The organism is Cupriavidus sp. GW823-FHT06D04 (assembly GCF_058795055.1).
In genome coordinates this window covers 56671-152544 of record NZ_JBXAHL010000018.1, presented here as the reverse complement: position 1 = coordinate 152544, position 95874 = coordinate 56671, and the positions used below count along the sequence as shown (strand labels likewise).

The window sequence follows — 95874 nt, the reverse complement described above, 5'->3', positions numbered from 1 at the left end:
TCGATCGTGTTCACGGTCGGCCCGACCTGCAAGCCGATGGTCGGGCTGGCAAAGCCGCCGCCGCCGACGACGTTCTGGGCGTTGCCGCCGACAACAGAGACGGCGTGGCCGCCGCGCACGGCGGACATGGTCTTTCCGTCCAGTTCCTGGTCGAGCGGCAGGTCCTTGATCATGAGGGTCGATTGCATGGTAAGTCTCCTTGGGTTCGGTTGGGGGAGCACGTTGTTGCGCTCGAAGGGTATAGAGCATGGGGCGTGCCAGACCCGGGAGGGTGCTGCAATAAGATCCATAACTTCTTGAAAAACAAAGGTTTTTCATGGAATGCCGGCACTTTCCGATCCCCGTCAGGCAGACTATGTGTTGGGCGCGGGCCAACTCATTTCATGACGCTGTTGGCCAGACAAACACATATCAGGCGCTGGCCGCGACGCGATGCCGCCGGAGAGGCCGAAAGGCAAGGATGGCTAGCCCTTTATGCCGCCAGATGCTCATCCCGCGCCGCGGAAAGCGGAGGAAGAAGAGCCATGGCCTCTTCCAGCCTCTGGACCAACGCGGGACTTGCCGGCTGCAATGGCAGTCGGGTTTCCGGGGAAATCACGCCGGATAGCGCCAGCGCAGCTTTCACCGGTGCCGGATTCGGCTCGGCGAACATGAGCGAGATCAACGGCGCGAGCTTGGCGAACAAGGCGCGGGCCGCGCGCAAGCGGCCTGTCTGCGCCAGATGCAGCAGGCGCACGAACAGGTCCGGACGAATATGCGAGGACGCGGCGATCACGCCGGCGCCACCTGCAAGCAGGTGATCCAACAGGGCCGCGTCCTCACCGCACAGCACGGTGACATGCGGATCGTTGACAAGTGCCCGGAGATTGCCGGCGTCACACTCCTTGACCGCCGAGATCTGCGGGTGCGCAAGCAGCGATCGGATGAGCGCCGGCGACATCGCACAGCCAGTTCGCTTCGGCACGTTGTACAGCATCAGGGGGCGTTCGGTTGCGCGCGCCACCTCATTGAAATGCCACACGATGCCCTCATCGGAGGGCCGCAGGTAGCAGGGCGGCGGCACCAGGTAGCCGGCAAGATCAAAGGCGTCCAGTTCGGCAACTTGCGCGCACACCGCGCGGGTATCGACCGCTCCGACGCCAGCCATCACCGGCAGCTCGCCATGGACGGCCTCGAGCACTGCCGCCGTGAAGACTTGCCGCTCGTGCGTGGAGAGCAGGCTTCCCTCGCCGGTCGTGCCCAATATGATCAGGCCGTTCACGCCAGCCTCGAGGTAGCGCTCAGCCAGCCTGGCGGCCCCCGGCAGGTCCAGCGAGCCGGCACGCATCGGCGTGACCATGGGCACCCAGATGCCCCATGGCGACTGGCGGGAAATCGCTGCGATACTGGTGCAGGCGTGAACGGCGGCACCGGAGAAGCTCTCTTCCTCAGTGCGCCACATAGCCGTCTCCCAGGGCTGTAGTGACGCCGAACTCCGCCGCCGGAAATGCCGTCATGATGGCATGCATGGCCGCGTCGCGGTCCGTGCGCGCGATCTCCACGTGCAGCGTGGTTTCGCCGTGCCGGTAGTCCACATTCACCACATAGACGCGGGCCAGTTCACCGAGCGCCCTGCACATGGTCTGGCGCAGGCCGAACACCTCGGTGGATGCCACCGCGAGACGCATGCGGATCCAGACCGGTGCCGGCTGGGGGACCGCGCGCAGCGCGGGCATGGTGGCCTTGCTGCTGCGCAGGGCGGTACGTCGGGGAACGGTATCAACGGCCAGGCTTGACTGTCGCATGATTGGATGGACCCGCGCGGTAGCGGGTCGCGTGTTGGACATGGCTTTATGCTAGCCAGCGCCGTCTAAATTTGATGCAAGGATGTTGGGCTTTGGCGTTAAATCCGCATCAAAACCAGCGACGCTGGCAAAGCGCTCGCGCTCAGAACGTCTTCGTCAGCGAAGCCCAGGCCGCAGCCTTGCCCAGATAGCGGCCCCGGTTGGCACTGGTGTAGGCCGATTCCTTGGCGTTGGTGTCCACGTAGGCCACCGCCAGCGCAAAGCCCTTGCCCAGGTCCTTGGTCAGTCCGATCTTCCAGTCGGTGTACGAGGCGTCGCTGAAGTGCGTCACGCCCTGGTAGCCCACGTGCGCGTTCAGGGTCAGGTGCCAGAAGTTCAGCGGCACGTTGGCCGTCAGGTCGACGTAGTAGCTGTTCTTGCTGTCGTTGAAGCCGAACAGGTTGGTCACGGCATGCGAGTACTTCAGGAATACCGGGCCCCAGCCGATACCGGCATACAGTTCCGTGGTGTAGGGACGCGGGTTGTTGTAGCCGCCCGGGTAGTAGTACTGGAGCACGCCCACGTCATAGTTGAATTCGGTGCCGGCAACCTTGAAGGTGTTCTTGAAGCCGCCGTAGAAATCCATTTCGACCGGCGCCGACACCGCCGGGTTGGCATCCTCGAGCCAGCTGATGCTGGAGTTCCAGTTGCCCACGTAGAAGCCGCTTTCGTGCGCATAGTCAAAGCCCCCCTGGATCGCGGGCCGCAGGTTGGTCTGGCTGATGCCGCGGTAACGGTAGTCCGAGACCAGCGACACGTTGGCAGTGAACGTATGCGGCGATGCCGGCCCGGCTGCGGCAGTGGCCGGAGCCGCTGCAGGCGCCTCGGCGTCAGGCTGGGATTGCGCCATGGCCGGCATGGCAGCGAAGATGAGGATGGAAGATGCGGAACAGGCGAGCAGCGCGGCCGCGGTATGGCGCAGGTCAGTCATTGTTGTTGTGACGAAAGTTGAAGGAATCCCCGTTGCAGGGAGCCTCGCCACGATATGGCCTGACGCGTAAAAACGGTATCAAAAGCCGCAGCGCCCGCGTACAAATCCAATCAATGCGCTTGGTTTTCAGCGTTATCCGGCAAAGCGGTAGCCCAGCCCGATTTCCGTCAGCAGGTAAGCGGGCCGCGCCGGGTCTGCTTCGAGCTTGTGCCGCAGATGTCCCATATAGACGCGCAGGTACTGGCTGCTTTCGGCCTGAGAGGGGCCCCACACCTCCCGCAGCAATTCCCGGTGCGTCATCACCTTGCCGCGGTGCGCGATCAGGACCGCCAGGAGACGATACTCGATCGGCGTCAGATGCACGGCCTGTCCCGAGCGGGTGACGACGCGGCTGGCCAGGTCAACCTGCACGTCGCCGAACAGGATCTGGTGGGAGCCCTGGGCGTTGGCCCTGGCATGCCGGCGCAGCAGCACGCGCAGGCGCGCGACCAGTTCGCCGACGCCAAAGGGCTTGGTCAGGTAGTCATCCGCGCCGGCATCCAGCGCACCGATCTTGTCGGCCTCTCCACTGCGTGCCGACAGGACCAGCACCGGTACGTCAGTCCACGTACGGATCTCGCTGATCAATTGCACCCCGTCTCCGTCCGGCAAGCCCAGGTCGAGAATGACGAGGTCCGGTTGCCGGGTGCCCGCCTCGATCAGTCCGCGCTTGAGCGATTCTGCCTCGTGCACCATGCAGCCTTCGGACTCCAGCGTCGAGCGGACAAAGCGCCGGATATGCGGCTCATCCTCAACCAGCAAGACTGTCGGGGAAAAATCAAATGGCATCAGTCTGCTCCGGCTCCACCGCTGGCGGATTTCCACGCGGCAACGCTACCAGGAAGCGCGCGCCTGCCTGGCCGCCGGGCCGGTCTGGCCGTTGCGCGGGTTCCACCCAGATGCGCCCCCCATGGGCTTGCACGATTGCCTCGCATACGGCGAGGCCCAGGCCGACGCCCGCGGTCGCGGATTCGCGCTCACCGCGCGTGAATTTCTCGAAGATCTGCCGTTCCTTGCCCTTGGGCACGCCCGGGCCATCATCCTCTACCGCAATTCTGATCTCGCCGTCGACAGCCGCGGCCGAAAGCCGGATCTCTGTGCCGGCAGGCGTGTATTTGGCGGCATTTTCCAGCAGGTTGCACAGCACGCGCTCGATCAGCACGGCGTCGCATTCGACCAGGGGTACCCTGGACAAGTCGGCGACAACCACGCGGTGGTGCTCGAGCGCCTCGCGCATGGCAGCCAGGCTGGCGCCAACGAGTTCCTCCACCGATTGCCATTCCTTGCTCATCCGGACTTCCCGGCCCTGAAGCTTGGCCATGTCCAGCAGATTCACCACCATGGTCCGCATGCGTTTGGCCTGTTCCAGCATGGCGGCCACGGTCTCGGCCAGTGACGGCGCCAGCCCGAGATCGCTACGCTGCATGGTTTCCGCCATGCCGATCAGGCTTGTCAGCGGGGTTCGCAGGTCATGGGAGACAGCGGCCAGCAATGAGCTGCGCAGGCGCTCTGACTCCATCGACAGCAAGGCCTGCTGCGCCACTTCGACGTAATGCAAGCGCTCGATGGCGATCGCGATCAGCGTGCAGAACACATCGACCTGGCGCCGTAGCGCAGGTTGCGCAAAGGCGCGCGACACCGCAGGCTCGACCGCCAGCACGCCACGGGTTTGCATCGGCGCCTTCAATGGCAGATACAGCACGGTGCTGCCTGGCAAGGTATGCGTGCCGGTGCCGGCCGGCTGGCCGTGATCGAATACCCACTCTGCCAGTACACGGTCGATCGAGTCGGTTCGCGCCCCGGTGTCATGCTGCTCGACATCAGACACGGGCGGCAGCAAGCGGCCCTCCGGGGAAACCAGGAAGAAGGCTGAATTGGCATCGAAGGCAGCACGCAGGAAACGGCTGGCGATCGAAATAATCTGGTCCGGCATCAGCGCCGCGGAGAGTTCCCGGGCCAGTTCGTACAGCGTGCGAGCATCGTTCTCGCGCTGCACCGCCACCTGCGCCTGTTCGCGCAAACCGGCCGTCAGTTGCCCGATGACCAGCCCCACGGATAGCAGCACCAGGAACGTGAGCAAATACTGCACATCGCTGACGGCGAACGACAGCCGCGGCGGTACGAAGAAGAAGTCGAAAGCGGCAACGGCCAACACCGAAGCCAGCGCCGCCGGTCCGCGGCCATGACGAAGCGCGACGCCGACCACCGCCGCCAGAAACAGCATGGCAATGTTGACGACGTCGAACCATGGAAACGCCAGGGCCGACAGCGCCGTGGCACCGGCACACCATACCACTGCCCACAAATGGTCTCTGCGCGTGGCCCCGTCGCCTGGCGCGGGGGCGTCTGGCTCCTCAGTGCCATGGCGCGGGCGAAGATCGACCCGCGTCGTGTCTGCCGCCACGCGGATGATGTCGATTTCCGGACACCCGATCGCCAGCGCATCGGCAAAACTGCGGCGGCCGAACAGCCACGCCGGCGAGTTCACAAATGGCGTCAAGGCCAGGCCGAGAAGGGCGCGGGCCCGTTCAGCAAGGGAGGCGCCCCCGCGGCGCCAGTCTGCCGGCGCCCGGCCGATGACTACCTTGGTCAGGTTGTGGCGGCGCACGTACCCCACGATTGCCTGGACCATGTCGTTGCCCGCCAGGGTCTCAGTGCGTGCGCCCAACTCCTCTGCGAGACGCATGGCCGTCTGCAGGCGCGTCTTTGCGAAATCGGATGGGGGTGTCAGCCTGGGTGTGGCGATGGTCACCACATGCCAGTCGCAGTCGAGCTGGCCGGCAAGCCGGCGCGCACTTCTGACGACCTGCTCGGCATCGTCACCACTGCCAATGCAAGCCAGCACGGCCTCCCGGGTCCGCCACACGCCTTGCACGGCTTCGGACTGACGCCATGCCCGGACATCGGAGTCCACGCGGTCGGCGGTCCGGCGCAGCGCCAGCTCGCGCAGGGCGATCAGGTTGCCTTTCCGAAAAAAATTGCGAGCCGCATGTCGCGCCTGCTCCGGCAGATAGACCTTGCCTTCCTTCAACCGGCGCAGCAGCTCGTCGGCCGGCAGGTCCACCAGCACGACTTCGTCGGCGCTGTCGAAGACAACGTCCGGCACGGTTTCCCAGACGCGGATGCCGGTGATGCCGCCCACCGCCTCGTTCAGGCTGTCCAGATGCTGCACATTGACCGTGGTCCAGACGTCGATCCCGGCGGCCTGCAGTTCCTGGATATCCTGCCACCGCTTGGGATGGCGGCTGCCCGGTGCGTTGGAATGGGCCAGTTCGTCAACCAGGATCAGGGCCGGTCGCCGGACCAGCGCCGCGTCCAGGTCGAACTCCTGCAGAACCCGCTCGCGGTACGGCACGTCCTTCATTGGCAAGCGCTCGATACCGGCGATCAGCGCTTCGGTCTCCGCGCGGCCGTGGGTCTCCACGATGCCGATGACGACATCGGTGCCCTGCGCGGACGCCGCCCGCGCTGCGGTGAGCATGGCGAAGGTCTTGCCGACCCCGGCGGAAGCGCCAAAGTAGACCCTGAGCTTGCCGCGCGAGGCGCGAGCGCCTTCCTCCTGCACCATCTGGAGCAGGGCATCGGGGTCGGGGCGCGCGCCGGCTTCGCGTAGTTCGACATCAGGCATCGGTCGGCTCACCCTCTATCCTGGCATTGGCTAACCAGTTCTGCTTCGCATCCGCGTCCCGGCACTGGGTTACTTCCGTGCAATGGCATCCAATCCAAGGTTCAACTTCAGGACGTTGATTCCCGGGTCGCCCAGGACCGACATTAGCGGCGTTTCCGTATTCGCCGCAATCAATTGCTTCACCTGCTCGATCGGAAACCCCCTGACGCGCGCGACGCGCGCCGCCTGGTACGCTGCGGCCGCAGGGCTGATGTGCGGGTCGAGCCCGCTGCCGGATGCCGTGACCAGGTCCACCGGCACGGGGGCCTGGTTGTCCGGATCGGCGGCGTGCAGCGCGTCGATGCGCGCGCGTGCGGCGTCGGTCAGCGCCGGATTGGTGGGGCCCAGGTTGGATCCCACCGAAGCCGCGGCGTTATACGACATTGGCGCCGTGGCCGACAGGCGGCCCCAGAAGTACTTCGGGTCGGAGAACGGCTGGCCGATCAGTTCCGAGCCAACTGTCTTGCCATCCTTCTCAATGAGCGAGCCGCCGGCCTGATGCGGGAACACAGCTTTTGAGATTGCCGTGATCACGCCGGGATACAGCAGCCCGGTCACCAGCGAAAGACCAACGAACACCACCATCATTGGCCGCAACAAGCCACCTTGCACGGGGGCCGGCGACGGCTGGCGGGACTGCACTTGCGTATTCATGAATGCTCCGATTCGTAGGAGAAAATCAGACCCAGCCAAAGAGGGCCAGGATCATGTCGATCAGTTTGATGCCAACAAACGGGACCAGGATGCCGCCCAGACCGTAGACCAGCAGGTTGCGGCGCAGCAGCACCGCCGCGCCCAGCGGCCGGTAGACCACGCCCTTGAGTGCAAGCGGGATCAGCACGACGATGATGAGCGCGTTGAAGATCACTGCCGACATGATGGCCGACGCCGGCGTGGCGAGCCCCATCACATTGAGCAGGTTGAGCTGCGGATAGGTGGTGGCAAACGCCGCCGGGATGATCGCGAAGTACTTGGCGATGTCGTTGGCCACGCTGAAGGTCGTCAGCGAGCCGCGCGTCATCAGCATCTGCTTGCCGATCTCGACGATCTCGATCAGCTTGGTCGGGTTGCTGTCCAGGTCCACCATGTTGCCGGCTTCCTTGGCCGCCTGCGTGCCGCTGTTCATCGCCACGGCCACGTCGGCCTGGGCGAGTGCCGGGGCGTCGTTGGTGCCGTCGCCGGTCATCGCGACCAGCCGGCCATCGGCCTGGTACTGGCGGATCAGCTTGAGCTTGGCTTCCGGCGTGGCTTCGGCCAGGAAGTCGTCAACGCCGGCTTCCGCCGCAATCGAAGCCGCAGTCAGCCGGTTGTCGCCGGTGATCATCACGGTCTTGATGCCCATCTTGCGCAGTTCGCCGAAGCGATCGCGAATGCCGGTCTTGACAATGTCTTTCAGTTCGATCACGCCAAGAACGCGCACCGAATCGCCGTTGGCGTCGGCTACCACCAGCGGCGTGCTGCCGACGCGGGCGACCTCATCCACGGCTTGCAAGACCGCATCGGGGAACTTGCCGGCGCGTTCCGTGACGTAGCGGCGCACGGCATCGGCCGCACCCTTGCGCACGTGACGCTCGCCGCCGCCATCGCTCAGGTCAACACCGCTCATGCGGGTCTGGGCGCTGAACGGCACGAATTCCGGCTTCTGGCTTGCCATCACCGGCGCCGTCAGCCCCGGCAGATGGCGTGCCAGCGTGATAATGCTGCGGCCTTCCGGCGTCTCGTCGGCCAGCGACGACAGCCATGCCGCTTCCGCGAGTTGCAGCTGCGACACGCCCGGGGCCGGGATGAAGCGCGATGCCTGGCGGTTGCCGTGGGTAATGGTGCCGGTCTTGTCGAGCAGCAGCACGTCCACGTCACCGGCGGCTTCGACAGCACGGCCCGAGGTGGCAATCACGTTGGCTTCCATCATGCGGCTCATGCCCGCCACGCCAATGGCTGACAGCAGCCCGCCGATCGTGGTGGGAATCAGGCAAACCAGCAGGGCCACCAGTACCGTGATCGTGACCGGCACGCCAGCCTTCGTCACCAGGACGCTGTAGAGCGAGAACGGCTGCAGCGTGGCCGTGGCCAGCAACAGCACGATGGTCAGCCCGACCAGCAGGATCGTCAGGGCAAGTTCGTTCGGTGTCTTTTGCCGCTTGGCGCCTTCAACCATCGTGATCATGCGGTCGATGAAACTCTCGCCCGGGTTGGTTGTGATGCGGGCCACGATCCAGTCGGACAGCACGCGCGTACCGCCGGTCACCGACGAGAAGTCGCCGCCCGACTCGCGGATCACCGGCGCTGATTCGCCGGTGATGGCGCTTTCGTCGACCGAGGCCACGCCGTCGATCACTTCGCCGTCGCCGGGGATCATCTCGCCGGCCTGCACCAGCACCACGTCACCGCGGCGCAGCGCCGTCGCGGGGCGCGCTTCGGTGGCACCTCCACGCTTGCCGTCCTTCAGCACACGTGCGGTGACCGTGGTCTTCAGACCGCGCAGCGCCTCCGCCTGTTGCTTGCTCCGGCCTTCGGCAAGTGCCTCGGCGAAGTTCGCGAACAGCACCGTGAACCACAGCCACACCGACACCGCCAGAATGAAGCCCGCGGATTCTCCACCCGGGGTTGCTGCCGGCGCGGCCATTGCCTTCAGGAAAAGGATAGTGGTCAGGATGCTGCCCACGTAGACCACGAACATCACCGGGTTGCGCAGCTGGTCGCGCGGCGACAACTTCCTGAAGGCCGCGACCAGCGCGGGCTTCACCAGCTCCGGCGCGAACATGCTGCGCGCCGGCGGGCGATGATGGTGGGAACCGTGTTGCCGGTCGGACACCGGCGCGCTCTTCGCCTGAAGCGTGTTGGAGGATGACGCTTCAGCTGTGTTGGCGCCGCGCTTGGCCACTTGGGCCATCGAATCTTGTTGCATGGTTTCTCCGCAATCCGCTAGAGCCATCCGGCACCTGCATCTGTGAGGCAGTGCAGGGGCCGGACGTGTAGGAATGCCCGATATTTCGTCGTCAGTCGTCGCTTTACTTCGCCGCGGTTGCCGTCACCGCGCCCTGGAGCTGCTCGGCGACCGGCCCCAGCGCCAGCGCCGGGACATAGGTCAGCGCCCCGACCAGCAGCACCGTGCCCACTAACAGGACGACAAACAGCGGGCCATGCGTCGGCATCGTGCCGCCGGTCACCGGCACGCGTTTCTTGGCTGCCAGCGAGCCCGCCAGCGCAAGGACCGGGATGATGATCCAGAACCGGCCAAACCACATGGCCGCCGCCAGCAGCGTGTTGTAGAACGGCGTGTTGGCAGACAAGCCCGCAAAGGCGCTGCCATTGTTGTTGGCCGCCGACGAGAGCGCGTACAGGATCTCCGAGAAGCCGTGCGTGCCGGGATTGAACACCCCGGCGCGTCCCACCTCGGTCATCACCGCCACGGACGTGCCGAGCAGCACCAGCAGTGGCGTGACCAGGATCGCCACGGCCGTCATCTTCATTTCGTAGACTTCGATCTTCTTGCCGAGGTACTCCGGCGTGCGCCCAATCATCAGTCCGGCGATGAACACCGCGAGCACGGCGTAGACCAGCATGCCGTACAGCCCCGAGCCGACGCCGCCGAACACCACCTCGCCCAGCTGCATCAGCAGCATCGGCACCAGGCCACCGATGGCGGTGAAGGAGTCATGCATGGCATTGACCGCGCCGCACGACGCCGCGGTCGTGATGGTGGCGAACAGTGCCGAAGCGGCGATTCCGAAGCGCGTTTCCTTGCCTTCCATATTGCCGCCGGCCTGCAACAGCGACGCGGCGTGATCCACGGGCAATCCGGCCAGGGCCGGGCTGGCCATCTGCTCGGACATCGCCGCCACGCAGGCCAACGCGACAAAGATGACCGTCATGGAGGCCAGCACCGCGACACCCTGTCGCCTGTCCCCGACCATTTCGCCAAAGGTGAAGCACAGCGCCGCCGGTATCAGGAAGATCGCCAGCATCTCTAGGAGGTTGGCCAGGGCATTCGGGTTCTCGAACGGATGCGCCGAGTTGGCATTGAAGAAGCCGCCGCCGTTGGTGCCCAGCATTTTGATGGCTTCCTGCGAGGCAACCGGTCCCATCGCCAGCGTCTGCTTGTCGGTCTTCAGGTCTTCCGTCGCCGGCTTGCCTTGTGCATCGAGCACCGGTTGCCCGGCCGCATCGACCTTCGGCTGGCTGTACTCAACCGGCGTGACGAGGCTGACTTCCTTGTAGGCATCGAAGTTCTGGATCACACCCTGGCTGACCAGCGCCAGCGCGATCACGGTCGCGATCGGCGCCAGCACGTACAACGTGACCCGCGTCATGTCGACCCAGAAATTGCCAATGGTGGCGGCGCTCTGGCGCGCAAATCCGCGCATCAGCGCGAACACCACCGCGATGCCGGTCGCCGCGGACAGGAAGTTCTGCACGGTGAGCGCGAGCATCTGCGTCAGATAGCCCATGGTCGACTCGCCGGCATAGCCTTGCCAGTTGGTGTTGGCGACAAAGCTGATCGCCGTGTTGAAGGCTGAGTCCGGCGCAACCGCACCAAAGCCCTGCGGATTGAGCGGAAGCATGCCCTGCAGGCGCTGCAGCGCATAGACTGCCACCACGCCAAGCAGGTTGAACGCCAGCACCGCGACGGCGTACTGCTTCCATCCCATCCCGGTATCGGCACGCACGCCGCCCAGGCGATACAGCAGCCGTTCCAGCGGTCGGCCCCAGACGGTCAGCGAATAGTCGCCGTCTTCCACAGCGCGCCGGATATAGCGTCCGAGAAAAGGGGCGCACGCCAGGAGGATGGCGAGATAGAGGACCAGCAGGCCCAAGAATTGGGAGGACATCAGAATTTCTCCGGCCGGAACAACGCAATGAGGAGGTAAACAAAAATGGCAATGGCCAGCACGCCGCTCAACAGATCCGTCCAGCCCATCACAGCCTCCTGTCCGACGCGCTGTTCTTTGCCAGCATCTGGTCATGCGGGCTGCCGGGCTCGCTGCCTGCCGGAGATTTCGGCGCAAGCACGGCGCAAAGCCCCAGCAGGGCCGCGCTCAGCACGGCGAAGCCAATCAATACGATCAAAAAGATCCCGTCCATAACAAAGCACCCTTGAATGGTTTCGGCTTGCAGATTAGCGACGGGGTCGTAAAAACAGGGTAGAAAGGTGGCCGGTGCGTATAAAGAACGCATAAAGATTCCGGCGATCAGCATGCGCACGCGAACCAAGGAGCACTTTTTCTGGCCGCTGGCGATCGTGATGGGTGCTGCTGGTGGCTGAGGTGCTGCGCCGGCGCGACGCTTCTCTATCGAATCTTTACGCGATGGCGCCGGCTCAGCATGTTAATCGAGAGGCTTGACCCGCCTGAACGCACCAAGGAGTGCGAGGTCGTAGGCAATCTTGAGCACGCCGCAGGCGACCAGCGGCGTCCCGACCCAGCCCATGGCCAGCAGCGCGCCCGCCAGGGTCGGGCCGAATGCGGCAGCCAGGCTCCTGGGCACGGCGGTCAGGCTTGCCGCCGCCGGCCGCTCGGGCGGCGTCACCACGGCCATGACATAGGCGGTCCGGGTCGGTACATCCATCTGCGACAGCGCGCTGCGTACGAGCAACAGCGCCAGCGTCGCCGGCAGGGAGGGGGCGAACGCGGCCGCGATCAGGCAGAGGCTGGATGGGATATGGGTGAACACCATCGTATTCAGCAAACCGAACCTGCGAGCCAGCGGCGCAGCCACGAGTTGGGAGCCGGCGCTTAGCAGCCCGGCCCAGAAGAAGAATTGCCCGGCGGCACCAATGGAAAGGCTGAAGCGCTGCATCAACCAGAGCGCTAGCAGAGAGTTCACCACCAGGCCGCCGGCAAATGCGTCGACGCTGAAGAGCAGGGCAAGGCGGGTAACGATCCGGCGAGACGGTCCCAGCGGGACTCTCGTCGTTGCCAGGTGCGCTGGCGGCTCCGGCATGCGGGCATAGAGGATCCAGAGTGCGGCACCGGTCAGGGCATAGACAATGAACATGGCGCGCAGCGCGCTGAGGACAGGAACCCCAAGCTGCGCCGCGAGCCAGTCCGGCAGCGCCGCCGCCAGCGCGCCAATGGCGGCGCAGAGGGCCCCGGTCAGGCTGTAGCGGGCGAACAGCGCAGTGCGGGCATCGGGGGAGGCCGAATCGGCAAGACCGGCATGCTCAAGCGGCAGGAAGACGCTGACGTCGCCGGAACTGGGGTTGAGCGTGCCTACGAATGCGACCAGCAACAGCGGCCAGAGAGAGGACAGCCCGGCGAAGCCTATGCCCGTCGCGGCCATCAGCGCGGCCGCCGACACCAGCAGCCTGCGCTGCGGATAGCGATGGCCGATGACGCCCACCAGGACCGTCGCCAGTGCCGAGCCGATCAGGGTGGCGCTGCTGACCAGTCCCACTGCCAGTTGCGCGAAACCGAGGGCCAGCAGGTACGCCGGCAACAGCACGGCGATAAAGCCGTCACAGAACCCGCGCAGCGCGCGCCCGACGAGAAGCGGCAAAGCGCCGGGATGAACGCGTGCGGGCAGGACCAGGCGTGCAAGCCAGCCTCTGCTGACAGTCATGGCCGGGTCTTCACGTGTGCGCATCGCAATGGCGTCCGTATCCCGGTCTTCTCATTGAGCCAGGGGAAGTCCGTGACGACCACGCCGTAAAAAAACAGCATGCGCCGGACTCGAAGGCACCGGCTTTGGCAAGGCACACGGCAAGGGCAGGCATGGCGGCATGTTAGATGCCCGTACGCTGCGCTTCAATAGCGTAGAGATCGCTACAGGTGGGGGAGGAACCAGGGGCACGCCTGAAGTATCATCCTGGCTGACAAGCAAGTTTCAAACGATCGCCTATCAGTCACATGGACAGCCCCTCCGGAATCGAAGCGCCTCCCGCCAGGCAACGCCGCAAGCAAAGCGACCGCAGGGAAGAAGCGGAACGCCGCATTCTCCAGAGCGCCATGGAACTGGTGAGCGAGAAAGGCGTGACGGGGACGACCCTGGGCGAGGTCGGCGAACGGGCGGGTTACAGCCGGGGCCTGCCGGCCCACCACTATGGCAACAAGGAAGGCCTGTTGACGGCGCTGGTGGGACGGATCGGAAGGAATTTCCGTGCGGCGCGAAACGCCGCAGGTCCGTGGCGGCCGGGCCTCGATGCCATTCTCGGCGTGGTCGGGCTCTACATCGACCGGGCCGCGAGCCACGACTGCGCCACCCGCGCGCTGTACATCATGTTCACCGAAGCCTTTGTCTCGGGCGGGGCGCTCGCTGTCGCGCTGGATCAGTTCAACTGCGCGTCGCTGGCGTACTTCGAGGGGCATCTGCGCATCGGCATCCGCAAGCAGGAGATCCGGGCCGATGTCGACCCCGTGGCGGAGTCCATCGTCATACTTGGCGCGCTGCGCGGCATCTCGGCGCAGTTCCTGCTGGGATCGCCGCATGCCAATCCCGCCCAGGTGCGGGATGCCCTGGTGGGCACGATGGCGCGCGCGCTGCGTCCTGACCCGACGGCATGACGCAGCGCTGCAGCGTGCTTCAGGGGCGCGCCAGCACGTGCGCGTAGCAGACGGCGCCCAGGCCGACCATGTGGGCCAGCCCGTAACGGGCAGAAGCTTGCTGCCGGTCGCCGGCCTCGTGCCGCAGTTGCCGCACGATCTCGCCTACTTGCCCGATCCCGGTGGGCCCGATCGGGTGGCCCATGGCGATCAGCCCGCCGGACGGGCTCACGGCGCAACGGCCGCCAATGTCGAACGCACCTTCCTTGAGTAGCGGCATGGCATGGCCTTCATCGCACACGCCAATCGCTTCCAGGTACTCCAGTTCCTCTACCGTAAAAGCGTCGTGCAGTTCGACCACATCGAGCTGCCGTGGCGAAACGCCGGCATCGGCCAGGGCCCGGTGCACCGTTTCCTGCGTCAGCAGCGTGTCATAGCGCGCAGGATCGTCGTACACGCGCTGGCTTCCCGCGGCCGAGGCCAGCACCCGGATGGCCCGGCCCGGATCCACGCCGTAGCGTCTGAGTGCCGCTTCCGAAGCCACGATGACGGCGGCCGAACCTTCTCCGACCGGCGTGCACTGCAGCGCGGTAAAGCTGCCGGCAATGGGCTTGCCCGCCAGGATCTCATCCAGCGTGCGTGCTTTCTGCCGCTGTGCGAACGGATTGCTGGCGCCGTTGCGGTGATTCTTCACCGCCACCAGGGCAATGTCCTCGACCGCCACGCGGTTGCGGTGCGCGTAGGCATCGGCCAGCAGCGCAAAATGCGTGAATGGCACGATGGCGTCGTCGGCCAGGCTGGCAATGCCAGTCTGGTGTTCCGCGCGTTCGGGGCGCCCCTGCGTGCGCGGCTTGTCGACGCCAAGCGCGAGGGACATGTCAGTGAGACCCGTCGCCACTTCCAGGCAGGCCTGGCGAAATGCCGCCGAACCGGAGGCAGAGGCGTTCTCGATATGGACGATGGGGATGCCGGTGGCGCCGAGGTGCCGCAGCATGGGCCGGCCGGCGGCCATCGGCAGCAAGGCCGTGGCGACATAGGCGGACTGGACGCCTTCCCACGGTACGCCGGCATCGGCCAGCGCGGCGCGGGCGGCGGTGAGCCCGAGTTGAACGTAAGGTGTTTCGCTCAGCGGCTGGTAGCGATGAAAGCCGATGCCGATGACATAGACCGGGCGAAGGGTGGTGAGTGCAACGCTCATGGGATCCGTTCCTCCGGTTCAGGCGACGCGAACAAAGCGAAGATCCAGCGCGCGCGCTTGCGTGCTGCCTTCCTGCTGCCCGTCCAACACCTCGGCGAGCACTGCGACGACGGCATCGCCCGGCACCAGCCTCGTTCCCCCAGTCCCCTGGCCAGCTTCGCTCCCGAGCGCAAGCGTGCGCACCAGGGGGCCGTCTTCCAGCCTCACCGCGGTGACCGTGAAAGGCGCCTGCCGCGCTGGCGAGGCGTGGAGATGCACCACCGCGCTGGATTCCACCCGACCGCGTCCGCTCAGGGCCACGGGCGTCAGCGCGTCGCCGGTGGCGCCGCAGCGCTCGCAGCCATAGCTTTGCCACGGGTAAAAGACATGGCCGCAGCGGCATGTTCCGCCGAGCAGGGCGGGGTGTTCCGGCAGCGCCGGCGTGCCCTGCGCGCGGTAGAGCGCAGGTTTCAGTAAGGGCAGGGTCATGGCGAATGCGCCACTCGGGGTGGCGCGAGTAGTTGGATAACCCTGCCCAGTTTAGTGAGCGCCCTTCGCGGCGGAATCCGGGAATACACTTACTTGCTGATGAACAAGCAAATACATATTCTTGTCCGACAACAAGCAAGTTGTGGTTCGGGCAGCAGCAACAACCCCGCCCGACATCGCCGAGGTAAGGAGACATGGACCAAGCAATGCTGATTGGAATCGAACGATGGGCGGCGGAAAAACCCGACGATGTCGCCCTGGTCGAAGGAGAGCGCAGCCTGACCTGGGCGGCGTTTAACGAGGTAGCCAACCGCGTCGCGCATGGATTGCGGGAACGCGGGGTCGGTGCCGGCGACATCGTCGTGCTGCGCACCCAGGTGCGGCTCGAATGGGCCATCGTTGCCGGTGCGCTAGCCAAGCTGGGCAGCACGATGCTCGGGCTGAACTGGCGGCTGACACCGGAAGAATGCCGCCACGTGCTGGCTGACAGCAGGGCAACGGTGTTCCTTTGCGACGATGCCGATCCGTCCGCGTTGAAGCCCGTGCTGGATGCGTTGCCCATCAAGCTTGCCATCTCGATCGACGCGCCCGCCGACGGATTCCTGCCATACAGCGTCTTGCTCGAAAGTAGCGATGTACCACTCCATGCGCAGGCCGAGCCCCCGCTGATCATCTACACCTCAGGCACCACCGGGCTGCCCAAGGGGGTGACGATGCATCGCGGCACCGATCCCCAGACGATGCGCGAGTACCGCGAGTCCGTGGAGGCCTACCGCGGCGGCGCCGGCGAGAGCGTCAGCCTGATCAACATGCCGGCCCACCACGGTTCCGGCCCGTCCCAGTTCTGGGCGTGCGTGCGTCGTGGCGGCAAGACCGTACTGCAGCGGCGCTTCCTGCCGGAAGAGACGCTGCAACTGATTGCCCGCCACAAGGTCACTACCTGGACCGGCGTGCCCACCATGTACAAGCGCCTGGCGGCGCTGCCTGCCGAAGTGCTGGCCCGCTACGATGTCTCGTCGATCCGTGGCCTCAGCATCGGGGCCGCTCCCGTGCCCTACGGGCTGAAGGAATGGATTCTCGGCTACTTCGGCGCCGATACCCTGCAGGAAGGCTACGGCGCCAGCGAGGTCGGCATGATTTCCCGGCTGCCGCCAGAGATGCAGCGCATCAAGCCGGGTTCCAGCGGCAAGCCGCACCGGCATGTCATCGTGCAGGTCCGGGACGCGCAAGGACATTGCCTGCCGGCAGGCCAGCGCGGCGAACTGTGGATCCGCACGCCGGTGACCATCCGCAACTACCTGAATGCGCCGCCGCTCGGCCCCGACACGGTTGACGCCGAGGGCTTCTTCCGCGTCGGCGATGTCGGCTATCTCGATGAGGACGGGTACATCTTCATCACCGACCGCGCCAAGGACATGATCATTTCCGGCGGCGTGAACATCTATCCGGCCGAGATCGAGGCGGCGCTGCTGAGGCATCCCTCCATCCTGGACGCCGCGGTGATCGGGATCCCCGACGACGAGTTCGGCGAGCAGGTGCTTGCCTTCTGCGAACTCAAGCCCGGCCATCGCGTCGGCGAGCATGAGGTGCTGGCCCACTGCGCGGAGCATCTCGCTTCGTACAAGCGGCCGCGCCGTATCGAATTCATGCAGGAATTGCCGCGCAACACCATGGGCAAGCTCCTGAAGCGCGAACTGCGGGATCCCTATTGGAAAGGACAGGAGCGGCGCGTATGAACGACCTACTCAGTCTCGAAGGCAAGGTGGCGCTGGTGACAGGCGCCGGACAGGGTGTGGGCGAGCAGATCGCCCGGCACTTCGCCGGGCACGGCGCTGCCGCGGTGATCGTCAACGATTACTTTGCCGAACGCGCGCAAGCCGTCGCGCAATCGATCCGGGACGCCGGCGGCAACGCGTTTGCGGTGCAGGCGGATGTGTCCGATGCCGACAGTGTCAGGCGCATGGTTGCGCAGGCACGCGAACTTGCCGGCCCCATCGACGTGCTGGTCAACAATGCCGGCAACCATGGCGCGACGCCGTCGCCAGACGTGCGCAAGCCGTTCTGGGAGCATGGGCGAGAGGCCTGGAACAGCGCGATCGAGGTCAATTTCTACGGGGTGATCCACTGCGCCAGCGCCTGCATCCCCGACATGATCGAGCGCAAGCGCGGCCGCATTATCACCATCATCTCCGATGCCGGACGCGTGGGCGAACCGGGCCTTGAGATCTATTCCGGCGCCAAGGCAGGGGCTGCCGGCTTCATGCGCGCGATTGCCCGCACGCTCGGGCGCTATCAGGTCACGGCCAACACCGTGGCGATCGCGGCCACGGCGACTCCTGCGATCGAAAAGCGCCTGGCCGACGATCCTGACAGGCTGAAGAAGATGATGGAGAAGTACGTCATCCGCCGGCCGGGGCGCCCCGAGGACGTGGCGAACATGGTGCTCTTCCTGGCTTCGGATGCCAGTGCCTGGATCACCGGTCAGACCTATCCGGTCAACGGCGGCTTCTCCTTTGCCCAGTGAGGTGCGCATGAACGACGATACTCCCAAGGTGCTGACAGAGCGGCGCGGTCCGCTGCTCATCGTCACCATCAACCGCCCGCAGGTCAAGAATGCGTGCGATGCCGAAACCGCGGTGCAGATGAATGCCGCGATGGACCTGCTCGATGACGAAGAGAGCCTGTTCATCGGCATCCTCACTGGCAGCGATGGCAATTTTTCCACCGGCGCGGACCTGAAGGCCGTGGCACGCGGCGAGCGCGCCACCACCGACGACCGCGGCGGCTTCGGGCTGTTCCGCCGCCCGCCGCGCAAGCCGTTGATCGCGGCGGTGGAAGGCTATGCGGTGGGCGGCGGGCTGGAGCTTTGCCTGTCCTGCGACCTGATCGTGGCCGCGCGCAATGCCCTCATGGGCCTGCCGGAAGTGCGCCACAGCGTGGTGGCGGTAGGCGGCGGCCTGTTCCGGCTGCCGCGCCGCATTCCCTACCATATCGCGATGGAGTTGGCGCTGTCTGGCCAGATCCGCGACGCCGCCTTCTTCCATCAGCACGGACTCGCCAACCGTCTGGTGGAGCCGGGCACCGCGCTGCAGGAAGCCATCACGCTCGCCGAGGGCTTGCTGGTCAACGCGCCGCTCGCCATGGCCGCGAGCAAGGAAATCATGCGCCTCAGCGCCGACTGGACCGACGAGGAGGCCTGGCAGAAGCAGGCCCCGATCGCCGCGCGTGCCCTGGATTCCGAAGACCGGCGGGAAGGCCTGGCCGCTTTCGCGGAAAAGCGCAAGCCGCAATGGCGGGGCCGATGAGGTCCGCCATTGCAACCGGCGGGCTGGAGCTGCCGTGGCCGCGCTTGCGCCTGCCGCTGATCGCCGCGCCCATGCTGCGCATCAGCGGACCGGCGCTGGTGACCGCTGCCTGCCGCAACGGCGTGGTCGGTGCCTTCCCGACCGCCAACGCGCGCACGGTGGAGGAACTCGATCAGTGGCTGACGACCATCCGCGCCGACCTCGATGAGCGAGAAGCGGGCAAAGCCGAGCCGGCGCCGTTCTGCCCCAACCTGATCATCCGCCAGCCGCGGCTGCAGGACGATCTGGCCTGCCTGGTGCGCCATCGGGTGGAAATGGTCATCACCAGCGTGGGGTCTCCAGCCGCGGTGGTCGGGCCGTTGCACGACGTCGGGTGCATGGTGCTGGCAGACGTAGCCTCGGTCGCGCACGCCGAGAAGGCGCTGCAGGCCGGCGCCGACGGACTGGTGCTGCTCAGTGCCGGCGCGGGCGGCCAGACCGGATGGGCCAACGGGATGGCCTTCGCGCGTGCGGTCCGGGCTTTCTACGACGGGCCGCTGGTGCTGGCCGGTGGCATCTCGGACGGCCACGCGTTGTGGGCTGCCCGGGTGCTGGGCTGCGACCTTGGCTATATGGGCACCAAGTTCATCGCCACCGCGGAAAGCATGGCAGATGCACGCCACAAGGAGATGGTGGTGGCAAGTCGCCTCGACGACGTGCTGCGCACGCGCGCGTTCACAGGGCTCGATACCAACATGCTGCGACCTTCCATCGAGGCCGCGGGCCTCGACGCTGACGGGCTGGACGAGTCGGTCACGTTTGAAGAAGCCAAGGCCCGCTTCGGCGGGGGAAAGGCGCACGACAAGCCCAAACGCTGGAGCGATATCTGGAGCGCCGGACATACCGTTTCAGGGGTATCCGACGTTGGCAGCGTGGCTGCCTTGATCGCCACCACATGCAGGGAATACGAAGCCGCACGCTTGCGCACGCAAGCCCTGTTATCGGATCAGCCGCCGGCATAGCCCCGGTCAACCGCATAGCGAGCGCCGCCAGAGCGCCAACCAGGAGACAAAATGTTCAAGTCAAGCCATGCCGGCCGCCTCGTTGCGGGTCTGATCACGTTCGCCTGCACCGTGGTGCCTGCCATCGCAGCCGAATCCACATCGGGCTACCCGGCCAGGCCCATCAAGCTGATCGTGCCTTATCCGCCGGGCGGCGGCCCCGATGCGATCGCGCGCCCGCTCGCCCAGAAGCTGGGCGCCGCGCTTGGACAGTCCATCGTGGTCGAGAACCGGCCGGGGGCCTCGGGCATCATCGGCACGGACGCGGTGGCCAAGGCCGCGCCAGACGGCTACACGCTGCTCTACTCCATCTCCGGCCCGGTCGTGCTCAATCCGCTGACCTACAAGAGCCTGCCGTACGATGCCAAGAAAGACGTGGTGGTGGTCTCTCAGGTGGTCAAGCGATCCCTGATCCTGCTGGTCAACGCGAAGGTGCCCGCGAAGACGCTGCAGGAGTTCGTGGCCTATGCAAAGCAGAACCCCGGGTCGCTCGCGTTTGCGTCCTTCGGTACCGGTTCCTCGGCGCATATCGCAGGCGAGTATCTGAACAAGAAGGCCGGTATCGACCTGGTCCACGTTCCCTACAAGGGCAGCTTCATGAACGATCTCGCCAGCGGGCAGGTGGTGGCCGGCTTCGGTGAACCCGGCTCCGCCAAGCCCCTGATCGATGCCGGCAAGATCCGCGGCCTGGCCATTGCCGGAAAGGACCGTTCCAGCCTGCTGCCTAAAGTCCCTACCTTCACCGAGCAGGGCATGCCGGCGCTGGAGTCGATGGTGGGTTGGCATGCAGTCTATGCCCCGGCGGGCACGCCCCCGGATATCCTGCAGCGCCTGAACGCGGAAATCGTCAAGATCGTGAAGACCCCGCAGATGGCTGCGCTGTTGCGGGAGCAGGGAGGGGAGCCTGCCGGCACGGGGCTGGCGGAAGCGGGCCGCGTGCTGGAAGAAGAGCGCACGCGCTGGCAGCAGGCGGTACAGGGGATTGGGGGTGTTACGGTGAACTGAAGACAGCCTGTGGGCGCCCGGCCTGACGAGGCTTCGTCCGGCTCGCCGCCCACAGGTGCGCCAGCCTCAACGCGGCTTGTCCGCGCCGGACCACTTGTCACGCTGTTTGCCGTTGGCCGGCCCACCTTTCCGTTGCATGTCGTATCAGGTCCGATCCTAAGCCTCTCTACCGATGTTGGCGGACAAAGAGTCAATCAAGGGACAAGAAGCCTCATTGCCATTGGCGTGGCATTGCCCAATGAGATTCTTCAGTTCCGCTCGCAATCGTCGCAAATCCTTCAATCTTTCCTCCACAAGACTGAGCTTTTGCTCGGCCAGTGCGCGGGCTGTGCTGCACGTCCCGCCATCGTTCTGTCGCAGCAGTACCCGGACTTCATCCAGGGTGAACCCGAGCGACTGGGCCTGGCGAATGAAATGAAGCCGCTGCAAGCTCTGTTGCGAATACTGTCGAATGGCGCCATAGGCACGCTCCGGCACCGGCAGCAGGCCGCACCGATGGTAGTAACGTACCGTCTCCACGCCAACACCAGCCGCCTTGGCCAGCTTCCCGATTGTTAGTGTGTGGTCCATCGCTTGACTCCGTACCTTGGTACGGACCTAGGCTACGCCTAAACGGCACATACGGGAAGGACGGATTGCGTTGCGATGGGCAACGCCGGAGATCGGGTTGCCAGGCACGGTGACCGTCTACTGCCCATCGGCCGTGAGGCAAAGAGAAATGATGAGCGCCGTCAAGCTGCAGTCAATCATCACCTGCCCCAAGTGCGCGCATGCAAAAGAAGAAACCATGCCCATTGATGCCTGCCAGTGGTGCTATGAGTGCGAGCGCTGCCACGCGGTGCTAAGGCCCAAGGCCGGTGATTGCTGCGTCTTCTGCTCGTATGGCACCGAAAGGTGCCCGCCCATGCAGCAGCAGTCTTGCTCGTGTGTTCGTTGACGCAGGTACAGCGATGCATGACGTACCCTCGATGCGGTTCCTCCCGGATGATCCCGGCTCTTACCCAGCCACGCATGTCCGCGGGAGCATGTTCTTGCTCGACAGTACGCGACGCCCGCTGTATGTCGCGGGAAACTTAGAGAGGGGTCATTATGCAATCGCGGATCATTCGCGTTCTACCCGCAGAAGATGGTTGGGCATTGGAATTCGGCGGCCTCAATATAAAAACCCAGAGATTTCCGACCATGGAAGCGGCAATCGCTGCGGGGTGGGAGGTGGCCATGCGAGAGAACGCCGAATTGCACATACATCGTCACGACGGGGATGTGCACTTGCGCAACGCGTGCGGCGACAAGCAACAGGAGCCGCAGCGGTGAGACCGTACTAGCGGTGAAGCGTGAAAGGGCTGTCAGCTGATCGAACTGGCTGCCTATCTGACGATCTAGCTGACGTACGCCCACCCACAGCCTTGAGCGCCAGCAGCATCCGGTTGCCCTCCTCGGATGTAATGGCATGCTGCACCTCATCTACGATCAGGACAACGTTGGTCTTCGCCTTGTCGACCACTTCCGCCAGCGCCTGTGCCAGCGTGGCACAGGTCCACATAGATCAGGATCGCCCCGTCTGCCTCAAGAGCCGGGACGAGGTCATTGATCAAGAATGTCGTCTTGCCGGTGCGCCGCAGTCCGGACAGGAATAGGCCGGAGCGCAACCCTTCGTCCAAGACCCTAGGGCGCAGCAATTGCCGGGTCATCCGGTCGGCCAGAGCGGGGCGGCGATAGATGTTTGGCATAGTGCACTTATTTGGAATTATTGAATTTCAATAATTATTGCGATCCCATAATTCCCAATAAACCATGATCCCTGACCACGCCTATGGCCGCACTGGTAACGCAAAGGACATTGGATGGGGTGCTCGCTGTAAGTTCTTCGGGCTGTAGCAGGGCGCCCACGCCCCGCGTGCGTCTGCATCTATTCGACCGGAACTGGCCGGAGCGAATAGGCCGCATCACTCGTCGATAACGCGACCAGTATTTCCTGCCGACGTCATGCAGGCGATAAGAGACGTCGCATTCGGAAGAGGCGAGCGAAGCTTGCGGCAACTCAGGCGAGTGGGAAATCACTGAGTGAACATCGAAGCGATGCGAACGCCAGGCCCTCCCGACGATCGCCGCCTATGCCGCCTCGAAGGGAGCATTGGCCAAGCTGACGCGTGCGCTGTCCCTGGAAGCCATCGAGCATGGGATTCGCGTCAATGCAGTGGGCTCTGGCGATGTGGTGGCGAACATCACCAACCATATCCACGCCGACGGGCCTGCGTTCCTGGCCGAGCATGGAAAGAATGCGTAGATTCGCCGCGCCGCGCCGCCCGTGGAGATCGCGCAAGTGATCGCGTTCCTGGCATCGGACAAGGCCAGCTACATCATCGGCGCCGTGGTGATGGTCGATGGGGGCATGAGTGTCGCGCTGCCATGAGCGCGCCCCCCCCGGCTATCGGTTATCGCTGATCCGCCATCTGGATGATGATCTTGCCTTTTGCATGCCCGGTCACGCTTCTGCTCATCGCGTGCGATGCTTCGTCAAGCGGAAAGACCGAATCGACCTGCGTGCGCAGCTTGCCCGACGCATACAGGGCAGCGATCTCTGCGAGCTGCTGGCCGTCAGGACGGGTGGAGAAGCGTTTGCCCTCCGCGCCTGACGCACGGCAGCGCAGTATGTCTGGCTGACTGACGCTGGAGACGAGGACGCCGCCGGGCTTGAGGACCAACCACGATTGCTCCTGCGTGTAGCCACCGACCAGGTCGAGAACCATATCCGCCTGCGCGACCCGGCGGGCAAAATCCTCCGCGCCATAGTCGATCACGGCGGTTGCGCCCAGGCTACGCACGTAGTCGAGGTTGGCAGCGGAGGCGGTGCCGATCACCTCGGCGCCGGCCAGGGCGGCCAGCTGAACCGCTACGCTGCCGACACCGCCGGCCGCGGCATGGACGAGGATCTTCTGTCCTGTACGAAGGCCGCCATGTTCGAACAGCGCCTGCCATGCGGTCAGTGCGACGGTCGGGATTGCCCCGGCTTCAATCAGCGGCACATTCCCTGGCTTGCGCGCAAGCCGCTCCGCGCTGACGGCGGCGCGGGTCGCGTAGCCCCCGGCAATCCCGATGAACCCCATCACTTCGTCACCGGGTGCGAAGGTCGTGACATTGCGTCCCACCGCGATCACCGTGCCGGCAGCATCGGCGCCGGGCGTGAACGGTAGCGGTACCGGGATCACGCTGCGCATTGCTCCGGACACGATCTTCCAGTCGATGGGATTCACCGACGTCGACATGATGTCGACAAGCACCTCATTGTCGCCCGGGCGAGGATCCGCGACTTCGCGGAGTGCCAGATTCTGCGGGCCGCCGAATGCGTCGACTTGTATGGCTTTCATCAGATGCTCCTTGCATAGTCCACCGCGATGGGCGCGTCTAGCGCCACTGCGGCCTGAACCGGGTTGAAGTACTCGCGAAGGTGCGCGATCTTGCCGTTCCTGACGGTCAGGAAGACGACATATTCCTGTTCATAGGGCCGGCCGGTCGATCGGATCAGGCCTTTGGCACGCACCACGCCGACGGACATTCCTGGATCGGCCAGTGCCGAGACCTGCGCATCGTAGAAGCGGAAGCCGGATACCTCGCTGATGAACCACTGGGCATGCCTGATGACGGCTTCCCTGCCAGCCAGTTGACGCGGGTGGCCCAGGCTCGGCGCGTAGGGAAGATTCCACACGATGTCGTTGGCAATCAGTTCCTTCCACCGCTCGTGATTGTCCACAAGCGATTCGAAATGCTGGGTCAGTAGTGCTGCTGCGTTGTTCATGATGTTCCCCTGTGGAGCCTGCCAGCCCTTCGGCAGCGAAGGCCGTATCGACCGAGATCAGTTGGCGTGGGCCAGCCGTGTGGACGTCGTGTGGCGTTCGTCCAGGCTGAACGCGCCAGCGCCGTTGGCCACCAGTTGCAGGAGCCCGCCGGCCATGGCCAGGTTCTTCAGGAAGTGGAACATCTGGTTCTGGTCGCCGAGCGCGTGGTGGAAGATCAGCGCGGTTGCCACGGAGTAGACGGCAAGCATTGCCGCGACGGCGCGCGTGCGATAGCCGGCAATCAGGAGTGCGCCGCCTGCCAGTTCGAGCACCAGCGCGCCGGCGAAGCCCAGCGTCGGCGCAGGCAGGCCGAGCGATGTGATGTAGGCCAGGGTGGCACCCGGCGCTATCAGCTTGCCAACCCCACTGACAAGGAAGATGGCGGCGACAAGGATGCGGCCGATCAGTGGAAGGGATGAATGCGACAGGTTTTGCTTGGAGTTCATGATGGGTCCTCGATGGAGAGAGTGGAGAAGCGGCCTTGCAGATGGCATGAGGGGAGAGTAGGCGCTTGACATCCATCTTGGTAGCCTATATTTGTAGATGTTATCCATCTATGGAGTAGATACATGCTCGATGGCGTCTCGTTGGACCAGTTGCGCACCTTTATTGCCGCCGCCGACGAAGGAAGCTTCTCCGCGGCGGGCCGCAAGCTGCGGCGCGCGCAGTCGGTGGTGAGCCATACGCTGGCCAACCTGGAGGCGCAGATCGACGTGCGCCTGTTCGACCGGGGTGGCCGCTATCCGCGCCTCACGGAGCAGGGCACCGCCCTGCTGGCGCAAGCGCGCCTGGTGGTGAGCGGCATGGATGGGTTCAAGTCCAAGGCACGCGCCATGGCGGAGGGGCTGGAGCCCGAGTTGTCAGTGGTCGTGGACGTGATGTATCCGATGGCTTCGCTGACCGGGGCCGTGGGGGAGTTTCGCGAAGCCTTTCCCCATACGCCGCTGCGCCTGTACGTCGAGGCGCTGGGGGCAGTCCTGCGGCCGGTGCTCGAGAACGTTTGCCGGCTTGGCATCAGCGGCTCCATGCCGGTGGTTCCGCAGGCGCTGGAAGCCGAAAAGCTGCTCGATGTGCCAATGGTCACGGTCGTGGCGCCGCAGCATCCGCTGGCGGCAAGGAAGAGGCTGATCCGGGCAGCCGAACTGGAGGATCACGTCCAGTTGGTGCTCACGGACCGGACCACGCTAAGCGAGGGAAGGGCCTACGGCGTGTTCTCCCCTTTGACCTGGCGCCTGGCCGACCTTGGCGCGAAGCATGCATTCCTGCGCGCCGGCTTTGGCTGGGGACATATGCCCGTGGCAATGGTGCAGCCGGATCTCGACCAGGGCACGCTGGTGCCACTGAGACTGGAGAGCTTTCAGCCCCGGACCCCACCGATTGCCATGTTTGCCGTGTATCGCAAGGACGCGCCGCCGGGCCCCGCCGCCCGGTGGTTCCTCAAGCGGCTGAAAGGGACGTCGGCGCGCGACTGAACGGTCATGCTAGGTATTTGTGGGGTTAGAGGATTGGGGATCCGCATTGTGCTCCCCCACCTGAGCCACAAAATCCTCCCCCTCCGGCAACCCCAGCGAGAACCTCACCGGAAAATTCACAGCAATCCCGCCTTCCCCGGGCACCGGCCGAACCACGTCCCGCGCCTGTACATGCGGATCCTCAAACAGCGCCGTCGCCCCCAGCACCGGCGAGAACGGAATATCCAGCGGCCCGAAGAACGCCTCCCACTCGGCCAGGTTGCGCGTGCGGAACACCGCTGCCATCAGGTCATTGACCTCAACCTTGTGCCCGTACCGCACACCACGCGTGTCAAAGCGCGGATCGCGCAGGGCAGGGAACTCATCGCCCAGCGCCTCGCACAGGTTGACCCAGAATTTGTTCTCCAGGATGCCCATCGCCAGATGCCGGCCATCACGTGTTTCGAAGAGATCGTTCTCCGGCATCACGGTAGGGGATGCTTGGGGCGATGCCTCATGCCCGCGCGCGGCCCAGGCGCCATGGGCGGTCCACGACAGGATCGCGTCATGGATCGAGACGTCCAGATGTTGACCCTGTCCATTCTGGCGCGCACTCATGATCGCCACCGCAAGCGACAGCGCCGCGTAACCGGATGCGGCGTAATCCGACACCCGCACGCGCGGGCGCGAGACCGTATCGTGCACCTGCACCGGCGTCGCCCAATATCCAGCCAGCGCCAGGTAGTTCAGGTCATGCCCGGCGTGGCTGGCATACGGGCCAGTCTGGCCAAAGCCAGAGACCGAACACAGCACGATAGCCGGATTGACCGCCGCCAGCGCTTCATAGCTCAGCCCAAGCCGCGCCATCACGCCGGGGCGGAAGCCTTCCACTACGGCATCGGCATTGCGCACCAGGTCAAGGAAGGCCTCACGGCCTGCATCGGTCTTCAAGTCCAGCGCAATCGAGCGCTTGCCGCGGTTGAACTGCGCAAACACCGTTGGACCAAGCTGCCGCGCGGTGTCGCCGGTGCCGGGCTGCTCCACCTTGATCACATCCGCGCCTAGTTGTCGCAGCAGGCTGCATGCATGCGGACCGGGCAGCAACTGGCTGACGTCGATGATGGTGACGTCCTTGAGGCAGGACCATTCTGGCTTCATACAGGGCCTTGGGGGGAGAAGGGAAGAAGGGGTGCCGCACGCGCGGAAGGTAGCGTGCGGCGCGGGGCGGGCAGGACGCTCAGCCCAGGTCGCCAACCATGCCGATCGACTTCATCAGGTCGCCGTAACGCGCGTTGTCGCTGGCGACCAAGGTGGCGAACTGTGCTGGCGAGGCGCTGCGGCGCAGCTCGCCGGCATTGGCCTTGAGCTGGGCATCGAACACGCCGGCGCTTTGCAGGGCACCGATCGCGGCGTGCAGCTTCTGCGCCAGTTCGGCCGGGAAGTTGGCCGGTGCGAACAGGCCGCTCCAGTTGTCGATGACAAAGCCCGGGGGCAGGGCTTCGGCCATGGTCGGCACGTCCGGGAAAAACGGCGAGCGTGCGGCCGCAGTGACGGCAAGCACCCTGACCTGGTTATTGCGTACGTACTGTGTCGCGGTGCCGAGCACGGGCATGCCGAACTGGGTTTGTCCGGTCAGCATGGCGGTGATGATCTCCGGCGCACCCTTGTAAGGGATGTGCACGGCGTCGCAGCCGGTCTGGTGCAGCATGGTTTCCACCGCAAGATGGGCGATGCTGCCCTTGCCGCCGGAGCCGTAGTTGAACTTGCCCGGCGCCTTCTTCATGGCGGCGATCAGTTCGGCAGCGGTCTTGTAGGGCGACGAAACGGGCACCACCAGCGCGGACGGTCCGCCCGACAGGGCCGTGATAGGCGTGAAATCCTGCGCCGGGTCATACGGCATCTTGCGGTACATGTGCACGTTGATCACGTGCGTATTGGCCAGGATGCCCAGCGTATAGCCATCGGGCGCGGCACGGCGCAGCGCACTGGCGCCGATGATGCCGCCGGCGCCGGGCATGTTCTCGACCACCAGCGGCTGGCCGAGCTTCTTGCCCATCTCCGCCGACAGCGTGCGGGCGACGTTGTCGGGCGTACTGCCGGCGATAAACGGAACGATCAGCCGGATCGGGCGGTTGGGGTAGCTGGATGATGCATTGGCGGCGCGGGCCGGCAGCAGCAGGCTGCCCAGCGCGGCGGCGCCGGCGGTGGCAAGCCAGTTTCGGCGGTTCATGCTTGGTCTCCGTGGTCTTGTCGTATGGTCTTCTCGCCGGCGGCGACCGTGCCGCCGGCACGCTCAGGCCTTCTGCTGCTGCAGCGGTTCCAGGATAGCGCGCGCAATGGTGTTGCGCTGGATCTCGCTGGTGCCGGTGAAGATGCGGAACATGCGCAGTTTGCGGAAGGTCTGCTCCACCGGGTGGCCGCGCGTGACGCCGACATTGCCGTGGATCTGCACGGCCTTGTCCGCCACCTCGAAGCAGCGCTCCGAGACAAAGAGCTTGCACGCCGCGGCCTTCATGCGCAGGTCGGCGCCGGCATCGGCCAGCGCGGCGGTATGCGTGATCATGCTTTCGCAGGCCCACAGCGCGGCGGCCATGTCGGCCAGCATGTGCTGGATCGCCTGGAAGCGCGCGATCGGCCCGCCGAACTGGCGGCGCTGGCCGGCGTATGTCACCGACGACTCATATGCCTTGGTGGCCAGACCCAGCATGCTGGGGCAGTGCAGCAGGCGGTTCACGTTGATGCGCGACATGCCCAGCTTGAAGCCGTTGCCTTCGCCGCCAAAGATATTGGCGCGCGGCACGCGCACGTTCTCGAAGCGGATGTCGCCGTCGATATGCTGGCCCGACATCGGCACGTACTCGTTGCTCACCGTCACGCCCGGCAGGTCCAGGTCGACCAGCACCGCGGTGATGGCCGGCGGCGTGGTGGTGGCGTCGGTCACGCACATGACGATGGCAAAGTCGGCGAATGGCGCACCGCTGATGTAGTGCTTGCCGCCGTTGATGAGCAGCTCGTCACCATCGGCCACGGCCGAGGTCCTGATGCTTTGCGCGTCGGAGCCGGAATGCGTTTCCGTCAGTGCGAAGCAGGTCGACTTCTCGCCGCGGATCACGGGCTCGAAGTAGCGCTTGAGCTGGTCGGGCGTGGCGTACTTGAGCATATTGCCCACGCGCGGCGGGCCGCCCAGGTCGCCCAGCACGTGCGCCGCCAGGGTGGAGCCGCTGGCGGCCAGGTCGGCCTTGAGCGCGCATTGCTCCTGGATGTTCAGGCCCTTGCCGCCGAGCGATGTCGGCAGGCAGGCGGCGTAGAAGCCCAGCTCGCTGGAGCGGCGCCAGACCTTGCGCAGGGTCTCGCGCGGCCATGGGTCTTCAGAACCCAGGCCGAGTTCCTGTTCCAGCGGGCGCAGCTCTTCGTCGATAAAGCGGCGGATGCCGGCGCGGGTTTCCAGCAGTACGGGATTGGTCAGGTGATCGAACATGGCGGGCTCCTTCAGCTCAGTTCTCAATTCACGCGGCGCCCGACGCCTTGCCAGTAGCGTTCGCGCACGATCTTGCGGGCCAGCTTGCCGCTGGCGTTCTTGGGCAGCTCGGCGACAAAGTCCACCGAGCGCGGCGACTTGTAGTCGGCTATGCGCTCGCGGCAGTGCGCGATCAGCTGCTGGGCGGTGGCCTCGCGCCCGGGGCGCAGCGTGACCACGGCCTTGACGCTTTCACCCCAGGTGTCGTCCGGCACACTGATGACGCACGCTTCCAGCACGTCGGGGTGCTGGTACAGCGTGGCTTCCACCTCGGTCGGATAGACGTTGAAGCCGCCGGAGATGATCATGTCTTTCTTGCGGTCGACCAGGTACAGGTAACCGGCCTCGTCCACGCGCGCCATGTCGCCGGTGTGCAGCCAGCCGTCGATGACGGTCTCGCGCGTCAGCGCGGGCTCGTTGAAGTAGCCGTGGAACACGTCTTCGCCGCGGATCACCAGTTCGCCGATCTCGCCCACGGCAACCTCCTTGCCTTGCTCGTCGACCACGCGCACTTCGGTCTCGCCGAGGGCGCGGCCGCAGGAGGCCAGGCGCTCAGGGTGGTTGGCGATGGCGTCGGCATGGTCGGCGGTGGACAGGCGCGTCACGCCGGAGGTCGATTCGCTGGCGCCATAGCCCTGCGACAGGATCGGGCCGATGCGTTCCCAGGCCTCGCAAATGCGTGCCGGCGCCATCGGCGCGGCACCGTAGGCCAGGGTCTTCAGGCTGGACAGGTCGGCCTGCGCCAGCGTGGGCTCGGCCAGCAGCATGTTGATCATGGCCGGGACCATGAACACGTGGGTGATGCGCAGCCGCGCCACCTCCGCCAGGAAGTGCGCGGGCTCGAATTTCTCGAACAGCACCAGCGTGGCGCCCTGGTACAGGTAGGGCTGCATCAGCATGCCGGAGGCGTGCGTGACCGGCCCGATCAGCGCCAGCCGGTCGCCGGGGCGGGCCGGGCGGTCCATGCCGGACACCATCTTGCGCAGCGCCGCCATGCGGTTGCCGTAGCTCTGCATGGCAGCCTTGATCTTGCCGGTGGATCCGGACGAGAAATGCAGCACGGCCAGGTCGTCGGGGGCAGGGGTGATGTCCGGCGGCGTGGTGCCGGCGTTGGCCAGCAGCGCTTCATATTCGACATAGCCCGCCGGCGCATCGCCGATGGCGATAAAGGTCTCGATGCTGCCAAAGCCCGCCGTGGTGCGCGCATAGCCGGTGTAGCCGGGGCCGGCGATCAGCACGCGCGGGGTGCAGTTCTCTACCACGTCGCTGGCCTCGGCCGCGGTGAAGCGCGGGTTGAGCGCCGCCTTGACCAGTCCGGCCTTGTACAGCGCGCATTCCAGTTCGACCAGCTCGGGCCGGTTGCGCGACTGCACCGCCACGCGGTCGCCGGGCTGCAGGCCCAGTGCCAGCAGCGCATTGGCCAGGCGCGTGGAACGTTCGTCCAGCTGGCGATAGGTCACCTCCCGGTCCTGGTAGAGGATGGCGGGCTGGTCGCCCCAGTAGCGCGCGGCGCGGCGCAGGAAATACGCGAAACCCATGCTGTCTCCGTTGATGCTTGATGATCCTGGCGAGCGCTTTTACGTGTGCTCGTGCGCCGTAGTCTGTAAGATGGCAGGCATCACCACAATGACGCGTTGGCTATAAAGTCATAACCATCAGGAATGTGATGCAATGGAGACGCGAGACATCGACTACATCCTCGCCGTGGCGGCGCACGGCGGCATCGGCCGTGCCGCCGACGCGCTGGGGATCAGCCAGCCGGCGCTGACCAAGGCGGTGCAGCGGGTGGAGACGCAGGCGGGGCTGCCGCTGTTCGAGCGCACCGCCAACGGCATGACCGCCACCTACGCAGGCACGCGCTTCCTGGAGCGGGCGCGGCGCATCCAACTGGAATACGAGGACGGCATCAAGGAGATGCTGGGCATCCGCACCGGCGAGCAGGGCATCCTGCGCGTGGGCTATTCGCCGTCGATCCCGGGCAGCATGATCCTTGGCGCTTGCCGGCAACTGGTGCGCGAGCGTCCCGTGGCACGGCTGCGGCTGCGCCGCAGGCTGGCGCGCGACCTGCTGGACCTGCTGGCGGCGGGGGAACTGGATGTGGCGGTGGCGCCGGCGCCTTCGGCAGCCTCATCGACCGGCCTGGCGGTGCAGCCACTCTTTGACGACCGGCTGGTGGTGGTAGCTGACGAAGGCCATGTCTTGCTGCAGCGGCGCAAGCTGCGGCTGGCGGACCTGGCGGACCAGGAATGGCTGCTGCCCGAAGGGCATATCACACTGCGCCAACAGGTCGACGCGGCGTTCCGCCAGCGCGGCCTGCCGGAGCCGCAGCCGCGCATCGAGATCGACTTTGGCAGCAGTTCGCTGTTTGCGCTGATGCAGGGTACGCAGATGCTGAGCATCGCCAATGAAGGCGGCGATGCCATGCAGCACGGCCTGCGCGTACTGCCGCTGGGCGTGGAGGAGCTGGACCTGCGCCGTAACATCGGCGTGATCTCGCGCGAGGGCGCCTACCTGTCGCCGCTGGCGCAGCGCCTGACGGTGCTGCTGCGCGAGCACAGCCGCTGAGCCGTCAGGCCCCGGGGGGGAAGCGACTACTGCAGCGGGATCTTCGCCACCGCCGCCAGCCGCTTCCAGCGCTGGATCTCGTCCTTCTGGTACTGCAGCATCTCGGCCGGCGACGACAGGATCAGCTTGGTCGACTGGCGCGTGTAGTACTCGCGCACGTCGGGCGCGTTGCCGGCCTGCGCAAACAGGTCCAGCAACCGCTTCACCACCGCCGGCGGGGTCTTTGCCGAGACCGCCGCGGCCACCCAGTTGTAGGCCAGGAAGTCCGGCAGGCCGGCTTCGACGATGGAGGGCACGTCCGGCAGCAGCGGCGAGCGCTGCGGCGCGGTGTAGGCCAGCGCGCGGACCTTACCGCCACGGACCAGTTCGATGGCGCCGGTGGCATCCACCACGGCGAAGTCGACATTGGCCGCCATCACGCCGTTGATGGCATCGCCCGCGCCCTTGTACGGCACGGCAGTGGTCTTGATGCGGGCCAGTTCGTTGAGCCACTCGGAGTAGAGCGTGTAGGAGATCGAGCCCGTGCCGTAGTTGAGCGCGCCGGGGCGCTTGCGGGCATCTTCCAGCAGCTCCGTCAGCGTGCGGTAGGGCGAGCTTGCCGGCACGATGATCACGCATGGCCCGCGCGACAGCAGCGTGATCGGCACGAAATCCGTCAACGGGTCATACGGCAGCTTGCGGAAGGTGGCGGCATTGGTCGACAGCGTGGAATTGCTGCCGATAAAGACGGTGTAGCCGTCGGCCGGCGCGTTCAGCGCGGTCTGCACGCCGATAAAGCCGTTGCCGCCGGGCTTGTTCTCCACCACCACGCCCTGGCCGGTCAGCTCGCCGATCTTCTTGGCGAACATGCGCGCGGTGGTGTCGGTGCCGCTGCCGGAAGGGAAGGGCACGATAAAGCGGATCGGGCGGGCAGGAAAGGCGTCGGCGGACTCTGCGGCGGGCGCCGCCAGCGGCGTAGCGGTGCCGATGGCCGCCAGCGCGGCGGCAGCCAGTCCGAGGAAGCGGCGGCGGGAACGGAAAGCCTGTTGCATGGTGTCTCCTGAGCGTGGAAAGCCCGGCGTGTTCCCGCCGGTGCAAGGGGATAAACGGGGGGGCTTTAGCGGCGCAGCCCGAGCAGGTCGCGGGCGATGACCCAGCGGTGCACCTCGCTGGGCCCTTCGTAGATGCGCATCAAACGGGTCTCGTTGGCCATCTGCTGCAGCGGCAGCTCCTTGGTCATGCCCATCGCACCGAAGGTCTGCATGGCGTGGTCGATCACGTCCCAGGCCATCTCGGTGGCGAATACCTTGATCATCGATACCTGCGTGCGCGCCTCGTCGCCGGCGTCGATGCGGCTGGCGGCTTCGTAGGTCATCAGGCGGCAGGCGTGGATGCGCGTGGCGGCGTCGGCCACCCACCACTGGATCGCCTGGCGCTGCGCCAGCGGCGCGCCGAAGGTCTGGCGCTGCGGCGCGTACTCGCAGATCATGTCCAGTGCCCGCTGCGCCCGGCCGATGCACCACGCGGCCATCTGCACGCGGCGCGTGGACAGCCGCGCCTGCATCGGCGCAAAGCCCTGGCCCTCGGTGCCCAGCAGCTGCGCGGCGGGGATGCGGCAGTCTTCCAACACCACCTCGTAAGTCGATGCGCCGCCGATCATCGGGATGCGGCGCTCCACCTTGAAGCCCGGCGTGCCGCGCTCGACGATAAAGGCCGAGATGCCGCCGCGCGCACCCCTGGCCTTGTCGGTTACGGCCATGACGATGGTCCAGTCGGCGCGTGCTGCGCGGCTGATCCAGATCTTGCGGCCGTTCAGCACCCATTGGTCGCCGTCGCGTTCGGCGCGCGTGGTCATCATGGCGGGGTCGCCGCCGGCGCCGGGTTCGGAAATGGCGATGGCCGACACGGTCTCGCCGCGCGCGTAAGGGGCCAGGTAGCGCTCACGCTGGGCCTCGCTGGCGCTCAGCATCAGCATGCGCAGGTTGGGCGAGTCCGGCGGCAGTTCGTAGGGCGTGATGGTCTTGCCAAGTTCTTCGTTGACGCCCACCATCGCCACCGTGGGCAGGTCGGCGCCGCCCATCTCCGTGGGCGCATCCAGGCCCCACAGGCCCAGTTCGCGCGACATCGCATCAAGCCGCGCGTGCTCTTCCGGCAGCAGCGTCATCTGCCCGCCGGCGGCTTCGCGCGCCAGCACCGCGGGTTCCAGCGGGATCAGCTGGTCGCGCACAAAGCGCGCGACCAGGTCCTTGAGCATCCCGTGTTCTTCGTCCAGTTCAAAGTTCATGCCTGTCTCCTGCTGATTCGTTATCGTTGGCTGACGCCGTGCGCGAGGCCCAGCTCCTGCAGGACTTCGGCGGTGTGTTCGCCCAGCCCCGGCGCATGACGGCGCAGCGACAGCGGCGTGGCCGAGAAGCGCGCGGCGGGGCGCACTTCGCGCAGCGGGCCTTCGGTGGGGTGCTGCGTTTCCTGGAACAGGCCGACGGCGCGCAGGTGCGGATGCTCGACCAGTGCGTCCAGGCCATAGATCGGCGTGGCGGGGATGTCGAGCGACTCGAACAACGCCATCCATTCGTCGGTAGTGCGCGCCGGCGTCAGCTCGGCCAGGTGACCGTACAGCGCGCGGATATTGGCGTTGCGCTGCGCGCGGTCGGCCACTTCGTAGCGCTCGGCCAGGTCGTCGCGGCCCACCGCGCGGAAGAAGGCTTGCCAGTGGCGCTCGGTGTAGGGCAGGGCGCAGATCCAGCCGTCTCGGGTCGGCGCGGGGCGGCGCCCGCCTTGCAGCAGGCGGGCGTAGCCGGCACCGGCCGGCGCGGGCTCGAAGGTCAGGCCGCCCAGGTGCTCGGCCATCACGAACGCGGTCATGGTCTCCAGCATCGGCACCTCCACCGACTGGCCGACGCCATGGCGCTCGCGGTACAGCAGGGCTGCCAGCACGGCGTTGGCCAGGGCCAGCCCGGTGGTCTTGTCGGCGATCAGGCTGGGCACGTACTCGGGGCGATCGCCGGTGGTGGAACCCAGCGCGACCAGCCCGCAGCCGGCCTGGATGATGTCGTCGAAGGCCGGCTTGTCGCAGTGCGGGCCGTCCTGGCCGAAGCCGGTGGCCACGCAGTAGACGATGCGCGGGTTGATGCGCGCCACCTCGGCATAGCCGAAGCCCAGCCGCTCGATCGCGGCTACGCGCATGTTGTGCACCAGCACGTCGGCGCTGGCGATCAGCCCGCGCAGCGCCTCGGCGCCCTCGGGGGTCTTCAGGTCGAGCACGACCGAGCGCTTGTTGCGGTTCAGCGCCAGATAGATCGAGCTCATGCCGGCATGCTGCGAGACGCCGTTGGCGCGCATCAGGTCGCCTTCAGGCCCTTCGATCTTGATCACGTCGGCGCCAAAGTCGGCCAGCACCTGCGTGGCCAGCGGCCCGAGCACGACCGCAGTGAGGTCCAGCACGCGGATGCCGTCCAGCGGGCCGGCCGGCGTGGTGCGGGTGTCTTGTTCGTTCATCGGGCCCACTCCTTCAACGGCGCTTGAAAGCAGGGGCGCGGCGCGCGGCCATGGCGGCGACACCCTCGCGGAAGTCCTCGCTGCGGAACTGTCCGTGCTGGATTGCCAGTTCGCGCTGGTTGATCTCGGCGATGCGGTCGGCAAGCCCTTCGCGCAGCGTGGCGCGCGTGGTTTCCACGGCCAGCGGGGCGGAGGCGGCGATCTCTTGCGCCAGGGCCATGGCGCGGGCATTGACCTGCGCCTTTTCCACCAGTTCGTCGGCCAGGCCGATCTTGACGGCGTCGGTGCCGGTGATGCGCCGGCCGGTGTAGAAGAGCAGCGCGGCCTGCTGCTCGCCCACCAGGCGCGGCAGCGTCAGGCTCATGCCGAAACCGGGGTGGAAGCCCAGCCGGTTGAAGTTGGCGCTGAAGCGCGCCTCGGCGCAGGTCACGCGGAAGTCCGCCACCAGCGCCAGCCCCATGCCGGCGCCGATGGCGGCGCCTTCCACCGCGGCCACGATCGGCTTGCGGTTGCGGTAGAGCCTCATCGCATGCGCGTAGAAGCCGCCCGGGTCGTTGGCGACCGCGCCCTGGTCGGCGCCGCTGAAGTCGGCGCCGGCGCAGAACGCGCTGACGCCGGACGCCAGCACGATGGCGCGGCAGTTCTCGTCGTCGTCCAGCGCCTGCAGGGTGTCGGCCAGGCGCCGCATGATGTCGGCATCGACAAAATTGTGCGGCGGGCGGGACAGGACGATGCGGGCTACGTGGCCTTCATGGGTGACCTGGATATCGGCGTCGGTTGACATGCGGGGCGCTCCTCTGTGGTGGATCGGCTCGGGGCCGGGATGCACACAGTATTCGCGCCGCGCGGCCGTACCGCTATACTCGAATTTCACTAACTGAAATTACTGACAATGCCGGACGTCGTGCTGCCAGAGCCCTCCACCCGCCGCGTCACGCACCAGACCGGCCGCTTTACCCGCGACACCACGGGCAGCCAGTCGCTGGAGCGCGGGCTGGTGCTGCTGCGGGCCTTCCGTGTTGGCACCACCAGCCTGACCAATGCTGAGCTGGCGGTACGCACCGGACTGCCGCGCCCCACCGTCAGCCGGCTGACGCGCTCGCTGGTGGATGCCGGCTTCCTGCGCTATGACGTGAACGAACGCGCCTACCGGCTGGCGCCGGTGGTGCTGAGCCTGGCCGATGCCTTCCACCAGTCCAGCCGCGCGCCGGACATTGCATTGCCGCTGATGCGCAAGGTGGCCGAGGCCGGCAAGGTCAACGTGGGGCTGGCCGTGGGCGACCAGCTGGAGATGGTGTACCTGGCGTCGATCCGGCACAGCCGCGACAGCGTGTCGCGCACGCGGCGCGTGGTGCCGGGAACGCGCGTGCCGATGGAGATGACGGCGATCGGGCTGTCATGGCTGGCGGCGCAGCCTGAGGGGGTGAGGGAGGATCTGCTGGCCGGCATCGCCGCGCGCCAGGGCGAGGCCTGGACCGGCATGCGGGCGCAGGTGCTGCGCGGCATTGCGCAGGCGCAGCGGCACGGCTATTGCACGGCGGCCTACCAGCCCGGGCACCTGCTGGCCGTGGGGGCCGCATTCTCCGGGCCGGACCAGCAGCTGTACGGGCTCAATATCAGCTTCCCGTTCAACGAGAGCGAGCGCAGCCGCGACAATGCCCGCTATGCGGCCCAACTGGCGCGGCTGGTGGCGGACATCCAGGAGGCCTGGCGCCGCGCGGCAGGATAATCGGGCTCAGTACACCGACGGCATGCCTGCGGGCCGGTTCTTGAAGCGCCGGTGGATCCAGTAATACTGCTCCGGCATGGTGGCGATCTGGGTTTCGAGGAAGGCGTTCATGCGGCGCGAATCTTCCTCGACGCTGCCCGAGGGGAACCCTTCCAGCGGGTCGAATATGCGCAGCCGGTAGCCGCGGTAGTCGGGCAGCACTTCGGTGGTGAAGGGCACCACGCGCGCGCCGGTCATGCTGGCCAGGCGCGAGGCCGAGGTCAGCGTGCAGGCCGGCACGCCAAAGAACGGCACGAACACCGAATCGTTGATGCCGAAATCCATGTCCGACGCCAGCATCACCGGGCAGCCGGCGCGCAGCGTGCGCACCACCTGCTTGCCGCTGCCGCTGCGCGGGATCATCTCGGCGCCAAAGCGCCCGCGCTGCGTGCGCGAGATTTGTTCCAGCATCGGGCTGGACATCCTGGTGTACAGCGAGGCCACCGGGTGGCGCATCGAATAGAACATGCAGCCGGCCTCGATGCCGACGAAATGGAAGCCCATGAAGATGGTCGGATGCTCCGCGCACGAGGCCAGGTCGATGCGCGAGTCCAGTTCCACCAGCTTGCCCAGGCGTTCGGCGCTGCCGAACCACTGCACGCCGCGCTCCAGGTAGCTGCGCAGGACGTGGCCGAAGTGGTTCCGTGCCAGCTTGTCCCGCGTGTCTGCATCCATGTCTGGGAAGCACAGGGACAGGTTGGTATGGACAATGCGCCGGCGGCGGCTGGGGATGCGATACAGCAGCTTGCCGATCGCATCGCCCAGGCGTGCGGTGACACCGTACGGCAGGGCGGCGACGAGCTTGAAGACTGCGATGGTGAGCGCGGCCTGGAGCCGGTTTTTCATGAAGATCCTAGGGAGCGGCAGCGGCGGCTGGGGCAATGGCCCTGGGCAGGCGGCTGCGCGGCAATAATTCGGGCGGTGTGCCGGCCGGAAAGGGGCGGCGTGAGTGCGCTGTGGGTCGCTGCGCAAGCGGTCTCCGAAGGGCGCACTGTAGCACGATGGCCGCTGCCCGGCGATGACGGTTACTACCAGTAGCAAACAGAGCGAGATTATTGCAGCGCCTGGGAGATTCCGCGGAAATGCCCTGGCAGGGGCAGAACATTTCCGACTGTGCCGGGTGCGATCCGGAGAAAGGAAAATGACACTGAATAATACGCGCAGGCGGCATCGCCACGCCTGCAATAATGGCCGGCGGGATTATCAGCCAGGCATTGCTCAGGGCTTTTTCAACTCGCCCAGATAGTAATTGACCTCGGCAAGCAGGGCGCGGTGGAATTCCGCCGGCAGGACATGGTCGTCGGTCAGCGACATCAACTGGTTGATGCGCTGGCGGAAGCGCTGCTCGGCGCTGGCGCGCGCCGCCGGCGGCAGGCCCGTGGTCAGCGAGCACAGCAGCTCGCGCATCACCAGCAGGCGCGCGCCGTACTGGATCATGGCATCGCCTTGTGTCTTGAGGTTTTGCGCCAACTGTTCCGGCATCGTCTTGCCCGGCTCGCCAGGCGCGGCCGGCGCGGGAGCTTCGATGGCGTTGTGTTGGTCATTCTTGTCGGGCGCGGCCGCGCCGGTCTTTTTTCCAAGCATAGTGATCCTGAACATGGGCGAGGCTCCCTGATACAAGCGGGGCCGGCCTGAAACGCCGGCGGCCTGGATGGCAGAAGCACTCATCATGGAAGCCTGCCGTGCACCGGACTGTGCGGCGGCAGACACTGGGACGCCGTGCGCGGCGTCAGCCGGCCAACGCAGCCGGCGCGGTTTTGCGGCACTTGCCTGCGCGCGCCGGCGGCAGGCATAGCCCGCAGACGTACCGGTGGCGCGCATCGTCGGCCTGCACGACATACTCACCCCGGCAGTCCCTGCAACGCGCCAGCCGCAGCATGCCGCGCTCATAGAAGCGCACCAGCGTCCAGGCGCGGGTAAAGCTCAGCTGCGAGGCCTCGCCGGTGGCGCACAGCTCTTCGCGGTACATGCGGTAGCTGGACAAGACCGCGCGGATCCCGTCCAGGCTGCCGCGGCTGGTCATGAAGCGGTAGGCGCCAAGCAGCATCGAGGCATGGGCATTCGGGCGCCAGGAGACAAACCAGTCCGTGGAGAACGGCAGCATGCCCTTGGGCGGCGACACCCCGCACAGCTCCTTGTACAGCCGGATCAGCCGCACGCGTGGCAGCGACACTTCGGATTCCAGCACCTGCAGGCGGGCGCCCAGGCCGATCATCTCGATTGCCAGGCGAATCTGCTCCACATCCTGCAGCGTGCTCTTGCCGGGACGAGGGGGCCTGGCGCGCGGAACCGGGGGTGGTGAGCCGGCCACAGCCGTGCCGGCGATATCGTGTGCATCCATGAGTCTCCTCCTGGAGATATATCGGAATGGGCGCGGGCAAAGTGCCGGTTGCTGATCCGGCTTGCCCGGGCCTGTCACCGATAATCATGACCCGGCGTGTCATCGTGCGCGGCACGGTTTCTCGCGGGTCCGGGGCTCAGGTTTCTCGTAGTCGAGGAGGATTTTTGGATCGATCGGGGAGTTATAACCATAACATGCATCAACAATCATATTTCCGCGATTATTGTGTGTCATGTACGGCGCCTGGATTTGACCGTCCCCACCCTGGTGTAGGAGAAGTGCCCGCACGCTATCGGACTGACGCCGATTTCAATGGCAGGCCGATGGACTACGCTGCAAGAACACCAACGACGGAGCGACCCATGGCTGCGAACTTCCTGATCAGGCAGACGGCGCAAGGCTGGGAACTGACGGTCGAAAGTGCCCGCAAGGGCCTGGTGCACTGCGAGGATCGCGAAATCGCCGTCAACATCGGCATGGCTGCGGCCAGGCGGCGTGGCGTCGCGCTGATCGTGCAGGAGGAAGAGGGCGGCAACGACACCTCGCGCGGCATCTCACCACTGGCTGCCTGAACGGGCCCGCCCCGCCCCATAGCGCGGTACGGCCCCGGCATGCCATCAGAACACCCCAAGCCCCAATCCCGCTGCCAGGCCCTCACCCAACTCCGCGCAACGCGCCAGGTCCCCGGCTTCGATTTGCTTGGGCGCAAGGATGCGCTCAGGCGTCTGCGCATGCGTACAGACGATCAGCCCCGGCGCAATGCAGTTGAGCCGCCAGCCGGTGGCGATGCGGTCGATCTGGCGCAGCGCATTCTCGCCATCGCTGCCGGCGCAGATCATGGTGGCGTAGGGGCGGCCGTTGATGCGGTCCAGCGCGGCGTAATAGCAGCGGTCGAAGAAGTCCTTCATCATCCCTGCCATGGCGGCCAGGTTCTCTGGCGTGGCGAAGAGATAGCCGTCGGCGGCAAGGACATCGTCCGGGCCGGCCTCGGCAGCCGTCTTCAGCACGACCGTGACGCCGGGCTGCTGACGGGCCGCGTCAGCGGCGGCCTCGGCCATCTGCCGGGTGCCTCCGGTCATGGTGTGATAGACGATCAGCAGCGTTTTCATGCTTGCGTGGGGGCGGTGTGCCGTACGCTAAAGACTGTATCACGCAGGCCGGCGACGACAGTTATCGTAGAATCCGGGGCAGCCATCCTGCGCGCCCGGCGCACGTGCCACCCCTCCATGCCGAAAGCCAAAGCCCCCGCCCTTGACCGCTCCGCCAGCGAGCAGGCCATCCAGTTGCTGGATGCCGCCACCGATCATGTTCTTGCCAATGGCCTGGGCGATCTCTCCTTGCGCAGTGTGGCGGACGCGCTCGGCACAAGCCACCGCATGCTGATCTACTACTTCGGCTCCGGGGATGGCTTCTGGCAGGCACTGTTGCATCGCATCCGCCATGCGGAGCAGGCCGCCCGCCAGCGCGTGATGGTGGAAGGCATGGCTCCCGAAGCCGCGATGGAGGCGGCATGGGAGCGCTATTCCGCTCCAGCCTACCTGCCGATCATGCAGCTGATGTTCGAGATCTACGGCAAGGCCATCCGCGACCGCGAGCGCTTCAGCGGCTTTCTGGAAGACGTCGTCGGCAGCTGGACAACCACGCTGGCGGCGCGCCTGCAGCGCGACCTCGGCCTTGGCGCTGCCGAGGCCGGGCTGCGCGCGCGGGTGGAACTTGCCACCATGCGTGGGCTGCTGCTGGACCTGGTCACCACGGGTGACCGCAAGGGCACGACGGCCGCGCTGAAGTACTTCGCCGCCAGGATGGCGGTGCCTCCCCAAACCGGCAAGTAACGGTTTCTTCCGCGGAAATCCGCGTAAACCCCGATTTTTCCCATTCGTGTACCACATGGTACATTGCATCCCACGCCTTCGCGAACGAGGCGAATCGTGACAAACCAACAGGGTGCAATATGGATCGGCGACAACTACTGGCCTGGGTGGCCGGGACTGCGGTGGCGATGGCGCTGCCAGGGATCGGGCAGGCGCAAACCTTCCCTTCGAAGCCCGTGCGGCTGGTGCTGCCGCAGGCCGGCGGCACCGGCAATGATGTGCTGGCGCGCGCGCTCGCGGAAAAGCTCAGCCGTGCCTGGAACCAGCCGGTGGTGGTGGAGAACAAGCCCGGGGCAAACGGGATGCTGGCGATCAGCTATGTGATCGGGCAGCCCGCCGACGGCTACACGCTGTTCTTCGCCGGCGTTTCCAACCTGAGCTTCAATCCCTTCCTGTATCCGAAGCTGCCCTACAACCCGGGCCGGGACCTGACCGGCGTGGCGATGCTCGCCAACTCGCCCTTTGTCTTTGTCGCGGCACCGTCGCTCAAGGCCGATACGTTCCAGGATTTCGTGCGGATGGCCAAGGCTCGCCCCGGCGAGATCAGCTTCGCGTCGGGCGGCATCGGCAACTCCACCCACCTGGCGATGGAACTGGTCGCACAACGCACCGAAGTCCGGCTGCAGCACGTGCCGTTCAACGGCGGCGGTGGCTCGACCAGCCTGATGAACGGGCAGACCCCGGTGATGATGAATGTGCTCGCGGGCGTGCAGCCTTACATCGCCGGCAAGAAGCTGGTACCGCTGGCGGTCACCGGCGACAAGCGGCAGCCGGCCTTGCCCGCGGTGCCCACCTTCAAGGAGCTTGGCTATGACGTGCAGGTACCCGGGTGGTACGCGATCGTGGCCCGCTCAGGCACGCCTGCAGGCGTTATCCGCAAGGTCAATGCCGACATCAACCAGATCCTGGACGACCCGCAATTCCAGGAGAAGCTTGCCTTCCAGTTCCTGGATGCAATCAAGGGGCCGCCGTCCGAGGTGGAGCGCCATATGAAGCGCGACGCCGATACCTGGGGCCCGATCATCCGCAACCTTGACATTTCTCTTTGAGGACCGCTGCCATGGCACATCTCACCAAGGCCGTACACGACTATCGCCTGGCGGCGATGCACAGGCTGATGGACAAGCTGCGCGTCGATGCGCTGGTGTTCGGCACGCCAGACTTCTTCCAGTACGCCACCAACTTCCAGCTCGATGTCTGGCCGTGGGAGCGCCCGGTGTTCGTGGTGGTGCCGCGCAATGGCGACACCTTCGCGGTCATGAACGAGCTGTCGACCAACCATATGCGCTTTGCGACCGAGAAGGGCACGGTCTGGCTTGCCGATATCACCTACTATTCCGAGCATCCCCGTGTCTCGAACCGCCTGCCGCTGCCCGCGCAGCTGCCGGAAGTGGTTGCTGCGCTGCTGGGGGCCAGGGGGCTCGGCATGTCGCGGATTGCGGTCGACGTCCAGCATCCGATCCTGGCGGGTGCGCAGCGCTACCTGCCTGAACTCACGCTGCGGCCCGCCATGGCGGAGATGCGCAGCCTGCGCTGGGTCAAGCATGCGGAGGAGCTGCAGGTCATGCGCGAGCTCGGTGCGCTGACGGACTGGGTGCAGGATCGCTACCGCGAGAACTTCCGGCCAGGGCGGCTGGTGCAGGAGCTCGACCACGCCATGGCGGCGCTGATGTCAGAGGAGGCGGCGCGGCGCTTTCCGGGCGAGGATTTCGATATCCTCAAATGCTGGACGCTGACCGGGCCGGCTTCGGCATCGCCGCATGGCGATGGCGCCGGATGCGGCGCACGGATCTGCGCTGGCGACACCATCGTCAACCTGGTGCTGCCGCGCCTGAACGGGCTTTATGTCGAGAACGAGCGCACCTGGTTTTGCGGGCGCCCTGGCGGCGAGCAGGCGCGGCTCTACCAGGTTGCGGCAAAGGCCACCGACGCTGCCGTTGCGGCGGCGGTGGTGGGCAAGCGCGTCTGCGACATGGATGCGGCCGCGCAGGCTGTGATCGAGCAGGCCGGCTGCGGGGACTACGTGTTCCATCGCACTGGCCACGCGGTCGGGCTGATGCTGCACGAATACCCGGAGGACATGGCGTTCAATACCCGTCCGCTGCTTGCGGGAGAGGTGTATTCGGCGGAGCCGGGTCTCTATGTCTATGGTCTCGGCGGCTTCCGGCTGGACGATACCGTGGTGGTTGGCGACCAGCCGGAAGTCATCATCAAGACGCCGAAGACGCTGGAATTCGCCACCGTGGACTAGGCGCCAGCCGCGTAGCTCAGTCGAGCGTCACTCCCGTATCCGCCGTCAGTTTCAGAACCACTGGCAAGTAGGCCTTGTATGCGGCCTCCGCCTGCGCCGGCGTATTGCCGAGCGGTTCCGCGCCCATGTCCACGATGCGCCGCTGCATGTCGGCGCTGGCGACCAGGCTGGCGGTCTCGCGGCCCAGGCGGTCGATGATGCCCTGCGGCGTCTTCGCGGGCGCCATCAGCGTGATCGGGCCGGTCAGCCGGAACGGGTCGTCGGCGTAGCCGGCCTCGGCGAAGGTCGGCACGTCTGGCAGGCCCTGTGCGCGGCGCGTGCCGGTGACCGCGAGGGGCCGCAGCTTGCCGGTGACGAAGTGCTGCTTGAGTGCGGTCACGGAGCCCACCGTCACGTTGACCTGGCCGGCCAGCAGGTCGGTCACCATCGGCCCTTCGCCGCGGTAGGGCACGTGCAGCATGTCCGCCTGGTATTGCCTGGCGAGGTAAGTCTGGATGGTATGTGGCTGCGTGCCCGGGCCCCACGACCCCATGCGCAGCTTGCCGGGCGACGCCTTGGCATAGGCCAGCAGTTCGGCAACGGTCTTGGCCGGCACGCTGCTGTTGACCGCCAGCACGGTGCGCGCGGTGGCGATGTCGGAGATCGGGCGCAGTTCAGTGCGCGGATCGTAGGGCAGCTTCTTGTACAGCGCCAGGTTGGACGTGATCGGGCCGGGAATGGTCATCAGCAGCGTATAGCCGTCAGGCGCCGACTTGGCGACATAGTCGGTGCCAATGATGCCGCCGGCGCCGCCCTTGTTCTCCACCACCACCGTCTTGCCGAGCTGGCGCGACAGGCCATCGCCGATGGTGCGCGCCAGCGTGTCGGTCAGCCCGCCCGGCGGGTAGGCAACGATCAGGTGGATGGACTTGGCCGGGTAGGCGCCCTGTGCGCCGGCCGGCGTGGGCGTGGCGGCCAGGGCCAGCAAGGTGAGCAGGGGCAGGGCGGCTTGCAGCAGCGGGCCGCGCAGCAGGGGGGCAGCGGTCATCATGATGGCGTTGTTTCCTTGGGATGGATGGTCACGTGTTGCCCTACGTCGAAGGGGATGTCTCACTCCAGCTTGATGCCGCGCGCCTTGATCAGCTTGCCCCATTTGCCGATTTCCTGGTCGATGAAGGCGGAAAACGCGCTGCCCGGCTCTGGCTGCGGCTCAAGCCCCAGCCCCAGCAGCTTCTTGCGGATCTCGGCATCGGCCAGCACGGCCGATGCCTCGCGGTTCAAGCGCTCGGAGACGGCGGGCGGCGTGCCGGCCGGCGCGACCAGGCCGAACCAGCCGTAGCCGACCATGCCCGGGTAACCCTGCTCGGCAAAGGTGGGCGCATCCGGATAGACCGGCGAACGCTGTTCCGAGGCCACTGCCAGCACACGCAGCTTGCCGGCCTTGATAAAGGGCAGCGCCGAGGTGATGGCGGTCAGGGTGGCGTCCGCGCGGCCGGCCAGCAGTTCGGTATAGGCGGTGGCGTCGCCGCGGTAGTGGACATTCAGCAGCTTGAACTTGCCGACCTGCCCGAACAGTTCGGCGGTCAGGTGCGGGCCCGAGCCTGCGCCCGGGGAGGCCAGCGTCACGCCATCCGGCTTGTCCCGGGCCATGCGCACGAAGTCGGACACGGTGCGAGCCGGCGAGCTGGCATTGACGATCAGGAAGACCGGCCCCAGCACTCGCGGCCCCACTGGCACGAAGTCCTTGTGGACGTCGTAGCGCTGAGCGATGCCTGCCGCGGTATTGATGGCGAAGGGCGCGGCGGCCCACAGCAGCGTGTAGCCGTCCGGCGCGGCATGGGCCACCTGCTCGGTGGCCAGGCGCGTGCCGGCGCCAGGCTTGTTCTCCACCACCACCTGTTGGCCAAGCTTGTGGCCAAGTGCCTCGGCAAGAATGCGGGCAGAGATGTCATTGGAGCCGCCAGCGCCATATGGCGACACCAGCTTGACCGGCCGCGACGGATACGTTTGCGCCTGCGCGGGGCTGGCCAGGCACAGCATCGCCAGGCCGGCCGTCAGCACGGCCCGGGCGAAGATTGAGGTCCGATTCATGATGCTTCCTTCATGCGGCGGATGGGTGGATAGCGGAAGGTGCGTTCCAGGTGCGTGATACCGGGCACGTAGAGACGCAACGCTACATAGAACGGCTCCGCGGGTGCCGGCAGCCAGTTACCGGCCAGGGCGTTCTCCGAAGGGGGCTGCGCGCCCAGCACGATGCGCAGGCTGCCATCGGGCGCCGAGCGCAGGGCCGGCGAGCGGTCGCCCAGCGAGTAGCGCTGCAGGGGGTTCTCGACCAGCATGCAGTCCGATTTGCGGTACATGGTCAGCGACCAGAATGCGCCCGCCTGGGGTAGTCCTTGCGGGGGAAACACCAGTTCATACTGGTGCGTGCCGTCCAGCGGCAAGCCGTCGCCATCGCAATCGGCCATCAGGTACATGGCTTCCTCAACGCCTAGCGCACCAATGTAGTTGCGCGCCACTTCGGCGCGTAGAGCGTAGTGGGTGCCGAACGAGGTGCGGATTTCCACCGGCAGGAACCAGCCGCCGCCCAGCGCGGAGGCCCTGGGCGCGGCCAGTTCCGCGTCGACCTGCGTCAGCGCGGTGGCCAGTGCCGCGCGCTGTGCCACGGTCAGCGGCGCATTGCTGCCGATGCCGGCCGGGGCAAAGGCGCGGACCAGTTCGGCTTCGGCGGCGGGTGGCGGGTTCTCGCGCAGCATGCGGGTGACGACGGCGGCGTAGCGGTCGGGATCGGCTGGCCGCCCGCCGGCTTGCATGCCAGCATCGAATACGGTTGCTGCGCTGGTGCCGTCTGGCCGGCGCAGGCGGATGCCGTCCTGCAGGGCATGTGCACCCGGCAAATCGGCTTCGCCATCGGCCAGGACGCGGCCGATGATCCAGACCGCGTCGGTGGGACAGGGCAGCGGCGTTGCGCCGGCCGGCACCTCGCCGCGCCAGGCTGGCCCATGCAGCAGCCACGTGCCGCCTTGAGTGCCGGTGGTGCGGGTGCCGATATAGCCGAACGGGTTGGTATAGGCGTCTAGCAGGCCGAGCACGTAGTAGCGGCCGTGGCAGTCGGGCACATCGAGCAGCAGCGGACCGCCGGACAGGTCGAGCCACGCATTGGTGTAGAGCGTGTCGTTGTTCGGCGTGACGACCTGCCGGTGCTGCGGGCCGAGCAGCGCGCGCACATGCGTGACGGTGTTGATCCAGCGCAGTGTGGAATCGGGCCCGTCGCCGGCAAAGACCCCGGCGCCATCGCGGCGCGGGCAGGTGGCGGCGCGCATGCGCGCCATCTCGTACAGCGGCAGCGTGTAGCGCACCGCGTCGCACGCCAGTGTGCCGAGCTGGTTGTCGTGGGGCTCCATGGCGTGCTCCATCAGGCAACGCGCCGCAAGGGCGGGATCACGTAGTCGCCGGCCATGAAGCCATCGGTCGGTTGGTAGAGCCGCAGGATCAGGTAGAACGGGCCGTCCGGTGCCGGCAGCCAGTTGTCCTGCGCCTGCGTGGGGCGCTGGTGCGAGATGGTCAGGGTGAGGCCACCGTCGGCATCGTATTGCAGCCCGGGGCTGCGGTCGCCCAGTGCGTAGCGCCCGATGGCGTTGTCGGTGAAGAAGCGGTCGGCGCCGTAGAGCGAGACCGACCAGAACGCCTGCGCCGGCGGCAGGTGTCCCGCGGGGAAGTGCAGGGCGTAGGCGTGGCGGCCGTGCAGCAGTTCGCTGTCGGCGTCGTAGTCGGCAGCGGCATAGACGGCCTCGTCGGCGCGCAGTGCGCCCAGGCCCTTCATCGCGGTAACCGCGCGCTGCATCCAGTCGTCGCCATAGCGGCCCAGCAGCAGGCTGTAGGTCCAGCTCTTGCGCGCATGGCTGCGGGTGTTGGCCTCGATCAGGGCCATGCCTTCGTGCCAGGCGCGGACCAGGCCCTGTTGCACCGCAGGCCGCAGCGCGCCCACATCGACGGCGTCGCCGGCGCGGATGCCGCATTTGCGCAGCAACGACAGCAGGCCCGCGGCAGAAGGCTCGGCAGGATACTCGCGCAGGGCGTTGAAGATGTTGGCGAAGAAGTCCAGCGCAGGCTCGCCGCCATCCTGCCAGTCGCGCACGCAGGCGGGCTGCATCCTGGTGCCGCCGGACAGGCGGAAGCCGTTCTGGAAGGCGCTCGCCGCCGGCAGGTCGTCGGCACCGGTCACCAGCACGCGGCCCAGCAGCCAGACCAGTGAGGTGGGGCAGCGCACCACGTGGTCGCCTTCGGCGTGCTGCCCGGGGCCGGCCAGAACGATGTCGGCGCCGGCCGCGGGCACATTGCGCGGGCCCAGGTTCTCGAAGTTGTTGGTCCAGGCGTCCAGCAGCTCCACCACGTAATAGCGGCTGGCGTCCGCCAGTGCGGGCACGTGCAGCGTGACCGGGCCGTCGGCCAGGTTGACCCAGGCGCAGAAGTAGAGCAGGTCGTTGGCCGGGGTGACGATGTCGCGGTCCTTGTGCGTCCACTGGTGCGTGCTGGCCGACAGCACGTTGACGGGGGCACGGCCGTAGCCCGTGGCCTGGGCTACGTAGGTCTGCAGCCGGCAGGTGCGCAGGCTTTCAAACAGCGGATAGGTGGCAAGCACCAGCGGCAGCGCCGCCGCGGCGGTGAGGGCTTCCTGGGGCGTGTCGATGGGTGCGCCGGCAAGGAAGGGCGCAGCGGGTTGGTTCATGGCGTTGTCTCCGTATGCGTGCGCCATGACTTTTTGGGCGGCGCCGCGAATCTTGTCATTGACGTGTCGGAGCATGTTGTCATGACATGTTATGATGAGTCAATGTTGTTATGATAAGTGGATGCCCGCATCGGACATGACGTGAACACCACCAATCTCGTGACAACAAGCTCCCTGCCTCGCTTCAAGCAGATCGAAGGCGCGCTGCGCCAGCGCATCGTCAACAATGAATGGACTCCGGGCATCAAGCTGCCGTCCGAGGCTGAGCTGATGGCTGAATTCGGCGTCAGCCGCATCACCGTGCGCCAGTCGCTGGCATCGCTGCTTGCCGAAGGGCTGATCGAGACGGTGCACGGCAAGGGCAGCTTTGTCAGCCGTCCGGCGGGGCAGGCGGACCTGGGGCCGTTGACTGGCTTTTTCGATTACATGCGTGCGCGCGGGCACGAAGCGCACGGCAAGCTGCTGTCGACGCGGCTGATTGCGGCGCCGGCCATCGCCACCGATGCGCTGCGCCTGCCACCGGGAACAAAGCTGCTGTGCGTGACCATGCTCAAGTCAGTGGCAGGCACCCCGGTGGCGGTGGGCATGACGATGGCGCCCGAACCCCTGATGCGCGCGATCCTGGAGCACGACCTTGAACGTCACGATGCACTGATGATCGTGGAAGCCCGCCTGGGTTATCGCCTCAAGTACCTGCACACGGAGAGCGCGGCAATCCCTGCCAATGCCGAAACCGCGCGCCGCCTCAAGGTGGCGCCCGGCGAGCCGCTGCTGCGCATCCGGTTCACGCCGCACGACATCGACGACAAGCCGCTGGCTTTCTCCGAGTTCATGTTTCGTGGCGACAAGTTCACCTACAAGGCTTGCGTGCGGCGCTAGCGCTGCCTGGCAGTGGCGCCAGGGGAACTTTTGTGCCGATGCCGTGGCCTGAACGGCATCGGCGCCGGCGTTAGAATGTGGCGTCCAGTTCTGCCACAGCCCAGGAGTTCAAGATGCTTTCGCCGCTTTTTCCGCGTTCCCTGTCCACCGCGCTGGTGATGGCGTTGTCGGTCACGTGCGCGTCGGCGGCGCTGGCTGCGGGGCAGGACGGCGCACCAAAGCCGCGCGGCAAGGACGAGGCCCCGGAGGCCCCGGTTGCCTGCATGAAGGCGGTCAAGGCAGCGCTGCCCAATCCCGCCAGCTTCAAGTGGATCGGCGGCAAGACCCGCAAGGTGGCCGAAGACGCCTACAGCGTGGTGGCCGACGTCGAATACCTGGCGCAGGACGGCGCCGTGCGCAAGGCCAAGGTCCAGTGCGACGTGCTGCGCGCCCCGGGCAACCAGTTCGTGGTGCCCAAGGTCAGGCTGCCGTAATAGGGCTAGCCGGCCGGCATCCGCTCGAATGCCTGCAGTGAAGGATCGATGGCGTCCCACGCCGGCGCGCGGGCGCTGTAGGTGAGGACCTGCGGCACGAAGCGGTCCGGGTCGTCCAGGCTGCCCGCGTGGACCGCGATCAGCTCCGGCATCGCGGCAAAGCGCAGGAAGACCGGCGTGCCGCAGACCGGGCAAAAGGCGTGGACCTTCACGTTGCCGCTGTCGCCCGCGACCTCCCAGTGCGTGGCTTCACCAGCGATGGTCATCTCGGCGCGCGCGGGAAAGGTCAGGTAGGAGCCGTGCCCGGTGCCGCTGCGCCGCTGGCAGTCGCGGCACTGGCAGTGGTTCTGGAAGACGGGCGCGTGCCTGGTTGCGTAGCGGATCGCGCCGCACGCGCATCCGCCGGTGTAGGGCTGGGTCATGAGCAACTCCCGGTTCAGGCTGCCTTCGGCTTGGCGAAGACGTCGATGGCCTGCCCTGTTTCCAGCAGGGACTTCAGGCTGGAAAGAACGATCGGCCAGCCCTGCCTGATGGCCTTGTCCATCCCGCTGTCGGCCTCGAGTTCGTCATGGGTGACGGTCAGCCGCACCATCTCCTCGTACGCCTCGATGTCGAAGCTCACGCGGCTGTAGCTGGCCGGATCGGCGGCCTGCGAGGGGCTCGCCCACGTGATGACCAGGCGCGTCGGCGGCGCGGCCTCGACTACCTTGCCGACCACCTGAACCGTGCGCTGCTCGTTGGCGCGCACGTGCTCCCAGGCCGATCCGGGCTTCCAGTCGGAGACGTTCTCGTGGCCCCAGTAGCGTCGCGCGATCTCCGGTTTCGTGATGGCCTCGAACACTTTATCCGGCGTCGAGCGGATGTAGGTCACATAAACGAAGCTGGTCTTCTCCTGGCTCATTGCTGATCTCCTTCGAGTTCGTTCTTCAGGTCGTGCAGCAGGCTGAGCCGCTGACGTTCGAATTTCCGCACCCAGCGCTCGTAGACCTCGTGCAGCGGCACCGGGTTGATGAAATGCAGCTTCTCCCGGCCACGCCGGACCGTGCTCACCAGGTTGGCCGCCTCGAGGATCCCGAGGTGCTGGGTGGCTGATTGCCGCGCCATGTTCAGGTGCTCGCAGAGTTCGCCCAGCGTCTGCCCGTTCCGCTCGTACAGCAGGTCGAGCAGCTTTCTGCGTGTCGGGTCGCCCAGCGCCTTGAAAACCTTGTCAGCGTCCATCCCATCCGTTGTGTTTGTGCATGAGGGGAGTATATGCAGGTAAATGCCTGCATGTCAATCAGCGCGTCAGGCCAACGCAGCACAGCCAATTGCAGGCAAAAGTGGACACTGTCCATTTCATTTGCTAGGCTATGTGTACGGCATCCACAAGCATCTGTGGCTGCAACCCAAGGGGACCGCGAATGAAGACCGAAGCGCAGAAGGAGCACCGCTGGCTGCAACGGCTGGTGGGCAACTGGATCGCCGAAGGCGACGCATCGATGGGACCGGACCAGCCGGTGCAGAAGTGGGAGATCCCCGAGCGCGTGAGCAGCGTCGGCGACGTCTGGGTCCAGTGCGTGACGCAGGGTGACATGCCCGGCTGCGGCCCGTCCACCACGGTCATGACGCTCGGCTACGACCCCGCCCGCAAGCATTTCGTGGGGACCTTCATCGGCTCGATGATGACCCACCTGTGGTTCTATGAAGGCGAGCTCGACGGCGGCGGCCAGCAACTGACGCTGCGTGCCGAGGGGCCGGATTGTTCCGGCAATGGCCGCATCGCCCAGTACCGCGACGTGATCACCTTCACCGACGACGACCACCGCACGCTGACGTCCTACATGCTGGGCGAGAACGGCGAGTGGGCCCAGTTCATGAACGCCAGCTATCGCCGCCAGCGTTAGGCCTGGCGGCGCAGTGCCGCCAGCCGTGCCAGCCGCCCGCGGGGGCCGGGCGGATCGTCTTGCGGGCGCGCGGCGCCGCCCTCGGCACGGCGCCGGCGCCGGCGGCGCAGCACCAGCAGCAGCGACGCCGGCACCAGCAGCACCAGCGCCAGCAAGGCGAAGGTGAACAGGCCCGGATCGCGCGCCGCGGCGGCGACGCGGTTCACCAGGCAGGCAGCCACCACAATGCTGGGCAGCATGCCCAGCGCGGTGCCGAGCAGGCAGTCGCGCAGGCTGATGCGCGATGCACCGATCACCAGGTTGACCAGCGCGAACGGTGCAATCGGCACCAGCCGCAGCACCACCATCGCCACCACCCCGTGCTTGCCCAGCTGGTGGCTGACCCGGTTCAGCCGCCTGCCGCCAAAGCGGCGCACGGCATTGCGCCCCAGCAAGCGGCCGGCCAGGTAGCCCGCGCCGGTGCTCAGAACGGTGCCGCACAGCGCCAGCGCGGCGCCATAGAGCGGGCCGAATATGACCACGGTCACCAGGATCAGCAGCGTCACCGGCAGCATCGTCACCGCGCCGGCCAGGTAGACGCCAATCATCGCCAGCGGTGCCAGCGGCATCTCGTCCAGTTGCTCGACCACACTGAGCAGCGCGCGGAAGTCCGCCCATTCGCGCAGCGGCGTATGGCGCCACGCAAACGCCAGCCCCGCCAGCAGCAGCGCCAGCGCCACCATCATCCCGACGCGCCCGAGCACGCGCGGGCGTGCCTCATGGCTGACGAACTCGGCCAGGACCTGGTCGCTGTCGATCGGCTCGATCGGGTCCAGCAGGCTGGCCGCCGGCGAGGCGGCATCGACATCGTCCGGCAACGGCGGCTCGTAGGCTTCCAGCGAGCGCCCGTCCGCGCGCTGCAGGTTGCGGATGGCCGCAAGCACGCTGCGGGTGGCGGCGACCTCGGCCTGGAAGGCTTCGGGTGCCACATCCAGGTGCTCGCCCAGCAGCCGTGCGCGCATGGCGGCAATGGCCGCCTGCACGCGCGGGTCGCCGCCCGACATCACCACGATATTGCACTCGGTATCCAGCCCCAGCGAGCGGTTGCTGAGGTTGGATGAGCCGATGGTGATGAGGTCGTCGTCGATCACCGTGACCTTGCTATGCACGTTGACGCATTCGGGCATCAGGCCCGGAATCGACGGGCAGTACAGGCAGAAGCGTTCCTGCGTGTCGGCTGCGCGCAGGCGGCGGTACAGGCGCGCGCGCAGCACGCCCATGCTGTGCGCTTCTAGCCAGCCGCTCTCGTTGCGTCTCGACACCAGCACGATATCAGGGCCGTCCTCGTGCCCCAGCCGTGCCTCCAGCGCCTTGGCGATCTCGTGCGAACTGAAGTACTGGTTCTCCATGTAGATGCTGTGCCGGGCGGAGGCGATAGCATCGCGCAGCAGCATGCGGATCTCGCTGACACCGGGCTCGTCCTCGCACATGGGCATGGTGCGGGCGATGGCGACGCGCACGTCGGTCAGCTCCGGCGCCAGGCCTGGCGGCCACGGGTCTGACGAGGTGGCCGCAACCGGGCGCGGCTGGCTGCCGCTGGCGCGCAGCCAGCGCGCCGCGCACAGGGTGCCCAGCGCCGCCGCGGCGGGGCCGTCGAGCGCGCACTGCACGTCATGGAAGGGCGGGTAGGGCTTGCCTTCGGCCACGCGCAGCGGCGCGCCGGGGGCATGGCAGCTGTCGTCCCAGCGGCGTAGCGTCAGGTCCAGCCCGCCGACAAAGGCGAGCTTGTTGTCGATGACGACCACCTTCTGGTGGTGCGAGGCGCCGGGGGGATGGTTGCCGTCAAGCCGGAACGACAGGTGCCGGTGCGCCTGCCAGTGCGCGCTGGCGGACGGCAGCCACTCGCGCTCCATCGCCATCACCATGGCGTAGTCCCAGCTCAGGATGTAGATGCGCAGTTCGGGGCGCTGGTCCGCCAGCGCGCACAGGAAGTCTCGCAGGCCCGCCGGCAGGCCGTCCTGCGCGCCCTGCGGCACCAATTCCATGCGGCTGTCGATATCCCAGCCCAGGATGAAGATGGTGTGCTCGGCTCGCGGCAGCGCTTCGCGCAGCGCGCGGAAGTAGGCGTCGGCGTCGACCAGCATGGCAAAGCGCTGGCAGGACTCGACGCGCCAGCAATTGCGCCCCGGCTCCGGCGTAAAGCCGAGCGGGGCCTGGCAATCATGCGGAGCGCCAGTGGCGGGGGGCGCGGTGGTGCCGGGCGGGTTGTGTTGCCTCATGTCGCACGCTTCGGGGAGGTTTAGCCAGAAGCGTCGCGCAAGTTCCGTACCGGCGCGGCACGTGGGCTGCCCCAGGCGTGCAGGCGGCGCCCCAGGGGGTAAAGGCAAGCCTTGGCCGGTTCAGGCGCGTGTGCGCTTTACCTGCCTTTGTAAGAACGGCATGCCGACGAGGGCGAGTCGGAAGACCCCGCTATGCGGCGAAGACGCTACGACGGATGGCTGCGCCGCAGCGTGGTAGGGCGGGCAATGCCCCAGACATCCAGCAGCGGCTCGAAATGCGGCTTGCTTTCGCGCGGTGCCGGCGCCACGCGCCGCGGCGGCGGCAAGGGCCGGCCGGTCAGCACTAGCGGGGTATCTGCCTCGGCCGGGGATTCAGGCTCTCCGGCGTAGGCGACCACGCCCATCTGGCGGGCGGACTTCAGCGCACGCGTCAGTTCCGCGGCGTTCAGGCGGCTGGCGGCGGCAAGCTGGTGCCGGGGCATGGGCCCCTTGGCACGCAGGCTGGAAATCAACGCCATCACGCATTCCCGGGTGGTTCGATTCATTTCGCTGCGTCAGGAAAAGGGTTGCAGCGGTGGGCTCGCCAATCGAGCCTGCCGCGTACGGTACCCATTCTTTCGCAGGGGTCATATCCTTGCCAACCGGATATGACACTTGTTCACATTTCCGAGCGCAGAGAGGAATCTTCCCTAATCTAATGCCGCGTTTCCGGGTCGCCGGCCGGAAATCTGCGATCCGCGCCGTCGCGCAGGGTCAGCATCGTGCCATGCCGGCGCCACTTGCGCGCGTGCCTGGCATGGATGTCTTCGGCAAGCTCGTGCAGTTCGGCAACCCTGGCGTCGATCGGGTCGGGATAGATGTCCAGCGGGCGGTACCTGAGGAACAGGCGCATGGGGGTCTCGGTTGATTCTGGATAATGGAGTGCCTTGATTCCAGTATCGGTGACGGACCCATAGCTTTCACGAACGGAGGCGTAACACATTGATTTCACTCAATGTGTTTCCTGCAATGGACTGTTGTGCCCGCATTGGCCGCGGGCTCGGGGAGGTAGGGGGTGGGGCCGGCCGCTGGCGCTGGCCGGGGGGCTCAGTAGCCGATGCGGGCGGTGCCGCGTGCGTCCCGGCAATAGATCTTGCGCTCGCGCACCAGGCCGTCGCGGCCGTGGATGCACAACGGCAGGCCATCCTCGCGCGCGCGCATCCAGCCGGCCGCAATCGCGGCTTCCTGGGTCGGGAAATGCAGCGCGGTGTCGTCGCCACCGTTCTCCAGGCCCTCAATGGTGAGAGCCCATGCGCCGTCGCCGGCGTATTCTGTGTTGTCGGTTGCGGCGGGAAGCACGTGGATGCTGCGTGACGTCATGGTGTTCTCCGGAAGGCTTGGACTGGCTGTTGATTTTTAAGCGATGGCGCTGCCGCGGGGTATCCGTCGCTGTCCTACAAGCACAAGCACAAGCACAAGCACAAGCACAAGCACAAGCACAAGCGCGTACGCGGTGACGGCCGGTCGCGCCGTCGGCTGACATCCCGGTAGGACGAAAGCCGACTTTGCGCGCTGCGGTGCGTTGCTACGATCCAATTGCCGGTCGGGCAAGCGGCTGCCCGGTCAAGTCATTCCGATCCACTCCATCCTGGCGGCGCATGCCGCATCCACACGAAGCAAGGAGATCGTCATGAGAAAGCTATTCGCATTGTTTGCCCTCGCTGGCGTGCTGCTGGTCACGGGTTGCAACACCATTTCCGGTGCGGGCAAGGACATCGAACGTGGCGGCGAGAAGGTGCAGGGCGCGGCGGAAAATACCAAGCAGAAGATGTAAGTCCCGCTGCCCGCCGCCCGGGCATTGCTACGGCCCGCGCCTGGTGACGCGGGCCGTTGTCTTTGCCACGGCGAATTCAATGTGCGGCCGCCGCCGGAGCCTGCCCCGCGTCGATGTAGTTGCGGCGCCAGCTGGCGGGCGGCAGGCCGAACTCGCGCTTGAACGCGCGGCTGAACGCGGCCTCCGAGTCGTAGCCGACCGCGCCCGCGACCTCGCTGATGGAACGGTTGCCGCTGCGCAGTTCGGCCGCCGCGGAGCGCAGCCGCCAGTGCGCCAGGTACTGCATCGGTGGCTGCCCCAGCAGGTCGGTAAAGCGCTGCGCCAGCGCCGAGCGCGACAGCCCCACGTTGCCAGCCAGTTCATCGACCGTCCACGGATAGGCGGGCCGTGCATGCATGCGCGACAGCGCCCGCCCCACATAGCGGTCGCGCAGCGCGGCGAGCCAGCCGCTTTCATTGTCAGGCAGAGTGTCGATGCAGCGCCGCACTGCCTGCACGAACAGCAGCTCAGACAGCTTGGCCAGCACCGTGGCGGTGCCCGCACGCGGTTCCGCCGCTTCCGAGGTGGCAAAGGCCAGCGCCGATGCCAGCCATGCCGATTCCAGCCCGCTGCCCAGCCCCACCTTGAACAGCCGCGGCAGCGACGTCAGCAAGGGATTGCCCATGGTGTCGTCGAACCCCAGGAAGCCGCACACCATGCGCGTGGTTTCGCCGCCGCCGCCGTAGGACACGCGCATGACCTCGCCCGGGCTGTTGCGCAGCATGTCGTACACCAGCGGAGCGGATGGCAGTGGCTGCAGGCGCAGGTCGCTGCCCAGTACGTGCGGCTCGCCCTGCGGCACCACCAGCAGTTCGCCGGTATCGACGCGCACGCCCGGGCCGGTGCCGTCGACCAGGCGCGCCCAGCAGACGCCTTCGGTAATCAGGTGGTAGGAGACGACGCGGTCGGCGCGGGGCAGGAAGGCGGCGCGCAATTCAGCATCCGCTTCACTGATCAGGCACCACGGCGACTTGAACTCGCCGTTCAGGAACACGGCGCCGCTTAGCTGCACGGCGCGCAAGAGGTCGGACAAGGCATCCATGGTCACATTCCTCCAGATCCGGTGTTTCGCGCAAGAAAGCCGGACGCCCGATCATACGGGCAAGGGGACCGGGCTCCGATACTAGCACCGTGCCTGGCGCCATACAACGCCGCAGCGCACGTATCAGACCAGCCGGAGACAACACCATGGAAACCCTTTCCGCAGCGGATGCCAGCGCAGGCGCACAGGCCGACTGGCTCGGCCTGGCCGCGACCCTAGGCCGCACCTTCGACGCGCGCGCGCCAGAGATCGATGCCAGCGGGCAGTTCGTCAGCGCCAACTACGACGACCTGCGCGCGCACCGCTTCTTTGCTGCGGCCGTGCCGCAGGAACTGGGCGGCGCCGGGCTCTCGCACCAGGAGCTGGGCGCGGTGCTGCGCGAGCTGGGCAAGTCCTGCGGATCGACCGCGCTGGCTTTTGCCATGCACACCCACCCGGTGGCCACGGCCGCATGGCGCTGGCGCAATCAGCAAGCGCCGGTGGAGGGGCTGCTCAAGCGCGTGGCGGGCGAGCAGCTGGTGTTGCTGGGCAGCGGCGGATCGGACTGGCTGCAAGGCAGCGGCAAGGCTACGCGCGTGGATGGCGGCTTTCGCGTGGATGCGCGCAAGATCTTCGCCAGCGGCGCGCCGGCGGCGGACCTGTTCATGACCTGCGCCGTCCATGACGATCCGGAGACCGGGCCCACGGTGCTGCATTTCGCGCTGCCGATGAAGTCGCCGGGCGTACGCGTGCTGTCGAACTGGCACACGCTCGGCATGCGCGGCACCGGCTCGCATGATGTGCTGCTGGAAGGCGTGCTGGTGCCGGATACCGCCATTGCCGCGCGCCGCCCGCAAGGCGTGTGGCATCCGATGATGCATACGGTGGCGATGATCGCGCTGCCGCTGATCTATGCGGTCTACGTCGGCGTGGCCGAGGCCGCGCGCGATATCGCGCTGCAGCTGGCGCGCCAGCGGCGCCTGAGCGCGCATGCAGTGGAAGCCGCCGGGCGCCTGTGCAATGAGGCCGATGCCGCGCAGCTGGCGCTGGATGCGATGTTCGCGGCGGCATCGGGGCAGGCGCCGGGCTTGGTCACCACCAACCGCATCATGTGCGCCCGCACGCTGGCCGCGCGCGCGGTGCTGGCGACGGTCGAGGCGGCGATGGACCTGGCCGGCGGCGCGGGCTTCTATCGCGACGCCGGACTGGAGCGGCGCTTTCGCGATGCGCAGGGCGCGCGCTTCCATCCGCTGCAGGCCGGTGCGCAGCAGGAGTACGCAGGGCGCATGGCACTGGGGCTGGATATCGACGCGCCGCCCGGCGAGGTGCGGCCTGCCGCGCAATGATGCCCGCCCTGGCGCCGCTACCGTATGCCACGCAAGCATGCAACGACAGCGGCCAGGACGACGCGGCCCGCGCCATCAGCCACGATGGCGCGGCGCGGCGAGCCTTGCGCGATGCGCTGGGGCAGTTTGCCACCGGCGTTACCATCGTTACGGCCGCGGACGCCGACGGCCAGCCGGTCGGCGTCACGATCAATGCCTTTACCTCGGTGTCGCTCGCACCGCCGTTGCTGCTGTGGTGCCTGGCGCGCAGTTCCGGCAGCCTGGCGGTGCTGCGCGCGGCGCCGTGCCACGCGATCAATGTGCTGGGCAGTGGCCAGCTGGCCTTGTGCCAGCGCTTTGCCGCGCGCAGTGGTGACCGCTTTGCAGGCGTCGATTGCCGCCCCGGGCCGTGCGGCACGGTGCTGATCGACGGCACGCTGGCGCATTTCATCTGCCGGCACCGCTCGGTGCGCGTGGTCGGCGACCACGTGATCTTTGTCGTGGAGGTGGTGGCCTATGGCTCGACGCCAGGTGCGCCGCTGGTGTTCCATGCGGGCGGGTTTGCCGGCAGCTAGGCGCGCTTGCCTGCAATCACCAGCGCAATGCCGCCCAGCACCGCGGCCGCGCTCAATGCCAGCCGCAGGCTCAAGGCTTCACCGAGCAGCGCGATGCCGCCCGCCGCCGTAATGACCGGCACGCTCAGTTGCACGGTGGCGGCGGTGGCGGCCTTCAGCCGCGGCACCACGGCATACCAGATGACATAGCCCAGCCCGGATGTGATGGCACCGGACAACAGCGCATAGCCCAGTCCCGCGCTGTCCAGTGAACGCTGCGCCTGCATCACCGCACCCAGCGCCAGCGCCATCGGCACCGCGCGCAGGAAATTGCCCGCGGTGGTAGAGGCCGGATCCGCGGCGCGCCTGCCGCGCAGCGAATAAACGCCCCACGCGATGCCGGCCGCGATCATCAGCAGCGAGGACAGCAGCGGCGGCGCGGCCAGCCCTGGCAGCAACAGCCACACCAGCCCGGCCAGCGCCAGTGCCAGGCCGAACCATTGCTGCGCGCGCATGGGCTCGCCGGCATAGAGGCCATAGCCGGTCATGGTGGCCTGCACCGCCCCGAACAGCAGCAGTGCGCCGGTCCCCGCGGTGAGACGCACATAGGCGAAGGAAAAGGCCGCGGCATAGCAGAACAGCGCAAGCGCGGAGATCCAGTTGCCTTCCACCGGCGGCAGCCGCTGCGCCACGACCGTGCGCACCAACTGGTGCCGCGCCGCGACGATGACCCACAGCACCAGCGCCGCCGCGGCGACGCGGGCCAGCGTAAAGCTGGCCGCGTCGATGGTGGTGCCTTTCAGCGCGAGCCGGCACAGCAGTGAATTGCCGGCAAAGGCGAGCATCGCCAGTGCGGTCAGCACCACGGTGTTCGCGCGCGACATGCGGCGGGGCGGCGGCGTGGTTCAGGCTGCGGGCGGCTCGTCGCCGATGGCGAACGAGGATAGGTGCTCGATCGCCCTGACCAGCCCGGAATGATCCCAGCCAGCGCCGCCCAGCCCGCTGCAGACATTGAACAGCTGCTGGCACGACGCCGTGCTGGGCAGGCCCACGCCGAGCTGGCGCGCGGTGGACAGCGCCAGGTCCAGGTCCTTCTGGTGGAGCGCGATGCGAAAGCCCGGGTCGAAGGTGCGCTTGATCATGCGTTCGCCATGCACTTCCAGGATGCGCGAGCTGGCAAAGCCGCCCATCAGCGCCTCGCGCACGCGCGCGGGATCGGCGCCGGCGCGGGCGGCCAGCACCAGCGCTTCGCTGACCGCCTCGATGGTCAGCGCCACGATTACCTGGTTGGCCACCTTGGCCACCTGGCCGTCGCCGGCCTCGCCCACGCGCGTGATGTTCTTGCCCATCAGTTGCAGGATCGGCAGCACGCGGTCGAATACTTCCTGCTTGCCGCCGGCCATGATCGACAGCGTGCCCGCCTTGGCCCCGACCTCGCCGCCGGAGACCGGCGCATCAACATAGTCGGCACCGAGCGCCTCGATGCAGCGCGCGAACTCGCGCGTGGCGATCGGCGAGATCGAGCTCATGTCGATCACGGTGACGCCGCCTGCCGTGTCGGCAAGGCCGTCAGCGACCCCCTTCTCGCCAAACAGCACCCGCTCCACGTCGGGCGTGTCAGGCAGCATCAGGATGATGGTCTCCGACTGCTTTGCCACCTCCTCGGCGCTGGCGCAGGCTTTCACGCCGGCATCCTGCAGGTCCTGCGGCACGCCGCTGCGGGTATGGGCGGACACGGTATGCCCGCCCTCGACAAGGTGCTGCACCATGGGCTTGCCCATCACGCCAAGTCCGATAAAGCCGATCTTGCTCATGTCAGTGTCCGGTAGTGGTCAGGCGCCAGGCCGGCCGTGCGTCGCGCACGACGCCGGGTTCATCTCTGATGATAGTCAGTCGCAAGCCAGCGCAGACAGCGGCCCCGGCGCAGGCTGCGCGCTGGCGCGCGCGGCCGCCACCCGCGCGGCGGCATCGTCCAGCTGGGCCAGCGTGCCGGCGTCAACCGGGACATGGGTGGCGCGGGCGGCGCGCCAGGCCCGTTCGGGCTCGCCCGGCAGGCGGATGCCATCCTGCCCGGGCTGCAGTCGCGATGCCTTCATCCACTCGGCGAACGCCGCTACCTCATGCCCGAACGACGTGCTGGTGCCCAGGCGCGCGGGATCGAACACGATCGCCAGCATGTTGTTCCAGACCGCATGCTCATGCCGCAGCGTTTCGGGGCGGATGGTGTGGCCGCCGGTGACCGCGGCGCCCAGCAGCTCGCACATCACGGCCAGCACATGGCCCTTGTGCTCGCCAAAGGGCCGCAGCGCGCCTTGCGGCGCGCCGTCGGCGGGGTACATCACGGCAGGATCGGCGGTGGGCTCGCCGTGCGCGTCCAGCAGGCAGCCGGGCGCCACCGGCACGCCCTTGTTGTGGGCCACGCGCACCTTGCCCAGCGCGATCGCGCTGGTGGCGAAGTCCAGCACCAGCGGCGGCTCGCCCGCCACAGGCACGCCGATGGTGAACGGGTTGGTGCCGTAGCGCGCATCGTAGCCGCCGTGCGGCGCCACGATGGGCTTGGACAGCACGTTGACGAAGTGGATCGAGATCATGCCGGCGGCAGTGGCCTGCTCGGCCCAGTGGCCCACGCGCCCCAGGTGGTGCGACTGGCGCAGGCCCATCACGCAGACGCCATGCTCGCGCGCGCGGCCGATAGCCATGTCCATGGCCTGCGCCGTCACTGCCTGGCCCATGCCGCGGTTGCCGTCCAGGCTCAGCATGCTGCCGGCATCGTGCAGCACGCTGACCTGCTGGTTCAGCTGCAGCTCGTCGGCCTGCCAGGCCAGCACATAGCGCGGGATCATGCCGACGCCGTGCGAGTCATGCCCGCTCAGGTTGGCGCCGACCAGGTGGTCGGCCGTCAGGCGCGCCTCTTGTGCGCTGCTGCCCGCGGCAAGCCAGAGATCGGCCACCCACTGGTGCAGGGCGGCGGTAGGGATGCGATGTTCGCTCATATCGGCCTTGGCTAGGGATGAAAAAAGCCCCGTGCCGTGTGACGGCAACGGGGCTTCATGATACGGCCAGCGAGAGCTCGGCGGCGCCGGCGTGGCCGGTGATCGGCTACTGCTTACTGGCGCAGCGCAGCTTCGGCAGGTGACTGGCCAAGGATTTCGCGGATACGGGCCAGGTAGGTATCGCCCACCGCGCGGTGCATGCGCGCTGCCTCGGCCGCGAACTGGCGCCGGCTGGGTGGGCGGATGCCCAGGCTGCGGCAGATCGTTGACAGGTAAGGCTTGCGCTGGCCGCCCAGGCGCAGTGCCGCGGTCTGCAGCGCGGCATCGCCGATGCGCCCGCGCAGCCAGGCCAGCACCTGGCGGTCATAATCGTTTTGCACACGGATCAGGTGTTCCATGGACGGGACTCCTACTGTTCATCCATACAGGTACTGTAAATATATACAGTATCCGGCGGGATGCAAGGAATTTGTCCACGAACACTTTGGCCGCGTGGTCAAGTCGCCTACAAGCCACCCAGGGCGTTCACGGTGAACGCCAAAATCCCCATGTTGAACAGAAACGCGGCCACGCAGTGGCCCAGGACCACCCTGCGCATGTGGGCGCCGGCGATAGTCACGTCAGACGTCTGGAAAGTCATGCCCAGCGTGAAGCTGAAATAGAGGAAGTCCCAATAGCTGGGGTCCTTAACGCCCGGCACCTGCAGCCCGCCCTGGTCGCCGGTGGCGGTCTGGAGATAGTAGAGATGCGCATAGTGCAGCGTGAAAACGGTGTTGGCAAAAAGCCAGGACAGGATGAGCGTGGCGACGATCAGCGCGATGTCGGCCCAGTGCGGTGTCTCGGGGCGCGCGATCAGCGTGCCGATCGCGACCAGGATCACCATCGAGAGCAGCACGGTGATCGCGAGCAGCGCGGTGCGGTTGGCATCGTTGTACTCCGCTGTACGCCGCATGGCCGCAGCATCGGCGCGCAACAGCGGCAGCGCGGCGCCAAGGAAGACAAGGGCCGCGAGATCGAAGCCGATCAGCAGCGCAATACGTGGCTCTGCGCCGAGCGCACCCGCGGCGAAGGTCGCAACAATCAATATGGCGCCGCACAGCAGAAAGCGTGCGGGTGCAATGCGCTTGCCGATAGCGAAGCGGGAGGGTCTGTTCATGGGGCAGTTATCCGGATGACCCTTCGTCAGGAAAGGAGGCTGGTCACCCGTGAATAATATCCGTGCCGTGGCGCAGTTTGTAACGCTGCATGCGCCTTTCATTTGACGGTATCGAGGTCGATAATGGCCCTGTGCCATGACCGGCAAGGAGAGACGCCATGACCAAAAGCTCTTCCTCCAAGGATGAATGCGATCTCGCCCAGGGCGTGCCGCTGGCTGACCTTGCTGATGGCGGCATGGTGACAGGCCAGATTGGCGGCGAACCGGTCTTGCTTGTGCGACGGGCTGATGAACTGTTTGCCATCGGTGCGACCTGTACCCACTATGGGGCGCCTCTGGCGGACGGCCTGCTGGTCGGCGACACGATCCGATGTCCATGGCATCACGCCTGCTTCAGTCTTCGTACCGGCGCGGTCCTGGGGCCGCCCGCCCAGGACGATTTGAAATGCTGGCGCGTGGAACAGCAAGACGGAAAGGCCTTCGTCCGCGAAGCGCTGCCGGCGGTGCAGCCACCGCGACTTGCCGCCGCCCAACTCCCTGAATCCGTGGTAATCATCGGCGGCGGCGCAGCCGGGACTGCCGCGGTCGAAACCCTGCGCCGGGAAGGCTATAGCGGCCCCGTCACGCTGTTGAGCGCCGATCGTTCATTGCCGTACGACCGGCCGAATCTATCGAAAGACTACCTCGCCGGGACGGCAAACGCGGACTGGCTGCCAATGCGGCCACCGACGTTCTACGCGGATCACGACATCGATGTGCGCGCCGACAACCGTGTCGTCAAGCTCAGCCCCGCGCAAAAATCCGTCACGCTCTCGGATGGCAGCAACGTGAGCTACGGCGCGCTTCTGCTTGCCGTCGGTGCCGTGCCGATACGGCTCGACGTTCCTGGCGCATCCTTGCCGCACGTGGGCGTGCTCCGTACGCTGGCCGACTGCGACGCATTGATCGCGCGTCTCGGCACGGCATGCCGATGCGTCGTGGTGGGCGCAAGCTTTATCGGGATGGAAGTCGCGGCAGCGCTGCGAACGCGAGGCCTGGAAGTGCATGTTGTCGCGCCCGAAGCGCATCCGATGGAGCGGGTCCTGGGTGCGGCGCTCGGCGGCATGATCAAGGCGCTTCATGAATCGCACGGGGTAACGTTCCATCTCGGGGCCACGGTGGCGGAGATTCAGCCGGATCGGGTGAAATTGTCGACCGGCACGGAGCTGGCCGCCGATCTGGTCGTGACCGGGATTGGCGTTCGCCCCGACGTGGCCTTGGCGCAGGACGCCGGCCTCGCGCTGGACAAGGGCGTGGCGGTCGATGAATTTCTCCAGACGAGCGAACCTGGCATCTATGCCGCGGGCGATATTGCGCGCTGGCCTGACCCGGGAACGGGCCAGCGTATCCGCGTCGAACACTGGGTGGTCGCCGAGCGCCAGGGCGTGGTGGCAGCGCGGAATATCCTGGGACAGCGCAAACGCTTTGCGGCCGTGCCATTCTTCTGGACCCAGCACTATGATGTGGCCATCAACTACGTAGGCCATGCGGAGCAATGGGATCGCCTGGATGTCGACGGCGATCCCGCCGCGCATGACTGTACGGTGACCTATTGGAGCAAGGACAAGCGGCTTGCGGTCGCCACGGTCGGGCGCGACCTGGCGAGCCTTCGGGCGGAGGCCGCATTCGAGCAGGAGGCGACAGGATCCGGGGCGTGATCGGCAACCTAGGCAATACGCAGGCGTTCGGGATGTGAGTAGACGACCAGGCTGCCACTGCGCACAAAACCGGCCAGCGTCACCACCGTGGATTCCGCCATCCGCACGGCCAGTGCCGTTGGGCCGGACACCGCAGCAAGAATCCCGGCGCCGATCGATGCCGTCTTGAACACCATCTCGTAGCTGGCCCGGCTGGTGACAATCACCGCGCCGCTCTTGGTATCCTCAGTGCCGCTTGCCAGTGCGCCCGCCAGCTTGTCGAGCGCATTGTGGCGCCCCACGTCCTCGCGCACCAGGACCAGCGTGCCATCCGCGCGCAGCCATCCCGCTGCGTGGGTCGCTCCGGTATCGCGCAGCAGCGTCTGGCGGTTGTGCAAGGCGGCGAACGCCGCGTCGAAGACAGACGGGTCGAAGATGGCCGTGCTCTGCACCGGCTACGGCAGGCGCATGACGTCTTCAAGCGACTCGGTGCCGCACAGGCCGCAGCCGGTACGCCCCGCCAGCGCGCGACGCCGGGTCTTCAGCCTGGCGAAGGCGGCGGAGGCGATCTCTATCTTGACTGTCACGCCGTTCCCGCCGGCTTCCACGTCGATACCGTAGAACTCGCAGGCGTTGTCGACAATGCCTTCGCTAAGGCTGAAGCCGATCGCGAAGTCATCGAAATCGGCGGGCGTGGCCAGCATGACCGCATGCGAGATGCCGTTGTATTCGAGCGCGACTGGCGTTTCTTCGGCAAGGCGGTCGTCCTCGGACCTCATGGTGCCATGACGTACCTCTTCCATGCCGGCGCTACTGCCTTCCACTGGCGAATCCCGCCTCATCGCCTCTCCGCAATGTGTTTTCCGTGCAGTCGTGGTCATGGATGGCGCTATCAACTTCGAGGCCAAGTCCATTGTCGCGATCGCTGCAGCGCAGCCTACGACTAACCAGAATAGCCGGGTTCAGCAGCCTGCGCCGTCATGAATCGAATAGACCATTTGCTGCGAGCATTTGTGAGCTGTCAAACATGCATTGGGGAGGGCAGCGCTATTTGTAACCGCTACTTGCCGAGCGGTAGGCCGAGTCAATTTTTATGAAAAGCTCGCCTTGCGGCACGGGCGGCTTTCGCCCCCAGGGGACCGGTTCACGTTCATGGAGCAGACATGGCTACTCGACGGGAAGTGCCTGGCATCAGGCCGTATGACGGACCCGCTGGTGGTTGGGGTGCGCTTCGCGCAACGACTCAAGCCATACGGCTGCAAATGGATAGCGTCAAGGCGCGGATCACGCTGCTCCGGACCAATCAGCCCGATGGCTTCGATTGTCCGGGCTGCGCGTGGCCGGACAAGGGATTTTGAGCTGGAGGATATGGGGCGGCTTACCCATCCGCGGGTCTACGATCGTGCCACTGACACATTCCGGGCGGTCGATTGGGGCGCGGCATTCGCCCGAATCGGTGAAATCCTGCGTGGGCTGTCGCCCGACCAGGTCGAGTTCTATACGTCGGGCAGGGCATCGAACGAGGCAGCTTTTCTGTTCCAGCTGTTCGCACGGGAGTATGGCACGAACAATTTCCCCGATTGCTCGAACATGTGTCACGAGCCCACCAGCGTCGCCTTGCCACAATCGATCGGAATCGGCAAAGGCGCGGTGTCGCTGGAAGACTTCGACAGTTGCGAGCTCATCATCTCCATCGGCCACAATCCCGGGACGAATCACCCCAGAATGATGGGAACGCTTCATGAAGCCGCACGGCGCAACGTCCCCGTCGTCGTGTTCAATCCGCTGCGCGAGCGCGCGCTCGAACGGTTCGCGGATCCCCAACTTCGCGGTAGCGCTGCCCGATTCCGGACAGTCCTTTCCCGCGATGGGGAAGCTCGAGACCGTGCCCGGCTTCGAGAACTTCAACGCACGCATCCGGACGCCGGGTGGCTTCCGCCTGCCGCTTCCGCCGACCGAGCGCAAGTGGCCGACGCCGACTGGGAAAGCGATGTTCTCCGTGTATGGCGGGGTGAAAGAGGACGCCGACGTCCTCGGCGGAGAAAATGTCCTGCGCCTGATGACGATCCGCAGCCACGACCAGCACAACACCACGATCTATGCGCTGGATGATCGCTATCGAGGCGTATTCGGGCGGCGCGATGTGCTGTTCATGCATGAAGACGACATGGCGGCACGCGGACTGGAGCATGGTGACCGGGTCGACATCGAGACCATCGTAACCGGCAGGCAACTGCGCTTGAAGAAGATCACTGCGATCGCTTATGCAAACATCGCACGGGGTTCCGTGGCGGCGTATTACCCGGAGGCGAATGTGCTGGTGCCACTGGACTACATTGACAAGGAAAGCGGAACGCCATCGTACAAGTTCATTCCCGCACGGGTGTTGCGTGTGGAGGTGACGTAACCCGGGGCGAGCTTCTGGCGACCTGGCGAAGCGCGGCACGAGATTTGGCGTGGGAGGAGGGCGTTGTCCGGCGACACGATACATGCATGACCTGACCCAGCAAGTCACTGAACTCGTATGCAGTCTGTTCTGAGATAAAGCTTCCCCACAAGAAAAATCATGATCGTACGGCCAAAGAGAAACTGGTTCAGCATGCTGTTCGTATGGAGCGGGTCAGTCTTGCAGACCATCATTCCGCAGCTGCTCTTCCTGGCTCTTGTCAGCGGCATCGCTGTCCTGACCCAAGGGCGGATACTGGGCGAAAAGATCCCGCTCAATACCGCCCCTTTCACGCTCTTTGGCGTGGCGCTGACCATCTTTCTTGCGTTCCGGAACAATGCCAGCTACGAACGCTTCAAAGAAGCACGCTACCTTTGGGGGTACGTGCTCATCGCCTCACGCTCGCTCACCTCGCAGATACTGTGTTATCTCCCCGAGGACCGCAGTGAGGATCGGATCCAGCTGGTCAATCATCTGATTGCGTTTGCCTATTCGCTAAAGCATGAGCTTCGCAAGACGGACCCGACCCAGGATCTGGCTCGGCTTGTCGGGCGCGACGCGATGGAGGCCTTGCGTTCCAAGCACTATCGGCCGACGGCAATCCTCAATGAGGTACGCCATAGACTCTCGCGCCTGCAATTTCGTGCCGTGATCTCGGAGAACAAGCTCTGGATGCTTGATGCCCAGATCAACGAACTGGCGACGACGGTCGGCGGGTGCGAGCGCATTGCATCCACCCCGATCCCGTTTTCCTACGGGGTCCTGCTGCATCGCACCGTGTACACCTGTTGCATCATGCTGCCATTTGGCCTGGTGGATTCGACCGAGCTGTTCACGCCAATCATCTGCGTCTTTGTTGCTTACACGCTGATCGCGCTGGAAGCAATCGCCGACGAAGTGTCCGAGCCGTTCAGCGAGGCGCCCAACGCTCTGGCACCCGATGCCATCGCACGCAATATCGAGCGCTCGCTGCTGGAGCTGTCCAATCGGGAGATTCCCGAGGAGAAATTACCGGACCGTCAGTATCAACTGACGTAGGGGGCGGCGCTGCAGTCAGTCCGGCGCGCCGAAACGGACCGCGCCGGCTCAATCGACAAGCATTATTTTCCGGGTGCTTGCCCTGTCAGTTCAAGCGGAACCGATGCCTCGCTCGTCAGCATCAGGAACGTCAGCGTTTCACGCAGGTACAGCCGTACCACCTGCTCCGTATGGCTGCTATAGCCGATCGAGAGATCCTCGCCAAGGTGCAAGGCGTAGTCACCGCCGCGGGTCGACAGTACACTGCCGCCGCTGATCGCCGGCGCCCAGATGATCTCGCCGCTGACGATCCGCTTGATGTGGTCAATGACCGGGTAGCCCTGGTCGCGACCGCCCGCGAGTGCGGTGTATGCGTCGGCGCCAAGGAGCACGGAGTAGGGGCCGTCGACGCCCGCCAGCTTCAACGCCTCGAGCGCATCGCTGATCACCTGCGGATATTGGTTGACGTCGGCCGGCAGCGTGAACTTCGGATTCGACGAGCCTTGGCGGATGCCAACGACGCCCGCCTGCCGATAGCCGTCGAAGATGGCACGATCCTCCGCAAAGGCAAGCTGTTTGGCCGCTTCCTTGGCTGGCTGCCAGTCGGAGTCGCGCGCGCCGCGCTCGACGCTGTCGATCGCTTCGCGCTGGAGTTCAAACGGCACGGTTAGCTGGACCAGGGCCCTGACCTCGCGCAGCTTCGCGCCGACGCCCTGCAGCGGCGCCTCGAGGTCCAGCAGGTGCCCGGTACCCACGCCGGCCAGTTCGGGGCCGCCGGGGCCGATCACGTCTGTCACGCGCCGTCCGGCGACGGAACGCTTGAAGGTGCGCGCCACTTCCTCTTCAATTTGAGACCATGCGGCGCTGGTGATTGGGGCGAGTTCGCGGTGCAGGTTATTCATATTCACGGTTCCCTTTGAGCGATCCGATATTCAATGAGCCTTCCCGGTGCGGTGCGGCCGACGGTGAGGGCGCCGGTTGGCTATCACTGACAGCAGGGGCTTCGCGGTCCGCAAGCCCTTCAAGCAGGTCGGCCGACGGCACAAAGAACAGGCTGCCGGTGACTGCCTTGCTGAAGTCGAGCAGCCGGTCGTAATTGCCGGGCGGCAATCCGACGAACATGTTCTCGAGCATCTTCTCGATCGGCGCGGGCGAACGGGCGTAGCCGATGAAGTAGGTGCCGAACTCGCCCGCTCCCGGGCGCCCGAATGGCATGTTGTCACGCAAGATCTTCACCTCTTGCCCGTTCTCGACCAGCGTTGTCAGCGAACTGTGCGATGACGAGGGTTTGATCTCTTCGTCCAGTTCGATGTCGGACAGCTTCTTGCGTCCGATGATCAGTTCTTGTGTCTCCACGGGAAGGGCATTCCACCCCGTCATATTGTGCAGATATTTCTGCACGATGACGTAGCTGCCGCCGGCAAACTCGGCATCCTCGTCGCCGATCACCGTGAAATCGACCGCCTCGCGTCCGGCCGGATTCTCCGTGCCATCGACAAAGCCGATCATCGCCCGCATGTCGAAGTTGCGAAAGCCGTGCACCTCGTCGACGACCTGGATCGCATCGCCAAGCTTGCCGAGCAGTTGCGTGGCAAGCTCGAAGCACAGGTCCATCGAATCGGCACGGATGTGCAACAGCAGGTCACCCGGCGTGGCGATGGCGACGCGATCGCCGGTGCCGAACTCCCGGAACGGATGCAGCGCCGCGGGACGGGGCTTGCCGAACAGCCTGTCCCAAGCGTCGGAGCCGAAGCCGCAGACACAGGACAGGTTGCCTGACGGCACGCGATGGCCGACCGCGCGCACGATGGCGGCAACGTCGGCACACCATGCGCGCACGGTGTCGGCGTGGTCATCGCCGTCGGTGAGCGTCGCAACGATGAATATGGCGCTGCGGGTGACTGTGCCGGAAACTGCTTGCGGTTCGGGGGAATTTGTAGGCATCGGGCGCTTCTTGTTGGTGAAACCGATACGGTTTTCGGGCTGACGGAAGAGAATTCAACGCATAAGCCTACACGAATTGTGTGGTGCCTCTGGCCTTTCATTTCCTCCTGACCAGGCAGTATCAATCGCCGTTGCAAATTGCGCAACGCCGGCGCTGGCGCTCACGTCAATTTGTAGGATCTGGCCCCTGTGCCCGCAAGTCCGCCACCGTCAACGATGAGATATTCCTCGCGAATGGGGGTGCCATCGAAATAGCTTTCCAGGATTTCCAGCGTGCCAGCGGCATAGCGGGCCTGCGCGGAGAGCGAGGTCCCGGAGATATGGGGGGTCATGCGGTTGAAAGGCATGGTTCGCCAGGGATGATCCGGGGGCGCTGGTTCGGGGAACCACACGTCACCGCCATAGGCGGCAATGTGGCCGGACTTGACCGCACGCACAACCGCGTCGCGGTCAACCAGTTCTGCGCGCGCCGTATTGATGAGGTAGGCGCCGCGCTTCATCCTGGCGAGCATCCTGTCATCAAAAAAATGCATGGTTGAGGGATAAAGGGGCATCTGAAGGCTGACAAAGTCCATGGCGCTCACGAGCGATTCCGCATCGGGGTGGAAAGTCAGGCCCAGTTCCTGCTCGATCTCCGGGCTGAGTCGGTGCCGCTGGGTGTAATGCAACTGCAGGCCAAAAGGCTTGAGCCTGCGCAGCACCGCGAGACCGATCCGGCCGGCGCCGATCGTGCCGAATTGCATGCCTTCCATGTCATAGCTGCGTGACACGCAGTGGGCAATATTCCACCCGCCACGCAAGGCGATCTCATGGGATGGCAGGTAGTTGCGGACCAGCGCCAGCATCGTCAGTATGACGTGCTCCGCCACGCTGATGCTGTTTGATCCCGTCACTTCGGCGACGGTGATGTGGGCACGGGCGGCCGCCTCAAGATCGACATGATCGGAGCCGACGCCCGCAGTCAGCGCAAGCTTCAGCTTCCTTGCCCTGGCGATTCGCTCCCTGGTCAGGTAAGCCGGCCAGAATGGCTGCGAAATGACCACTTCAGCATCGGGAAGATGCTTCTCAAACGCAGAGTCAGCCCCATCCTTGTCGCTGGTCACGATGAGTTCGTGGCCCAGCCCCTCCAGATAGCCGCGAAGACCCAGCTCGCCGGAGACCGACCCCACAAGTTCGCCGGGCTTGAATCCGAGCGCTGCCTTCGAGGTCGGGGCAGTCTGGCCGTTGTCATAGGTCGTGATCACCGGAATGTCATCGCGGACATAGTGCGGCGGATATCCGGAGACCGGATCCGGATAAAGGACACATAGGACTTTCGCCATGAGAGTTCGATTCCTTTCCTGCTTTGCAGCGAAATGGTCGGCCAGCCGATCCAGACTGCTGAGCAAGGCCCATGCCTGCGACAGCATCGCTGGGTAGTCGGGAGCTTCCGGCGGACTGCAAGCGCTGCGGGGCCTGTGCGATGGACAAAATGTCCATGCTGAGCCAGGTCTCTCGGGTCAATCTGTCCATCCCGTTGTCACTTAAGGCATCGCTTATAGGCGCGCAAAGAATCGCTGAATTTACCTTAGGTGGCCAGGCAATTATCTTGTCTCCAACGATGCAGGAACACTAAGCGCAGCGGCGTCGATGCACGCTTGAGCAAGCCCATCGGCCATTCGGATAAGGATAGGAGACCATGCATGTTCACGACGAGGATATTCCCGCGGCAGTCCCTGATGGTCTCCGGCGCGTCAGGCTGCCGGTCTACCTGACGCAGCCATGATCGTCGGCACGGCAGGACATATCCATCACGGCAAGACCAGCCTGGTCAGGGCGCTGTCGGGCATGGATGCCGACCGCCTGAAGGAGAAGAAGGCGCGCGAGGTCTCGATCGAGCCTGGCTATGCGTACGTGCCGCTCGAGAACGGCGACGTGCTCGGCCTGGTCGATGTCCCGGGCCACCAAAAGCTGATTCACACCATGGCCGCGGGCGCATGCGGTATTGACTTCGCGCTGCTCGTGGTCGCCGCCGATGCCGGCGTGATGCCGCAAACGCGCGAGCACCTTGCCATTGTGCAACTGCTCGGCATCCGGCGCGGCGTGATTGCGCTGACCAAGGTCGATCGCGTGGATGACGCGCGGCTGCGGCAGGTGCGCGCGGAGATTGCGTCGTTCCGGCGCGGCAGCATGCTGGAGGATGCACCGGTTTTTGAAACCTGCGCAACGCGCGCCGACGATCCGGGTGTGAACGCGTTGAAGCGGCACCTGCACGCGGCCGCGGCTGCGTCGCGCACCAGGCGCGACGACGGGCTGTTCCGCCTTGCGGTTGACCGGGTCTTCACGCTTGCCGGGCAAGGAACGATCGTGACCGGAACCGTGGTGTCCGGGCGCATCCATGTCGGCGACAGGGTGTTGCTCGCACCGAAGAACGAGTCTGTGCGCGTGAGCAGCATCCATGCGCAGAATCGTGCTGCTGCTGCTGCCGGGCGGGCGGGGCAGCGCTGCGCGCTGAACCTGGCCGGCATCGGCAAGGGCGCGATCGAACGCGGTGACTGGGTGGTCGATGTGCGCCTGGCACGGGCGTCGGAGCGCATCGATGTGATGCTGACACTGTTGCCAGACGCCCCTGCGCTGGAGCACTGGGCGCCCCTGCATATTCACCTGGGCACGCAGCACCAGGTGGCACGTGTCGCGCTGCTCGATGGCCCGACGCTTGCGCCCGGGCAGCGCGCGCGCGTGCAGCTTGTGTTCGAGCGGCCGGTGTGCGCACTGCCTGGCGATCCCTTTGTCGTGCGGAACGCGCAGGCTAGCCGCACCATCGGCGGCGGAGATGTACTCGATCCGTTCGCGCCCGCGCGCAAGCGCCGTTCCCCGGCGCGGCTGGCGTGGCTCGACGCAATGCAGGCCATGCTTGACACTGGCTCGGTCGGGGCATTGCTTGAGCAGGCGCCAAACGGGCTGTCGCGCGCGCTGCTGGAGCGGCTGAGCGGCATGCCGGCGGCGGCCATCGAACTGCCGCGGGACACGCGCGTGATTGAACTTCCGGGCGACGATGCCTTGCTGGTGTCCAGCGCGGCGTGGCGGGCGCTGGCGGGCCGATTGACCACTGCCCTCCGGCAATTCCACCAACGCTCGCCGGATGTGCTTGGCCCGGAGGTGGCGCGTTTGCGCAGGATCGCCGCGCCGCTCGCGCAAGACGCGTTGTGGAATGCGGTCGTCGATGACGCCTGCGCGCGCGGTGACATCATCAGGAACGGGCCCTGGCTGCACCTGCCCGAGCACACCGTGACGCTCGACGATGCGGATCGCTCGCTTGCCGCGACATTGCAGCAGGACATGAAAGCGGGGCGCTTCGATCCGCCATGGGTGCGCGAGCTGGCGAGCGCGCATGGCGTGCCGGAGGAGAGGGTGCGGCAACTGATGCGCAAGCTCGCACGTCATGGCGAGACGTTTCAGGTCGTGCACGACCTCTTCTACGATCCGGAGGCGATTCGCGAGCTGGCCTTGCTCGCCGCTGTCGACGCCAGCAAGAACGCCGGCACGGTCGTCGCCGGGGCATTTCGCAATGCCACCGGACTCGGACGAAAACGTGCGGTTCAGGTCCTGGAATTCTTTGACCGTGTTGGCTATACGCGCTTCGACCGTGGCCGGCATCTGGTGCGCACGGACAGTCGTTGGCTGGAGTTGCTCTGACAGGCGACGACTGCCTCCCTACATTCACCAGCAGCGGAGTATGTCTTGAGCGTCAGCACTGAGCAGGTCACCGAAGCCCTGCGCACCGTCATCGATCCCAATACGGGCAAGGACCTGGTGTCCACCCGATCGGCCAGGAATATCCGTGTCGACGGCGGCGATGTCTCGCTGGAAGTCGAACTCGGCTACCCCGCGAAGAGCCAGTTTGATCCGATCCGCAAGCTGGTGGTTGCTGCAGTGCGGCAAGTGCCGGGCGTGAGCAATGTCAGCGTGGCCGTCACCATGAAGATCGTCGCGCACGCGGTGCAGCGCGGGGTCAAGCTGCTGCCGGGCGTGAAGAATGTGATCGCGGTGGCGTCGGGCAAGGGCGGTGTGGGCAAGTCCACCACGGCCGTGAACCTGGCGCTGGCGCTGGCGGCAGAAGGCGCGCGCGTCGGCATGCTCGACGCAGACATCTACGGCCCGAGCCTGCCGATGATGCTGGGCATCGACGGCCGCCCGGAATCCGCCGACGGCCAGACCATGGAGCCGCTGGAAGGCCACGGCCTGCAGGCCAACTCGATCGGCTTCCTGATCGAGCAGGACAACCCGATGGTATGGCGCGGCCCGATGGTGACCTCGGCGCTGGAGCAGTTGCTGCGCCAGACCAACTGGCACGACCTGGACTACCTGATCGTCGACATGCCGCCGGGCACCGGCGACGTCCAGCTGACGCTGTCGCAGAAGGTGCCGGTCACCGGCGCGGTGATCGTCACCACGCCGCAGGACATCGCGCTGCTGGACGCCAAGAAGGGCCTGAAGATGTTCGAGAAGGTGGGCATTCCCATCCTGGGCATCGTCGAGAACATGGCGGTCTACTGCTGCCCGAACTGCGGCCATGTCGAGCATATCTTCGGGCACGGCGGCGGCGAGAAGATGTGCGCCGACTACGGCGTGGACCTGCTCGGCAGCCTGCCGCTGAACCTGCAGATCCGCGAGCAGGCCGACTCCGGCCGTCCGACCGTGGTGGCCGAGCCCGACAGCCCGGTGGCCGAGATGTACCGCGCCATCGCGCGCAAGGTGGCGATCAAGGTCGCCGACAAGGCGCGCGACATGACCAGCAAGTTCCCAAGCATCGTCGTGCAGAACACCTGACCAGGGTGAACGATTTACGCGCGGCTCCCGTCGCGCGCTGACATGGAGCAATGGCATGAGACGCCTTCGCAACGCCAAGATCGTGGCCACGCTCGGTCCCGCGAGTAGCACCCCCGACCTCATTGACGCACTGTTCGAGGCCGGCGCCGATGTCTTCCGGCTCAACTTCAGCCACGGCACCCACGACGACCACCGGCAACGATTCGAAGCCATCCGCGCCGTAGAGCGCGAACGGGGCCGCCCGATCGGCGTTCTGCTCGACCTGCAGGGTCCGAAGCTGCGCATCGGCACCTTCGCCGACGGCCCGGTGCAACTCGCCGCCGGTGCTGGCTTCCGGCTGGACCTGGACAGTGCGGCGCCCGGCTCGGCCAGCCGGGTCTGCCTGCCGCACCCGGAGATCTTCGCCGCCCTGAGCGAGGGCGTGGAGCTGCTGCTGGACGACGGCAAGACCCGGTTGCGCGTCGGGCAGTGCGGCGCCGACTTCGCCGAGACCACGGTCGTCAACGGCGGCACGCTCTCGGACCGGAAGGGGGTGAACGTGCCGGACGCGGTGCTGCCGCTGTCGGCCATGACCGAGAAGGACCGGCGCGACCTAGACTTCGGACTGGCGCTGGGTGCGGACTGGATCGCGCTGTCCTTCGTGCAGCGGCCGGAGGACATCCGGGAGATCAAGGCAATCGTCAACGGCCGCGCCGGCATCGTGGCCAAGCTGGAGAAGCCTGCCGCCATCCAGAGCCTGGACCTGATTGTCGCCGAGGCCGATGCCATCATGGTGGCGCGCGGCGACCTGGGCGTGGAGATGCCCGCCGAGCAGGTGCCGTCGCTGCAGAAGCAGATCGTCCGCGCGTGCCGCAAGGCCGGCAAGCCGGTCATCGTTGCCACGCAAATGCTTGAATCGATGATTGCCGCCCCCGTGCCTACCCGTGCGGAAGCGTCAGACGTGGCGACGGCGATCTACGACGGTGCCGACGCAGTCATGCTGTCGGCCGAGTCGGCTTCCGGCCGGTATCCGGTGGAGGCGGTGCGAATGATGAACAGCATTATCTCCCGCACGGAATCCGACCCGCTGTACCGCGACGCCATCGAGGCATCCCACACCCCGCCGCGCGCGGACGCGGCTGATGCCATCGGTTACGCGGTGCGGCATATCGTGGGCTTGCTCAGGGTGCCGGCGACGGTCGCCTATACCAGCTCGGGCTACTCGGCGCTGCGCATGGCGCGCGAGCGGCCGCAGGTGCCCATCCTCGGCATGACACCCCGCATGGCGACGGCGAGGCGGCTGACGCTCACCTGGGGCGTGCATGCGGTGCTCTGCCACGAGGTGCTGGATGTGCCGGAGATGACCGATCTGGCCAGCCGCACTGTGCTGGCGGAGGGGTTCGGGGAAGCCGGACAGTCCATCGTCATCTCCGCCGGACTGCCGTTCCTGGTGGCGGGAACCACCAACCTGCTGCGGATTGCGCAGATCCAATGAGGGGGTAGGGACGCCGCCGAACAGGTACGTCCCGGGGCATTGCCGCAGCGTTGCACGGTCCCCGCTGACAGAGGCCACTGCCACCTCCGTCAGCGGGCCGGGCCGCTCCCCTCCTGACCTCGACTCCCCCCTCGAAGGGGGTAGGCGATGCTGAGGCTTGGCTCATTTGCCCCGACTCTCGTTGACTACGGCTTTGGAAGCCCCCGGCGGGGCCTGCCGAAGACCGGGCAAATGATGGCCATGATGGTATCGAAACCGTGCAAAAGTCGTATCCTGCTAATCAGCAGGGTGCCTTTGACGGCGCGCAGGCATGAGTGGCGCCGTTAAAGGCCTTCCGGCTGGCGAACCTCGCCCGGTTTTATCGACGCCAACACTGTACATGCGCTGGCGCGTGGTCTAGTCTTCACGTTGACCCGCGTTCGGGTGAAATCCGGGCGAAGGGGCCAATCAAGGCGCCAGTAAAAGCGCCAGTAAAAGCGCCAGTAAAAGCGCCAGTAAAAGCGCCAGTATCGGGGGTCAGGACTGCCATGAGTATCGAGATCGGAAAAGACATCACTGCGTTTGCCGACCAACTGCTGGACGCCGTATTCCTGGTCGACACGGGCGGCCGCATCCAGTATGTCAGCGCAGCCTGCGAGGGCATTTTTGGCTATACGCCGAAGGATATGGCGGGCGAGTTCATCATCGATCTGGTCATGCCCGCCGACCGGGACCGGACCATTGTTGAGGCCAAGCAGGTCATGTCGGGAAAGAAGCGGATCGGTTTTGAAAACCGCTATCGCCACAAGGACGGCAGTGCCGTCCATATCATGTGGTCCGCCGGATGGCTCCAGTCGGAACGGTTGCGCGTCGGGGTTGCCCGCGATGTCACTGCGCTGAAGAAGGAGAGCATTCTTGACCTTGGGCTGGCGCTTTCTTCCGTCCCGTTGGCGCCCCACGAGCAGAAAGTTTTGCGGCTGCTGTTGACCGACGCATCGGAAAAGCAGATTGCCCAGCGCCTCGGTCTGGCGGTTTCCACGACCCATTCCTATGTGACCGGCATCTTCCGGAAATTCGGCGTCAGGGGCCGGGCCGGGTTGATGAGCCTGTGGCTGGAAAACCTGACCAGGGATTAGCGGTAGCGGAAAACCGAACGCTGGATGGTTTCCAACGGCACAAATCCTAGTCTGTATTTGTCTGATACAAACTAGGATTTGTGCTTGTCGGAAATCGGCGCGGGGTTCGGACACCACGTTGCATGCCGCCGCTAGCCGGCACATAGTCCATCTTCATTCGCGTACTTCGGGCCCCAATCCGATATCTCCACCGGCGCCGCCATCAGCGCCTGAGCAACGGGCACTGCGACTTCGACATCGGCATGAACGCCTGCTCGCCCGGCACCGTGGCCAGCACCTTGTAGTAGTCCCATGGGTACTTGGATTCGGCCGGCGTCTTGACCTCGAACAGATACATGTCGTGGACCATGCGGCCGTCTTCGCGGATGCGGCCGTTCTTGGCAAAGAAGTCGTTGATCGGCATCGACTTCATCTTCTTCATCACCGCCGCAGTCTCGTCGGTGCCCGCTGCCTGCACGGCCTTCAGGTAGTGTGTCACCGATGAATATGCACCTGCCTGGCTCATGTTGGGCATCTTCCTGAGCTTGTCGAAATAGCGGCGCGACCACGCACGCGTGGCTTCATTCATGTCCCAGTAGAAGGCCTCGGTCAATACCAGACCGGAGGCCGTCTTCAGGCCGATGGCGTGGATGTCGTTGATATAGAGCAGCAGGCCCGCCATGCGCTGCGTGTTGTTGCGGGTCAGGCCGAATTCAGAGGCGGCCTTGATTGCGTTGACGGTATCGCCGCCGGCATTGGCCAGGCCCACCACCTGTGCCTTGCTGGCCTGCGCCTGCAGCAGATAAGAGGCGAAGTCGCTGGTGGCCAGCGGGTGGCGCGCGGCGCCAAGCACCTTGCCGCCGGTCTCGTTGATGACCGCGGTGGCCGAGTCCTGCAGCGTGTGGCCGAAGGCGTAGTCCGCCGTCAGGAAGAACCAGGACTTGCCGCCGCGCTCCACCATTGCGCGCGCGGTGGTGTTGGCCAGCGCGTAGGTGTCGTAGGCGTAGTGCACTGACACCGGCGTGCACAGGTCATTGGTGATGCGCTCGGTGCCGGGGCCGGAGAACACCACGATGCGGTTCTTCTGTCTTGCAACCTCAAGCACCGCCAGCGCCGGCGCCGACGCGGCCACGTCGAGGATGGCGTCGACATTGGCGGTATCGAACCACTCGCGCGCCTTGTTGGCGGCGATGTCGGCCTTGTTCTGGTGATCGACCACCACCAGCTCGATCTTCTTGCCCAGCACCTTGCCGCCGAAATCGTCGATGGCCATCTGCGCGGCGGTGGCGCTGCCGCGGCCGGTGACGTCGGCATACAGGCCGCTCATGTCGAGCAGCATGCCGATCTTGACGACGTCGTCAGAGACGGCGGCCCTGGGCTGGGCCTGGGCGGTGCCGCAGGTAAGCGCCGCGGCGAAGGCGAGGGCGCTGGCGGCAATACGGCGGATCGCGTGGCGATGGTTCATGGTGTCTCCCTGATTTAATGTTGTTGGCTTATACCGTGGCGATCGGCGTCACCGGCGACCCAACTGCTCCGGGCAGGCGCAGCGGCGGGGCGGTGAGCTGGAAGCGCGTACGGCCGTTGGCGCGCAGCCAGTCCGCCAGTTCACGCAGGTACCACAGCTCGCCCAGCGGCAGGCCCAGCTTGAACAGGCAGTGGTGGTGCAACGGCAGCAGCGGGTGGTGCTTGTCGCCATCGGGCGCGGGGCGGGCGGGGTAGCGTTCGACCGCGTAGTTGTCGGCGATCAGCGCGGCGATGCCGGCATCGGTGATCCAGTTCAGCAGGCGTTCGTCGCGGCCATCCAGCGCGCAGCAGCTGTGGTGCAGCACGGCTTCATCGGGGTTGCGCTGCATCGACAGCACCACCTCAGCAAAGCCGGTGCGCAGGAGCAGCATGTCGCCGCGTTCGACTTCCACCTTGCCGGCATCCAGCGCGTGCATCAGGTCGTCGTAGCCGACATTGCGGAAGTCCATGCCGAAGGTGTGGGCCAGGTCCACCAGCGCGCCCCGGCCCTGCATGCCCTTGACCGCGAAGTTCTCGATGCCCAGCGCCTGCGCGGCACTGTGGTCGTGGCCGCAAGGGTGCGCGGCGAAGTTGTCGTCCTCGGCATAGTCCACCGGGCCGACGATATGCTCGTTGGCGCGGTAGCCGTTGTAGTAGACGCGCTCCGGGCGGCCGTCGCCGTCGGCATCGAACAGCGCGCCCACGTGTGCCAGCGCATCCCATTGCGTGCTGTATTGCAGGCACAGCAGCACCTGGTCGTCGCTGATGACGTCGGTGGCGGTGGGATCGACCTTGGCCAGCGGGAAGTTCAAATAGGGGATGTCGTCGCGGAAGGTAGGCCGCAGCACCGGCGGATGCCGGCGCGGGTTGAGCTTGTTGCCGCCGGGGTAGTCCAGCGGCAGCGACAGGCAGAAGCTGATGCCGGCCTGCACCTCGCGCGCGCCTTTCACGACCTGCTCCGGGCCGATCAGGTTGATGCGGCCGAGCTGGTCGTCGGGGCCGAAGTCACCCCAGTTGGAACCTTGCGGACGTTGCTTCCAGCGCATGAGTCATGCCTCCTGTCGTGTGCGTGGCCGACGGAGCGGCCGGTGTATGGGGTATCAGTGCGGCGTGGCTGCGCGATGTGCGTGGCCACGCGGAAGATCTCCTGTCCGGTTCTCGTGGCATGAAACCGGTTGCATCCTTATAGGCCATATCGCGGGGGATGGTCATTTTGCGGTGCAGCAGGATTTCGGCGAGTTGGCCTCCTTCTTAGTGGCGGACAATGCTGGTTCATGATGTGTTGTCGTACAACATGACAGGGAAGTGGCTTATATCCGTCCTGAAAAAACGAGAGATAGGGAATTCCCGGGGTCATAGGCAGCCATAAGCAGATAGAATGTTGTCAGACAACGTAACACTAAAGGTGCGCGACGCGCGCCAGGCTGGAGATGACATGGCAGTGACCCCGACGGCAGGTGAGCAGGCGGCTCGCCCGCTGTACATCACGATGCACGCGAACGACAACGTTGCCATCGTGGCCAACGACGGCGGCCTGCCGGCGGGAACGGAATTCCCCTGCGGCCTGGTGCTGGCCGAGGGCGTGCCGCAGGGCCACAAGGTGGCGCTGACTGATCTGCGCGAGGGCGGCGCGGTGATCCGCTACAACGTGGTGATCGGCTACGCGCTGAAAGACCTGCCACGCGGCAGCTGGGTCAATGAGCGGGTGATCCGCATGCCGGCCGCGCCGGAACTGCACGACCTGCCGGTCGGCACGCGCGTGGCGCCGCTGCCGCCGCTGGAAGGCTATACCTTCGAGGGCTACCGCAATGCGGACGGCTCGGTCGGCACGCGCAATATCCTGGGCATTACCACCACGGTGCAGTGCGTGGAGGGCGTGGTGGAGTTTGCCGTGCGGCGCATCAAGGAAGAACTGCTGCCGAAGTATCCCAATGTCGACGATGTGGTGGGCCTTGAACACACCTACGGCTGCGGCGTGGCGATCGACGCGCCCGATGCCGGCATCCCGATCCGCACCATCCGCAATATCGCGCTGAACCCCAATTTCGGCGGCGAGGTGATGATCGTCAGCCTGGGTTGCGAGAAGCTGCAGCCGGCGCGCCTGATCGGCGCCGGCACCATCCCGATCCAGAAGGAGGGCGAGCCCGACGTGGTCTGCCTGCAGGACGAGCAGCATGTGGGCTTTGCCTCGATGATCGATTCGATCATGGCCACGGCAGAGAAGAACCTGGCGCGCCTGAACGCACGCCGGCGCGAGACCTGTTCGGCGTCTGACCTGGTGGTCGGCGTGCAGTGCGGCGGTAGCGATGCCTTCTCCGGCGTCACCGCCAATCCCGCGGTGGGCTTTGCCACCGACCTGCTGGTGCGCGCCGGGGCCACGGTGATGTTCTCCGAAGTGACCGAGGTGCGCGACGGCATCGACCAGCTCACCGCGCGCGCGGCCACGCCCGAGGTGGCCGAGGCGCTGGTGCAGCAGATGGCCTGGTACGACCGCTATCTGGAGCAGGGCAAGGTCGACCGCAGCGCCAACACCACGCCGGGCAACAAGAAGGGCGGCCTGTCGAATATCGTGGAAAAAGCGATGGGCTCGATCGTCAAGTCCGGCACCGGCCCGATCCATGGCGTCACCGGCCCCGGCGAGAAGGTCACGCAAAAGGGGCTGATCTATGCCGCCACGCCCGCGGGCGATTTTGTCTGCGGCACGCTGCAGCTGGCCGCCGGCATGAACCTGCACGTGTTCACCACCGGGCGCGGCACGCCGTACGGGCTGGCCGAGGTGCCGGTGATCAAGGTGTCCACCCGCAACGACCTGGCACGGCGCTGGCATGACCTGATGGATGTCAACGCCGGCCGCATTGCGACCGGCGAGGCCACCATCGAGGAAGTGGGCTGGGAGCTGTTCCACACGCTGCTGGCGGTGGCCAGCGGCAAGAGGTCATGGGCCGAGCACTGGAAGATCCGCAATGCGCTGGTGCTGTTCAATCCGGCGCCGGTGACCTGAGCCTCGGGTCTGACTGCGCTACGTACGCCCGCGCAACGGCTTGAGCAGATGTGACAGGCCGTTGTGATCCAGTTCGTGCATCAGCGCCAGCAGCGCGCCGATCTGCCCCGGCGGGAAGCCCTCGCGCGCGAACCAGTTCAGGTAGTTGCCTGGCAAGTCGGCGATCACCGTGCCTTTGTGCTTGCCAAAAGGCATGGTGACTGTGACCAGCCGCTTCAGGGCGTCGGCATCGAAATCGGTCATTGGTGGGCGGAAAGTCGGAAGGCTCCACGCTATCACAGTCAGAAGGCGCTCGTGATGCCCATTTGACCAAGCACCTGCGTGCGCCCGCTCGAAGCCGCGTTGGGCCCGAAGAGCCCATTGATCCATGCCCCCGTAGCCGGGCCATCACCTGAAGCCCGTTGATAGACACCTTCGGCATAGACGGCGGTCCGTTTTGAGAAGCGATACATCAGCGTGCTCGTCAGCGGGACAGCGTCATTGTTCAGGAGGATGGCATTTCCCTTCATGTACTGGACGTTGCCACCCAGTGTCCATGCGGGAGCGAGCGACCAGTTTGCGCCGATTTGCCCCTGGGCCTGTGTGTTCTCGGTATGCGCATATAAGAAAGACGCTGGTCATGACCGGTCCGAAGCTGTAGCGCATGCCGGCTCCGAAGTTGCGGATGCCGTCTTGCCCGTTGTTCATCTGCAGATACTTGACGTCCGTGTAGGCCGCGCCGGCGGCGAACCAGCCGCTCGAATAGTTGACGCCAAGGCTGACGGTGTTGCCGGAGGAAAACGACCCGGCGACACCTCCAAAGCCGTACAGGGCGCCGAAGGTCAAGCTGGCAAAATTGGCCGATTGGTACTTTACCGATCCTGGTACCCGAGCGGACCACCCGATCGAAGTCCGCCGATCCAGTGGGGTTGTTCGGGATGCCGAGGGCGGAAAATGGTCCCTGCCGGAAATTGTAGAAGCCGCCATAGGTCAGTGCGCCATCGAAGCCGCCGTTCGCCTCGTGAAAGCCGCCAAAGAGCAGCGAGTCGAACATGAAATCATACTGGTTGCCAAAGGTCAGCTTGCCCCAGTGCTGGTTGGACAGCCCGACCCAGGGAGATCGGTTTCCTTGAGCAACTCGGCTGCCATATCGTCGTGCTGTCCGGCGCGGCTTCGATACCCGGGGCAGTGGTGGAACTCGATGGCGCTCAGGCAGCGTTCATGCATGGGCATGGCATGCAAGCTTACATCAGCCGGCCGGACTTTACTGTTTTCGGCGGCGTTTCCGACCTGGCGCGTCTGCCCGGCCTGGTCGATTCCCTGCGCCAGAAGCTGCACTGGCGCGGTGCGGCGCAGTCCAGCATGCTGGCCGGGACCAGCGCAGCGGCTGTTTCGTGAGCGCGGGAGCCATGATGACGACAACGGTTTCTTCGGCAGCGCTTGCGTTCCAGCGGGCGATGCCGGTCACACGCTTGCTGGATTGCGGCATGGACTATGCCGACGCCGTCCGGCTGTTCGACGCCACAAGGCCGGGGAGATGATTGGGATCGCATGGCCGAGTCGCTCGCCGATGCTCAGTTGGAGCGCGCCGAACACGCTGCCAGGGCCGGCCACCTGGTGACAGCCGCCCAGGCCCAGCCATCCAGGCCAATTTCGAACGCATGCGCTTTCAATCGCACCGCGACAGGATCTCTTGCCCGTTCTCGTGCTGCATGGCGGCGCGGATCCGTTGGTGAAGCTGGAAGACCAGCAGCCTTTCCTGGACGCGGCGCTCACGGACGACGTGACGCTACGAATCTGGCCGGATGGCGAGCATACGATCTACAACCACGCGGCCGAGCGGACGGTGCTGGTGGCGGATTGGTTGCAGACCGGCTCTGCTGAATGGACGCCGCCCGCCGTCAGGCGCGCTGGATCTTCGCTTCCTCCACAGCCGCGCGCACGCACTCGGCCAGCAACTCTGACGCCCGGGTGCGCGTCGCGCGGGCCGTGCGCGCGATCACCAGCGGCTGGCGCACGGTGTCTTCCCGTATCGGCTTTTCCACGACGGCGGTGACCTGGGACGACGCCGGTGCCTGCGTGATCAGCAGCGCCGCGCCCAGTCCGTTCGCCACCATGCCGCGCGCCAGTTCCAGCGAAGTCGCGCGGTAGCGCACCTCGGGCTGCAGCCCGAATTGCCAGAACGGCGCCATCAGGAATTCACGGCTGTGCGGCAGGTCGATCAGGATCAGCGGTTCCTGCGCCAGTTCGTGCAGCGACAGGCTGCCTTTGCGCCTGGCCAGCCGTGAGCCTGCGGGCAGCAGGCCGTAGGGCCGCAGCTCTGCCAGCAGTTCGCGCTCGATGTCATCGGGCATGCCCACATCGTAGGTCAGCGCCAGCTCGATCTGCCCGCCGTGCAGCCAGTCCTCCAGCTGGGCGAGGTCCCCTTCGACAAAGCGTACCGACAGTTTGGGATAGCGCTCGCGTGCCATGCGCAGCACCACCGGCAGGTAGACCGGCGCCAGGGTGCGGAAGACGCCGATCTGCACCTCGCCCGCCGAGGCATCGCCGCTCTTGTCCACTTCAAATGCCGTTGCTGCCCCAAGGATGTGGCGCGCTTCCGCCAGCTTGCGCACGCCGAAGCGGGTCAGGGTCATCCTTGCGCCGACATCGCGGGCGAACAGGGCTTCCTCGAACAGCGTCTCCAGTTCACGGATGGCAACGGAGATGGAGGGCTGCGAGACGTTCAGCAGCCGCGCCGCCGCCGTGGTGCTGCCGGTTTCCGCCGTCGCGGCGAAGTAGCGCAACAGCCGCAAGGAGACACGCATCAGAAAATCCTATAGGTGCTAGTCGAATTTCATATTTTACTTGATAGCCTGCGCTGCGCAGAATCGGTGTCACTGAAACGCAAGCCCGCGGGCTTGCAAGCCCTGGAGGCCAAGACGTGACCCATTCCGACCTGCCGCTTGCCGGCATCCGCGTGATCGATTTCTCGCGCGTGCTGGCGGGCCCTTACTGCACGGCGCTGCTCGGCGACCTTGGCGCCGAGGTGATCAAGATTGAACCGCCGGGCGGCGACGACTACCGCGCGGTCGGTCCCTTCGTCGATGGCAAGAGCGGCCTGTTCTCTGCCATGAACCGCAACAAGCAGAGCATCGTGATCGACCTGAAGACGGCAGCGGGCCTGGCGCTGGCGCGCTCGCTCTGCGCCCGGGCCGACGTGGTGGTCGAGAACTTCCGTCCAGGTGTCGCGGACAAGCTGGGCATCGGCTATGAGGCGCTGCGTGCGCTGAATCCGTCGGTGGTCTACGCCAGCGTGTCGGGCTTCGGCCAGACCGGCCCGGAATCGCATCGCCCGGCCTACGACATCATCCTGCAGGCAATGTGCGGACTGATGGACGCCACCGGCGCCCCGGACGGCACCCCGACCATGCTGGGCGAGGCTGTCTCGGATGCGGTCAGCGGCCTGTTCGCCTCATGGGGCGTGCTGGCCGCGCTGCTGGCGCGCGAGAAGACCGGGCGGGGCACGCATATCGATGTCTCGATGTTCGACGCCACCCTAAGCCTGAGCGCCACTCTGGTTGCGCGCTATGCCGCGACCGGCTTGGCGCCGCGGCGCGTCGGCAACCGCCATCCCTCGTCCGCGCCGTTCGGCGTGTACCGCGCCGCGGACGGCTTCTACGTGGTGGCGGTGCTGAACAACAAGCTGTTCCAGGCACTGGCCAATGCCATCGGCCGGCCGGAGATGGCGCAGGATCCGCGCTTTGCCGACGACGAGACGCGCTGCCGCTTCGAGGGCGATCTGTGCGCCGTTCTCGAAGCCTGGTCGGCCAGCTTTTCCGTGGCCGAGGTGAACCGCCTGCTGAGCGAGGCGGGCATTCCTGTCGCGCCCATCCGCAACGTCAAGGAAGCCCTGGAAAGCGACCATGCCGCCCACCGCGGCCTGCTTACCGAAGTGGCCGAGGCGGAAGGCGGCACCGTGCGGCTGCCCTCGCAGCCGGTGAAGTTCTCCGGCTACGGCGCCAACCGCGTGACGCCCGCGCCGGCGCTGGGGCAGCACACCGAAGCCATCCTGGCCGAGTTGGCCAACGCTGCTACGGCGCATCCGCAAGTGTTCAGCAAGGAGAAACAACATGCATAAACGACTGGGCGTCGAACCGGGCGATCTCGAGATTGCCGACGCCATCGGCCGCTTCGCGCAAAGCGAACTGGCGCCGAAGGCGGCCGAGGTGGACCGGGCCGAAGCCTCCACCACGTGCTATGTGCCGCAACTTGCCGAACTCGGCCTAATGGGGATGAACCTGCCGGAACGCTGGGGCGGGACCGAGACCTCGCCCGTGGCACTGATCCTGTCGTTGGTGGAGGTTGCCAAGGCCTGCGCCTCTACCTCGTCGATGATCGGCGCGCACTACCTGGCTACCGATTCCATCCTGATCGGCGGCGACGACAGCCTGCGCGAGCGCTACCTGCCGGATGCGGCCGCCGGCATCAAGCTGGGCGCCTTTGCGCTGACCGAGCCGCGCGCCGGCTCCAACCCGGCCGACATGGCCACGCGCGCCACCCCGGAGGGCGACGGCTACCGACTGCGCGGGGTCAAGCATTTCATCTCCAACGCGGACGCGGCGGACTTTATCGTCGTCTACGCCAAGACCGATCCCGCCGCGGGCACGCGCGGTATCAGCGCCTTCGTGGTGGACCGGCACAGCGAGGGCGTGGAGATCGCTCCTGCCGAGAAACTGATGGGCATTCGCGGGGCGCCGGCCCATGAGGTGGCGCTGGACTGCTTCGTCCCTGCCGCCAACCGACTGGGGCCGGAAGGCACGGGCTTCCGTACCGCGATGAAGGTGCTGGACAACAGCCGCCTGGACGTGGCCGCCACCAGCCTGGGCATTGCCGAGGCAGCGCTGGCCTGCGCCGCGGACTGGGCCAGGCAGCGCCAGGTCGGCGGCGAGCCGCTGGCGCGCAAGCAAGGCCTGCAATGGATGTTCGCCGACATGCGCACGCGGCTGGAGGCGGCCTGGCTGCTGACCCTGCAGGCGGCGGTACGGCGCCGGGACGGCGAGCCCTTCACCGGGCAGGCATCGATGGCCAAGCTCTATGCCTCGGAGATGGTCGGCTTTGTTACCGACGCCGCGCTGCAGATCCACGGCGGCTACGGCTTCACGCGCGAAATGCCGCTGGAGCGGTTGGTGCGCGATGCGCGGATCCTGCGCATCTATGAAGGCTCGTCGGAAATCCAGCGGACGGTGATCGCACGCGCGGTGCTGGCGTAAGCGCCGCTGCAGATCCGATGGCGGGGATCAGGGCGTGGCAGGCGTGTCAGGGCTGTCAGGCGTGGCGGCGGGCGCGGCAGGTGTGTCAGGCGTGGCCGCGGGCGTGGCAGGCTTGGCTTTCCGCGGCCGGGCGCCCGCACTGCGGCGGGCCTTCAGCTGCTGGGCCCGCTTGGCATCCGCCAGGCTGACGACGCCGGCCTCATTGCCGTCCAGGTCCAGCCGCTTGGCGCCTTCCACCATGCACGACCAATAGCGTGCGCCGCTGCACCAGGTGCGGATCGCTTCACGCAGCTCCGCCTCGGTCAGGGCAAGCTTTCCCGCATGCTGGGCCAGATCCTCAAACGTGCCGACCTTCAGCGGCACCTTGGGTGCCGGGTTCTTCGGAAACGCCTTGGGGAAGTGCTTCTGCAGCCGGGCAATCGAATGCACCACCGGATCGACGGGCGGCTTCGCGGGTGCGGCAGCCGGCGCGGCAGCTGGCGCGGGGCGCCGGCGCTTGCCTTCCGTACGTGATTCGGCCTTCGCCTTGTTTGCCAGTTGATCCCTTAGTGCTGCGAGTTGTTCAAAGCCCATGATATTTGCCGTTCTGTGAACCAGAATTGTAGCAAGGCTGGGCCAATGACAGGTTCGGCGGCATTTTGCATGCGGCGGGCATGCGTCGAATACGTCTCTCGCTCCCGAAAGGCGGGGCCCGGACAGAAGGGCTGGCGGCGGGACGTCCTCATATGATTGCCCTGAGCAGGCGGACCATCCGTTCGAAAATCGAGGAGCAGCGGTGGATTCCTATGCCATGAACGGTGAAACGCCAGACGAATCGCACCTGCAGCAATCCCGCGCAGCGCTCACCCTTGCTGCGTTGGGCGTCGTCTACGGCGATATTGGCACGAGCCCCCTTTATGCGGTCAAGGAAACCTTCAATCCAGCCCACGGGATTCCCCTCGTAACCGAGAACATACTCGGCGGCATCTCCGCGATCCTCTGGGCGCTGATGGTGGTCGTTTCGCTCAAGTACGTGATCCTCATCATGCGGGCAAACAACAGGGGCGAAGGCGGCATCATGGCACTGCTCGCGCTCGCTCTGGCGTCCGTGAAAAAGGTCGGTCGCTCCCCGACGCCGATCCTGCTCGTGGGCCTGTTTGGCGCGGCGCTCTTCTATGGTGATGCCGTGCTGACGCCTGCCATGTCGGTGCTCTCGGCGCTCGAAGGCATCGAGGTGGGCACTACCGCGCTGCAGCCGTATATCTTGCCGGCATCCGTGGGTGTGTTGATCGCGCTGTTCCTGTTCCAGCGCCATGGCACCGCGGCCATCGGCGCGCTGTTCGGGCCTGTCACGATCGTGTGGTTTATCGCCCTGGCCGCCGCGGGCATCCACGGCATCGCCCGGTATCCAGCAATCCTGGGCGCGCTCAGCCCGCTGCACGCGCTCGGTTTCGTGACGCAGCACGGGTTCGCCTCGTTCGCGGTGCTTGGGGCGGTGCTGCTCGCGTTCACCGGTGCCGAAGCGCTCTACGCCGATATGGGACACTTCGGCAGTGCCCCGATTCGCCTGGCCTGGTTCGGCCTGGTATTCCCGGCCCTTGCGCTCAACTACCTGGGGCAGGGCGCGCTGATCATTGTGAATGCAAAAGCAATCGAGAACCCCTTCTACCTGCTCTTTCCGTCGTGGGCCCTTTATCCGATGGTTGCACTTGCGACAGCGGCAACAGTGATCGCGTCGCAGGCGACGATTTCGGGTGCCTACTCGCTGACGAAACAAGGAATCCAGCTGGGCTATCTGCCACGCATGAACGTGGTGCACACATCAGAGCGGGCGATCGGTCAGATCTACATACCGACGCTCAACGGGATATTGCTTGTTGTGGTTCTGATTGCCGTGCTCGGCTTCGGGTCTTCGTCCAATCTTGCTTCGGCATACGGTGTCGCGGTCACCGGCACGATGCTGGTGACGACGCTTCTCACCTTCTTTGTGATCCGCTACGGTTGGCGCTACAACTTGCTGCTAAGCCTTTTCGCAACTGGCTTCTTTATCGCGGTGGATATGGCTTTCGTTTCTTCCAGCCTGTTGAAAGTTGCCGAAGGGGGCTGGTTCCCGCTCGTTGTCGGGGCCGTGATGTTTGTCGTGATGCTGACATGGGTTCGCGGCCGGCAAGCCCTGTTGGAGCGGCTCCAAAGTACCGACGTACCCCTCAAGTCGTTCCTGGATTCGCTGTTTCTCGCACCACCACCGCGTGTGCCCGGCACGGCGGTGTTCCTTACCCCGACACCGGATGTGGTGCCACATGCGTTGATGCATAACCTCAACCATAACAGGGTGCTACACGAGCGCGTCGTGTTTCTTACCGTCAAGATGAAGGACGTACCATCGGTGCCGGTGACCGAGTGCGCGGCCGTTGAACCGCTCGGACACGCCTGCTACCGGATAACGCTGCGCTTCGGTTTCATGAACCGGCCCGATGTTGCGCAGGCGCTCGGCGCGCTGCCTGCGGCGGCTGGCCTGGAGTTTGACATCATGGACACCTCGTTCTTCCTGAGTCGCGAGGCCATCGTCCCTGCAGCCGGCGTTTCCAGTGGCATGGCCTCATGGCGTGAGCGTCTGTTTGCCACGATGAGCAGGAACGCCGGTAATGCTGCAGATTATTTCAACATACCGGCAAATCGCGTGATCGAGATTGGCACGCAGATCGAGATCTAGACCGCAGGCGGTACCTGTTCTGCAAAGGACTCCGTGGCCCAGGCGTCCCGTACCTCGGCAGCCAGTTCATCGGCGCGCCCTTGATAGCGTGGCGAAAAATGGAACGGCGTCACCGCGCGTGCGCCGATGCTGCGCGCAATCAATCCGGCCTGGGCAGCGGTCAGGTGGTTCTTGCGCAGGCCGTGTGCCCGGTCAACGTCCAGGAACACGCTCTCGATGAAGAGCTGGTCGACGCCTTGCATCAGTTGCGACAGCGCTTGCACGTTCTCGCTCGTATAGCGCAGGTCGGTCACGTAGCCGATGCGCCGGCCGGGCTCGGCATCCAGGATCAGCCGGCTCAGCTCGCCGACCGTTCGCGCCGACGCATGGTCGCCGAGCCGGTCCCGCCACTGCACAAGGATCGGCGCATCGTCGGCTGCGCCGGTCAGGACGGCATGCTTGAGTTCGCGCAGCCAGGCGCCGGTGGTCAGACCGGATGCGGCCAGGCGTTCCTTGTTGACGCCGAGTCGGGCCTTTTCCTCCACCAGGTAGGCCAGGCATGGAGTCCCGTGGTCGACAAAGCAGGCGCGCACCCGGAACGTCGCTTCGTCGTGCACGATATCGCCGGTCCTCGCGGCGCGCGCTTCGGCTTCTCTGGCAAAGCCGTGCCGGCTGGAAAAGCAGGCGCGCCGCATCTGCCGGTCCAGTCCAAGTTCGGCCACTTCGATGACCAGTTCGGTGGCGTAGCGATGCACCACGTTCCAGGTATAGGCAAGCAGCTTGTGCTCGACCTGCGCCAGGAATCCTGGCCCGCCGACCAGCACAATGCGCGGCTTGCGCCCGAGCAGCACCCGCAGCAGCTTGTCGAAGCCAGAGAAATGATCCATGTGCGCATGCGTGACAAACACATGCGACAGGCGCATCAGTTCGCGCGGCATCAGCCGGGCGATGTCGCCCAGGTCGAACAGCAGCGCGCGCCGTTCGTCCAGGAAGTCGACGAACAGCCCCGGGTCGCCAAAGGCATCGTTGACGAGGCGGGCTTCCAGCAAAGGGCGCATGATCAATCGCGGTGCGACCGGCACCAGGCTCAGGCAAAGGCGCATGCTGGTCCGGGCTGCCAGTCACCGCCCGGTCAGCTGGCGCAGCAGCTTCTGCACGATTCGCTCATGCTCCTCCAGCGCCGCGTCAAGCGTCTGCGCGCCAAAACTTTCATTGTCCTGCTCAGCTAGCCCTGTGACGCGCGTGATGAACAAGGGGGTGTCCGTCGGTGCGGCTTCCGACACGCCCCGGAAGCGGGTCGTCACCATGCCGCCGGACTGCTCCAGCAGGGTGCGGCGGAATACCAGGTCGTTGTCCGCCATCCAGCGCGACCATTCGTCGTGGTCGGTTACCTGCACTGGCCGGTTCTTCTCATCAAGGATATAGAAGCGGCGCCATTGCTGTGCGTCTTGACGAGGCTTCATCGAAGGCCACCTCCGTACGGTTGTGGGCACCCGGGCTCGGCGGACAACCGTGGCCGGAGTGCCGGAAGCTGGCCGTCTGTGGCCGCAAAGTGCTTTGCAAGGGACTGCCACGCAAGGCACGAGCTCAACGTTGCCCTACAGCCAGTCTATTTAACGCCCGCCACAAACTGGAGTAGATTTGAAGAGACAGGCGCGCACAAGGTTGCCACAGGGGTGCCAGCGTGGCTGTCGCCTGGGAGTGTATGCATCATGGACGAAGACACCGTTGTCACCGTTACGGTACAGGACAATGGGCCGTACCGCATAAAGGGTCCCGTCAGGATCGTGACCCCGGCAGGCGCCACCTTCGCTTTTGAAGGCGAGCAGGTCTGGTTGTGCCGGTGCGGCCATTCCGAGAACAAGCCTTTCTGCGATGGCTCGCACAAGCGGCAGGGGTTCAGCAGCACGCCACAGCCGAAGTCTTGAGCCGCCTGAGATTGAACCAGCGCCAGCACAGCCTGGTTCATGCCAGCGCGCCATTGCGCGCGACCACCCGGCCGGCCGACACCACCAGTTGCCGGACCGGCCTTGCCACGACCGCCTCGGCCACCGTTTGCGCGGCGACCAGCGCCAGGTCCGCCCGGTCGCCCGGCGCCGATGCGCACGAACTGGCCGTCTGCCATCAGGATATCAACCTGGTTTTCTGCGAGCCGGACATTGCGGACCAACAGTTGATTCATTGCAATTCCGGCTTTTGTCAGGATGAAACTCTCACTGCATGGTTCAACGCAGCGGGGCGCGCATGCCGCCGCGCGGCAGGCAGCCAAGCAGCCTGTCGAAGGCCGGCGCGATGTCCTCTTCCGGTACGCAGGCATACCCCAGCAGCAGACCTTGCTGAACAGCATCGCCGATGAAATAGCGCGACAGCGGCCGCACCACGATGCCGCGCTCGCGGGCAGCGGCGGTGATGGCCACGTCGTCGGCATCGTCGGGCAGGCGCAGCACCAGGTGCAGGCCGGCATTGCTGCCGTGCTCGTGCAGCGCGCCGGGGCCGAGGTATCGCTCGATCAACGCGGCCAGGATGGCGCGCCGCCGGGCATACAGCGGCCGCATTCGGCGGATGTGGGCGGCATAGTCGCCGGCCTGCATGAATTCGGCGACGGTCGCCTGCGTCATCAGGTGGCCGGCCCGGTATAGCTCGGCGTGCGCGGTCTGGAAGGCGCCGGCCAGGCTGCGCGGTAACACCAGGTAGCCCATGCGCAAGCCCGGATAGAGCGTCTTGCTGAAGGTGCCGATATAGATCACCGGCGCATCCGGTTCCATGCCCTGCAACGACGGAATCGGCTGCCCGGAAAAACGGAACTCGCTGTCGTAGTCGTCTTCCACGATCCAGCTGCCGCGCTGGCGGGCGTATTCCAGCAGCGCGCGCCGGCGCTTCAGGCTCATCACGGCGCCGAGCGGGTACTGGTGCGAGGGCGTGACGAAGATAAAGCGCGGCGCGGGCATCTCCCTGCCGGCTTCGGTGTCGGGCAGCGTCAGGCCTTCGTCGTCCACCAGCTTCGGCACCATGCCGATGTCGCTGACCTGCAGCACGCCGCGGATGCCCCAATAGCTGGGTTCCTCCACCCATGCCTGGTCGCCGGGCGAGCCCAGCATCCTCACCACCAGGTCGATGGCCTGGTGAATGCCCTCGGTGATCAGCACCTGGTCCGGATCGCAGCGCACCGAGCGCGCCACCCGCAGATGCGCCGCCAGGGCTTCGCGCAGCGCCGGCAGCCCGCCGCCATGGCTGTAGCTCAGCCACTCCGGGTGCGGGTTGCGCCACACGCGGGCCGAGATCTGGGCATAGCGGCGATGCGGGAAGCGCGTGACGTCGGGCACGCCCGGCATGAAGGCGCCCCATTGGGTGGGCGAGGCCGAGGCATTGGCCAGCAGCCGCTGTCCGCGCGGCGACAGCCCGGGCATGGCCTGCGGCCCGACCTCGGTCGCCGGGGCTGCGGCGGCGTTCAGGTAGCGCTCCGGCGCGGTGGCGGCAACGAAGGTGCCGCTGCCGGTGCGCGCGTACAGGTATCCCTCGGCCAGCAGCTGGTCGTAGGCAAACATCACCGTATTGCGCGACAGCCCCAGCTCGGCGGCCAGGTCGCGTTGCGGCGGCAGGCGGGTGGCCGGCGCAAGGCTGCCGTCCTGTATCGCGCCGCGGATGCATTCGTAGAGGCCGCGGTTAAGCGGTTTGCCCAGTGCCGCCGTGCCTTCGGGGCCCAGGCGCTGGAGCAGCTGGTCGCCGCAGATCGATTTCAAATTGGCACCATCGGAATTGCGAAAGCGGTACTGGATTATAGGGCCAAGGCCGGTTGAAATGGCTGGCATCGCTGGGCCCCTGCCAGCGGTGCCCGTTTCGCGAGTCGGCCGGTGCCGACAGTCCTTACCGCACAATGACCATGAAAAACCTCGAACTGAACCAACGCCGTACCCTCGCGACGCCGCGCGGCGTGGGCGTGATGTGCGATTTCTACGCCGACCGCGCCGAGAACGCCACGCTGTGGGATGTGGAAGGCCGTGCCTACACGGACTTCGCCGCCGGCATCGCCGTGCTCAACACGGGCCACCGCCACCCGCGCGTGATGCAGGCCATCGCCGCGCAGCTGGAGCGTTTCACGCATACGGCCTACCAGATCGTGCCCTACCAGGGCTATGTCGCGCTGGCCGAGCGCATCAACGCGCTGGTGCCGATCCAGGGCCTGAACAAGACGGCCCTGTTCACCACCGGCGCAGAGGCCGTGGAGAACGCCATCAAGATCGCCCGTGCGCATACCGGCCGCCCCGGCGTGATCGCATTCTCTGGCGCCTTCCATGGCCGCACGCTGCTGGGCATGGCGCTGACCGGCAAGGTGGCGCCGTACAAGATCGGGTTTGGCCCGTTCCCCTCCGACATCTATCACGCCCCGTTCCCCAGCGCGCTGCATGGCGTCAGCACTGAGCGAGCGCTGCAGGCGCTTGAAGGCCTGTTCAAGACCGATATCGATCCGGGCCGCGTGGCCGCGATCATCGTTGAGCCGGTGCAAGGTGAAGGCGGCTTCCAGGCGGCGCCGGCCGATTTCATCCGGGGCCTGCGGGCGGTGTGCGACCAGCACGGCATCGTGCTGATCGCCGATGAAGTGCAGACCGGCTTTGGCCGTACCGGCAAGATGTTCGCGATGTCGCACTATGACGTGGAGCCGGACCTGATCACCATGGCCAAGAGCCTGGCCGGCGGCATGCCACTGTCGGCCGTCAGCGGCCGGGCCGCGATCATGGATGCGCCGCTGCCCGGCGGCCTCGGTGGCACCTATGCCGGCAATCCGCTGGCGGTGGCCGCAGCGCACGCGGTCATCGATGTCATCGAGGAAGAAAAGCTGTGCGAGCGCTCCGCCAGCCTGGGCCAGCAGTTGCGCGAGCACCTGCTGGCGCAGCGCAAGCACTGCCCCGCAGTGGCCGAGGTGCGCGGGCTGGGTTCGATGGTCGCCGCCGAATTCTGTGATCCCGCCACGGGCCAGCCCAGCGCCGAGCATGCCAAACGCGTCCAGGCCCGTGCTCTGGAAGCCGGCCTGGTGCTGCTGACCTGCGGCACCTACGGCAATGTCATCCGCTTCCTCTATCCGCTCACCATCCCGCAGGCTCAGTTCGACGCGGCGCTGGCGGTGCTGACCCAGGCGCTGGCCGAATAAGGGGAACACATGGAACTCCAACATACCGCGCTGTTGCGCAGCCATTGCCTGATCGACGGCGAATGGACCGGGGCGCAAAGCGGCGCAGAACTCGCCGTCTTCAACCCGGCGACTCAAGAACGGATCGGCTCGGTGCCTCTGGCCGGCGCGGCTGAAGCCGAACAGGCGGTGCGCGCCGCCGAGCGCGCGCTGCCGGCGTGGCGCGCGCAGACGGGCAAGGCGCGCGCCGCCGTGCTGCGCCGCTGGGCCGACCTGATGCTGGCACACCAGGAAGACCTGGCTCAGTTGATGACAGCAGAGCAAGGCAAGCCGCTGGCCGAGGCGCGTGGCGAGGTGGCCTACGCCGCGAGCTTCCTCGAGTGGTTTGGCGAGGAAGCCAAGCGGGTCGATGGCGAGGTGCTGGCCAGCCCGCGCAGCAGCCAGAAGATGCTGGTGCTGCGCGAGCCGGTGGGCGTGTGCGCGGCCATTACGCCGTGGAACTTCCCCGCGGCGATGATCACGCGCAAGGTCGGCCCGGCGCTCGCCGCCGGCTGCACCATCATCGTCAAGCCCGCCGAACAGACGCCGCTCACGGCACTGGCGCTGGCCGTGCTGGGCGAACAGGCCGGCGTGCCGCGTGGCGTGCTGCAGGTGGTGACCGGCGACGCCGTGCAGATCGGCGGCGTGCTGTGCGCCAGCGCGGTGGTGCGCAAGCTCAGCTTTACCGGCTCGACAGCGATCGGCAAGCTGCTG

94 protein-coding genes and 5 pseudogenes (1 of these 99 only partly in view) are annotated in these 95874 nt (G+C 66.1%); 38 read left to right on the top strand and 61 right to left on the bottom strand.

The window, feature by feature from the left end; translation table 11 throughout:
- The 12 genes from AC1Q7H_RS22260 to AC1Q7H_RS22205 form a co-directional block, all read right to left on the bottom strand.
- A partial coding sequence (locus AC1Q7H_RS22260) for a hypothetical protein (RefSeq protein ID WP_492381709.1) occupies positions 1–188 on the bottom strand: 188 nt, incomplete at its 3' end.
- A gap of 284 nt (positions 189–472) precedes the next feature.
- A complete protein-coding gene (dapA, locus tag AC1Q7H_RS22255) occupies positions 473–1441 on the bottom strand; it encodes a 4-hydroxy-tetrahydrodipicolinate synthase (RefSeq protein WP_211981048.1) in 969 nt (322 codons plus the stop codon).
- Positions 1428–1784 carry a hypothetical protein gene (locus AC1Q7H_RS22250; protein ID WP_013952528.1) on the bottom strand — a complete coding sequence of 119 codons (357 nt, stop codon included), beginning with the start codon at positions 1782–1784 and terminating at the stop codon, positions 1428–1430. The genes dapA and AC1Q7H_RS22250 overlap by 14 nt, the downstream gene beginning before the upstream one ends.
- A 142-nt stretch (positions 1785–1926) precedes the next feature.
- Positions 1927–2754 carry a TorF family putative porin gene (locus tag AC1Q7H_RS22245; RefSeq protein WP_211981052.1) on the bottom strand — a complete coding sequence of 276 codons (828 nt, stop codon included), beginning with the start codon at positions 2752–2754 and terminating at the stop codon, positions 1927–1929.
- Between the two features lie 132 nt (positions 2755–2886).
- Complete coding sequence (gene kdpE, locus AC1Q7H_RS22240; RefSeq protein WP_211981062.1) at positions 2887–3582, bottom strand: two-component system response regulator KdpE; 696 nt, start codon at positions 3580–3582, stop codon at positions 2887–2889.
- Positions 3572–6421 carry a DUF4118 domain-containing protein gene (locus tag AC1Q7H_RS22235; protein WP_492381708.1) on the bottom strand — a complete coding sequence of 950 codons (2850 nt, stop codon included), beginning with the start codon at positions 6419–6421 and terminating at the stop codon, positions 3572–3574. Before AC1Q7H_RS22235 ends, kdpE begins: the two co-directional genes overlap by 11 nt.
- 69 nt (positions 6422–6490) lie before the next feature.
- Entirely contained in the window at positions 6491–7114 is a 624-nt protein-coding gene (gene kdpC / locus AC1Q7H_RS22230) for a potassium-transporting ATPase subunit KdpC (RefSeq protein WP_211981064.1), read from the bottom strand.
- Positions 7115–7139: 25 nt separating this feature from the next.
- A complete protein-coding gene (gene kdpB, locus AC1Q7H_RS22225; RefSeq protein WP_211981066.1) occupies positions 7140–9365 on the bottom strand; it encodes a potassium-transporting ATPase subunit KdpB in 2226 nt (741 codons plus the stop codon).
- A 103-nt stretch (positions 9366–9468) separates the two neighbouring features.
- Entirely contained in the window at positions 9469–11289 is a 1821-nt protein-coding gene (kdpA, locus tag AC1Q7H_RS22220) for a potassium-transporting ATPase subunit KdpA (RefSeq protein WP_013952534.1), read from the bottom strand.
- Positions 11289–11378 carry a K(+)-transporting ATPase subunit F gene (gene kdpF, locus AC1Q7H_RS22215; protein WP_018309472.1) on the bottom strand — a complete coding sequence of 30 codons (90 nt, stop codon included), beginning with the start codon at positions 11376–11378 and terminating at the stop codon, positions 11289–11291. The genes kdpA and kdpF overlap by 1 nt, the downstream gene beginning before the upstream one ends.
- On the bottom strand, positions 11378–11656 hold the full coding sequence (locus AC1Q7H_RS22210; protein ID WP_041228582.1) for a hypothetical protein: 279 nt from the start codon (positions 11654–11656) through the stop codon (positions 11378–11380). The genes kdpF and AC1Q7H_RS22210 overlap by 1 nt, the downstream gene beginning before the upstream one ends.
- A 129-nt stretch (positions 11657–11785) precedes the next feature.
- Positions 11786–13042 (bottom strand): MFS transporter, encoded by a 1257-nt coding sequence (locus AC1Q7H_RS22205; protein ID WP_041228583.1) that lies wholly within the window; start codon positions 13040–13042, stop codon positions 11786–11788.
- 263 nt (positions 13043–13305) lie between these two features.
- Between AC1Q7H_RS22205 and AC1Q7H_RS22200 the strand changes: the two genes are divergently transcribed.
- Complete coding sequence (locus AC1Q7H_RS22200) at positions 13306–13959, top strand: TetR/AcrR family transcriptional regulator (RefSeq protein WP_211981068.1); 654 nt, start codon at positions 13306–13308, stop codon at positions 13957–13959.
- A gap of 19 nt (positions 13960–13978) precedes the next feature.
- On the opposite strand, the gene AC1Q7H_RS22195 is transcribed toward AC1Q7H_RS22200, so the two are convergent.
- A complete protein-coding gene (locus AC1Q7H_RS22195) occupies positions 13979–15136 on the bottom strand; it encodes a thiolase family protein (RefSeq protein WP_153955700.1) in 1158 nt (385 codons plus the stop codon).
- Positions 15137–15154: 18 nt separating this feature from the next.
- The gene (locus AC1Q7H_RS22190; protein WP_013952538.1) at positions 15155–15604 is read right to left on the bottom strand and encodes a Zn-ribbon domain-containing OB-fold protein; all 450 of its coding nucleotides are present in this window, start codon (positions 15602–15604) and stop codon (positions 15155–15157) included.
- Positions 15605–15798: 194 nt separating this feature from the next.
- Between AC1Q7H_RS22190 and AC1Q7H_RS22185 the strand changes: the two genes are divergently transcribed.
- From AC1Q7H_RS22185 to AC1Q7H_RS22165, 5 genes are read left to right on the top strand one after another with little or no spacing between them, the layout of a single operon-like run.
- The gene (locus AC1Q7H_RS22185; RefSeq protein ID WP_211981070.1) at positions 15799–17340 is read left to right on the top strand and encodes a class I adenylate-forming enzyme family protein; all 1542 of its coding nucleotides are present in this window, start codon (positions 15799–15801) and stop codon (positions 17338–17340) included.
- Positions 17337–18128 (top strand): SDR family NAD(P)-dependent oxidoreductase, encoded by a 792-nt coding sequence (locus AC1Q7H_RS22180; protein WP_013952540.1) that lies wholly within the window; start codon positions 17337–17339, stop codon positions 18126–18128. Before AC1Q7H_RS22185 ends, AC1Q7H_RS22180 begins: the two co-directional genes overlap by 4 nt.
- A gap of 7 nt (positions 18129–18135) precedes the next feature.
- A complete protein-coding gene (locus tag AC1Q7H_RS22175; protein ID WP_211981072.1) occupies positions 18136–18909 on the top strand; it encodes a crotonase/enoyl-CoA hydratase family protein in 774 nt (257 codons plus the stop codon).
- Complete coding sequence (locus AC1Q7H_RS22170) at positions 18906–19910, top strand: NAD(P)H-dependent flavin oxidoreductase (RefSeq protein WP_148271650.1); 1005 nt, start codon at positions 18906–18908, stop codon at positions 19908–19910. Before AC1Q7H_RS22175 ends, AC1Q7H_RS22170 begins: the two co-directional genes overlap by 4 nt.
- Positions 19911–19961: 51 nt before the next feature.
- Complete coding sequence (locus AC1Q7H_RS22165; protein WP_492381707.1) at positions 19962–20954, top strand: Bug family tripartite tricarboxylate transporter substrate binding protein; 993 nt, start codon at positions 19962–19964, stop codon at positions 20952–20954.
- A gap of 156 nt (positions 20955–21110) precedes the next feature.
- Here AC1Q7H_RS22165 and AC1Q7H_RS22160 read toward each other — a convergent pair whose 3' ends face one another.
- Positions 21111–21524: a MerR family transcriptional regulator gene (locus AC1Q7H_RS22160; RefSeq protein ID WP_013952544.1), complete on the bottom strand. Its 414-nt coding sequence runs from the start codon at positions 21522–21524 to the stop codon at positions 21111–21113.
- A gap of 151 nt (positions 21525–21675) precedes the next feature.
- Between AC1Q7H_RS22160 and AC1Q7H_RS22155 the strand changes: the two genes are divergently transcribed.
- The 3 genes and pseudogenes from AC1Q7H_RS22155 to AC1Q7H_RS22145 form a co-directional block, all read left to right on the top strand.
- Positions 21676–21891, top strand: coding sequence for a GDCCVxC domain-containing (seleno)protein (locus AC1Q7H_RS22155; protein ID WP_080569613.1), 216 nt, complete (start codon positions 21676–21678; stop codon positions 21889–21891).
- Positions 21892–22043: 152 nt separating this feature from the next.
- Entirely contained in the window at positions 22044–22268 is a 225-nt protein-coding gene (locus AC1Q7H_RS22150) for a DUF2188 domain-containing protein (RefSeq protein ID WP_041228584.1), read from the top strand.
- A gap of 775 nt (positions 22269–23043) precedes the next feature.
- Positions 23044–23367: pseudogene (locus AC1Q7H_RS22145) on the top strand (SDR family oxidoreductase); the annotation flags it as partial.
- Between the two features lie 22 nt (positions 23368–23389).
- Here the strand turns inward: AC1Q7H_RS22145 and AC1Q7H_RS22140 are convergent.
- Genes AC1Q7H_RS22140 through AC1Q7H_RS22130 form a run of 3 tightly spaced genes read right to left on the bottom strand, consistent with a single transcriptional unit; the run spans position 23390 to position 25236 of the window.
- Positions 23390–24322 (bottom strand): NADP-dependent oxidoreductase, encoded by a 933-nt coding sequence (locus AC1Q7H_RS22140; RefSeq protein ID WP_211981074.1) that lies wholly within the window; start codon positions 24320–24322, stop codon positions 23390–23392.
- The gene (locus AC1Q7H_RS22135; protein ID WP_492381706.1) at positions 24322–24750 is read right to left on the bottom strand and encodes a nuclear transport factor 2 family protein; all 429 of its coding nucleotides are present in this window, start codon (positions 24748–24750) and stop codon (positions 24322–24324) included. The genes AC1Q7H_RS22140 and AC1Q7H_RS22135 overlap by 1 nt, the downstream gene beginning before the upstream one ends.
- Before the next feature lie 57 nt (positions 24751–24807).
- Positions 24808–25236, bottom strand: coding sequence for a DoxX family protein (locus tag AC1Q7H_RS22130; protein ID WP_013952551.1), 429 nt, complete (start codon positions 25234–25236; stop codon positions 24808–24810).
- Between the two features lie 123 nt (positions 25237–25359).
- Between AC1Q7H_RS22130 and AC1Q7H_RS22125 the strand changes: the two genes are divergently transcribed.
- Complete coding sequence (locus tag AC1Q7H_RS22125; protein WP_013952552.1) at positions 25360–26262, top strand: LysR family transcriptional regulator; 903 nt, start codon at positions 25360–25362, stop codon at positions 26260–26262.
- A gap of 9 nt (positions 26263–26271) precedes the next feature.
- Here AC1Q7H_RS22125 and AC1Q7H_RS22120 read toward each other — a convergent pair whose 3' ends face one another.
- The 4 genes from AC1Q7H_RS22120 to AC1Q7H_RS22105 all read right to left on the bottom strand — a co-directional run bounded on the left by AC1Q7H_RS22120 (position 26272) and on the right by AC1Q7H_RS22105 (position 31296).
- Complete coding sequence (locus tag AC1Q7H_RS22120; RefSeq protein ID WP_211981076.1) at positions 26272–27399, bottom strand: CaiB/BaiF CoA transferase family protein; 1128 nt, start codon at positions 27397–27399, stop codon at positions 26272–26274.
- Between the two features lie 79 nt (positions 27400–27478).
- Entirely contained in the window at positions 27479–28471 is a 993-nt protein-coding gene (locus AC1Q7H_RS22115) for a tripartite tricarboxylate transporter substrate binding protein (protein ID WP_013952554.1), read from the bottom strand.
- A 63-nt stretch (positions 28472–28534) separates the two neighbouring features.
- Positions 28535–29719 (bottom strand): acyl-CoA dehydrogenase family protein, encoded by a 1185-nt coding sequence (locus AC1Q7H_RS22110; RefSeq protein ID WP_211981078.1) that lies wholly within the window; start codon positions 29717–29719, stop codon positions 28535–28537.
- 23 nt (positions 29720–29742) lie between these two features.
- Positions 29743–31296, bottom strand: coding sequence for an AMP-binding protein (locus AC1Q7H_RS22105; protein ID WP_153955692.1), 1554 nt, complete (start codon positions 31294–31296; stop codon positions 29743–29745).
- Positions 31297–31429: 133 nt separating this feature from the next.
- Here AC1Q7H_RS22105 and AC1Q7H_RS22100 point away from each other — a divergent pair, with 133 nt between their 5' ends.
- Positions 31430–32323, top strand: a complete 894-nt coding sequence (locus tag AC1Q7H_RS22100; protein ID WP_013952557.1) for a LysR family transcriptional regulator — start codon at positions 31430–31432, stop codon at positions 32321–32323.
- Between the two features lie 26 nt (positions 32324–32349).
- Here AC1Q7H_RS22100 and AC1Q7H_RS22095 read toward each other — a convergent pair whose 3' ends face one another.
- The 4 genes from AC1Q7H_RS22095 to AC1Q7H_RS22080 form a co-directional block, all read right to left on the bottom strand.
- Positions 32350–33354: a tripartite tricarboxylate transporter substrate binding protein gene (locus tag AC1Q7H_RS22095; RefSeq protein WP_013952558.1), complete on the bottom strand. Its 1005-nt coding sequence runs from the start codon at positions 33352–33354 to the stop codon at positions 32350–32352.
- A 65-nt stretch (positions 33355–33419) separates the two neighbouring features.
- Positions 33420–34586 (bottom strand): acyl-CoA dehydrogenase family protein, encoded by a 1167-nt coding sequence (locus AC1Q7H_RS22090; protein ID WP_013952559.1) that lies wholly within the window; start codon positions 34584–34586, stop codon positions 33420–33422.
- A gap of 20 nt (positions 34587–34606) precedes the next feature.
- The gene (locus tag AC1Q7H_RS22085) at positions 34607–35797 is read right to left on the bottom strand and encodes a CaiB/BaiF CoA transferase family protein (RefSeq protein ID WP_013952560.1); all 1191 of its coding nucleotides are present in this window, start codon (positions 35795–35797) and stop codon (positions 34607–34609) included.
- Between the two features lie 13 nt (positions 35798–35810).
- A complete protein-coding gene (locus tag AC1Q7H_RS22080; protein ID WP_153955688.1) occupies positions 35811–36581 on the bottom strand; it encodes an enoyl-CoA hydratase/isomerase family protein in 771 nt (256 codons plus the stop codon).
- A gap of 108 nt (positions 36582–36689) precedes the next feature.
- Between AC1Q7H_RS22080 and AC1Q7H_RS22075 the strand changes: the two genes are divergently transcribed.
- The gene (locus AC1Q7H_RS22075; RefSeq protein ID WP_492381705.1) at positions 36690–37526 is read left to right on the top strand and encodes an IclR family transcriptional regulator; all 837 of its coding nucleotides are present in this window, start codon (positions 36690–36692) and stop codon (positions 37524–37526) included.
- A 6-nt stretch (positions 37527–37532) separates the two neighbouring features.
- Here AC1Q7H_RS22075 and AC1Q7H_RS22070 read toward each other — a convergent pair whose 3' ends face one another.
- From AC1Q7H_RS22070 to flhC, 3 genes are all read right to left on the bottom strand, one after another.
- Positions 37533–38411, bottom strand: a complete 879-nt coding sequence (locus AC1Q7H_RS22070; RefSeq protein WP_013952563.1) for a lipid A biosynthesis lauroyl acyltransferase — start codon at positions 38409–38411, stop codon at positions 37533–37535.
- Positions 38412–38783: 372 nt separating this feature from the next.
- Complete coding sequence (locus AC1Q7H_RS22065) at positions 38784–39164, bottom strand: hypothetical protein (protein WP_013952564.1); 381 nt, start codon at positions 39162–39164, stop codon at positions 38784–38786.
- Positions 39165–39294: 130 nt separating this feature from the next.
- Positions 39295–39906: a flagellar transcriptional regulator FlhC gene (flhC, locus tag AC1Q7H_RS22060; protein WP_492381704.1), complete on the bottom strand. Its 612-nt coding sequence runs from the start codon at positions 39904–39906 to the stop codon at positions 39295–39297.
- A 362-nt stretch (positions 39907–40268) separates the two neighbouring features.
- On the opposite strand from flhC, the gene AC1Q7H_RS22055 reads away from it, so the two are divergent.
- Entirely contained in the window at positions 40269–40478 is a 210-nt protein-coding gene (locus tag AC1Q7H_RS22055; RefSeq protein WP_041228585.1) for a transposase, read from the top strand.
- Positions 40479–40523: 45 nt separating this feature from the next.
- On the opposite strand, the gene AC1Q7H_RS22050 is transcribed toward AC1Q7H_RS22055, so the two are convergent.
- On the bottom strand, positions 40524–41015 hold the full coding sequence (locus tag AC1Q7H_RS22050; RefSeq protein WP_013952567.1) for a flavodoxin family protein: 492 nt from the start codon (positions 41013–41015) through the stop codon (positions 40524–40526).
- 117 nt (positions 41016–41132) lie between these two features.
- Between AC1Q7H_RS22050 and AC1Q7H_RS22045 the strand changes: the two genes are divergently transcribed.
- From AC1Q7H_RS22045 to AC1Q7H_RS22035, 3 genes are all read left to right on the top strand, one after another.
- Positions 41133–41738 (top strand): TetR/AcrR family transcriptional regulator, encoded by a 606-nt coding sequence (locus AC1Q7H_RS22045; protein WP_013952568.1) that lies wholly within the window; start codon positions 41133–41135, stop codon positions 41736–41738.
- 119 nt (positions 41739–41857) lie between these two features.
- Positions 41858–42826: a Bug family tripartite tricarboxylate transporter substrate binding protein gene (locus tag AC1Q7H_RS22040; protein ID WP_492381703.1), complete on the top strand. Its 969-nt coding sequence runs from the start codon at positions 41858–41860 to the stop codon at positions 42824–42826.
- Between the two features lie 11 nt (positions 42827–42837).
- Positions 42838–44028, top strand: coding sequence for a M24 family metallopeptidase (locus AC1Q7H_RS22035; RefSeq protein WP_013952570.1), 1191 nt, complete (start codon positions 42838–42840; stop codon positions 44026–44028).
- A gap of 16 nt (positions 44029–44044) precedes the next feature.
- Here AC1Q7H_RS22035 and AC1Q7H_RS22030 read toward each other — a convergent pair whose 3' ends face one another.
- From AC1Q7H_RS22030 to AC1Q7H_RS22015, 4 genes are read right to left on the bottom strand one after another with little or no spacing between them, the layout of a single operon-like run.
- Positions 44045–45058 (bottom strand): Bug family tripartite tricarboxylate transporter substrate binding protein, encoded by a 1014-nt coding sequence (locus tag AC1Q7H_RS22030; protein ID WP_492381702.1) that lies wholly within the window; start codon positions 45056–45058, stop codon positions 44045–44047.
- Positions 45059–45117: 59 nt separating this feature from the next.
- Entirely contained in the window at positions 45118–46098 is a 981-nt protein-coding gene (locus tag AC1Q7H_RS22025) for a Bug family tripartite tricarboxylate transporter substrate binding protein (protein WP_013952572.1), read from the bottom strand.
- Complete coding sequence (locus AC1Q7H_RS22020) at positions 46095–47411, bottom strand: DUF1254 domain-containing protein (RefSeq protein ID WP_492378668.1); 1317 nt, start codon at positions 47409–47411, stop codon at positions 46095–46097. Before AC1Q7H_RS22020 ends, AC1Q7H_RS22025 begins: the two co-directional genes overlap by 4 nt.
- Positions 47412–47422: 11 nt before the next feature.
- Positions 47423–48736, bottom strand: a complete 1314-nt coding sequence (locus AC1Q7H_RS22015) for a DUF1254 domain-containing protein (protein WP_492378667.1) — start codon at positions 48734–48736, stop codon at positions 47423–47425.
- A 141-nt stretch (positions 48737–48877) separates the two neighbouring features.
- Between AC1Q7H_RS22015 and AC1Q7H_RS22010 the strand changes: the two genes are divergently transcribed.
- Positions 48878–49615, top strand: a complete 738-nt coding sequence (locus tag AC1Q7H_RS22010; protein WP_041228832.1) for a GntR family transcriptional regulator — start codon at positions 48878–48880, stop codon at positions 49613–49615.
- A 113-nt stretch (positions 49616–49728) separates the two neighbouring features.
- The gene (locus AC1Q7H_RS22005) at positions 49729–50088 is read left to right on the top strand and encodes a DUF2880 domain-containing protein (protein WP_013952576.1); all 360 of its coding nucleotides are present in this window, start codon (positions 49729–49731) and stop codon (positions 50086–50088) included.
- A gap of 5 nt (positions 50089–50093) precedes the next feature.
- Here AC1Q7H_RS22005 and AC1Q7H_RS22000 read toward each other — a convergent pair whose 3' ends face one another.
- The 3 genes from AC1Q7H_RS22000 to AC1Q7H_RS21990 are packed head-to-tail and all read right to left on the bottom strand — an operon-like array spanning position 50094 to position 51306.
- Positions 50094–50510, bottom strand: coding sequence for a GFA family protein (locus AC1Q7H_RS22000; RefSeq protein ID WP_211981094.1), 417 nt, complete (start codon positions 50508–50510; stop codon positions 50094–50096).
- A gap of 14 nt (positions 50511–50524) precedes the next feature.
- Complete coding sequence (locus AC1Q7H_RS21995) at positions 50525–50989, bottom strand: SRPBCC family protein (RefSeq protein ID WP_211981096.1); 465 nt, start codon at positions 50987–50989, stop codon at positions 50525–50527.
- The gene (locus AC1Q7H_RS21990; protein WP_013952579.1) at positions 50986–51306 is read right to left on the bottom strand and encodes an ArsR/SmtB family transcription factor; all 321 of its coding nucleotides are present in this window, start codon (positions 51304–51306) and stop codon (positions 50986–50988) included. The genes AC1Q7H_RS21995 and AC1Q7H_RS21990 overlap by 4 nt, the downstream gene beginning before the upstream one ends.
- Before the next feature lie 182 nt (positions 51307–51488).
- Here AC1Q7H_RS21990 and AC1Q7H_RS21985 point away from each other — a divergent pair, with 182 nt between their 5' ends.
- On the top strand, positions 51489–51971 hold the full coding sequence (locus AC1Q7H_RS21985; protein WP_492378666.1) for a DUF1579 domain-containing protein: 483 nt from the start codon (positions 51489–51491) through the stop codon (positions 51969–51971).
- On the opposite strand, the gene AC1Q7H_RS21980 is transcribed toward AC1Q7H_RS21985, so the two are convergent.
- The 4 genes from AC1Q7H_RS21980 to AC1Q7H_RS21965 all read right to left on the bottom strand — a co-directional run bounded on the left by AC1Q7H_RS21980 (position 51968) and on the right by AC1Q7H_RS21965 (position 55588).
- On the bottom strand, positions 51968–54229 hold the full coding sequence (locus tag AC1Q7H_RS21980; RefSeq protein ID WP_211981099.1) for a VTT domain-containing protein: 2262 nt from the start codon (positions 54227–54229) through the stop codon (positions 51968–51970). The genes AC1Q7H_RS21985 and AC1Q7H_RS21980 overlap by 4 nt on opposite strands.
- A gap of 206 nt (positions 54230–54435) precedes the next feature.
- Positions 54436–54774 carry a hypothetical protein gene (locus AC1Q7H_RS21975; protein WP_228772612.1) on the bottom strand — a complete coding sequence of 113 codons (339 nt, stop codon included), beginning with the start codon at positions 54772–54774 and terminating at the stop codon, positions 54436–54438.
- Positions 54775–54923: 149 nt separating this feature from the next.
- Complete coding sequence (locus tag AC1Q7H_RS21970; RefSeq protein WP_041228586.1) at positions 54924–55121, bottom strand: hypothetical protein; 198 nt, start codon at positions 55119–55121, stop codon at positions 54924–54926.
- Between the two features lie 194 nt (positions 55122–55315).
- Positions 55316–55588 (bottom strand): DUF2188 domain-containing protein, encoded by a 273-nt coding sequence (locus tag AC1Q7H_RS21965; protein ID WP_013952584.1) that lies wholly within the window; start codon positions 55586–55588, stop codon positions 55316–55318.
- 310 nt (positions 55589–55898) lie between these two features.
- On the opposite strand from AC1Q7H_RS21965, the gene AC1Q7H_RS21960 reads away from it, so the two are divergent.
- A complete protein-coding gene (locus AC1Q7H_RS21960) occupies positions 55899–56042 on the top strand; it encodes an entericidin A/B family lipoprotein (RefSeq protein WP_013952585.1) in 144 nt (47 codons plus the stop codon).
- A gap of 76 nt (positions 56043–56118) precedes the next feature.
- On the opposite strand, the gene AC1Q7H_RS21955 is transcribed toward AC1Q7H_RS21960, so the two are convergent.
- The gene (locus AC1Q7H_RS21955) at positions 56119–57123 is read right to left on the bottom strand and encodes an AraC family transcriptional regulator (RefSeq protein WP_013952586.1); all 1005 of its coding nucleotides are present in this window, start codon (positions 57121–57123) and stop codon (positions 56119–56121) included.
- 146 nt (positions 57124–57269) lie between these two features.
- Here AC1Q7H_RS21955 and AC1Q7H_RS21950 point away from each other — a divergent pair, with 146 nt between their 5' ends.
- Both AC1Q7H_RS21950 and AC1Q7H_RS21945 read left to right on the top strand, forming a co-directional pair.
- Positions 57270–58448: an acyl-CoA dehydrogenase family protein gene (locus AC1Q7H_RS21950; RefSeq protein ID WP_211981100.1), complete on the top strand. Its 1179-nt coding sequence runs from the start codon at positions 57270–57272 to the stop codon at positions 58446–58448.
- Positions 58445–59002, top strand: coding sequence for a flavin reductase family protein (locus AC1Q7H_RS21945; protein ID WP_013952588.1), 558 nt, complete (start codon positions 58445–58447; stop codon positions 59000–59002). The genes AC1Q7H_RS21950 and AC1Q7H_RS21945 overlap by 4 nt, the downstream gene beginning before the upstream one ends.
- On the opposite strand, the gene AC1Q7H_RS21940 is transcribed toward AC1Q7H_RS21945, so the two are convergent.
- From AC1Q7H_RS21940 to AC1Q7H_RS21920, 5 genes are all read right to left on the bottom strand, one after another.
- Positions 58999–59865: a DMT family transporter gene (locus AC1Q7H_RS21940; RefSeq protein ID WP_013952589.1), complete on the bottom strand. Its 867-nt coding sequence runs from the start codon at positions 59863–59865 to the stop codon at positions 58999–59001. The two genes, AC1Q7H_RS21945 and AC1Q7H_RS21940, sit on opposite strands and share 4 nt — an antisense overlap.
- 21 nt (positions 59866–59886) lie before the next feature.
- Entirely contained in the window at positions 59887–60795 is a 909-nt protein-coding gene (locus AC1Q7H_RS21935) for a 2-hydroxy-3-oxopropionate reductase (protein WP_211981101.1), read from the bottom strand.
- 75 nt (positions 60796–60870) lie between these two features.
- Positions 60871–61974 carry a malate/lactate/ureidoglycolate dehydrogenase gene (locus AC1Q7H_RS21930; protein WP_211981102.1) on the bottom strand — a complete coding sequence of 368 codons (1104 nt, stop codon included), beginning with the start codon at positions 61972–61974 and terminating at the stop codon, positions 60871–60873.
- 113 nt (positions 61975–62087) lie between these two features.
- The gene (locus AC1Q7H_RS21925) at positions 62088–62372 is read right to left on the bottom strand and encodes a CppA family protein (protein ID WP_011616901.1); all 285 of its coding nucleotides are present in this window, start codon (positions 62370–62372) and stop codon (positions 62088–62090) included.
- Positions 62373–62479: 107 nt separating this feature from the next.
- Positions 62480–63232, bottom strand: coding sequence for a DUF1345 domain-containing protein (locus AC1Q7H_RS21920; protein ID WP_249221266.1), 753 nt, complete (start codon positions 63230–63232; stop codon positions 62480–62482).
- Positions 63233–63288: 56 nt separating this feature from the next.
- Here AC1Q7H_RS21920 and AC1Q7H_RS21915 point away from each other — a divergent pair, with 56 nt between their 5' ends.
- On the top strand, positions 63289–64827 hold the full coding sequence (locus tag AC1Q7H_RS21915; RefSeq protein ID WP_211981104.1) for an FAD-dependent oxidoreductase: 1539 nt from the start codon (positions 63289–63291) through the stop codon (positions 64825–64827).
- A gap of 8 nt (positions 64828–64835) precedes the next feature.
- Here AC1Q7H_RS21915 and fdhD read toward each other — a convergent pair.
- Positions 64836–65609 (bottom strand): annotated as a pseudogene (fdhD, locus tag AC1Q7H_RS21910) (formate dehydrogenase accessory sulfurtransferase FdhD).
- 360 nt (positions 65610–65969) lie between these two features.
- On the opposite strand from fdhD, the pseudogene AC1Q7H_RS21905 reads away from it, so the two are divergent.
- Positions 65970–67213: pseudogene (locus tag AC1Q7H_RS21905) on the top strand (molybdopterin dinucleotide binding domain-containing protein).
- Between the two features lie 159 nt (positions 67214–67372).
- On the top strand, positions 67373–68290 hold the full coding sequence (locus AC1Q7H_RS21900) for a bestrophin family protein (protein ID WP_211981106.1): 918 nt from the start codon (positions 67373–67375) through the stop codon (positions 68288–68290).
- Positions 68291–68352: 62 nt separating this feature from the next.
- Here the strand turns inward: AC1Q7H_RS21900 and AC1Q7H_RS21895 are convergent, their stop codons facing one another.
- From AC1Q7H_RS21895 to AC1Q7H_RS21885, 3 genes are all read right to left on the bottom strand, one after another.
- Positions 68353–69171, bottom strand: a complete 819-nt coding sequence (locus AC1Q7H_RS21895; protein ID WP_153955681.1) for a family 1 encapsulin nanocompartment shell protein — start codon at positions 69169–69171, stop codon at positions 68353–68355.
- Positions 69164–70213: a Dyp-type peroxidase gene (locus tag AC1Q7H_RS21890; protein WP_013952598.1), complete on the bottom strand. Its 1050-nt coding sequence runs from the start codon at positions 70211–70213 to the stop codon at positions 69164–69166. Before AC1Q7H_RS21890 ends, AC1Q7H_RS21895 begins: the two co-directional genes overlap by 8 nt.
- Positions 70214–70374: 161 nt before the next feature.
- Positions 70375–71535, bottom strand: a complete 1161-nt coding sequence (locus AC1Q7H_RS21885; RefSeq protein ID WP_153955704.1) for an NAD-dependent formate dehydrogenase — start codon at positions 71533–71535, stop codon at positions 70375–70377.
- Positions 71536–71974: 439 nt separating this feature from the next.
- Between AC1Q7H_RS21885 and selB the strand changes: the two genes are divergently transcribed.
- From selB to AC1Q7H_RS21865, 4 genes are all read left to right on the top strand, one after another.
- Positions 71975–73888, top strand: coding sequence for a selenocysteine-specific translation elongation factor (gene selB / locus AC1Q7H_RS21880; RefSeq protein ID WP_211981108.1), 1914 nt, complete (start codon positions 71975–71977; stop codon positions 73886–73888).
- Positions 73889–73933: 45 nt separating this feature from the next.
- Positions 73934–75022, top strand: a complete 1089-nt coding sequence (gene apbC, locus AC1Q7H_RS21875; protein ID WP_013952601.1) for an iron-sulfur cluster carrier protein ApbC — start codon at positions 73934–73936, stop codon at positions 75020–75022.
- A gap of 55 nt (positions 75023–75077) precedes the next feature.
- Positions 75078–76496 carry a pyruvate kinase gene (gene pyk, locus AC1Q7H_RS21870; RefSeq protein ID WP_211981110.1) on the top strand — a complete coding sequence of 473 codons (1419 nt, stop codon included), beginning with the start codon at positions 75078–75080 and terminating at the stop codon, positions 76494–76496.
- Between the two features lie 527 nt (positions 76497–77023).
- Entirely contained in the window at positions 77024–77611 is a 588-nt protein-coding gene (locus AC1Q7H_RS21865; protein ID WP_013952603.1) for a helix-turn-helix transcriptional regulator, read from the top strand.
- A 202-nt stretch (positions 77612–77813) separates the two neighbouring features.
- Here the strand turns inward: AC1Q7H_RS21865 and AC1Q7H_RS21860 are convergent, their stop codons facing one another.
- Together AC1Q7H_RS21860 and AC1Q7H_RS21855 are read right to left on the bottom strand one after the other, a co-directional pair.
- The gene (locus tag AC1Q7H_RS21860) at positions 77814–79055 is read right to left on the bottom strand and encodes an ABC transporter substrate-binding protein (RefSeq protein ID WP_013952604.1); all 1242 of its coding nucleotides are present in this window, start codon (positions 79053–79055) and stop codon (positions 77814–77816) included.
- Positions 79056–79083: 28 nt separating this feature from the next.
- Positions 79084–80139: a cyclase family protein gene (locus AC1Q7H_RS21855; RefSeq protein ID WP_013952605.1), complete on the bottom strand. Its 1056-nt coding sequence runs from the start codon at positions 80137–80139 to the stop codon at positions 79084–79086.
- Between the two features lie 389 nt (positions 80140–80528).
- Between AC1Q7H_RS21855 and garD the strand changes: the two genes are divergently transcribed.
- Entirely contained in the window at positions 80529–82094 is a 1566-nt protein-coding gene (gene garD / locus AC1Q7H_RS21850) for a galactarate dehydratase (protein WP_211981113.1), read from the top strand.
- A gap of 18 nt (positions 82095–82112) precedes the next feature.
- On the opposite strand, the gene AC1Q7H_RS21845 is transcribed toward garD, so the two are convergent.
- Positions 82113–82337 (bottom strand): DUF3820 family protein, encoded by a 225-nt coding sequence (locus AC1Q7H_RS21845; protein WP_013952607.1) that lies wholly within the window; start codon positions 82335–82337, stop codon positions 82113–82115.
- A gap of 234 nt (positions 82338–82571) precedes the next feature.
- A complete protein-coding gene (locus tag AC1Q7H_RS21840; RefSeq protein ID WP_211981115.1) occupies positions 82572–83060 on the bottom strand; it encodes a porin in 489 nt (162 codons plus the stop codon).
- Between the two features lie 249 nt (positions 83061–83309).
- On the opposite strand from AC1Q7H_RS21840, the gene AC1Q7H_RS21835 reads away from it, so the two are divergent.
- Complete coding sequence (locus tag AC1Q7H_RS21835; protein WP_492381701.1) at positions 83310–83471, top strand: hypothetical protein; 162 nt, start codon at positions 83310–83312, stop codon at positions 83469–83471.
- Between the two features lie 307 nt (positions 83472–83778).
- Positions 83779–83841, top strand: a pseudogene (locus AC1Q7H_RS21830) (hypothetical protein); the annotation flags it as partial.
- A 133-nt stretch (positions 83842–83974) separates the two neighbouring features.
- Here the strand turns inward: AC1Q7H_RS21830 and AC1Q7H_RS21825 are convergent.
- Positions 83975–84880 (bottom strand): LysR family transcriptional regulator, encoded by a 906-nt coding sequence (locus AC1Q7H_RS21825; RefSeq protein ID WP_013952610.1) that lies wholly within the window; start codon positions 84878–84880, stop codon positions 83975–83977.
- A 116-nt stretch (positions 84881–84996) separates the two neighbouring features.
- On the opposite strand from AC1Q7H_RS21825, the gene AC1Q7H_RS21820 reads away from it, so the two are divergent.
- Both AC1Q7H_RS21820 and AC1Q7H_RS21815 read left to right on the top strand, forming a co-directional pair.
- Entirely contained in the window at positions 84997–86193 is a 1197-nt protein-coding gene (locus AC1Q7H_RS21820; protein WP_211981118.1) for a CaiB/BaiF CoA transferase family protein, read from the top strand.
- On the top strand, positions 86186–87325 hold the full coding sequence (locus AC1Q7H_RS21815; protein WP_211981120.1) for an acyl-CoA dehydrogenase family protein: 1140 nt from the start codon (positions 86186–86188) through the stop codon (positions 87323–87325). The genes AC1Q7H_RS21820 and AC1Q7H_RS21815 overlap by 8 nt, the downstream gene beginning before the upstream one ends.
- Positions 87326–87352: 27 nt before the next feature.
- On the opposite strand, the gene AC1Q7H_RS21810 is transcribed toward AC1Q7H_RS21815, so the two are convergent.
- Positions 87353–87898 carry a ProQ/FinO family protein gene (locus AC1Q7H_RS21810; RefSeq protein ID WP_041228589.1) on the bottom strand — a complete coding sequence of 182 codons (546 nt, stop codon included), beginning with the start codon at positions 87896–87898 and terminating at the stop codon, positions 87353–87355.
- Positions 87899–88115: 217 nt separating this feature from the next.
- Here AC1Q7H_RS21810 and AC1Q7H_RS21805 point away from each other — a divergent pair, with 217 nt between their 5' ends.
- A complete protein-coding gene (locus AC1Q7H_RS21805) occupies positions 88116–90017 on the top strand; it encodes a potassium transporter Kup (RefSeq protein ID WP_211982155.1) in 1902 nt (633 codons plus the stop codon).
- Here AC1Q7H_RS21805 and AC1Q7H_RS21800 read toward each other — a convergent pair.
- Positions 90014–91054: a ribonuclease Z gene (locus AC1Q7H_RS21800; RefSeq protein ID WP_153955876.1), complete on the bottom strand. Its 1041-nt coding sequence runs from the start codon at positions 91052–91054 to the stop codon at positions 90014–90016. The two genes, AC1Q7H_RS21805 and AC1Q7H_RS21800, sit on opposite strands and share 4 nt — an antisense overlap.
- 63 nt (positions 91055–91117) lie before the next feature.
- A complete protein-coding gene (locus tag AC1Q7H_RS21795) occupies positions 91118–91459 on the bottom strand; it encodes a hypothetical protein (protein ID WP_153955875.1) in 342 nt (113 codons plus the stop codon).
- Positions 91460–91708: 249 nt separating this feature from the next.
- Here AC1Q7H_RS21795 and AC1Q7H_RS21790 point away from each other — a divergent pair, with 249 nt between their 5' ends.
- Entirely contained in the window at positions 91709–91924 is a 216-nt protein-coding gene (locus tag AC1Q7H_RS21790; RefSeq protein ID WP_041228590.1) for a CDGSH iron-sulfur domain-containing protein, read from the top strand.
- A gap of 37 nt (positions 91925–91961) precedes the next feature.
- Here the strand turns inward: AC1Q7H_RS21790 and AC1Q7H_RS21785 are convergent.
- Together AC1Q7H_RS21785 and pdxR are read right to left on the bottom strand one after the other, a co-directional pair.
- Positions 91962–92090, bottom strand: a pseudogene (locus AC1Q7H_RS21785) (cytosine deaminase); the annotation flags it as partial.
- Positions 92091–92221: 131 nt separating this feature from the next.
- Complete coding sequence (gene pdxR, locus AC1Q7H_RS21780) at positions 92222–93736, bottom strand: MocR-like pyridoxine biosynthesis transcription factor PdxR (protein ID WP_041228591.1); 1515 nt, start codon at positions 93734–93736, stop codon at positions 92222–92224.
- A 134-nt stretch (positions 93737–93870) separates the two neighbouring features.
- Between pdxR and AC1Q7H_RS21775 the strand changes: the two genes are divergently transcribed.
- Together AC1Q7H_RS21775 and AC1Q7H_RS21770 are read left to right on the top strand one after the other, a co-directional pair.
- Positions 93871–95142, top strand: coding sequence for a 4-aminobutyrate--2-oxoglutarate transaminase (locus tag AC1Q7H_RS21775; RefSeq protein WP_211981125.1), 1272 nt, complete (start codon positions 93871–93873; stop codon positions 95140–95142).
- 9 nt (positions 95143–95151) lie between these two features.
- A protein-coding gene (locus AC1Q7H_RS21770) for an NAD-dependent succinate-semialdehyde dehydrogenase (protein WP_153955873.1) crosses the window boundary here: on the top strand, positions 95152–95874 show its beginning. The gene runs 729 nt beyond the window's last position; 723 of the gene's 1452 nt are visible here — the first part of the coding sequence; it begins with the start codon at positions 95152–95154; the stop codon falls past the right edge of the window.

Coding starts and splice junctions, on each gene's coding strand:
- dapA (WP_211981048.1), bottom strand. CDS start 1,441: ATGTGGCGCACTGAGGAAGAGAGCTTCTCCGGTGCCGCCGTTCACGCC.
- AC1Q7H_RS22250 (WP_013952528.1), bottom strand. CDS start 1,784: ATGCGACAGTCAAGCCTGGCCGTTGATACCGTTCCCCGACGTACCGCC.
- AC1Q7H_RS22245 (WP_211981052.1), bottom strand. CDS start 2,754: ATGACTGACCTGCGCCATACCGCGGCCGCGCTGCTCGCCTGTTCCGCA.
- kdpE (WP_211981062.1), bottom strand. CDS start 3,582: ATGCCATTTGATTTTTCCCCGACAGTCTTGCTGGTTGAGGATGAGCCG.
- AC1Q7H_RS22235 (WP_492381708.1), bottom strand. CDS start 6,421: ATGCCTGATGTCGAACTACGCGAAGCCGGCGCGCGCCCCGACCCCGAT.
- kdpC (WP_211981064.1), bottom strand. CDS start 7,114: ATGAATACGCAAGTGCAGTCCCGCCAGCCGTCGCCGGCCCCCGTGCAA.
- kdpB (WP_211981066.1), bottom strand. CDS start 9,365: ATGCAACAAGATTCGATGGCCCAAGTGGCCAAGCGCGGCGCCAACACA.
- kdpA (WP_013952534.1), bottom strand. CDS start 11,289: ATGTCCTCCCAATTCTTGGGCCTGCTGGTCCTCTATCTCGCCATCCTC.
- kdpF (WP_018309472.1), bottom strand. CDS start 11,378: ATGGGCTGGACGGATCTGTTGAGCGGCGTGCTGGCCATTGCCATTTTT.
- AC1Q7H_RS22210 (WP_041228582.1), bottom strand. CDS start 11,656: ATGCTGATCGCCGGAATCTTTATGCGTTCTTTATACGCACCGGCCACC.
- AC1Q7H_RS22205 (WP_041228583.1), bottom strand. CDS start 13,042: ATGCGCACACGTGAAGACCCGGCCATGACTGTCAGCAGAGGCTGGCTT.
- AC1Q7H_RS22200 (WP_211981068.1), top strand. CDS start 13,306: ATGGACAGCCCCTCCGGAATCGAAGCGCCTCCCGCCAGGCAACGCCGC.
- AC1Q7H_RS22195 (WP_153955700.1), bottom strand. CDS start 15,136: ATGAGCGTTGCACTCACCACCCTTCGCCCGGTCTATGTCATCGGCATC.
- AC1Q7H_RS22190 (WP_013952538.1), bottom strand. CDS start 15,604: ATGACCCTGCCCTTACTGAAACCTGCGCTCTACCGCGCGCAGGGCACG.
- AC1Q7H_RS22185 (WP_211981070.1), top strand. CDS start 15,799: ATGGACCAAGCAATGCTGATTGGAATCGAACGATGGGCGGCGGAAAAA.
- AC1Q7H_RS22180 (WP_013952540.1), top strand. CDS start 17,337: ATGAACGACCTACTCAGTCTCGAAGGCAAGGTGGCGCTGGTGACAGGC.
- AC1Q7H_RS22175 (WP_211981072.1), top strand. CDS start 18,136: ATGAACGACGATACTCCCAAGGTGCTGACAGAGCGGCGCGGTCCGCTG.
- AC1Q7H_RS22170 (WP_148271650.1), top strand. CDS start 18,906: ATGAGGTCCGCCATTGCAACCGGCGGGCTGGAGCTGCCGTGGCCGCGC.
- AC1Q7H_RS22165 (WP_492381707.1), top strand. CDS start 19,962: ATGTTCAAGTCAAGCCATGCCGGCCGCCTCGTTGCGGGTCTGATCACG.
- AC1Q7H_RS22160 (WP_013952544.1), bottom strand. CDS start 21,524: ATGGACCACACACTAACAATCGGGAAGCTGGCCAAGGCGGCTGGTGTT.
- AC1Q7H_RS22155 (WP_080569613.1), top strand. CDS start 21,676: ATGAGCGCCGTCAAGCTGCAGTCAATCATCACCTGCCCCAAGTGCGCG.
- AC1Q7H_RS22150 (WP_041228584.1), top strand. CDS start 22,044: ATGCAATCGCGGATCATTCGCGTTCTACCCGCAGAAGATGGTTGGGCA.
- AC1Q7H_RS22140 (WP_211981074.1), bottom strand. CDS start 24,322: ATGAAAGCCATACAAGTCGACGCATTCGGCGGCCCGCAGAATCTGGCA.
- AC1Q7H_RS22135 (WP_492381706.1), bottom strand. CDS start 24,750: ATGAACAACGCAGCAGCACTACTGACCCAGCATTTCGAATCGCTTGTG.
- AC1Q7H_RS22130 (WP_013952551.1), bottom strand. CDS start 25,236: ATGAACTCCAAGCAAAACCTGTCGCATTCATCCCTTCCACTGATCGGC.
- AC1Q7H_RS22125 (WP_013952552.1), top strand. CDS start 25,360: ATGCTCGATGGCGTCTCGTTGGACCAGTTGCGCACCTTTATTGCCGCC.
- AC1Q7H_RS22120 (WP_211981076.1), bottom strand. CDS start 27,399: ATGAAGCCAGAATGGTCCTGCCTCAAGGACGTCACCATCATCGACGTC.
- AC1Q7H_RS22115 (WP_013952554.1), bottom strand. CDS start 28,471: ATGAACCGCCGAAACTGGCTTGCCACCGCCGGCGCCGCCGCGCTGGGC.
- AC1Q7H_RS22110 (WP_211981078.1), bottom strand. CDS start 29,719: ATGTTCGATCACCTGACCAATCCCGTACTGCTGGAAACCCGCGCCGGC.
- AC1Q7H_RS22105 (WP_153955692.1), bottom strand. CDS start 31,296: ATGGGTTTCGCGTATTTCCTGCGCCGCGCCGCGCGCTACTGGGGCGAC.
- AC1Q7H_RS22100 (WP_013952557.1), top strand. CDS start 31,430: ATGGAGACGCGAGACATCGACTACATCCTCGCCGTGGCGGCGCACGGC.
- AC1Q7H_RS22095 (WP_013952558.1), bottom strand. CDS start 33,354: ATGCAACAGGCTTTCCGTTCCCGCCGCCGCTTCCTCGGACTGGCTGCC.
- AC1Q7H_RS22090 (WP_013952559.1), bottom strand. CDS start 34,586: ATGAACTTTGAACTGGACGAAGAACACGGGATGCTCAAGGACCTGGTC.
- AC1Q7H_RS22085 (WP_013952560.1), bottom strand. CDS start 35,797: ATGAACGAACAAGACACCCGCACCACGCCGGCCGGCCCGCTGGACGGC.
- AC1Q7H_RS22080 (WP_153955688.1), bottom strand. CDS start 36,581: ATGTCAACCGACGCCGATATCCAGGTCACCCATGAAGGCCACGTAGCC.
- AC1Q7H_RS22075 (WP_492381705.1), top strand. CDS start 36,690: ATGCCGGACGTCGTGCTGCCAGAGCCCTCCACCCGCCGCGTCACGCAC.
- AC1Q7H_RS22070 (WP_013952563.1), bottom strand. CDS start 38,411: ATGAAAAACCGGCTCCAGGCCGCGCTCACCATCGCAGTCTTCAAGCTC.
- AC1Q7H_RS22065 (WP_013952564.1), bottom strand. CDS start 39,164: ATGTTCAGGATCACTATGCTTGGAAAAAAGACCGGCGCGGCCGCGCCC.
- flhC (WP_492381704.1), bottom strand. CDS start 39,906: ATGGATGCACACGATATCGCCGGCACGGCTGTGGCCGGCTCACCACCC.
- AC1Q7H_RS22055 (WP_041228585.1), top strand. CDS start 40,269: ATGGCTGCGAACTTCCTGATCAGGCAGACGGCGCAAGGCTGGGAACTG.
- AC1Q7H_RS22050 (WP_013952567.1), bottom strand. CDS start 41,015: ATGAAAACGCTGCTGATCGTCTATCACACCATGACCGGAGGCACCCGG.
- AC1Q7H_RS22045 (WP_013952568.1), top strand. CDS start 41,133: ATGCCGAAAGCCAAAGCCCCCGCCCTTGACCGCTCCGCCAGCGAGCAG.
- AC1Q7H_RS22040 (WP_492381703.1), top strand. CDS start 41,858: ATGGATCGGCGACAACTACTGGCCTGGGTGGCCGGGACTGCGGTGGCG.
- AC1Q7H_RS22035 (WP_013952570.1), top strand. CDS start 42,838: ATGGCACATCTCACCAAGGCCGTACACGACTATCGCCTGGCGGCGATG.
- AC1Q7H_RS22030 (WP_492381702.1), bottom strand. CDS start 45,058: ATGATGACCGCTGCCCCCCTGCTGCGCGGCCCGCTGCTGCAAGCCGCC.
- AC1Q7H_RS22025 (WP_013952572.1), bottom strand. CDS start 46,098: ATGAATCGGACCTCAATCTTCGCCCGGGCCGTGCTGACGGCCGGCCTG.
- AC1Q7H_RS22020 (WP_492378668.1), bottom strand. CDS start 47,411: ATGGAGCCCCACGACAACCAGCTCGGCACACTGGCGTGCGACGCGGTG.
- AC1Q7H_RS22015 (WP_492378667.1), bottom strand. CDS start 48,736: ATGAACCAACCCGCTGCGCCCTTCCTTGCCGGCGCACCCATCGACACG.
- AC1Q7H_RS22005 (WP_013952576.1), top strand. CDS start 49,729: ATGCTTTCGCCGCTTTTTCCGCGTTCCCTGTCCACCGCGCTGGTGATG.
- AC1Q7H_RS22000 (WP_211981094.1), bottom strand. CDS start 50,510: ATGACCCAGCCCTACACCGGCGGATGCGCGTGCGGCGCGATCCGCTAC.
- AC1Q7H_RS21995 (WP_211981096.1), bottom strand. CDS start 50,989: ATGAGCCAGGAGAAGACCAGCTTCGTTTATGTGACCTACATCCGCTCG.
- AC1Q7H_RS21990 (WP_013952579.1), bottom strand. CDS start 51,306: ATGGACGCTGACAAGGTTTTCAAGGCGCTGGGCGACCCGACACGCAGA.
- AC1Q7H_RS21985 (WP_492378666.1), top strand. CDS start 51,489: ATGAAGACCGAAGCGCAGAAGGAGCACCGCTGGCTGCAACGGCTGGTG.
- AC1Q7H_RS21980 (WP_211981099.1), bottom strand. CDS start 54,229: ATGAGGCAACACAACCCGCCCGGCACCACCGCGCCCCCCGCCACTGGC.
- AC1Q7H_RS21975 (WP_228772612.1), bottom strand. CDS start 54,774: ATGAATCGAACCACCCGGGAATGCGTGATGGCGTTGATTTCCAGCCTG.
- AC1Q7H_RS21970 (WP_041228586.1), bottom strand. CDS start 55,121: ATGCGCCTGTTCCTCAGGTACCGCCCGCTGGACATCTATCCCGACCCG.
- AC1Q7H_RS21965 (WP_013952584.1), bottom strand. CDS start 55,588: ATGACGTCACGCAGCATCCACGTGCTTCCCGCCGCAACCGACAACACA.
- AC1Q7H_RS21960 (WP_013952585.1), top strand. CDS start 55,899: ATGAGAAAGCTATTCGCATTGTTTGCCCTCGCTGGCGTGCTGCTGGTC.
- AC1Q7H_RS21955 (WP_013952586.1), bottom strand. CDS start 57,123: ATGGATGCCTTGTCCGACCTCTTGCGCGCCGTGCAGCTAAGCGGCGCC.
- AC1Q7H_RS21950 (WP_211981100.1), top strand. CDS start 57,270: ATGGAAACCCTTTCCGCAGCGGATGCCAGCGCAGGCGCACAGGCCGAC.
- AC1Q7H_RS21945 (WP_013952588.1), top strand. CDS start 58,445: ATGATGCCCGCCCTGGCGCCGCTACCGTATGCCACGCAAGCATGCAAC.
- AC1Q7H_RS21940 (WP_013952589.1), bottom strand. CDS start 59,865: ATGTCGCGCGCGAACACCGTGGTGCTGACCGCACTGGCGATGCTCGCC.
- AC1Q7H_RS21935 (WP_211981101.1), bottom strand. CDS start 60,795: ATGAGCAAGATCGGCTTTATCGGACTTGGCGTGATGGGCAAGCCCATG.
- AC1Q7H_RS21930 (WP_211981102.1), bottom strand. CDS start 61,974: ATGAGCGAACATCGCATCCCTACCGCCGCCCTGCACCAGTGGGTGGCC.
- AC1Q7H_RS21925 (WP_011616901.1), bottom strand. CDS start 62,372: ATGGAACACCTGATCCGTGTGCAAAACGATTATGACCGCCAGGTGCTG.
- AC1Q7H_RS21920 (WP_249221266.1), bottom strand. CDS start 63,232: ATGAAAGGCGCATGCAGCGTTACAAACTGCGCCACGGCACGGATATTA.
- AC1Q7H_RS21915 (WP_211981104.1), top strand. CDS start 63,289: ATGACCAAAAGCTCTTCCTCCAAGGATGAATGCGATCTCGCCCAGGGC.
- AC1Q7H_RS21900 (WP_211981106.1), top strand. CDS start 67,373: ATGATCGTACGGCCAAAGAGAAACTGGTTCAGCATGCTGTTCGTATGG.
- AC1Q7H_RS21895 (WP_153955681.1), bottom strand. CDS start 69,171: ATGAATAACCTGCACCGCGAACTCGCCCCAATCACCAGCGCCGCATGG.
- AC1Q7H_RS21890 (WP_013952598.1), bottom strand. CDS start 70,213: ATGCCTACAAATTCCCCCGAACCGCAAGCAGTTTCCGGCACAGTCACC.
- AC1Q7H_RS21885 (WP_153955704.1), bottom strand. CDS start 71,535: ATGGCGAAAGTCCTATGTGTCCTTTATCCGGATCCGGTCTCCGGATAT.
- selB (WP_211981108.1), top strand. CDS start 71,975: ATGATCGTCGGCACGGCAGGACATATCCATCACGGCAAGACCAGCCTG.
- pyk (WP_211981110.1), top strand. CDS start 75,078: ATGAGACGCCTTCGCAACGCCAAGATCGTGGCCACGCTCGGTCCCGCG.
- AC1Q7H_RS21865 (WP_013952603.1), top strand. CDS start 77,024: ATGAGTATCGAGATCGGAAAAGACATCACTGCGTTTGCCGACCAACTG.
- AC1Q7H_RS21860 (WP_013952604.1), bottom strand. CDS start 79,055: ATGAACCATCGCCACGCGATCCGCCGTATTGCCGCCAGCGCCCTCGCC.
- AC1Q7H_RS21855 (WP_013952605.1), bottom strand. CDS start 80,139: ATGCGCTGGAAGCAACGTCCGCAAGGTTCCAACTGGGGTGACTTCGGC.
- garD (WP_211981113.1), top strand. CDS start 80,529: ATGGCAGTGACCCCGACGGCAGGTGAGCAGGCGGCTCGCCCGCTGTAC.
- AC1Q7H_RS21845 (WP_013952607.1), bottom strand. CDS start 82,337: ATGACCGATTTCGATGCCGACGCCCTGAAGCGGCTGGTCACAGTCACC.
- AC1Q7H_RS21840 (WP_211981115.1), bottom strand. CDS start 83,060: ATGGCGGCTTCTACAATTTCCGGCAGGGACCATTTTCCGCCCTCGGCA.
- AC1Q7H_RS21835 (WP_492381701.1), top strand. CDS start 83,310: ATGCAAGCTTACATCAGCCGGCCGGACTTTACTGTTTTCGGCGGCGTT.
- AC1Q7H_RS21825 (WP_013952610.1), bottom strand. CDS start 84,880: ATGCGTGTCTCCTTGCGGCTGTTGCGCTACTTCGCCGCGACGGCGGAA.
- AC1Q7H_RS21815 (WP_211981120.1), top strand. CDS start 86,186: ATGCATAAACGACTGGGCGTCGAACCGGGCGATCTCGAGATTGCCGAC.
- AC1Q7H_RS21810 (WP_041228589.1), bottom strand. CDS start 87,898: ATGGGCTTTGAACAACTCGCAGCACTAAGGGATCAACTGGCAAACAAG.
- AC1Q7H_RS21805 (WP_211982155.1), top strand. CDS start 88,116: ATGAACGGTGAAACGCCAGACGAATCGCACCTGCAGCAATCCCGCGCA.
- AC1Q7H_RS21800 (WP_153955876.1), bottom strand. CDS start 91,054: ATGCGCCCTTTGCTGGAAGCCCGCCTCGTCAACGATGCCTTTGGCGAC.
- AC1Q7H_RS21795 (WP_153955875.1), bottom strand. CDS start 91,459: ATGAAGCCTCGTCAAGACGCACAGCAATGGCGCCGCTTCTATATCCTT.
- AC1Q7H_RS21790 (WP_041228590.1), top strand. CDS start 91,709: ATGGACGAAGACACCGTTGTCACCGTTACGGTACAGGACAATGGGCCG.
- AC1Q7H_RS21775 (WP_211981125.1), top strand. CDS start 93,871: ATGACCATGAAAAACCTCGAACTGAACCAACGCCGTACCCTCGCGACG.